The organism is Mesorhizobium sp. SP-1A, assembly GCF_032460275.1.
GTDB lineage: Bacteria > Pseudomonadota > Alphaproteobacteria > Rhizobiales > Rhizobiaceae > Mesorhizobium.
Genome location: NZ_JAVXZD010000001.1, coordinates 680961 through 793718, shown reverse-complemented (window position 1 = coordinate 793718; position 112758 = coordinate 680961). Strand labels below are relative to the sequence as shown.

The following is a 112758-nucleotide window of genomic DNA, read 5'->3' as shown; positions in this document are numbered from 1 at the left end:
ACGCGCTCGCGCTTCCATTGGCGATAGGCCTCCTGCTCCATGTGCTGGAGCGCGCAGCCGCCGCATTCGGTGAAATGGCGACAGGCCGGCTCGACCCTGAGCGGCGAGGCTTCGAGCACGGCGATCAGCGAGGCGCGGTCCTTGTGCCGGGCGGCGGTGACGGTCTCGCCGGGCAGCGTGAAGGGGATGAACACCTCCGCGTTCTCGACGGGAGCGATGCCGTCGCCCTGCGCGCCCAGCCGTTGAATCGTGAAGCGCGTGCTCATCTGTCCTTCACCCCGCCCAGCAGGAATTCACGGTTGCCGTCGCCGCCTTCGATGGGCGACTGATGGAGGCCGAGTGTGCGCCAGCCGGACAGGCCGTCCAGCCACAGGCACAGGCGCGCGGCCACCCTTTCCGCCTCCGCCGGATCGCGCAGCAGGCCGCCCTTGCCGATCGCCTCGCGCCCGGCCTCGAATTGCGGCTTCACCAGCAGAACCGCCTTCGCTCCGGCCCTGGCCAGGGAAAGTGCAGGCGGCAGCGCCAGTTTGAGCGAGATGAAGGACACGTCGCAGACGACGAAATCCGGCACGCGCCCGCCGAGATCGGCCGCCGTGAGGTCGCGCGCGTTCAGCCCTTCGATGGAGGTCACGCGCGGGTCGGACGCGATGCGCGGGTGCAACTGCCCGTGACCGACATCGAGCGCGGTGACATGCATGGCATTCCTTTCCAGCAGCACCTGCGTGAACCCGCCGGTGGAGGCGCCGACATCGAGCGCCTCGGCACCTTCCGGATCGAAACCGAAGCGCTCCAGCCCGGCCACCAGCTTCAGCGCCGCGCGCGAGACGTATTCGCGGGCCGGATCGTCCACCGAGATGGCGGCATCCGCCGCGACGGATTGGCCGGGCTTCAAAGCCGCCGCGCCGTCGACGCTGACCGTGCCGCGCCTGACCGCATCGGCCGCGCGCGAGCGGCTGGCGAACAGGCCTCGGGCGACGAGCAGGTCGTCGAGCCGCTGGCGCGTGCTGGCTGGCTGGTTGGGCTTCATCGCCTCTCATTGGCGAAAGCCGAGGCGCAAGGCAACAGGTCAATACATCGTCCGGACCGGTGGCCGCTCCACGGCCGGCGCCAGACCGCCGCCGGCGATGGCCGCGTCTTCAGCCGAAAATGCGCCCTGCGGCGAGGTGATCGCGGGCGGAACGGGGAGGAAGGGAGAAACAAGCACCAGCTCTTGCGCAAAGGAAAAGCTGCCGCGAAGTTCGCCCATCTTGGCGGCGGCAATGTCGGCCGCCGCCTTTTCCAGCGCGCGGTCGTAGTTCGACCCTGCCGCCAAGGCTGCCGGTGCGGCACAGAACATCAGCCCTGCGCACAGAAATATTCTCATTTGTTCGTCTCCCTGTGCCTGTCCTGCTAGCAGGAAGGCATTGAGAAACGGCCAAGCGGAAGGGTAAGCAAAAGGCCAAACGCCAGCGTAAACAGCCGGTTAGCGTCGGCTTTGCACAATGCGAGTCCGGTGCTTCGCGCTCCCGGTCAAGCGCTTGAAGCGTTGAATCAGGCGCGCTGCTGGATTTCCGCGCCGCGCCCCAGCGCGGCGAACACCGTGCGCACGATGCCGGTCGAATCCAGGCCGGCGGCGGCATACATCTTTTCCGGCTTGCCGTGATCGGTAAACTCGTCCGGCAGCACCAGCGGGCGCACCTTGAGGCCGCTTTCCAGCAGGCCTTCATGGGCAAGGAAGTGCAGCACCTGGGAGGCGAAGCCGCCGATGGCGCCCTCTTCCACAGTCACCAGTACCTCGTGCGAGCGGGCGAGCCGGCGCACCAGATCCTCGTCCAGCGGCTTGGCGAAACGCGCGTCGGCCACGGTGGCGGAGAGGCCCGCGGCTCCAAGCTCCTCCGCCGCCAGAAGACAGTCGGCCAGCCGCGTGCCGAAGGAAAGCAGCGCGACCTTGGTGCCCTCCCTGACGATGCGGCCCTTGCCGATCTCCAGCGGCGAGCCGCGCTCGGGCAGGTCCACGCCGACGCCGTTGCCGCGCGGATAGCGGAAGGAGATCGGCCCCGCATCGTATTCGGCGGCCGTGCGCACCATGTGGCGCAGTTCGGCCTCGTCGCTGGCGGCCATCACCACGAAATTCGGCAGCGAAGCCAGGAAGGTGGTGTCGAAGGCGCCGCAATGGGTCGCGCCGTCGGCGCCGACATAGCCGGCGCGGTCGATGGGGAAGCGCACGGGCAGCTTCTGGATCGCCACGTCGTGCACGACCTGGTCGTAGGCGCGTTGCAGGAAGGTGGAATAGATCGCCGCGAAAGGCTTGAAGCCTTCGGTCGCCAGGCCCGCCGCGAAGGTGACTGCATGCTGCTCGGCGATGCCGACATCGAAGGTGCGGTTCGGGAAAACCTCGCCGAACAGGTCGAGCCCCGTGCCGCTCGGCATGGCGGCGGTGACGGCGATGATCCTGTCGTCTTCCTTCGCCTCGCGGATCAGGCTTTCGGCGAAGACATTGGTGTAGCTCGGCGCGTTGGCCGGGGCCTTGGCCTGCGCGCCGGTGATGACGTCGAACCGGTTGACGCCGTGATATTTGTCGGCGGCGGCCTCGGCCGGGGCGTAGCCCTTGCCCTTCTGGGTCACGACGTGGATCAGCACCGGGCCGCGTGCATTGTCGCGCACGTTCTTCAGCACCGGGACCAGATGCTCCAGATTGTGCCCGTCGATCGGGCCGATGTGGTAGAAGCCCATCTCCTCGAACAGCGTGCCGCCGGTCATGTAGCCGCGCGCGTGCTCGACGGCGCGGGTGATGGCACGGTCCACCCGGCGGCCGAGATAGGAAGTCAGCTTCTTGCCGATGTCGCGCAGGCCGAGATAGGCGCGCCCCGAGGCCAGCCGCGCCAGATAGGCGCTCATGGCGCCGGTGGGCGGGGCGATCGACATGTCGTTGTCGTTGAGGATGACGATGAGGCGCGCGTCCAGCGCGCCGGCATTGTTCAGCGCCTCGAAGGCCATGCCGGCCGACATGGCGCCGTCGCCGATGACTGCGATGACGTTGTTGGAGCCGCCGGCGAGATCGCGCGCCACCGCCATGCCGAGACCGGCGGAAATGGAAGTGGAGGAATGCGCGGCGCCGAAGGGATCGTATTCGCTCTCGTCGCGCTTGGTGAAGCCGGACAGTCCGCCTTCCTGGCGCAGCGTGCGGATGCGGTCGCGGCGGCCGGTGAGGATCTTGTGCGGATAGGCCTGATGGCCGACGTCCCAGATGATGCGGTCGGCCGGCGTATCGAACACATAGTGCAGCGCCACGGTCAGTTCGACCACGCCGAGCCCGGCGCCCAGATGACCGCCCGTCTGCGAGACGGCGTCGACCAGTTCGCTGCGCAGTTCGGCGGCAAGCTGCGGCAGGTCGCGCTCCCGCAGCCTGCGCAGTTCGGCCGGAATGCGTGCCTTGTCGAGGAGCGGCGTTTGAGGTTTCGAGTTCATGGCGGCAACCTGCCCAGAGCTTTTGTCAATGCCGGGCATAAGGCTCCGGGACATGAAAGTAAACGCGCAGCACCCCCATCAGTTTTCCGGAAGGGGGATGAATTCCTGCTCGTCGCCCGGAACGATGTCGAAACGGCCGGTCTTCCATTCGTTCTTGGCCTGCTCGATGCGCTCCTTCGAGGAAGACACGAAGTTCCACCAGATATAGCGCTGGGAACGCAGCGAAGCGCCGCCGAACAGCATGAAATGCGCCCCTTGCGCGGAAGACACGACGATCTCGTCACCCGGCTTGAACACCAGAAGCCGCGCTGCCGGAAAGCTGTCGCCCGATATGGTGACCTCGCCATCCAGCGTATAGATTGCCCGCTCTTCCGTCTCGGCGGGAATCTTCACCCGCGCGCCCGGTTGCAGCCGGATATCGGCATAGAGCGTATCGGAAGCGACCCGGACCGGCGAACGCAGGCCCCGGAAATCGCCGATCACCACGCGGCCCCTGACGCCCTCGGCATCGATCACCGGAAGCTCGGCGCGGCCGGTGTTCTCGAAGACAGGCGCGACCTCCTCTGCGCCGTCCGGCAGGGCGAGCCAGGTCTGGAGCCCGGAGACGGACATGGGCGCGCCACGCAATTCCTCGGGCGTGCGTTCGGAATGGACGATGCCGCGGCCGGCCGTCATCAGGTTCACGTCGCCGGGCTCGATCACCATCTCGGTGCCGAGTGAATCGCGGTGCCTGATCTTGCCGTCGAACAGGTAGGTGACCGTGGCCAGCCCGATATGCGGGTGCGGGCGCACGTCCAGCCCCTGCCCCGCGCGCAGCAGCGCCGGTCCCATCTGGTCGAAGAAGATGAAAGGGCCGACCAGCCGCCGCCTCGCGGTCGGCAGGGCGCGGCGGACCTGGAAGCCGTCGATGTCGCGCGCATTCGGCACCACCATCAGCTCGATCTGGTCGCAGGCCGAGGCGTCGCCGAGGACGGGATCGTTTCCGGGAAAGAAGCTCATGGTCAGATCTCCAGCGTCATGGCCAGGTCAGGATGCCCACATCATAGCGCGTCAGATGGCGATCGAATGTCACAAACTGCATGTTCTCCATGATCGCCTGGGCCAGCATCAGCCGGTCGAACGGGTCGCCATGCAGCAACGGCAATCGTTCGACGAAAGCGGCATGGGATGGTGTGACGTCGAGGAAGCTGAAGCCAGCGGCCTCAAATTCGGCGATGGCTTCATAACCTGACAGCGGCGGGGCGTCCGGCCGGCCAAGCAGATGCTTGATCGCTATCTCCCACACCGCGACGGCAGAAACGAAAACATCCGGATATGCTTGTCTGAGGAGGAGATGGAGATTTTCAGGGATTCGCTCTGGCGCACTTGTCGCCCAGATGGCGACGTGGGTGTCAAGCAGAAGCCTCACTTCTCTTCTTTGCCAAGAAACATTGCCGCGACCTCGGCATCCAATGCCTGAAATTTCTCGTAATCGAACGGCGGATACTTGCCGCGCGCGAGCCCCAGCCGAAGTTTTTTCTTCGCTCCGGCAATCGGCACCAGCCGCGCGGCCGGCTTGCCGTTGCGCGCGATGATGATTTCCTCTTCAGCCCCGCTTTCGACCGCCTCGACAAGCTTGGAGAGCGATGTCTTGGCCTCGAGCATGTTGACCATTGCCATGGCGGCCTCCTTAGCCAAGCCTGGCTAAGTATAGGTCGGGCGACCGGCCCTTTCAACCTCACTCCCCGTCGAGCGGCTCCGTTCCGGCCGGCTTGCCGTCGCGCGCGAGGCGGATCTTCTCCACCTTGTCCTCGGCGGCCTTGAGCAGCCGGTCGCAATGGGCCTTCAGCGCCTCGCCGCGCTCGTAGATGCGGATCGACTGGTCGAGCGGCACGTCGCCGCGCTCCAGATCGTCGACGATCTTCTCCAGCGCTTCCAGCGCCTGCTCGAAGCTCATCGCCTTGACGTCTTCGTTGGCTTGCCCGTCCATTTCCTATCCTTTCATAAGCCGGCCGACATGGGCCGCCACCGAAAACGCCAGACCCTGGAGGTCGTAGCCGCCTTCCAGGAGGCTGACGAGGCGGCCGCCGCTGTATCGCTGCGCCAGGTCCATCACCTGCCCGGTCGCCCAGTCGAAATCCTCTTCCGTCAGGTCGATCTCGGCCAGCGGGTCGCGATGATGCGCGTCGAAGCCGGCCGAGACGATGACGAGATCGGGCCGGAACGCGTCCAGCGCCGGCAGCACGCGCGAGGAGAACGCGTCGCGGAACATCTCCGTGCCGGTACGCGGCGCAAGCGGCGCGTTGACGATGTTGCCCGCACCCGTCTCCCCCTTCGCCCCGGTGCCCGGATAGAGCGGCATCTGGTGCGTCGAACAATAGAGCACCGTCGGATCGTCCCAGAAGATGTCCTGCGTGCCGTTGCCGTGGTGCACGTCCCAATCGACGATGGCGACGCGCTCGGCGCCATGCTTCCTCTGGGCATGGCGGGCGGCGATGGCGGCGTTGTTGAACAGGCAGAAGCCCATGGGCGTGGTCTTCTCGGCGTGATGGCCGGGCGGACGGGAGGCGACGAAGACGTTGTCGGCACGGCCCTCGAACACGTCGTCCACGGCCGCGTTCGCCGCGCCGATGGCGGTCAGCGCCGCCTCCCAGCTCTTCGGGCTGGCGACGGTATCGGCGTCGATCGGCGTCATGCCCGTCTCCGGGATCGCCGCGCGGATGCGCGCGACGTGGCTTTCGGGATGCGCGTAGAGGATCGTGGCCTCGTCGCCCAGCGGCGACTGCACGCGGTCGAGCGCGGAAAAGGCCTCGTCGTCCAGAATGCGTTCGATGGCCCGCAGCCTGTCCGGCCGCTCGGGATGACCGGACGGCGTGATGTGCTCAAGATAGATCGGATGGGTATAGAGGCGGGTGGTCATTGGCCCATTCTAACAGCAATAGCCGGCATGGCCACGCGGCACACGCCGAAGCATGGGGAAAATCCTGGCGACGTCGCGGCATGTCGGTATCGGGATGCAATTTTGCAAGCGCCGCGCTATGGTGCCGCCACTGTCAGGTGCCCGCCTGCGGCGGGAGAATCGGGAACACGGTTGAAGTCCGTGGCGCGCCCAGCGCTGTAAGGGAGACCGCCGGCAAAGGCCACTGTTCGCGGGAACGGGAAGGCGCCGGGGCGGGACGAACCCAAGCCAGAAGACCGGCCTGAGCAGGATAGCCACCCGCATGGACGGGCGGGTGGCGTTCCGATCGCAGGGGAATGCGATGAATCTTGCCGCCCGCCAACAGGACAATGCCGATAATTCGTTTGCCGATGCCGACCGCGAGGCCGTCTACCGCGCCATCTTCACGCGCAGGGACGTGCGCAGCCAGTTTCGCGACGGCGAGATAGGCGACGCCGTGCTGGCGCGCCTGTTGGCGGCAGCCCACCATGCGCCGTCGGTGGGCTTCATGCAGCCATGGAATTTCATCGTCATCCGCGACATGGCGCGCCGCCGGGCCGTGCGCGACCTGTTCCTCGCGGCCCGCCAACAGGAACTTCCGCACATGGCCGAAGACCGGCAGGCGCTCTACCGCCAGCTCAAGCTCGAAGGAATCTGCGAAAGCGCGCTGAACCTGTGCATCACCTGCGACCGCCGCCGCAGCGCCGATTCCCCTCTCGGGCGCTGGCACAACCCCCAGATGGACCTCTACAGCACCGTTTGCGCGGTGCAGAATTTCTGGCTGGCGGCGCGCGCCGAAGGCATCGGCGTCGGCTGGGTCAGCATTCTGGATGCGGAAGCGCTCAAACGCCTCCTCGAAATCCCCGATCCGGTGGCGCCGGTCGCCTATCTGTGCGTCGGCCACGTTTCGGAATTCGCGCGGCGCCCGGACCTGGAGCAGGCCAGATGGCGAGGCAGGCTGCCGCTCGGCGACCTCATCATGAGCGAAACCTACGGGGGCGAGGGCGAGGAAACGCTCAAGGCCGCCGCGGCCGGCAATCAGGTCCCGTAGCGGCCCGGACCTGTTCGCGGCGGCCGCCGGTCAAAGAATCTCGGTCCTGGCGATGTGGATGCCGAAGCCTTCGAGACCGACATAATGGCGTTCGCGCGAGGCGATAAGGTTGATCGAGGAGATGCCGAGATCGCGCAATATCTGCGCGCCAAGGCCGATCTCGCGCCATTCGTTCTCGCGCCGCCGCGCTTCCTCGTGCTCCTCGCGGTCCCCGGACGCGGGACGCTGGCGCTCCTGATGAGCGACGCCGACCGAGCCCTCGCGCAGATAGACGATGACGCCGCGCTGGCGCGCGCCCATCTCCTTCATGATGCCGTCCAGCTTGTGGCCGGTGCCGAACACGTCGGCCACTACGTCCTCAGGATGGAGGCGCACCGGCACCTCGACACCGTCGCGGATGTCGCCGAAGACGACGGCCAGATGGTGCATCACGTCCCATGGCAGCGTATAGGTGAACAGCTTGGCCTTGCCGCCGGGCGTCTCGATATCGGTGCAGGCGACGCGCTCGATCAGGGTTTCCTGCCGCTGGCGATAGGCGATCAGGTCGGCCACCGACACCTGCTTCAGGCCGTGCTCCTTGGCAAAGGCCGCGACATCCGGCCCGCGCTTGACGGTGCCGTCGTCGTTGACCAGTTCGGAGATGACGCCGACCGGCGGCAGGCCGGCAAGCTTGCACAGGTCCACCGCCGCTTCGGTGTGGCCCGAACGCATGAGCACGCCGCCCTCGCGCGCGATCAGCGGGAAGATGTGGCCAGGACGGACGAAATCCGACGGGCCGACATTGCCGTTGGCGAGGTTGCGCACGGTCAGCGTGCGGTCGTCGGCCGAGATGCCGGTGGTGGTGCCGTGCTTGAAATCGACGCTGACGGTGAAGGCGGTCGTGTGCGCTGAATCGTTGTCGGCCACCATCGGCGCGAGGTTCAGCCGCCGGGCGTCCTCGCGCAGCATCGGCGTGCAGACGATGCCGGAGGTGTGGCGCACGATGAAGGCCATCTTCTCCGGCGTGCAGTGCACGGCGGCGACGATCAGGTCGCCCTCGTTCTCGCGCCCGTCGTCGTCCATGACCACGACGATCTCGCCGCGCTCGAAAGCGCGGATGGCTTCGACGATTTTCTTCTGGTCGTACATGGCTCGCTACGCTCGCGGCAATCGGCAGTTGGCAATTGGCAATAGGGGAAGACCGGACAAAACGGAAGCCATAACCGACTGCCTATTGGCGATTGCCGACTGCCCTTTCCCCGACCTGCCCCCGATGCCGCAGATAATGGTCCGCGATGGCGCAGGCGACCATGGCCTCGCCGATCGGCACGGCGCGGATGCCGACGCAGGGATCGTGCCGGCCCTTGGTCATGACGTCGACGTCCTTGCCGTCCCTGTCGATGGAGCGGCGCGGCGTCAGGATGGACGAGGTCGGCTTGACCGCGAAGCGCGCCACGACCGGCTGGCCGGTCGAGATGCCGCCCAATATGCCGCCGGCATTGTTGGACAGGAACACCGGCTTGCCGTCGTTGCCCATGCGCATCTCGTCGGCATTCTGTTCGCCGGTGATGCGGGCGGCCTCGAAGCCGTTGCCGATCTCCACGCCTTTCACGGCATTGATCGACATGAGGTTGGAGGCGATGTCCTGGTCGAGCTTGGCATAGATCGGCGCCCCGAGCCCTGCGGGCACGCCTTCGGCCACGATCTCGATGAGCGCGCCCACCGAGGAACCGGCCTTGCGGATGCCGTCCAGATAATCGGCGAAGACCGGCACGGAAGCCGGATCGGGCGTGAAGAAGGGGTTCTCCGGGTCGTCGACGAAGTTCCAGTTCCAGTTGGCGCGATCGATCGCCTTCTCGCCCATGGAAATCAGGGCGCCGCGCACCACCAGCCCCGGCACCACCTTGCGCGCCAGCGCGCCGGCCGCCACGCGCGCGGCCGTCTCGCGCGCAGAGGAGCGGCCGCCGCCGCGATGATCGCGCAGGCCGTACTTCACGTCATAGGCGTAGTCGGCATGGCCGGGCCGGTACTGGCGGGCGATCTCGCCATAGTCCTTGGAGCGCTGGTCGACATTCTCGATCATCATCGACACCGGCGTGCCGGTGGTGAGCATGGTCTCGCCGTCTTCGTCCAAGACGAAGCCGGACAGCACCTTCACCTCGTCGGGCTCGCGGCGCTGGGTGACGAAGCGCGACTTGCCGGGCCGGCGCCGGTCCAGTTCGGCCTGGATCTCGGCGCGGGTGAAGCGGATGCCCGGCGGGCAGCCGTCCACGACGCAGCCGAGCGCCGCCCCGTGGCTCTCGCCCCAGGTGGTGACGCGGAAAAGATGGCCGAAGGTGTTGTGCGACATCGAAGAAAATCCCTTCCGGCACCGGGCCGGACGCAGCCGCGTTCTATTGGCGTTTTCGGTGGCGGTCAAACCATTGCCGATGCCGGAAAACCCTTGGACAACCGGGAGCCGCCGGAAAGCGGATTAAGTTTTGACACATTCGGCTGATTTCTGCTCTGTTCCGACGCCACGCGTCCGACCTGGAGGCGCGGGCACGAATCGAAAGGACCATCATGCGTATCCTGACCGGCGCCGTTTTCGCCGTATTGTTGAGTGCCACGGCCGCACTGGCCGGGCAGACAGAAGGCCATATCAAGAAGGTCGACAAGGACACGATGACGCTGACGCTGGACGACGGCAAGTCCTACAAGATGAATGCCGAGATGGACGTCGACGCGCTGAAGCCGGGCATGGACGTCGTCATCGCCTATGACGAGACCGACGGCCAGAACATCATCACCGACATGGAATTGCCGGACTGAGCCGGCAGCGCCGTCTCAAAGCCAGCGCAGGCGCCCGTCCTGCAGCTTCAGCACCCTGTCCTGCGGAATGTCCAGCGAGGCCGCCACGGCCTTGGGCGTATTCTCCACCAGCCTGAACAGGGTGCGGATGACACCGCCGTGCGTGACGCAGACCGTGGGGGCGGCAAGTTCCTCGAAAAAGGGGCGCACGCGCTCCAGAAGCATCTGGTAGCTCTCGGCCTGCGGGCCCGGCGGGCAGAAATCCCACTTGTCGAACGCGCGCTCGCGCTCCGCGCCGGGCGCGCGCCTTTCAAGCTCCGCGAAGGTGAGGCCCTGCCACTCGCCGAAATTCAGCTCCACCAGGCGCGGGTCCATGCGGTAGGCGACGGGGTCGAGGCCCATCGCCGCGCGCGCCAGTTCCATGGTCTCGCGCGTGCGCAGCATCGGGCTGGCGACGAAATCGAAATCGGCGGGAGAGGCGATCAGCTCCGACAGCCGGCGGCCGTTGCGCTCGGCTTGCCGTCTGCCCAGCCGGTTCAACTCGGTGTCGGCCTGCCCCTGGAGCCGGCCTTCGGCGTTCCAGTTGGTCTGGCCGTGGCGCACGAAGTAGGCGAGCGGAGGCATGGCGTCCCGACGGCTGGCGAGCAGTTGCGGCGAGCAGGCCGCGCGGCTCTCAATCCTTGATGACGGAGATGTCCGGCGCGTCCACGGCCTTCATGCCGACCACATGGTAGCCCGAATCGACGTGATGCACCTCGCCGGTGACGCCGCGCGACAGGTCGGAGAGGAAATAGAGCCCCGAATCGCCCACCTCTTCCGGAGTCACGGTGCGCTTCAGCGGCGAATTGTACTCGTTCCACTTCAGGATGTAGCGGAAGTCGCCGATGCCGGAAGCGGCAAGCGTCTTGATCGGGCCGGCGGAGATGGCGTTGACGCGGATGCCCTTGCCGCCGAGATCGACGGCCAGATAGCGCACGCTCGCCTCGAGCGCGGCCTTGGCGACGCCCATGACGTTGTAGTGCGGCATCACCTTCTCGGCGCCGTAATAGGTCAGCGTCAGCAGCGAGCCGCCGTCCGGCATCAGCGCCTCGGCGCGCTTGGCGACCGCCGTGAAGGAGAACACCGAAATGTCCATGGTACGCAGGAAATTGTCGTGCGTGGTGTCGACATAGCGCCCGGTCAGCTCGTCCTTGTCGGAAAAGGCGATGGCGTGGACGAGGAAATCCAGCTTGCCCCATTTCTTCGCCACATCGGCGAAAACGGCGTCGAGGCTGTCGGGATCGGTCACGTCGCAATGGCCGGCGACATGCGCGCCAAGCTCTGCCGCCAGCGGCTCGACGCGCTTCCTGAACGCCTCGCCCTGATAGGTCAGCGCGATTTCCGCGCCCTGGTCCCTGCACGCCTTGGCGATGCCCCAGGCGATCGACCTGTTGTTCGCGACGCCCAGGATAAGGCCGCGCTTGCCGGCCATGAGGCCCTGTCCACCCGCCATGTGAACGCTCTCCGCATGATTTCCGCTTCGGTGTGCCTATCGCACAGGCACACCCGGCCTTCAAGCTTCAAACGGTCGAAGCGGAAATGGAGGCTTCCGGTTCCGCTCAGCCCCGGCGGTTGCGCAGCAGCGATTCAAGCTCGCCGTCGCCGCCTTCGGGCAGCATGATGCGCATATGGGCATAGAGATCGCCCTGGCCGCCGGCCTTCAGCGGCAGGCCGCGGCCCTTGAGCCGCAGGACCTTGTCCGACGACGACCATGCCGGCACGTTGACCGCCAGCCGGCCCGTCGGCGTCTCGACCGCCACCTTGGCGCCCAGCACCGCATCGGCCAGCGGAAGCGGCACGTCCACATGCAGGTCACGACCCTCGATGCGATAGCGCGGATGCTTGCGCAGACGGATCTTCACCAGCGCATCGCCGGCCGCGCCGCCGAAGGGCGAAGGCTCGCCCTGCCCCTTCAGGCGGATGGTCTGGCCGTCCTCGACATAGGTCGGCAGCTTGACGGCGATCTTGCGGCCGTCGGGGAACACGGCCGTGACCTTGGGCGAGGTCGCGGCTTCCTCGACGGTGATGTCGAGCGTCACGTTGAGATCGGCGCCGGCCGTGGCACGGCCACGGGCACCCCCCATACCGGCGCCACCCATGCCGGCACCGCCACCGGCACCACGGGCGCCCTGACGCTGCTGCTGCTGGGCGAAGGCGTCGCCGAAAATCTGGCTGAAGATGTCGCCGGCGCCGTCGAACGGATCGCCGCCCGGCCTGCCGCTGCTATGGAACTCGAAATGCGTGGCTCCACCCGGCCCGCCGCGAGACTGGCGGAAACCGGCGAACGGGTCGCCGCCATGCGCGCCCTGGAAGCCTTCGAACCCCTGGAAGCGAGGCTTGCCGTCGGCGTCGATCTCGCCGCGGTCAAAGGCGGCGCGCGTCTTGTCGTCGCCCAGTATCTCGTAGGCCTGGTTGGCGGCGGCGAATCGGTCCTTGGCCTTCGGATCATTCGGGTTCTGGTCCGGATGATGCTTCTTGGCGAGCTTCCGGTAGGCCGATTTGATCTCCTTGGCCGAGGCGGTCTTCGCTACGCCCAATACTTCATAGGGGTCGCGCATGTGTCCTGCCTGCTCGAAGGGTGGAATTCAGAGTCTTCCCCTATATGAGCCCGCATAGGAACAAATTCCAGTGCCTCGCCGCCGGCCGTTGGAGAACCCCGCGGACACTGATCTCAGAGTGCGGTGAAATTGTCCAGCCGCCAGTCGCCTGCGTCCGACATGCAGGCCTGCCCCTTGTACATGGAGACGCCGTCGAAGCGTTCGCGCGAGACGCTGAAGGCGCGGCAGTAGCTGCCCTTCTCACCCGTCTGCACGAGGTTCGTCACCGAGCCGCGCGACCCGGTTTCGGAATTGGCCCAAGGCACGGGCTTGCCGCCCAATTCTTCCACGTCGACGGAGGAAACGGCGTTGCGGATCGTCGACTGGTCGGAGGCCATGTCGGGGTCTTGCGGCGACGGCGCGGAGGTCACCGAGCCGGTGACGATCGAGCGGTCGACATCCATCTTGTCCAGGGTGAAGCCGCCTGCCCCGCAGGCGGCGAGCAAAAGAGGCGCGCCGAGCACCGCCAATCTGAAACAGGCCGAAGCGAAAAGTCGCCCTGGCCGGCTGTACACGGCGCCGTCCAACCGTTTGAATGCGGCCCGGTCATCGGAATCGAACGTTTGCGCGGTGGGCGGCAACCGGCAAATCTCCCAAGCCAGCGACGGAATTAACAAACTATGAGCGAAACCGGGTTAACAAGCAGTGACTTTACCGAGGCGGCCGAGCCTTTTCTGCTTTTTAAGCAATGGCTTGAAGACGCTTCCAAAAGTGAGCCCAACGACCCAAACGCGGTCGCGCTGGCCACGGTGGACGCCGACGGCCTGCCGGACGTGCGCATGGTGCTCCTGAAGGGGTTCGACGAACACGGCTTCGTCTTCTACACCAATTTCGAGAGCGCCAAGGGCCGCGAGATCCTGGGCAGCATGAAGGCGGCCCTGTGCTTCCACTGGAAGTCGCTGCGGCGGCAGGTGCGGGTGCGCGGGCCGGTCGAGATCGTCAGCGACGCAGAGGCCGACGCCTATTACGCCAGCCGCCCGCGCGGCAGCCGCATCGGCGCCTGGGCCTCCAAGCAGTCGCGGCCGCTGGAAAGCCGCTTCGCGCTGGAAAAGGCGGTGGCCGAATACACGGCCCGCCACGCCATCGGCGACATTCCGCGCCCGAAGCACTGGTCGGGCTTCCGCATCGTGCCGTCCACGATCGAGTTCTGGCACGACCGGCCGTTCCGCCTGCACGACCGCATCGTGTTTTCGCGCCGGCCGGACGGCGGATGGGACAAGACACGGCTTTATCCGTGAGCCGCCGCCTTTACCCTCCCCCTTGTGGGGAGGGTCGATGAGCAATCGAAGCCCGGCGGAGATTGCGAGGCGGGGCGGGGGTATGACGCGCCCGACACCAGTTCCGCTTTGCCAGGATCTTTTACTCCCACCCGGCCGGCAAGCCGGCCGACCCTTCCCGCAAGGGAGAGGGTAAGGCGCTATCCCTTCTTCCGCTCCATGAACGCCACGAGCGCGGCGCGCGCCTCGTCGGATTTCAGCCGCTCGCGGAAAAGGCGCGTCTCCTCCTCGATGCGCGCCAGCAGCGGCTCGCGCGGGCTGCGCAGCAGGTCGCGGGCGATGCGCAGCGCTTCCGGCGGCTTGGCGGCGATCCGCGCCGCGGCGGCGAACGCCGCTTCCTCGAGCACGCCTTCCTCGACCAGTTCGTGGATCAGGCCCGCCGCCTTGGCTTCGTCCGCCGGCAGGTCCTCGCCCAGCGCCAGCAGCGCGAAAGCCCGCTGCTGGCCGAGCGCGCGCGGCGCCAGCAGGCTCGAACCGGCCTCGGGCACCAGTCCGAGATCGACGAAGGGCGTGCGGAAGACCGTGCGCGGCGTGGCGAAGGTCAGGTCGCAATGCAGGTTGAGCGTGGTGCCGATGCCGACCGCGATGCCGTCGACGCCCGAGACCATCGGCTTCTGCGCCTTCGCCAGAGCAAGCAGGAACTCCCAGACCTCCGACCCGCCCTCGCCGCCGGTGGCGACTGCGAGGAAGTCGGCCAGATCGTTGCCGGCCGAGAAGGCGCCCGGCACGCCGAGGAAGACGTGCACGCGCACGGAAGGATCGGCATCGCCTTCGGCGAGCGCCGCCGACATTTTCGCATACATGGCGCGCGTCAGCGCATTCTTCTTCTGCGGCCGGTTCATGCGGATGATCTGCACCGCGTCCCGGCGCTCGATAAGGATGTGATCGGTCACGAGGGTTCCCTTGCAAGTGGTCCGGAGATCAGCGGTCGATCAGCATCCGGCCGGCGGCCAGCAGGCTGCCGGCGCCGCCGATGACGCGCTCCTTCAAGGCGGCGGCCTCGCCGAGCAGGTTTTCGGCGAAGAAGCGACAGAGAGCGGCGCGGTTGCCGGACGGATCGGCCAGCGCCCCTCGCGCCAGATAGGCGCCGCCGGCGCAAAGCGAGATCATCCTGAGATAGGGCGTGGCGCCGGCAAGCGCCGTCGCGGTGTCGCCTTCCGCAAGACTGTCCTGCAGGAAACGCGTCGTTTCCGACAGGTCGTCCAGCGCCCGTTCGAGCAGATCGGCGGTGTCGCCCAGGTCGCCCATGTTGGAGGCGCGGGCGGCCGCCGCGACCGCGACCAGTTCATCGATATAGCCGTGCACATGCTCGCCCTCGCCGAGCGGCAGCTTGCGGGTGACGAGATCGATGGCCTGAATGCCGTTGGTGCCCTCGTAGATCGGGGCGATGCGGGCGTCGCGATAGAAGGCGGCCGCGCCGGTCTCCTCGATGAAGCCCATGCCACCGTGCACCTGCACGCCCAAGGACGCGACGTCTACCCCGACATCGGTCGAGAACGCCTTGGCGAGCGGGGTGAGCAGGTTGGCGCGGTCCTGCCAGTGGCGCGCCTCCTCGCCTTCGCAAACGCGGGCCATGTCGATGGCATGGGCGCAGGAATAGGCGATCGAACGCGCCGCCTGGGTCAGCGCCGTCATGGTCAAAAGGTTGCGCTGCACGTCGGGATGATAGGCGATCGGCGCCATGCCGGCCCCGTCATAGTCAGCCGACTTGCCCTGCCGGCGCTCGTTGGCATGGGCCAGCGCCTTCTGGAAAGCGGCTTGCGCAACCGCCACGCCCTGCATGCCGACGGCAAGGCGCGCATTGTTCATCATGGTGAACATGCAGGCGAGGCCCCGGTTCTCCTCGCCGACCAGCCAGCCGACCGCGCCGGGTTCCGCACCCTCGAAGCCGTCGCCATAGATCATGGTGCAGGTGGGCGAGGCGTGGATGCCGAGCTTATGCTCGATGCCCGAACAAAACACGTCGTTGCGGCGGCCAAGCGAGCCGTCTTCGGCGACCAGGAATTTCGGGACGAGAAACAGTGAGATGCCGCGTGTGCCGGCCGGCGCGTCGGGCAGGCGCGCCAGCACCAGATGCACGATGTTGCCGGTCAAATCGTGCTCGCCGTAGGTGATGAAGATCTTCTGGCCGAAGATGCGGTAGGTGCCGTCGCCGGCACGCTCGGCGCGGGTGCGCAAGGCGGCGAGGTCCGAGCCTGCCTGCGGCTCGGTCAGGTTCATGGTGCCCATCCATTCGCCCGACACCAGCTTTTCCAGATAGGTGCGCTTCAGATCCTCCGAGGCGTGTTTGTCCAGCGCCTCGACCGCGCCCATGGTCAGCGTCGGGCCGAGGCCGAAGGCCATGGAAGCGGAATTCCACATCTCCAGCACGGCGACGGAAAGCATCATGGGCAGGCCTTGCCCGCCATATTCGCGCGGCCCCGTCAGCGCGTTCCAGCCGCCTTCGGTCCAGCGCCTGTAGAGGTCCTTCCAGCCGGGCGGCATGGTCACGGCCGCGTCCTTCAGCACGGCGCCGGTCTCGTCGCCGATCTTGTAGAGCGGCGCGACCTCCTCGGCGGCGAAGCGGCCGGCCTCCTGGAGGATGGCATCCACCAGATCTTCGCCCAGATCGCCGAACCGCCCCGTGCGAAGGGCATCCCCGAGACCTGCGACATGCGTGAGCGTGAAGGCGATGTCCTCGACGGGGGCCTTGTACATGCCGCGTTCCTCCTTCGGGCGTGGCGAAATGGCGATCCGCACCACTATCGCGCCTTGCAAGACGCAGGGCCAGTCGTCATTCGGATCACCTAACCTTTTACGTAAACGTCAAATTTTGTCACGCGGTTTTTGCGCCGTCGCCTGTGGGCATCGGACGACCTTGGAAGCACAGGAAACCGGCAACTCCCCCGACATTATTGCCGCGTCGAATGCGGCCTGCCTTACCGGGCCGAAGAGGATCAGGGCGAGATCGAGAACGCGCCGCCGGCCGGCCGGCACGCCGCCAAGTCCCCATGCGTGGCAATTCGTTAACCATGTCGGTTCAGGATCGAAGCCGGTCATCAGGGTGGGCCAGCGAGGAACCGGGCTTGAACCTGAAAGCGCGATATAGGCTGCGCGCGGTGTTGGCCGCCTTCGCCCTTCTGGCGGCGGCTCCGGCAGACGCGACGGCTTCCGAGTTCTCCGAACCGTGGAAGAATCCCGACCGCGCGCTGGTAATCGACGCCTATGAATACAATTCCATCGACTGGCCGGCGCTCGTCTCCGACAAGCGCGTCGTCGGCTTCATCAACAAGGCGTCGGACGGTCTGGCGCCGCCCTATTCCTGCACCGGCGGCGAAACGGAAATCAGGCTGTGCAAGGCGCTGTGGAAGCGGCACGCGGTGGCGCGGGAGCTGTTCCAGACCCGCCGGACGCTCGCCAAGACGCTCGGCCTGAAATGGGGCGCCTACCACCTCGCAAGGCCGGGAAATCCGGTCGCGCAGGCAGACAATTTCATCGATTTCGCCGACCCCGCGCCGGACGATCTGCTCGCGCTCGACATCGAGGACAACGACCCGTCGAAATGGATGTCGCTGGAGGACGCCGAGGAATTCGTGCGGCAGGTGCACCGGCGCGCGGGGCGTTTCCCCCTCCTCTACACCAACGAGACGACCGCGCGCCACATTGCCGAGAACCGCGACCGCTACCGACTGCTGTCGCGGCTGCCGCTCTGGTACGCCCGCTATAAGCCCGAGATCGGCCTGCATTTCCCCAAGGGCAACTGGCACGGCTATGCCCTATGGCAGTTCTCCGCGCAGGCCAATTGCGGATCGGTGCACTGCCCCTACCGCGCGCCCGGCACGCCGGGCGACATCGACGTCAACGTCGCGCCGATGGCAGCCGACGACCTGCGCGGCGCATGGCCCTTCGGCGGGCTGATCGACGTGCCGCCGGACTATCTGGCCAGCGTTCCGGTTCCGGTCTCGCGCGAGGCGGCGCTGAAGGGAGACTTCGCCGTGACCTATGCCGCGGTCGCCGCGCCGCCAACGCTGGAGGAACTGGTTGCGGCCGTCGGCACTCATTGGCGCCGGTTCGCAGAGGGGTTCAGGCTGCCGCCGCCCGTCGCGCGCGGCCTCGGCATCGCCGACTATGTCGCGGCCTTGCGCACCCGAAGCGGTGAAGCGCTGGTTTCGGAAGCGGCAGCCGTCGATCCGGTGGTTACCGGCTCGATTTCGGCAGGCGCGCACCGGCCTCGCTGATCAGCCGTCCTTTCGAGCGGGCACGATCTCGCCGTCCTCCTTGACGAAATCGCCGATGTCGGGGTTTTCCAGCATCTCCAGCACCTTTTCGGAAGGACGGGCAAGTACCGCCCCTTTCCCGGTCAGGACGATCGGGCGATTGATCAGGATCGGGTGGGCGATCATGAAATCGATCAGCTCGTCTCCGCTCCATTTCGGATCGCCCAGGCCGAGTTCCTGATAGGGCGTGCCCTTCTCGCGCAGCAGCTCGCGCGGCGTGATGCCGAGCAGGGCAATGAGTTCCACGAGCCTTTCGCGCGACGGCGGCGTTTTCAGATATTCGATGATCTGCGGCTCCTCGCCCGAGGCGCGGATCATGGCAAGCGTGTTGCGCGACGTGCCGCAGGCAGGATTGTGATAGATGACGACCTTCAAGCCTGTTCCTCCCGCTCCACGGCCCGCCAGCCGATGTCGCGCCGGCAGAAGCCCTGCGGCCAGTCGATCAGGTCCACGGCCTCGTAGGCCCGCTTCTGTGCCTCGGCGACGGTCTTGCCGATGGCGGTCACGTTCAGCACCCTGCCGCCATTCGCCACCAGCGCCCCGGCGTTGATGGCGGTGCCGGCGTGGAAGATCTCGACGTCTTCGAGCGCCGCGGCAACGTCCACGCCTTCGATGACCGAGCCCTTCTCCGGAGCGGCGGGATAGCCGCGGGCCGCCATCACGACGGTCAAAGCCGCCTCGTCGCGCCAGCGCACCGACATATGCGCGAGCTGCCCGTCCGTGGCGGCGTTCAGGAGGACGAGCAGGTCGTCCTTCAGCCGCATCATCAGCACCTGGCATTCCGGATCGCCGAAACGGACATTGTATTCGATCAGCTTCGGCCCCTGGTCGGTGATCATGAGGCCGGCGAACAATATGCCCGAATACGGCGCGCCCATCTCGGCCATGCCGCGCATGGTCGGCTCTATGATCTCGCGCATGGTGCGCTCGATCATTTCGGGCGTCATCACCGGAGCCGGCGAATAGGCGCCCATGCCGCCCGTATTGGGGCCGGTGTCGCCGTCGGCCACGCGCTTGTGGTCCTGCGCGGTGCCGAAGGGCAGCGCGGTTCGGCCGTCGCACAGGCAGAAGAAGCTCGCCTCCTCGCCGGTCAGGAATTCCTCGATCACCACCTCGGCCCCGGCGGCGCCGAAGGAGCCGTCGAAGCAGGCTTCGAGCGCGGCCAGCGCCTCCTTCTCCGTTATGGCGACCGTGACGCCCTTGCCGGCGGCCAGCCCGTCGGCCTTGATGACGATCGGCGCGCCTTTTTCCTTCACATAGGCGCGGGCCGCCTCCAGATTGTCGAAACGGCCATAGGCGGCGGTCGGGATACCGTATCTGTCGCAAAGTTCCTTGGTGAAGCTTTTCGACCCCTCGAGCCGCGCCGCCGCTTTCGACGGCCCGAAAACGCGGATGCCCTCGGCGCGCAAATCGTCGGCGATGCCTGCCACCAGCGGCGCCTCGGGCCCGACCACGACGAGGTCGATCCTCTTTTCGCGGCAGAAGGCGGCCACGGCGGCATGGTCGGCGACGTCCAGCTTGACCAGCGCCGCATAGGCGGCGACGCCAGGATTGCCCGGCGCGGCGTAGAGCTGGGTGAGCATCGGCGAAGCCGCCATCTTCCAGGCAAGCGCATGTTCGCGGCCGCCGGAGCCGATGAGAAGAACGTTCACTGGATCACCCTGGGCTGACGGTTCGATGCCCTCCCGCTATTTGGCAGGACGCCCGAGGTCAAGCTTTTACGTGGCCGGCCCGGCGAAGCCCGGGCGGCCAATCCGGGACTCACCGGCCATAGCGGAACCGGCGGGCGGCAACTTCCAGCACTTGGGCATCACCGGTGCCTGGCCTATCGGCGCACGGTTGCGTGAGCGTCACATAGCCATCCCTTCCGTGCAGCAAGAATGCTTGACGGAAAGCTCCGGCGCTGGCACCCAACCGCGATGGAAACCATTCAGTCGAAAGTATCCCAGGGTCGGGTCGCGGACGCGCCCAGCGGCCATTGGGCCTATCGCCTTCTGCCGCGCAGCCTGTGGCCTTACGCGCAGCTTGCGCGGTGGGACAGGCCGATCGGCTGGCAATTGTTGCTATGGCCCTGCTGGTGGTCGGCCGCGCTCGCCGCCAGCGCCTATGCGCGGCCGGACGATTCGCTCGCCTCGCTTTTGCCGACGCCCTGGACGCTGGTGCTGTTCCTGATCGGCGCCATCGCCATGCGCGGCGCCGGCTGCACCTACAACGACCTGGTGGACGAGAACATCGACAGCCAGGTCGAGCGCACGCGTTCGCGGCCGCTGCCCTCCGGGCAGATTTCGCGAAAGCAGGCATGGCTCTTCCTTTTCCTGCAGGCGCTGGTCGGGCTTGCCGTGCTGCTGCAGTTCAACGGCTTCGCCATTCCGCTCGGCCTCTGCTCGCTGGCGATCGTGGCCGCCTATCCGTTCATGAAGCGAATCACCAACTGGCCGCAGCTCTTTCTCGGCCTTGCCTTTTCCTGGGGCGCGCTGATGGGCTGGGCGGCCGAGTTCGGCGACGTCGATGGGCCGGCGATCCTGCTCTATATCGGCTCGATCCTGTGGGTGATCGGCTACGACACCATCTATGCCCATCAGGACAAGGAGGACGACGCCATCGTCGGCGTGCGTTCCACCGCGCGCCTGTTCGGCGAGGCCACGAAGACGTGGCTGGCGGTGCTCTATGGCGGCGCGCTGATGTGCTTCGCCGTCGCGTTCGCCGCGGCGCAGGCACCGGTGGTGGCGCTGGCGGGCCTGATCGCCGCCGGCGCGCATATGGCGCGCCAGATCATCCGACTGGACATCGACGATCCCGACCAGTGCCTGCGACTGTTCAAGTCGAACAACCAGGTGGGCTGGCTGATCTTCCTCGGCTTGATCGGCGGAGCGTTGTGGGTGTCACTGAAACCGCTGGTCTGAAGCGCAAGCCTGGGCTCGCAGCGATCTTTTGGATCGCCACGAGCCGGTTCGACGGAACCCGTCCACACTTTTCCCGGAATTGCCTTACGCCCGCGCGATGATCTCCTCGCCGTCGATCACCAGCCTGAGGCCCAGATCCCCGGGCCGCCGCCGCGCCAGAAAGCGTGGCCTGCGCCGGGTCGAGATGCGGCCCTTGCGCCGTTCCTGCGGCGGCGAGGTCTTGACCCCGCCACCCAGCGTTTCCTCCAGGCTCCGGGCGACGCCGTCCGCCTCGATCAGCAGCATGGGCAGGCGATAGGCCTCGGCCCAGGCGCGCCAGTCGGCGGCGATGTCGTCGAGATCGTCCGCCACCAGCAGAGGCACCGACAGCATCGGGTCGTTGTGGAGCAGTTCCAGCGTCACGGTGACGCTGCCGTCCTCGTCTTCGAGGGCGCGCGCCGCGACGCCGCGGAACGCCTGCGCCGGCAAGGCGACGATGGCGGGAACGCCGCTCATTTCCAGCGTACGGCGGATCACCGCGCCGCGCTGGTCGATGGTGAAAGTGACGTCGCCATAGTCGTCGCGCGTGGCGTAGCTCACCACCTGCGGCAGGCGAAAAGGGTCGAGCCGCATAGCGCGGCCGGCCCAGACTGGCATCAGTCCGGTATTCATGCAGAGCCTTCCTGTCTCTCCTGAGAGCCGGTCTTCCGGTCTCCCCGGGCCAGTTTTCCCGGCCTCGTATGGGGAGAAGGTAGCGCCGCCTCCCTACCGCCGGGCTTAAGAAAGTCAGTTAAATTTTGCTGATCCCGCAGATGGTTATCGGAGCTTGACCACGTATCGATTCCAGCAACGGTCAGATAACCTTACCGGGGTTCATGATATTGGCCGGGTCGAAAGCCGCCTTCACCCGACGCATCAGATCGACTGCCATGGGCGGCGCCGTGGCGATCAACTCGTCGCGTTTGAGCTGTCCTATCCCATGCTCGGCCGAGATCGAGCCGTTGAACGACCGCACCACATCGTGCACGGCTTTGTTCATCGCATGGTAGAGGGCCAGGAACTCCGCATCGTCGCCACCCTCCGGCCGGGAGACGTTGTAGTGCAGGTTGCCGTCGCCCGCATGGCCGAAGCAGACAGGCCGGGCACCGGGACTGACGCGCTCCACCGCACGCGCCGCCTGTTCGATGAAGGCCGGGATATCGGCCACCGGCACGGAGATGTCGTGCTTAATGGAGGCGCCTTCGGGCTTCTGCGCCTCCGGCAGCATTTCGCGAAAATTCCAGAACGCCTGCGCCTGCGACAGGCTCGCGGCGACGACGGCGTCTTCCACCGTCCCCGCTTCCAGCCCCGCAGCCAGGATCTCCTCGATCTGCGCGCGCGCGTCCCCCGCCGAGCGGCCGGACGAGATTTCGATCAGCGCATACCAGGGCCAATCGGCCTGCAGCGGCCGCACCACGCCCGCCGCGTGGCGCAGCGTGAAATCATAGGGACGCCGGCCAATCAGCTCGAACGCGGTCACGTCCGGCCCGGCGCGGTCCAGCGCCAGCGACAGCAGCGCCAGGGCGGCTTCCGGCGACCGGAACCCGGCAAAGGCCACTTCCCTGCCCTTGGGCTTCGGAAACAGCTTCAGCACCGCGGCCGTGATGACGCCCAGCGTGCCCTCGGCCCCGACGAACAGGTCCTTCAGGTCGTAGCCGGTATTGTCCTTCTTCAATTTGCGCAAATCGTCGAACACCTCGCCCGTCGGCAGCACAACCTCAACGCCGAGGCATAGTTCCCGCGCATTGCCATAGGCCAGGACACCGGTGCCGCCCGCATTGGAGGAAAGGTTGCCGCCGATCTGGCACGAGCCCTGGGAAGCCAGCGACAGCGGAAACAGCCGCCCGGCGGCGTCCGCCGCTTCCTGCAAGGTCTGCAGGATGACGCCGGCCTCCACGGTCGCCGTGTTGGAGAGCGTGTCGATCTCGCGGATGCGGTTCAGCCGCGACAGGGACAGGATGATCTCGCGCCCAGAGGCGTCCGGCACCTGCGCGCCGACGAGGCCGGTGTTGCCGCTCTGCGGCACGACGGGCGTCGCCGTCTCGGTGGCCAGCTTCATGATGCGGCTGACCTCGTCCACGCTGCCCGGCCGCAGCACCAGCGAGGAGCGGCCATGCCACAGGCCGCGCGGCTCGGCGAGGTAAGGCGCGATGCCGTCCTGCGCGCGCAGCGCGTGACGGTCGCCGACGATCGCCACGAAACGCTGGACCAGGTCCGAGTCGAGTTCGAAGGCGTCGTCGTCCATAAGAAAAACCTATGCGGTCACGCGGGACCGTCACGCGGTGCGGCCGCGCGCGAAAGCCTGTCGTTGATCGCCTCGCCGAGTCCCTGCGCGGGCACCGGCTCCGCCGCGATGGTGGTTGCGCCGCTGCGATCCAGTTCATGCATGTAGGCGAACAGATTGGCCGCCGCCTCGCGCATGTCACCTGTTTCCGACAGGTTCTTCACCGCCACAGCCTGTTTCCAGCCTTGCACGCGATGCGGCCCGAACGCCAGTAGGGCCTCGCCGGGATTCACAACTAAAACGTTCAATTTCAGGAGAGCGCGCGGTGCATAATGGGAAGCGAGCATGCCCGGCGCCTGCACGCCGGTCGCTCCTCTGGCCAACGCCGTCCCGGTGACGGCTTCGATGTCGCCGGCGGCCGTGCCGCCCGGCCTGAGCAGGTGCAACGCCCCGTCCTCGACCTTCACGATGGTCGATTCCAGGCCGACGGGCGTCGCGCCGCCATCGACCACCAGCCTGATGCGCCGGCCGAGATCGGCGGCGACCGCCTGTGCCGTCGTCGCGCTGATGCGTCCGGACGAATTGGCGCTGGGAGCGGCCAAAGGCCGGCCGAGCCGCGCGATCAGTTCGCCGCCGAAGCCGCGCGGCATGCGCAGCGCAATGGTGGAAAGCCCGGCCGTGACCAGCGGATGGATGCCGGCCTCCTCGCGCAGCGGCAGCACCAGCGTCAGCGGTCCCGGCCAGAACGCTTCTGCAAGCCTGCGCGACAGGGGATCGAAGCGGCCGATGCGCTCGGCCATTTCCATGTCGCAGACATGCGCGATCAGCGGATTGAAGCGCGGTCTGCCCTTGGCCTCGAAGATGCGCGCGACGGCCTCGCCGTTGGTGGCGTCGCCGGCAAGGCCGTAGACGGTCTCGGTCGGGATGGCCACGACATCGCCGGCGCCGAGCAGCGCCAGAGCGCTGTCCATAGCCTCATCCACGGGCAGAATTTCGGCCAAGATCGCCACCTCGCTCAAAAGGGGTTGCCTATAACGGTGGCGGCGATGCGGCAAGGGCGACAAAAAACGCACGATGGCTAAAATGCAGCGCATCCTCGCAAGCCGATCTCAATTCCCGGCCGCCATGGTGCCACGCAGGGCAAACGGGGTTCACGGCATGCGTATCGTCGCACTCGGCATCCTGGGGTTCGGCATCCTGGGGCTTGGCCTGACGGCCGTCAGCGCCTCGGCCGGTTCCATCATCACACCGGAAACCAAGCAGGCTCCTTCGGCGCCCTCCGTGGTGGTGCTCGGTGCAAACACTTCCGCCCCGCTCGCGGCGCGGCCGTCGCCGGTCGCCACTCCGTCGCTGATCGTATTGGGAGATGCGCCGCCCGAGGTGGCCGACGAAAAGGTGGCGGCCATTCCCCGCCGGAGCGGTCCGACATTTTCCCCGATGGTCATCCGGGGCGGCATCGTCGGCAGCGCCTTCGCCCAGGCCACAGCGCCCGCCCAGCCGGCCGAGAAAGCGAGCGGCTCGGAACCGAAGACGCTTCGGGACGCCGTCACCCAGGCCGCGGGCAAGGCACCGGCACTGCCGACGCCGCTTTACTGACGTTCGCCGACAGTCTCAGCCGGCGATCCGGGAGAAGTCGGCCACCTCGCCGGTCGCCGCGCGGATGCGGGCCAGCAGCGCCAGCCGGTTCGCGCGCACGGCCTCGTCCTCATCATTCACGAGAACTTTCTCGAAGAATGAATCAACCGGCTCGCGCAGCGCGCTAAGAGCGAGCATGGCGGCGGAAAAGTCAGTGTTGCGAATCGCTTGCGCGGCTTCCTTCTCGGCCTGATTCACCGACGCGAACAGCTTTTCCTCGATCTCCTCGCGAAACAGGCCGGCATCGACGGCGTGCGCGATGCGCGTGCCCTTCTTCTCCTCGGCCGCAAGGATGTTTGCCGCGCGCCTGGTGCCGGCCAGAAGATTGCTGCCGTCTTCCGTGTTGAGGAACACCACCAAGGCCTCGACCCGCCGCGTCAGCAGAAGCAGATTGTCCGCCTCCGGCGTCACCACGGCGTCGATGAGGTCGTAGCGCGCGCCGAGTTCGCGCAGATGGACCTTCAGGCGGTCGTGGAAGAAGGCGAGCAGGTCCGCTCCCAGGAGGCCGGCCTTTTCGGCAGCTTCCTCGCGGATGCGCCTTTCATAACCGGCAATCGCGTTGTCGAGGTCTTCCTGACCGTCGACATCGCCGGACTTCTGCGCGGCCAGCATGGTTTCATATTCGCTGAGCAACTTCTGGATGCGCGCCTCGTCGTGCCAGGCGAAGGCCATGGCGAACAGTTTCGAAAGCTCGATCGTCCATTCCTGCGACAGCACGAGGCGGATGACGCCAAGCGCCGCTCTGCGCAGCGCATAAGGGTCCTTGGAGCCGGTGGGCTTCTCGTCGATGGCCCAAAAGCCGGCCAGCGTGTCCAGCTTGTCGGCCAGCGCCACGGCAACGGCAACCGGATCGGCCGGCACGCGGTCGGACGGGCCCTGCGGCTTGTAGTGATCCTCTATGGCTGCCGCGACCGAAGGATGTTCGCCTTGCAGCGCCGCATATTTGCGCCCCATCAGGCCTTGCAGTTCGGGGAATTCGCCCACGACTTCCGTCTGCAGGTCGGCCTTGGCCAGCAGCGCCGCGCGCTCGGCAAGCACGGGATCGGCGCCGACCAGCGGCGCGATCTCGCGCGCCAGCCGGCGGATGCGCTCCACGCGCTGCCCCTGCGTGCCGAGCCTGGCGTGGAAGGTCACGCCGAGGTGGTCGAGCCGTGCCATGCGCTGGTCTAGCGGCTTCTTCAGGTCCAGGCCGAACTTCTGCGCCGAGTCCCGCAACTGGTCGAGGTCGGGCAGGTCATGCTGGTCGGTCTTCCAGAAATAGAGCGCGTCCGACAGGCGCGCGCGCACGACCTTGCCGTTGCCGCGCGCGATCTCGACGCCGCCGTCCTTCGCCTCGATGTTGGAGACCAGCACGAAGCGGTTGGACAATTCGTCCTCGCCGCCGTCGCGCGGACGCGCGACGAAGCATTTCTGGTTGGCGCGGATGGTGAGGCGGATCACCTCGGGCGGGATCGACAGGAAGTCTTCCTCGAACTCGCCCATCAGCACGACCGGCCATTCGACCAGCCCCGCCACCTCCTCCAGCAGGCCCTCGTCCTCGACCAGTTCGAGCCCGCTGGCGAAAGCGAGGTTCTTCGCGTCGGCCAGGATGCTCTGCTTGCGCCGTTCGGCGTCCAGAACCACCTTGGCCGCGTCGAGCGCCGCCGCGTAATCGTCGAAGCGCCTGACCTTGATCGGCCCCGGCGCGTGGAAGCGGTGGCCATAGGTGACGTTGCCGGAGCGTATGCCGTCGATCTCGAAATCGACCACCACCGGCTCCCCGGTCTCGGGACCGAAGGTGCAGACGATGGATTGCAGCGGCCGCACCCAGCGCAGGGCCTCGCCGCCGCGCCCTTCCACGCCGCCGTAGCCGATGCCCTTCGGGCCGGACGCCGCGCCCCAGCGCATGGACTTCGGCCAGGGGAAGGAGCGGATGATGCCGGGCATCACCTCGGCGATGATCTCCTCGGCCGAGCGGCCCTCCTTCACGATGTGGGCGACGTAGAAATCGCCCTTCTTCGGATCGGAATGGACATGCGCATCGGCCATGGAAGCCAGGCCGGCCTTGCGCAGGAACCCCTGGATCGCCTGTTCCGGCGCCTTGGTGGACGGGCCCTTGATCTCCTCGCGCACGTCCTTCGAGCGCGCGGTCAGACCGCGGATGTCGAGCGCCAGGCGGCGCGGCGTCCAGTATTCGCGCGCGGCCTCGTAGATCAGGCCGGCATCCACCAGCGCGTCCGTCAGCAGCTTCTTCAGGTCGCCGGCCGCCTTGCGCTGCATGCGGGCGGGAATCTCTTCAGAACGCAATTCGAGAAGCAGATCGGGCATTGAAGGCTCCTTACCCTCCCCTGGATGGGGAGGGTCGGCGCGGCAGCGCCGAGGTGGGGTGATTTTCGGTAACGAGGCTGCGCCGTTCTTCGACAGCCGCGTAGATGGAGTCAAGAACGGATTCCAGTTCCTTCCTCACCTCGTGATTCCAGAAGCGGACGACCCTATAACCATTTTCCACGAACCAGCGGGTGCGACGTTCATCGTGAACCTTCTGGTGCCCTTCGGCATGATGGGAACCATCGATCTCGATAACCAGTCCTAATCTATGGGAGACGAAATCAGCATAGTAGGGGCCTACCGGAGCCTGCTTGCGGAAATGCGTACCCTCGACGGGAATGCGCCACAGAAGATGCCAGACGATCCGCTCCTCGTCGGTCAAGGTCGCACGCAATCTGCGAGCCGATGCGATGCGGAACCTGTCGAGTTTCGGCATCCCGTCCCCTTCAGGCACCCCCACCTGCCGCTGCGCGGCGACCTCCCCCATCGAGGGGGAGGTAAGAGAACCCGCCGGCATCGGTCAAAAGGAACGCCTCGCCGCAGGCCTTGGCGAGGTTGCGCACGCGCAAAATGTAGCTCTGGCGTTCGGTGACGGAGATCACGCCGCGCGCGTCGAGCAGGTTGAAGACGTGGCTTGCCTTGATGCACTGGTCGTAGGCCGGAAGCACCATCCGGTGCGGCTGGCCCTCCGACGCAGGCGCACCGGCCGCCAGCAGCGCCTTGCATTCGCGCTCGGCGTCCTCGAAGTGCTTCAGCAGCATCGCGGTATCCGCGAATTCGAAATTATGGCGCGAATATTCCTGCTCGGCCTGCAGGAAGACGTCGCCATAGGTGACCTTTTCTGCCCCCTCGCGACCGTTGAAATTGAGGTCGTAGACATTGTCCACGCCCTGCACATACATGGCCAGCCGCTCGAGCCCGTAGGTCAGTTCGCCGGCCACCGGCGCGCATTCGATGCCGCAGACCTGCTGGAAATAGGTGAATTGCGACACTTCCATGCCGTCGCACCAGCACTCCCAGCCAAGCCCCCAGGCGCCCAGCGTCGGGCTTTCCCAATCGTCCTCCACGAAGCGGATGTCGTGCAGAAGCGGGTCGATGCCGATCGCCGCCAGCGAGCCGAGATAAAGCTCCTGCAGGTTCGGCGGATTGGGCTTCAGGATGACCTGATACTGATAATAGTGCTGGAGTCGGTTCGGGTTTTCGCCGTAACGGCCGTCCTTCGGCCGGCGCGAGGGCTGCACATAGGCCGCGTTCCAGGGCCTTGGACCCAGCGAACGCAGCGTGGTGGCGGGGTGGAAAGTGCCGGCGCCGACCTCCATGTCGTAGGGTTGCAGGATCACGCAGCCGTGCCTCGCCCAATAGTCGTGCAGCGTCAGGATCAGCCCCTGGAACGAGCGGCTGGGATGCATATGGGCGGGAATATCGGCGGTCACGGCGGCCTCGGAGGGTGCGGCGGGAATGCGCCACTCCCTAGAGGCGGCGCCCGCCAGCGTCAAGGTGAAGGCAGGTCACGGAGCAGCCGGGCCGAGCTGACGAGCCGCCCGGCCGAGGTCTCGCTGTTTCGGGAAGGTTCATCGGCACGATGAATTTGCAGCGCGAAACCGGCTCCCGGCCGGGGCCCCGCTGCCTCCGGCAGCTCCCCGGCGTTCGACACCTGCCATGATGCCACCGGCATCATGGCTTTCGCGCAAGCGCGAAACCGGCTCCCGGCCGGGGCCCCGCTGCCTCCGGCAGCTCCCCGGCGTTCGACACCTGCCATGATGCCACCGGCATCATGGCTTTCGCGCAAGCGCGAAACCGGTGTCTCACCCCTTCGGGGCCGGGGCCGGATCAGGCTTGGGCTTCTGGGTTTCCTGCGCCGTCGTCGGCTCGATCGGCGGCAGGCCCTTCAACAGCTTCTGCTCCACCGAACCCAGGAGGTCAGGGTCGGGCTTGAGGTCGCGCGCATGGTTCCACTGGAAGGTGGCTTCCAACTTGCGCCCGACGCGCCAGTAGACGTCGCCCAGATGGTCGTTGAGCACCGGGTCTTCCGGCTTCAGCGAAACGGCGCGCTCCATCTCGCGCAGCGCGTCGTCGTAGCGGCCGAGCTTGTAATAGGCCCAGCCCAGCGAATCGATGATGTAGCCATCGCTCGGCCTGAGATCGGCGGCCTTCTGGATCATTTCCAGCGCCTCCTTCAGGTTGGCGTTGCGGTCCACCAGCGAATAGCCGAGATAGTTCAGCACCTGCGGCTGGTCGGGGAAAAGCTCCAGCGCCTTGCGGAAATTAGGCTCCGCCTTGGCCCAGTCCTTCAGCCGCTCATAGGCGATGCCGCGCTGATAGAAGATGTTCCAGTTGGCCTTGGTCGGGTCCTTCAGGCGTTCCACGGCCTTGTCGTAGAGGTCGGCGGCGGAGCGGAAATCCTCCTTCGAGGAATAGACGCCGCCAAGCGCCAGATAGGCCCGCATGTCGTCGGGATGCGCATCGAGCAGCGTCTTGAGATTCGCGATCGCCTCGTCGTTGCGGTTCAGGTCCGCCAGATTGAGGCCGAGCTGGAGATCGGCAATCTCCTTCAGCGGAGAGTTCTCGGGAATGCGGCGGTAGAGCTCGATCGCCTTCTGGCCGTCCTTCATCTGCTCGGCCACGGCGGCAAGCTGCATCAGCGCCGCGTCGCTGTCGGGCCTCAGCGCCAGCGCATATTCCAGGTAGAGGCGCACGAAGGGTTCGCCGCCGCCCCGGTTGAGCGCCGTGGCAAGGTCGAGCAGGATCTCCGAGGCGCCCTCCGCGGGGCTGGAAACCAGCGGCGCGGGCTTCTCGCCCTTGGCGATCTGCGCACGCAGCGCGACGATCTCCGGCTTGCCGGAAACGAAGGTCTCGGCCTGGTCGAGGACGGATAGCGCCTTGTCCTTGTTGCCCTGCCGCGCCAGGAAGGATGCATAGGCGGTCGCGCAGCGCACCCAGGTCTCGGGCGCGGCACCGCCGGCGGCGGTGTTGGCGACGGCCGCTGAATAGGCGGCGTCGGCCTTGTCGCCGAGGCCGGCGACATCGGCGATCAGCGCACGGTGGTACGACTTGAACAGGTCGAACCATTCCGGCCCTTGCAGCTTCTTCACATAGGCCATCGCTTCGCCGCCATGGCCGGCGCCTTCCTTGGCCCAGCCGGTCATGATGCCGGAGATCAGCTTGTCGAGGTCGGCCTCGAGCGACAGCTTCAGCCAGTATTCGGCCTTGGAATAATCCTTCTTGCGGAACGATTCGACAGCCAGCGCGAGCCGCGAGAAGCGCTCGACGTCGGGCACTTCCTTCAGCTTGTCGGCATAGGGCAGCGATTCGGAAAAGCGGCCGTCCGCGATCAGCGACAGCATCAGGCTCTGTTGCAGCGCCGCGTCGTCGGGATCGAAGGCGAGCGCCTGCTTGTAATAATCGATGGCGTTGCCGAGGTCGTTGTCCGCTTCGGCCACGCGCGCCGCCAGGAACGCACCCGAGAGCGAGGTGATTTCCGCCGGTTTGTCGGACTGCTTGGCGAGTGCCGGCTGGCCGACCGCCGACACAACAGCGAGAACAGCCAGGCCCGAAAGCCAGCGAGCGCGTCTTTGCCGCATATTTTCCCTTTCCTTGGGCGGCCGCGTTCCGCGACAGGCCGCCATATGATCAACCATCGGGCCGAAGCATGGCCTTTTTGCGTTCAGGCTTCAATCCAGGCTGCGCTCACAATCTGTCCGGCAGATGACGCCGGCATGGCGTCCGGTCCGGCGGCTCAATTCCTTTGCAGCACCAGGTGCAGGCCCAGGCCGACCAGCAGCGCGCCGCCTGCCCGGCGCGCCATGCGCTGGGCGCGGCCGGAGCGCTTCAGCCGCGACACCACCGCGCCCGCCAGCGCCACGCAGACGATGTCGGCCGACGAGAACATGAGGTTGACGATGGTGCCGAGAATCAGGAACTGCGCCCAGACCGGCAAGGCCGCCGCCGGATCGACGAATTGCGGCAGGAAGGCCAGGAAGAACACGGCCGTCTTGGGATTGAGCACCTCGACGGTGACGCTTTCGAAGAAAGCGCGCCGGCCGGACTTCGGCCCGATCACTGGCATGGCGCCGTCCTCCTCGCCCCGGCGCCGGAACAGCGAGATGCCGAGCCAGACGAGATAGGCGGCGCCGACGAGCTTCACCGCGAAATAAAGCGGCGGAACGGCATGGAAAAGCACCGAAAGGCCGGCTGCGGCGGCAACGACATGGACGTATCCGCCGAGATGGATGCCCAGCGCCGCCATCAGGCCGGACCAGCGCCCGCGCGCCATGGTCTGCGCCGCGGCGTAGAGCATGGCCGGTCCGGGCATGTAGGCGAAGACCGCCGTGGTTAAAACAAACGCAACGAAAAGGTCTGCAGATGGCATGTCTCGCTCCACCGGGCCATTTTGATGCCCGAAACCGGTTACATAGAGCATTTCCGTTTTTCCCCGAAACGCGAAAACGTTCTATCTCCTTGTTTCTACGCATTCCGAACGGAAAACCGCTCCGCAGTTTTCCCGGAAACGCCTTAACTGAGTTCCCCGCCATGCCGAAAGGTTCGAAAATGAAGCTGTGCAGCCTGCCGATCGCGGCGACCGGGCTCTTCCTGTCCGCCGCGGGCGCCCATGCCGGCATCCTGTGCACGGCCATGGCCGATGCCGCCACCGGCAAGGTGCTGAAGAAGCAGGGCGACGGCTGCGACCGGCGCGTCACCGCCGCCTCCACATTCAAGATCGCGATCAGCCTGATGGGCTACGATTCGGGTTTCCTGAAGGACGAGCACGCGCCGAAGCTGCCGTTCAAGCAGGGCTATCCCGACTGGATCAAGTCATGGCGCGCCGACACCGACCCGGCCAGCTGGATCAAGAACTCCGTGGTCTGGTATTCGCAGCAGGTCACGCAATCGCTCGGCGAGGACCGGTTCAAGCATTACGTGACTGCCTTCGGCTACGGCAACCAGGACGTCTCGGGCGATCCCGGCAAGAAGGACGGGCTGACGCGCTCCTGGCTCAGTTCCTCCCTCAAGATTTCGCCCCTGGAGCAGCTCTCCTTCCTGGAGAAGCTCGTGAACCGCCAACTGCCCGTCGGCGCACACGCCTACGACATGACGGCCAGGATCACTTCGCTCGGAACCCTGCCGAACGGCTGGGAAATCCACGGCAAGACCGGCGCCGGCGGCCCCCGCGCGGCCGACGGCAACATGGACGGCAGGCGCGCCTATGGCTGGTTCGTCGGCTGGGCGACGAAGGACGGGCGCACCGTGGTGTTCGCCCGGCTGATCCAGAACGAGAAGAAGGAGCCGGTCAGCCCCGGCCTGCGCGCACGCGAGACCATGATGCGCGAATTGCCGGGCCTCCTCGATTCCAAATGATCGGGCTCAATGAGAAGTGACGGGCAGGCCGTCGCGACGCCTCAGTTGACGCGGCTGATGCAGAAATCGATCACGTCGATCAGGGCCGCCTTCTGCGGCGTCGCCTCCAGCGGCGCCAGGGCGTCGCGCGCGATTTCGCCGAAATGGCGTGCGCGGCCGATCGTGTCGGCGATGGCGCCGTGGCGGGCCATCAGGCCGATGGCCTTTTCCAGCCCGGCATCGTCGGCCTGGTTTTCTTCGATGGCGCGTTTCCAGAAGGCGCGCTCCGCCGCCGTACCGCGCCGGTAGGCGAGGATCACCGGCAAGGTCACCTTGCCCTCGCGGAAATCGTCGCCGACATTCTTGCCGAGATCGTTGCTGGAGCCGCCATAGTCGAGCGCATCGTCGATGAGCTGGAAGGCGAGCCCGAGATTCATGCCGTAGGAGCGAAGCGCCGCGCGGTCGGTGCGCGAGGCTGCGGCGATCACCGGGCCGACTTCGGCGGCAGCGGAAAACAGCGCCGCGGTCTTGGCCTTGATGACGGCGAAATGCTCGTCCTCCGTTGTGTCGAGGTTCTTGGCCGCCGCAAGCTGCATCACTTCGCCCTCGGCGATGATGGAGGCGGCGGTGGACAGGATATCCAGCGCGTCGAGCGAGCCGACCTCGACCATCATGCGGAAGGCCTGCCCGAGCAGGAAGTCGCCGACCAGCACGCTGGCCTGGTTGCCCCAGATCATGCGCGCCGTCTTCTTGCCGCGCCGCATGCCGCTCTCGTCCACCACGTCGTCGTGCAGCAGCGTGGCGGTGTGCATGAACTCCACGGCGGTCGCCAGCTTGACGTGGCCCTCGCCCGAATAGCCGAACATCTGGGCCGCTGCCAGCGTCACCATCGGCCTGAGCCGCTTGCCGCCCGACGAGATCAGGTGGTTGGCGATCTCTGGGATCATCTCGACGTCCGAGCCGGCCTTCGACAGGATCAGTTCGTTGACGCGGGCCATGTCCGCCGAAGTCAGGGCGATCAACTCGCCAATCGATGCGGTTTCCCGCTTCCCGTTTTCGAGATTGAGAACGACGCCCACCAACGATACTCCCCGTCCTTATGGAATGCGCGACGGCTTCCTTTGCTGCATTCGAGTCTAGGCGGCGCCCCAGCCAACGGCAAGAGGCGAATTGGCGCAAGCGAGCCCCCCAGGAGGTCCCATCCGGTGGGATCATTTACATCGGCGCGCCAAGCTGCGAATTTCATCGCATGATCGAACTCGTGCGGACCAACGACCCCGTCATCATCTCCTTCGTCGAATCGCTGATGCGCGACGCGGGCATCGGCGTCATGGTGGCAGACCAGAACATGAGCGTTCTGGACGGATCGCTGGGTATCCTGCCGCGGCGCATACTGGTCGAGGCCGCACGCGCCGACGAGGCGCGGCGCATCCTCACCGACGCCGGCATCGCCAACGAACTCCGCCCCACATGACGGCTTCCGGCGCCGCAAAGCCGGCCTGCACGGTGGATGCGTTCCATCGCGGCCGCTTCTGGCTGGTGCAGCCGGAGCAATCCGGCCACCGCGCCGGCATGGACGCCATGATGCTGGCGGCTTCCGTGCCATCGGCCTTTTCCGGACGGCTTGCAGACCTCGGCGCCGGCGCGGGCGCCGCCGGGCTGGCAGTCGTCTCGCGCTGCGACGGCGCCAGCGCGCTGCTGGTCGAGCGTTCGCCCGAGATGGCCGCCTTCGCGGAGACCACGCTTGCGCATCCCGCCAACCAGCACCTCGCCAATCGCCTCGATGTGCTGCGCGCCGACGTGACTCTGACCGGCCGGGCGCGGGTCGCCGCCGGACTCGACGACAATTCCTTCGACTTCGCCATCATGAACCCGCCCTTCAACGCCGCGATCGACCGCGCCACGCCCGACACGCTGAAGCGCGAGGCGCATGTGATGGAGGACGGGCTGTTCGAAGGCTGGGTGCGCACCGCCGCGGCCATCGTCAAGCCGCGCGGCGGGCTGGCCGTGATTGCCCGGCCCGTTTCCCTGCGCCCCCTGCTCGACGCGATTTCGGGGCGTTTCGGCAATGCCGAGATCCTGGCCGTGCATCCGCGCGCCGACAAGCCTGCCATCCGCATCGTGGTGCGGGCGGTGCGCGGCGCGCGCGGAGGGCTGTCGCTGCAACCGCCGCTGATGCTGCACGAAGGCCCGGGGCATCGCTTCTGCGAACGCGCCGACGCGATCAACAACGGGCTTGCCTCGCTGTTCGGGGACTGAGTTTTTCAGCCCGGCATTGCCCTTCCGGCGCAAATGCCTACATGGTGCTCGCCTTCAATTGGAGACAGTTAGTCCGTGCGCCGTCTGCTTTCCCGCCTGCTGCCGAAATCCTGGCGCCCGAACATCGTCACCATTCCCGTCATACGGCTCCACGGCGCCATCATGGCCGGCGGCCAGTTCCGCCCTGCCCTGTCGCTCGCCACGACGGCGGGGCTGATCGAGAAGGCCTTCGCCTTCGACGCGCCGGCCGTCGCCATTTCCCTCAACTCGCCGGGCGGCTCGCCGGTGCAGTCGCGTCTGATCTTCAGGCGCATCCGCGATCTCGCCGTCGAGAAGGACAAGAAGGTGCTGGTGTTCGTGGAGGACGTCGCGGCTTCCGGCGGCTACATGATCGCGCTGGCCGGCGACGAGATCATCGCCGATCCGTCCTCCATCGTCGGCTCGATCGGCGTCGTCTCGGCTTCCTTCGGCTTCCCGGAACTGCTGAAGAAGATCGGCGTCGAGCGCCGCGTCCACACCGCGGGCCAGAACAAGTCCGTTCTCGACCCCTTCAAGCCGGAGAAGAAGGAGGATGTGGAGCGGCTGAAGGCGCTGCAGCTCGAGGTGCACGAAACCTTCATCGACCTCGTCAAGGAACGGCGCGGGACCAAGCTGAAGGACGATCCCGACCTGTTCACTGGCCTGTTCTGGACCGGCCGCAAGGGCCTGGACCTCGGGCTGGTCGATGCGCTTGGCGACATGCGCGCCACGCTGAGGCAGCGCTTCGGCGACAAGACCCGGCTGAAGCTGGTTTCCCAGCCGCGCGGGCTGCTTTCCCGCTTCGGCCTGTTCGGCTCGGCGCTGAAAGGGGGCTCGGCGCCGGACATCGCCGCGGCCGCCGCGCACGGGATTGCCGATGCGGCAGAGGAGCGCGCCCTTTGGAGCCGGTTCGGTCTTTGAAAAACCATCCGGAACCGTTAGGATGATGATGCCTTCCGGCCCTGACGCCGCTTCCGCGCCGAAGCCGGGAGGAAGGAGCACGACATGCCGCAGATCATTTTGTTCATCATCGTAGGCGTGGTCGCCTATGTCGGCTACAGGTCCTTCACGCGCGAAGCGGAGCGGGTGACGGCCAAGGTGCGCCGCGCCGAGAGGCAGCAGGCCAACGGCACCCACGGCACGCTGGTCAAGGACCCCAAGACCGGCGAATACCGGCTGGCCAAGGACTGATCGCAACTCCGCATCCCGAAGCCTCACGGTGAACCTCGCCGCAGTCCCGTCGGCCGAATTTGCGCCGGCCAAGATCAATCTCGCGCTGCATGTGACCGGGCGGCGTCCCGACGGCTATCACCTGCTCGAAAGCCTGGCGGTGTTCACCCGCTTCGGCGACCGTCTCCAGGCGATTCCAGCCGAAGAGGACAGCCTCGCGGTGTCGGGGCGTTACGCCGCCGACGTGCCGCTCGACGGCCGCAACCTGATCGTCATGGCGCGTGACGCCCTGCGCAAGGCGGCAGGCACGCGGGACACCTTTCCCGTCGCCATGGCGCTGGAGAAGAACCTGCCGGTCGCGTCCGGCATCGGAGGCGGATCCAGCGATGCCGCGGCGGCCCTGCGCCTGCTGGGCAGGATCTGGGGTCTGGACATCGACGCCGCGGAAATGGCGAGCATTGCCCTGTCGCTCGGCGCCGACGTGCCGATGTGCCTTGCCGCGCGGCCCCTGTTGGCGCGCGGTGTCGGTGAGGATGTCGCGGTCCTGCCCGCGTTCCCGCCGCTGGGGCTTGTGCTGGTCAATCCGGGCGTTCCGATCTCGACCCCGCAGGTGTTTTCCGCCCTGCGCAAGCGCGACAACGAGCCTCTTCCGGCGCTTCCGGCGCGTTTCGATTTCCATGGCCTCCGCAACTGGCTGGCGGCCACCCGCAACGACCTCGAGGCCCCGGCGCAGGAAATCCAGCCCGCCGTGGCGGAGGCATTGCGGGCACTGAAGAAGGCGGATGCCGGCTTTGCCCGCATGTCGGGCTCCGGCGCGACCTGCTTCGGCCTCTACGAAACGGGCAACGTCGCCAAGCGCGCCGCGGCCCTCATCCGCGCCCGCCACCCCGATTGGTTCGTGGCGGCGACGCGCAGCACCACAGCCGAGGCCAACGAATGACCGAGCCGGGATCGCCACGCCCCTTCATTCCCGTCCGCATCGCGGTGCTGACCGTTTCGGACACGCGCAGCCTGGCCGAGGACAGGTCCGGCCAGACGCTGGCCGAGCGCATCGAGAAGGCCGGCCACATCCTCGCCGCGCGCGACATCGTCACCGACGACAAGGACCGGATCCGCGACAAGGTGCTCGGCTGGACGAAGGACGAAGGCATCGACGCGGTCATCACCACCGGCGGCACCGGCTTCACCGGCCGCGACGTGACGCCCGAGGCGCTGGAGCCGATCTTCGAGAAGCGCATGGACGGCTTCTCGGAAGTCTTCCACCGCATCTCCTACGACAAGATCGGCACCTCCACGATCCAGTCGCGGGCGACCGGCGGCGTGGTGAACGCCACCTTCGTGTTCGTGCTGCCCGGCTCGCCCGGCGCCTGCAAGGACGCCTGGGACGGCATTCTCGAAGCACAGTTCGACTATCGGCACATGCCCTGCAATTTCGTGGAGATCATGCCGCGGCTGGACGAACACCTGAAGCGCGGTGGCGGCAAGAGCGCCTGAGAGCCCTTTCAGGGGCGGCGGAATCCGGTCGGGCCGCCGCCATAGAGATAGCCGATGCGGTCCACGGCTTCCTTCAGCCCCTCGCGCGAGACCAGCATGGTGTGGCCGCTGGCGTGGATCATGTCCCTTTCGCCAGTCATGATGGCGACATGCCCCTTCCAGAAGACGAGGTCGCCGCGCCTCATGCCGGAAAAATCCGGTCCCGGCTCGAAAGCCTCGCCCAGCCCCGCCGCCTGCATGTCGGAATCGCGCAGCACGTCGCGCCCGGCCATGCGCATGGAAAGCTGCACAAGGCCCGAGCAGTCGATGCCGAAGCCCGACGCGCCGCCCCACAGATAGGGCGTGCCGAGCAGGGTTTCGGCCACGGCCACATAGTCGTCGGCATGCGCTTCCACCGGCCTCAGATGCGCGGCGATCACCGCCTCGCCCGAAGGCAGCAGCGCGTATTGCGTGCCGCGCGTCTCGGCGCCGCCGACGACCGTCACGGCCGATCCCATGGACAACGCGCCGGCGCGGGGGAAACGCAGGTCCGCCCCCGGATAGACGAAAGTGCGCGGCACCCGCACGACATGGGTCGGCGCGGCATCGCGCCCGCCAAGTTCCCTCGTCTCGACATAGCCGACATAGGAGTCGCGCACGGCCTGCACCCAGGCCCAGCCGTCGGCTTCCTCGAACACCAGCAAGTCGTCGCCGCGCAGGAATTGCGTGTTGACGCCGGAGTCGGGCTTCGGCGCCTTGCGCACGTCGGCCACGGCAACCGAAATGCGCGCAGGGCGGCCGGCGACGAAACGCTCGGCCTCCACCTCGCCTTTCAGGCGGACATCGGCAAGGTCGGTGCGGAAAGCGTGGAGACGTACATCGTGAATGGTCAAAGCGGTGCTCGTTCAGATCGGGAGTTCAGCGGCCCTGGCGATGATAACATCGCCGAAGCGCTCGACATAGAGCGCGCCTTCCACGGTGCGCTTGATGAGGACGTTGCGCCTGTCGAGCGGATCGCGATGGCGCGACACCAGTTTCAGCGCCCCCATCGTGTCGAGCGCGCGGGTGATGACCGGCTTGGTCACGTCGAGCCGGGCCGCCAGGCCGCGCACCGTGTGCGGCGGCGCGTCGAGATAGATGGTGAGCAGGATCGTCATCTGGCGCGTGGTCAGGTCCGGCGCGTCGCCGTGCACTTCGGCGAGCCCCACCTGCTGCCAAAGCCGCAACGCCTGGCTGGGACGCAGTGTGATCGGCATCGCGCCAGCATGGAGCAAAACCGTTTCGGTTCCGTTTCATTATTCGAGACGCGAATCAGCCGAAACGGGTCGAGATCAACCGCTCCAGCGCCCTTATGCCCTGCGCCTCGCCGCCGACGGGACCATAGGGTCGGTCGGCGGGGTTCCAGGCGAAAATGTCGAAATGGGCCCAGCTTGCCGCCTTCTCCACGAAGCGCCTGAGGAAAAGGGCGGCCGTGATGGAGCCGGCAAATCCGTCGGAAGTGACATTGTTGACGTCTGCTATCTTGGACGACAGCTTCTTGTCATAGGGTTTCCAGAGCGGCATGCGCCACAGCGGGTCCTCGACCGCGAGGGAAGCCGCGGCGAGGTCTGCGGCAAGAATGTCGTCGTCGGTGTAGAAAGGCGGCAGGTCGGGGCCGAGCGCGACGCGGGCGGCCCCCGTCAGCGTGGCCATGTCGATCAGCATCTGCGGCGCCTCCTCGTCGGCCAGGGCCAGCGCGTCGGCCAGGACAAGCCGGCCCTCGGCATCCGTGTTGCCGATCTCGACGCTGACGCCCTTGCGGCTCGCCAGCACGTCGCCCGGGCGGAAGGCGTTGGCCGATATCGAGTTCTCCACGGCCGGGATCAGCACCCGCAGCCTGACCTTCTGGCCGGCAGACATGATCATGGACGCAAGCCCCAGCACATTGGCCGCGCCGCCCATGTCCTTCTTCATCAAAAGCATGCCGGAAGAAGGCTTTATGTCCAGCCCGCCGGTGTCGAAGCACACGCCCTTGCCGACGAGGGTCACTTTCGGCGCATCCTCCGGACCCCAGACGAGGTCGACCAGGCGCGGCGCCTGGGCGGCAGCGCGGCCGACAGCGTGGATCATCGGAAAATTCTTCGCCAGAAGATCGTCGCCCTCGACCACCGAAACCTTCGCCTTGTGCGCGCCGGCCAGGGTGCGTGCCGCCTGCTCCAGCGCGGCCGGACCCATGTCGTTGGTCGGCGTGTTGACGAGATCGCGCGCCAGGACGACCCCGCCGGCAAGACGGCTCACGCGCGCGGCGTCAACGCCTTCCGGCACGGCGAAGCGAAGCGCCTTGCCGGTCTTCTTGCCGTAGCGGGTGAAAACGTAGCCGCCCAGCACCAGCGCCAGCGCCGCAAGCTCGGGATCGGCCGGTGGCGTGGCGAAATGCCATTCGCCTTCCGGCAGCGCGCGGGCCAGGGCGCCGAGCGCCAGCGCGCCCTCGCCTTCCCCGACGCCGAACAATGCACCGGCAATTGCGCCGTCCGCGCCGGGTACGACCAGGGTGCGGCCCGCCTCGCCCGAGAAGCCGTTGGCGCGCGCCCAGGCCGTCTCCTGCGGCGACAGTCCGGCCTTTTCCAGCCCGTCCCTGCCGACAAGGCGCACCGGCAGGCTGCTGGCGGATTTCTTCTCGGTCAGTTCGACGGGCATGGCCTGTTCCTTAACGTGCGGTGAGATTCGGAGAGCGTTTTTAACGGACTGTTAGGGTTAACAGAATATTTCTCGGCAAGGGAAACGATTGCTTAACGACCGGGCGCAGACGGGGACGGGGCCGATGCCGACACTTCGCACCATGAAGGTTTCTTCCGCGCGGGGCGTGGCCACGGCGCTGACGCTGGCGCTGGCCGTCGGGCTCGCGGGTTGCAGTTCGGTCAGCAAGTTCACGACCGGTTCCATCTCCCGTTCCGGCGGCAGGTCGGTCGACACGATGTCGTCGGGCGAGTTGCACAGCGCTGCGGCGTCGCTCGGCCAGGCCTATGCCAGGAACCCGACCGACAAGGGCACCGCGATCAGGTTCGCCACCGTGCTGCAGATGGGCGGCGACGCCGATCAGTCGCTGGCGGTGATGCGCAAGCTGGCCATCGCCTACCCCAAGGACCGGGACGTGCTGGCGGCCTACGGCAAGGCGCTGGCCGCCAACGGCCAGCTCGAGCCGGCGCTCGAGGCGGTGCGCCGGGCGCAGACGCCGGAATATCCGGACTGGAAGCTGGTGTCGGCCGAAGGCGCCATCCTTGACCAGCTCGGCCAGAAGGAGGATGCGCGCCAGCTCTACCGCAAGGCGCTGGAACTGAAGCCGAACGAGCCTTCGGTGCTGTCCAATCTCGGCATGTCCTATGTGCTGGAGGGCGACCTGCGCATGGCAGAGACCTATCTGCGCACGGCGGCCCAGCAGCCCAACGCCGACAGCCGCGTGCGGCAGAACCTGGCACTGGTCGTCGGCCTGCAGGGCCGCTTCGACGAGGCCGAGAAGATCGCCTCGCAGGAGCTTTCCCCTGACCAGGCGCAGGCCAACGTCGCCTATCTGCGCCAGATGCTGTCCCAGCAGAATTCCTGGAACCAGCTCAAGGCGCAGGACAAGCAGCAGCAGACCGCCGCAGCCAACTAAAACTTTTTTCGCTACGGATCGGTTCAACGAGCCGGATCGGCCGATGCCGACCGGCTCCTACTGCGGACTGCTAGCGGACGGCCTGTCGCCGAAAATGCCGTGCTGGCTGACCTGGATACCGGCGGGGCCCAGGATGATGGCGAACAGAACCGGCAGGAAGAACAGGATCATCGGCACGGTCAGCTTCGGCGGCAGGGCCGCGGCCTTCTTCTCGGCTTCGTTCATGCGCATGTCGCGGCTTTCGCTGGCCAGCACCCTGAGCGCATGGGCGACGGGCGTGCCGTAGCGCTCGGCCTGGATCAGCGCCTGCGTGACGGATTTGACCGATTCGAGCCCCGTCCGGCCGGCGAGATTCTCATAGGCCTGCCGACGTTCCTGCAGATAGGACAATTCGGCGTTGGTCAGCACGAATTCCTCGGCCAGTTCCACCGACTGCGCGCCGATCTCATCGGCCACGCGCCGCAGCGCCGCTTCCACGGACATGCCCGATTCAACGCAGATGAGCAAAAGGTCGAGCGCGTCCGGCCAGGCGAGCTGAATGGATTTCTTGCGCTTGGTGGCGCGGTTCGAAACATAGAGCACCGGTGCGTAGAAGCCGGCATAGGCGGCAAGCACGCACACGAACAGCTTCATGAACAAGGGCTTGTCGCCAAGCGTGCCGAGCACGAAGATGTACGCCGCCGCCAGCGCGAAGCCGGCAAACGGCAGCACGAGGCGAAAGAACAGGAATTTCGTCAGCGGGTTCTGGCCGCGGAAGCCCGCCATGCGCAGCTTCTGGGTGGTGCTTTCGTCGGCCAGCGCCCTGCGCAGGTCCAGCTTGTCCACGATGTGGCGCATGCCGGTCGACTGCTGCTCGCGCAGGCCCGAGCGGCGCCTGTCGGCCTCGGCCGCCAGCCGGGCGCGCTGCTTGGCGCGCAGTTCGTCCCGCTCCAGCGCCACCGACTTCATGCGGGCCTTGAGCGGATCGCCACCGAAGGCGGGCAGCAGCGTGAAGACGGTGGCGAAGACCGCGATGCCGACCAGCAAGGCGATCAGGAAAGACGGGTCCGTGAGAGTTTTGATGACCTGCTCGGTCATGGGCGCCGCCCTTTCCGTCGATGGCCCCGGCGGCGCGCGCGCGTCGCCTGCGGCCCGCTGCGCTACACTTCGAAATTCATCATCTTGCGCATCACGAAGATGCCGATCGACATCCACACGCCCGAGACGCCGAGGATCAGGTTGCCGGTGCTGGTGGTGAACAACGGCATGATGTAGTTCGGGCTGCTCAGATAGACGAGCAGGGCCACGATGAACGGCAGCGCGCCGATGATGGCGGCCGAAGCCTTGGCTTCCATCGACAGGGCGCTGACCTTGGCCTTCATTTTCTTGCGGTCGCGCAGCACGCGCGACAAATTGCCGAGCGCTTCCGACAGGTTGCCGCCGGCCTGGCTCTGGATCTGGATGACGATGCCGAAAAAGCCCGCTTCCGGGCACGGCATGGTTTCGGGCATGCGCAATGCGGCGTCGGGGATGGACAGGCCCATCTGCTGGGAATCGACGATGCGCCGGAATTCGGTCCTGACCGGTTCGGGCGCCTCGGTGGCGATGAGGCGTATGCCGTCATTGAGCGGAAGGCCCGACTTCACCGCGCGCACGATGATGTCGAGCGCGTTGGGGAACTCGTTGAGGAAGGCCTTGACGCGCCGGCCCCGCCTGAACGAGACGAACCAGCGCGGCAGGCCGAGCCCGCCCGCCAGCAAGGCGCCCGGCAACACCAGCACGGGCGCGCCGGCCATATAGACGAGCATCGTCAGGACAAGCGCGCTGACGGCCGAATAGACGTAGAATCGCTGCATCGTCACCTGCATGCCCGCCTGCCGAAGCTGCACCCTGATTGGCGGCTTCTTGACGACACGGTTGTTCGTCTTCTGCTTCTCCTCAAGCTCCTTCAGTGAATCCTGCAACGATTTCCGTCGCTTGGCGGCCTCGGCCAGCCGGTCGCGCGAGGCCTTGACGACATTGCCGTCGGTCTCGGCCGCCTTGATCGTCTCCAGCCGGCGCCCGACCTGCTTTTCGCTGGTGATGCGCTTGAAGAGGAACGCATAGGCGACCGCGCCGGCGCTGATGCCGGCAAGCGCCGTGAAGGCCAGGACGGTGGTGTCTATTCCGAACATGGTTGCCGGCCCCTACCCCGGAACATGTGGCGCAGGCCCGATCACGGCGATCGGCCTAGTCCGCCCGCTTCTCCATGGCTTCAAGCGCGTTGGCCAGCCGCTGCTCCTCGCCGAAATAGCGCGCCCGCTCCCAGAAATGGGGACGCCCGATGCCGGTGGAGACGTGCTGGCCGATGATCCTGCCGTTCGCGTCCTCGCCCTTCATATGGTAGAGGACGAGGTCCTGGGTGATGATGACGTCGCCCTCCATGCCGACCACTTCGGTGATGTGGGTGATGCGGCGTGAGCCGTCGCGCAGGCGCGCGGCCTGGATGATGACGTCCACCGAGCCGACGATGATCTCGCGCACCGTCTTCTGCGGCAGCGAATAGCCGCCCATGGCGATCATCGATTCCATGCGGTTCAGGCATTCGCGCGGGCTGTTGGAGTGGATGGTGCCCATCGAGCCGTCATGGCCGGTGTTCATGGCCTGCAGCAGGTCGAACACCTCGGGGCCGCGCACCTCGCCGACGATGATGCGCTCGGGGCGCATGCGCAGGCAGTTCTTCACGAGGTCGCGCATCGTCACCTCGCCCTCGCCTTCGAGGTTGGGCGGGCGTGTTTCGAGGCGCACCACATGCGGCTGCTGGAGCTGGAGCTCGGCCGAGTCCTCGCAGGTGATGATGCGCTCCTCGCGGTCGATATAGTTGGTGAGGCAGTTCAGCAAGGTGGTCTTGCCCGAACCCGTGCCGCCCGAAATGACGATGTTGCAGCGCACCCGGCCGATGATCTTCAGCACGTCCGCGCCCTCCGACGAGATGGCGCCGAAGCGGACGAGCTGGTCGAGGGTGAGCTTGTCCTTCTTGAACTTGCGGATGGTGAGCGCGGTGCCGTCGATGGCGAGCGGCGGCGCGATGACGTTGACGCGGGAGCCGTCGGGCAGGCGCGCGTCGCAGATCGGTGAGGATTCGTCGACGCGCCGGCCCACCTGGCTGACGATGCGCTGGCAGATGTTGAGAAGCTGCTGGTTGTCGCGGAAGCGGATGCCGGTCTGCTCGACCTTGCCGTTCACTTCGATGTAGACGTTGTGGGAGCCGTTCACCATGATGTCGGCGATGTCGTCGCGCGCCAGCAGCGGCTCCAGCGGCCCATAGCCCAGCACGTCGTTGCAGATGTCCTCGAGCAGGTCCTCCTGCTCGGCGATGGACATGGCGAAGTTCTTGATCGCGATGATGTCGTTGACGATGTCGCGGATTTCCTCGCGCGCGCTCTCGGAATCGAGCTTGGCGAGCTGCGACAGGTCGATCGTGTCGATCAACGCGGAAAAGACCTGGCTCTTGGTGTTGTAGTAGTTCTCGTTGCGCTCGCGCTGGGGCCGGCGCTGTTCGGCTGCCAGAGGCGGCGCTTCCACCGCCCTGCGCACCTGGGCGGGGGCGGCGGGAGGCGGCACCGGCGCGGCGGGCCGGTCCAGCGTCACCGTCTCCGCGGGCCTCTGTTGGGGCGAAGGCTGGCGCAGTTCCGGGACGATCCGGCCGCCGTCGTCATTGCCTCTTCTGCCAAACATGATCGACTACCAATCCCGCCGCAAATGCTTCACTTCTTGCCGCGCCGCAGCGCGCCGAGGATGTTGCCGAGGCCCGCCTTCTTCTTCGCCTTCAGTTCGCTCCTGCCGGTCAGCACATGCGCCATCTCGTTGATGGCGGCGACGATCGGGCTCTTGGCGTCCATCTCGCCCAGCATGCGCCCGTTGTTGGCGGCATTGCCGAACAGCACCGGCTCGAACGGCACCACCGCCATGGGCGTGATGCCGAGCGGCTCGGCGAAGTCCTGCACGCTTATTTCGGGCCGCTTGGGCACGCCGGCCTGGTTCAGGATGAGCTTGGGCGCCGGATCGTTGGGCCGCAGCTTCTTGAGCATGTCCACCAGGTTCTTGGTGTTGCGCAGATTGGCGAGTTCCGGCGTCGCCGTGATCACGATCTCGTCCGCCTTCGCCAGCGTGTTCTTCGACCAGCCGCTCCAGACATGGGGAACGTCGAGCACCAGAACGGGCGTGCTGCGCTGCGCGATGTCGATGATCTGCGCAAAGGCCTCGGCGTCGAAGTCGTAGACCCGGTCGAGGGTCGACGGCGCCGCCAGCAGCGAAAGATTCTCCGCGCAGCGGGCTAGCAGGCGGTCGAGATAGACCTCGTCGATGCGCTCGGGCGAGAACACAGCTTCCGCTATGCCTTGCGCCGGGTCCTGGTCGAAATTGATGTTGGCGGTGCCGAAGGCCAGATCGAGGTCGGCCACCATCACCTCGGACTTGAACAGCGCCGAGACGGCCCAGGCCACGTTGTGGGCCATGGTCGAAGAGCCCACGCCACCTTTGGCGCCGACGAAGGCGATGGAACGGCCGATCGGCTCGGCATCGGGATCGATGAAGATCGTGGCGATGACGCTGACGATGTCGGCCATCGAGACGGGCGCGATGACATATTCGGAAATGCCGCAGCGGATCAGTTCCCGATAGAGCCCGACGTCGTTGTAGTGGCCGATCACCACGACCTTGGTGGTGGGGTCGCAATGTTCGGAAAGCTGGCCGAGCAGTTCCAGGAGTTCCTTCGGCTCCGCGCGGGATTCCAGCAGGATCAGGTTCGGAGTGGGCGCGCTCTGGTAGAATTCGATCGCCGTGGGTATGCCGCCCATATGCACCTTGAGATGCGCCTTGGCCATGCGGCGATCCTCGCCGGCGCGCTCGATCGGGTGGGCGACGCCCTCCGTCTCGCAGAATGCCTGGATCGAGATGCGCGGAATGGGCCGCAGCGACTGCATGGCGGCGACGTCGTGCGTGCCGCCGTCGATCTGGTTATCGTAGGCTAGATTGCTCATTTCCTGCGCCCCTGCCCGCCCGTCAGTAGTCTACTTCGGTGCGCGGCACCGGCGAGAAGAAGGGTGCCTTGCGGTAGCCGTCGATCACCACGCCGCGGCGTTCCGCATCGACCGTGGTTTCCTTGCGCGGTCCGAGAAGGTCGTTGGGATTGGCGATCTGGGCGGCGAGATTGTTCTGATAGGAGCAGCCGAAATCGGCGTAGTGCCTGTTGTCGGTGGTGTCGAGCAGGTCGCCGGGCCAGCGCCCGCACCGGTCGGTGTGCGCCTTGACCGAGGAAAACGCGACCCTGACCGGAGCCGAGGCGTCGACCACCGGCGCCTGGTAGGACAAAAGGGCGATGCGATCCCTGCGGATCCCCTGCGCGGCGGCAAACCTGGCGAAATCGCGGGCCGCGGCCTGCGCGGCCACCTGATTGGCCGAGCCGTCTGGCGCGGCGATGGTCAGGACAGGCGCTGCGCTGCGGTCATAGGTTTCGAGAAAGCCGGCAAGCGTCTGCTTTTGCGCGCGCGTCATGCCGCGATCCTGCGCGCCAACGGCAAGATCGAGCTTCTCGGCCTTCTCGGAAATGACGATGGGATGGTTGGTGCGATAGTCGTCCGGGATCGAGCCGACAGTGATGCTGTCGCGGTTGGCGCAGCCCGCCAGAAGCGCCGTGGCGGATGCCGCCGCCAGCGCCAGGACCTGGCGTGCCATGCGGGAGCGGATCGCCCCGTTTCGGGCGCGCGCCTTGAAATCTGTTCCAGACATGTCCCGTCCCCCGCTTACTTGTAGATGAAGCCGACAACGCCGTGGTAGCGCCCGGCGGGCCTGTCGGTCTGCATGGTGCCGTAGACGCGGTTCACGCGGCCGAGGAAGATGCCCGCGCCGTCGCTCGCCGGGTTGAAATTGTCGTCGGGCTTGGCAAGCTCGTTGCGCGCCACCGGCCGCGCCAGATAGGGCGTGATGATGATGACCAGCTCGGTCTCGTTGCGCACGAAGTCGCGGCTGCGGAACAGCGTGCCGAGCACCGGTATCTTGGTCAGCCCCGGCAGGCCGTTGATGGCCTGGCGCACGTCGTCGCGGACGAGGCCTGCGATCATCATCGAACCGCCGGACGGCAGTTCCACCGTCGTGTCGGCCAGGCGCTTGCGCAGCGACAGCATGTTGGTGCCGGGGTAGTTCAGCCCCGTGGCCAGCGGCACGGAGCCCTCCGTCGTCGGCTCCGAGACAGAGGTCCTCACCTTGAGGCTGATGCGGCCGGGAGACAGGACCACCGGCTGGAATTCGAGGCCGATGCCGTATTCCAGCTTCTGCATGCCATAGGTGACGGTGTCCTTCTCGCCCTTCGCGCGCTCCTCGTTGTTGACGGCCTGCACGCTCTGGCTGTTGACCAGGTTGAATTCGCCGCCGACCTTGAAGGTCGCCTTCTCGCCGGAAACGGCGGTCAGCGTCGGCTCGGCGAGCGTCTTCATGACGCCCGCCTGCTCCATGGCGTTGATGTAGGACTGCAGGCCGGAAGCGCTGATGTTGTAGCCGGCATTCGTCAACGGCTTGCCGAGGCCGGCGAAGGTGTCGCCGAAGGCGCCCCATGAAATGCCGTCGGCGCCGCCGTTGCCGATCATGTTGACGCCGAGCTGCTTCATGACGTTGCGGCTGACCTCGGCGACGGTGACCTTCAAGGTCACCTGATCCTCGCCGATGATCTGGAGCATGTTGATGATGGCGCTCTTCTGGCGTTCATGATCGGGGTTGTTGATGTCGACGCCGCTTTGCGAAGAGCCGCCGGCCGCCGTCTGCGAATACTGGCCGGTCGTGGCCTCGCCGCCGGTGACGAAGGCGTTGGCCAGCTGCTCGGCGCGCTTGGCGTCGAGCGGCGTCTCCACCGTTCCGGTCAGCACGACGTTGTCGTTGACCAGTTCGACGTGGATGTCGGACCCCTTGATGAAGCGCTTCAGGTTCGCCTCCAGGCCCGCGACATCGCGCTCGATGGCCAGATCGAGGCTGACGATCTGCTCGCCATTGGCGCCGAACACGAAGATGTTGGTTTCGCCCACGGCCTTGCCGAACAGATAGATGCGCCGCGAGGTGCGGGTGACGGCGTCGGCCACGGCCGGGTTCGCCACCAGAATGTCATAGGCGTCGCTCGGCAGGTCGATGACGACCGACTTGTTCAGGCCGAGCTTGACGCGCTGGGTCGCGGCCGAGGCGCTGGTGCGGGCCGTGGTCGTGCGAGACTGCGACGCGAAAGCCGCGTCCGCGCCGCTCAGCAGCAATGCGGCCGCGGCAGCCAGGGCGAGATGAATTTTGCCGTTCCGCCTCATTTCCTCGCCCCCACCTCGGAGATTTCGCCGGACTTGATCAGGCGCACCGTTCCGCGCCGCCCGTTGCCGGAAACCAGATAATCGGCCTCGCCGACCACCTTCTCCTGCGCATCGGCAACCGGCCGCAGCGCCAGCGTCAGCCGGTCGGCCATCTGCTGGGCGACGGTGATGATCTCGGCCTGCTGCGGCGTCAGCTCCAGCGTCGCCGTCTGGCCGACCCTGGTCTTCTTGCCTTCTTCATCCTCCTGGATGGTCTGGTCGATCGCCAGCACCCGGATGTTCTTCAGGATGGTTTCGGTGATGAAGCCGCCTGCCCCGCCTGCGCTGGCGTCGGCCTTGCGGGTCATGATGACGTCGACGAAATCGTTGGGCAGGATGAAGCCGCCCGCCGAGGTGTCGGCGTTGATGGAAGTGGCGACCGCCCGCATGCCCGAAGGCAGGATGGACGACATGAAGCTCTGCCCTTCGCCGATCAGCTTGGAGCGCCTGAGCGGCTCGCCGGCATACATGGCCATCCGCGCGACCGAATCCTTCAGTTTGTCGGCGGCGTCGGGCTCATTGGCGCGGGTGATGAAATTGGCGTTGACGCCGTCGGAGGGCCATTTTTCCCACCGGATCTTGCCGCCAAGGGTGTCGCCCATCGGCACGTCGCCCGAAAGCACGAGCACGTCCTGCAAGGCGATCTGCGGCTTCTGCACGCCGCTGTCGACCACCACGGGCGCAGGGATGGCGACCATGTTCTTGGCGACATAGCCGGCACCGCCCGCCGCCGCGACGGCGACGCCCAGAATGATCAACCGCGATGCTGGCATTTTACGAATCCCGCCCTGGCGAACCACCTAACCCAGGGGCGACATTGCCTTCGCAATCGTCAAATTAAGGTTAATGCAATGCTTACGATCGTCGTTAATTAAAGGTTTATGCAAATTCGAAACGGCAAGCGACGTTAACTTCGGGGTTTCCCGTCGTCTTCTTCAAAACAGGAAAGGCGGCCCGAGGCCGCCCCGCCCGCAATCCGATCCGGACATTTCAGGAAGCCAGGCGCGCGAGCGCCCAAAGCATCAGCGGCGAATCCGGATAGGTGACGAGGCCGCCGAGCCCGAGCGCGATACCGTATGGAATGCCGGTCTTTTCGTCGGCGAAATGGCGCAGGAAGACGCTGTGGCTGGTGAAGGCGGCAATCGCGGATTTGCGATAGATGAGGACACCGACGGTCAGCAAACCGCCGAGCAGCGTGGCGGCCACCAGATATTGGGCGAGGCACATGTTGAACCCCATCCAGACGGACGTGGCTGCAAGCAGTTTGGCGTCGCCGCCGCCCATGCCGCCCATGGCGAACAGGCCGAAGGTGACCGTCAGCACCAGAAGCCCGGCCGCGAGATGCAGTCCGAAGGCGGCCCAATCCATTCCCGTCAGCGGGGCCACCACCGCGAATGTCCCGACAAGCAGCAGCGAAACGCGGTTCGCGATCGTCATCGAAAGCATGTCGGAGATCGCGGCGAACAGCATGCAGAACGGAAAGACGACGAAGATCAGCGCTACAAGCATGGGTCACGCACAAAGGTTGCCATCGGCCATGACCTTGAAACTAGCCTGACCGCGTTAAGGAACGATGAGCCGGGAACATACAATGCGCGCGGTCTGTCAAGGCGGCTGTTCTTCCACTTAACCGTTGGTTCACCATTCCTGTTCATATTCGGCTCGATATTCCTGCGTTCCCCCGGAGCTTCAGATGGCCCTGTCGAGACCGTCCCTGATCGCAGCCGCTGTCGCCGGCGCCGCGACCCTTGCGCTGTCGTCGCAGGCCACGGCCGGCATTGAGGTGACGATGAACCAGGCCAGGATCGTCAAGCTGACGCGCCCCGCCGACACGGTCGTGGTCGGCAATCCGGCCATCGCCGACGCCTCGGTGCAGGACGCATCGACCATCGTGCTGACCGGCAAGGGCTTCGGCGTCACCAATCTGGTGGTGCTCGACCGGGAAGGCAGCCCGATCGTCGACGAACAGGTCACCGTGGTGCGCCAGAGCGCGACCACCGTGCGCATCTACCGCCGCTCGCAGGTGCAGACGCTGTCCTGCACGCCTTATTGCGAGGGCGCCTTCAAGTCGGATGCCGAGAAGGTCTCCGAAACCGAGATGAACGCCGCCCAGTAGCGGCCGCTCGCCACCGTTAATGCCCGGTAAAGGGCACCGCCCCGATTTTAAAGGCCATCAAAACGGGACCTCAACAGGTTTGAACTAGCGTCTGCACGAAACCCAAGGCGGGCAGCGCAGATGCACAAGTCGACCCCCGAAGATCGAGGCCGGAAGCCGCGCAAGCGGCTGTTTTCCCGTTTCCTGCGCGACCGCAGCGGCGCCACCGCGATCGAGTTTGCCGCCCTTGCCATCCCCTTTTCCCTGCTTGTCTTCGCCATCCTCGAAAGCTGCATCGCCTTCGCGGGGCAGGAGGTGATGGCCAACGCCACCGACGAGGTCGCCCGCCAGATCCGCACTGGTCAGCTCAGGGCGGATGCCGTGAAGGCCGGAACGCCGAGCATGGTCCAGCAACTCATCTGCCAGCGCCTGGAGATCATCGTGGCCAAGGGATGCCCCGGCCTGCTGGTGGACCTGCGCAATTTCACCGACTTCTCCGACGCGGCGAATGCCAAGTTCGCCATCGTCAACGGCGACATCGTGCTGATGAACAACGGCGTGAAAGACCCAAGGGGATTCGTCGTGGATCCCGGCGGGTCGGAGTCCAGGAACATGCTGCGTGTCTTCTACAAATGGCCTGTCATGACCGACCTCCTGGCCAAGTCGATGGCCAATCTGAACGGCAACGCGACGCTGCATTTCACCTCGATCACCTGGCAGAACGAAGCATACGACAACTAGGATCAGTCGAGGCGACAGGAAGTAATGCGATTTCGTGCGGGGGCGCATCACATGTTTGCAGGCATCAGGCGGGCGCTGGCGGCGTTCCGGAGCGACCGCAGGGGCGTCGCGGCGATCGAATTCGCCTTCATCGCCCCCATCCTTATGGCCATGTATTTCCTGAGCATGGAAATCACGCAGGCCATCGAAGCCAACAAGAAGGTCAGCCGCATCGGTTCGATGGTCGCGGACCTGGTGGCGCAACAAAAGGGTTCGGTGTCGGCTACCGATCTCAACAAGATGATGCAGATCGCGCAGACGACGCTGGCGCCATATAACCGTTCCGCGCCCACCGTCACCATCACGGGCATCCAGGTGACGACGGATCCCACGCCCAAGGTGCTGGTTTCCTGGTCGCGCAAGATGGTCAACGGGGCGTTCAGCGCCGGGGCAGCCGTGAACAGCCCCGCGACCGTGCCGGCCGCCCTGCGGATCGCCGGCACCTTCATCATCCGCGTCGACAGCCAACTGGCCTACAAGCCGGTCATAACCTGGGCGGCCGGCGACAAGGGCTCGCTCGGCCTCACGGCCGCCTTCGACAACATCGATATGAGCGAAACCTATTTTCTGCGCCCGAGGATTTCATCGCAGCTGCCCTGCACCGGATGCTGACAAGGCGGGAGGCTACTGCCGCTCCGCCTCGTCGGGAATTCGCACCAGCAGGTCTTCCGCCAGCCGATAGTCCTGCGCGGAGACCGCCGCGAAGCCGCCGGCGTGGCGCCCTTCCAACAGGTCGTAGATTTCCGGTGACTGCGCTTTCAGATTGACCAGAAAAACGGAAAGCCGGCGCCGCGTCTCCGGATCGAGGCTCTTCAGCACCGCATGCGGACCGTAGCGCAGCAGCCGCGAGCGCCAGACCACCTTGAGATCCGCTGCGGCAATCCCCGCCGCCTCCAGCCTCGCCACCGTGCCGCCCGGCAGGTCGGGCCCGTCTTCCCGCGCCGCCGGCTGCCAGCCGAAAATGGCGTCGGCCTGACCGTCCGCCAGCATCGCTTCCGCCGCCGAGGCGCTGGAGGCGCGCAGCAGATCGGCCGCGTTCGGCGACAACCCGCCGGGCGTTCCCCCGGAAGCTATCCCGGCGAGTTCGGCCAACGGCAACAGCGAACCGGTCACGCTGTCCGCCGGCCCGAGGGCGACCTTGCGCGAAGCGATATCGGACGGTCCGGCCAGCCGGCCCTGCCGCGCGATCAGCACCGACCGGACGCCGACGGCACCGTCTCCATCGGTCGGCGCGACCAGCGGCTCGACGCAGCCACAGCGGTGGCGCGCGGCCGCATAGGCGAGCGCCGAATAGACCGCATACTGGATGCGACCCGCTAACTGGGCCTCGACGAGCGCTCCATAGTCACGCGCGACGAAGAACTCGACCTTCATGCCGAGCGCCCTGGAATAGGCGTCCGTCAGCCGGCCGAGCCCGGCAACGGTGTTGCCCGCGCCCGGTTCCGCCAGGATGCCGACGCGGAACGTGCCGATGTCTTCGCGCCAGTCGGCGCGCGCCGAAAACGGCCATGCGGCGGCCGCCAGCAGCGCCAGTGCGATCCCCGTCTTGAGACGGCGGCGCAGAAACCGCGATCGATCCGACATTTCCCCTGCCCTTCGCGAACCCAGCCGGTTGCAACATGGCATCGCGGCGTTGCCGTTTGGTTTCCGAATTGCCAAGGCCCGCGGCCATGCCTATTTCTGGGTTTCCATCCACCAAGGGCCGCTCATGGCGCGTGCATTCGTCTTCGTTCTGGATTCCTTCGGCATCGGCGGCGCGGCCGACGCGGAACGCTACGGCGATGCCGGCGCCGATACGTTCGGCCACATCGCACGGGCCTGCGCCGCCGGCCGGGGCGACCGCGAAGGCCTGCGCTCCGGACCGCTCCGCCTGCCCAACATGGTCTCGCTGGGGCTTGCCGAGGCCGCGCGCATCGCCACCGGCTTTTCCTTCGACGGCACCGCATCGTTGCGGCCCTTCTCCTTCCACGGCGCGGCGCAGGAAACCTCCAGCGGCAAGGACACGCCGTCCGGGCACTGGGAGATCGCCGGCCTGCCGGTGCGCTTCGACTGGGGCTATTTTCCCGATACGGTCCCCGCTTTCCCGGCCGACCTGACCGAAGCCATGATCCGCGAAGGCCATGTGCCCGGCATATTGGCCAATCGCCACGCATCGGGCACGCAGGTGATCGAGGACTATGGCGAGGAGCATATCCGCACCGGCAAGCCGATCTGCTACACCTCGGTCGATTCCGTGCTGCAGATCGCCGCGCACGAAAGCCATTTCGGCCTCGAAAGGCTCTATCAGTTCTGCAAGGTCGTGCGCCGGCTGGTCGACCCGCTCAAGATCGGCCGCGTCATCGCGCGCCCTTTCCTGGGCGAGAAGGCAGGCGAATTCCAGCGCACGCCGAACCGCAAGGATTTTTCGGTGCCGCCGCCCGAGCCCACGCTGCTCGACCGGCTGACGGGGGAAGGCCGCCGCGTCATCGCCATCGGCAAGATCGGAGACATCTTCGCCCATAGCGGCATCTCCGAGGTGCGCAAGGCGCCCGGCAACATGGCCATGCTCGACAAGGCGCTCGGCGCGCTGGACGATGCCGGCGACGGCGATTTCGTCTTCGCCAACTTCGTCGATTTCGACTCCGAATACGGCCACCGGCGTGACGTGGCCGGCTATGCGGCGGCGCTGGAGGCTTTCGACCGGCGCATTCCGGACGTGCTGGCGCGGCTGAAGCAGGGCGACCTCTTCATCCTCACCGCCGACCACGGCAACGACCCGACCTGGCGCGGCACCGACCATACGCGCGAGCGCATCCCGATATTCGGGCTGGCACCCGGACTGGCGGGCGGCACGGTCGGGCTGCGGCCGACCTTCTGCGATATCGGCGAGACGGTGGCGGACCACCTCGGCATCGCGCCCGGCCGCCACGGCACTTCATTTCTTGCCGAGCTGAAAAGCCATGCCTGAACTGCCCGAGGTGGAAACCGTACGGCGCGGCCTGCAGCCGGTTCTGGAGGGCGCGCGCATCGAGCGCGTGGAAGCGCGCCGGCCCGATCTGCGCTTCCCCCTGCCCGAGCGGTTCGGCGAACGGCTTGCCGGGCGTACCGTCACCGCGCTCGGCCGGCGCGCAAAATACCTGACGATGCATGTCGAAGACGGCCCGGTGCTGATCTGCCATCTGGGCATGTCCGGCTCGTTCCGCATCGAAACGGCGGGCAGCGCCGACATGCCGGGCGAATTCCGCCATGAGCGCTCGTGGAACCCGGCGCACGACCATATCGTCTTCCACCTCGTGCAGCCGTCGGGCGCGGCCGCCCGCATCGTCTTCAACGATCCGCGCCGCTTCGGCTTCATGCTCTTCGCCGAAGGCGTGCCCGACGAGCATCCGATGCTGTCCGGCCTCGGCGTGGAACCGACCGGCAACGCGCTCGACGGGGCGCTGCTTTCCGCGCTGCTCAAGGGCAGGAAGACGCCGCTCAAGGCCGCCCTGCTCGACCAGCGCCTGATCGCCGGTCTCGGCAACATCTATGTGTCGGAAGCCCTGTGGCGGGCGCATCTGTCGCCGCTGCGTGCGGCCGGAACGATCGCCGGCACCGGCCGCACGGCGCGCGCGCGATCCGACGCCCTGGCAGGCGCGATCCGCTCGGTCATCGCGGATGCGATCGCCGCCGGCGGCTCTTCGCTGCGCGACCACAACCAGGTAGACGGCACGCTCGGCTATTTCCAGCATTCCTTCGCCGTCTACGACAGGGAGGGCGCGCCCTGCCCCACTCCCGGATGCACAGGCCATGTCGAGCGCGTCGTGCAGAGCGGCCGCTCCAGCTTCTATTGCCGCGTCTGCCAGGAGTAGGATAGACCGGCACCATCCAGAAGCCATCGGCGCGAGGAGACGCAATCATGACCTACGAGACCATCATCGCCGAGACCCGCGGCAAGGTGGGGCTGATCACGCTGAACCGCCCGAAGGCGCTGAACGCGCTGAACTCGCAGGTGCTGTCCGAACTGCTGGAGGCGGTGAAGGGTTTCGAGGCCGACCCCAATATTGGCGCCGTGGTCCTGACCGGCTCCGAAAAGGCGTTCGCGGCGGGCGCCGACATCAAGGAAATGCAGTCCAAATCCTATGTCGACGCCTATCTCGGCGATTTCTTCACTGGCTGGGAGGATTTCACCCGCATGCGCAAGCCGATCGTCGCCGCCGTGGCGGGCTATGCGCTGGGTGGCGGCTGCGAGCTCGCCATGATGTGCGACTTCATCATCGCCGCCGACAGCGCGAAATTCGGACAGCCGGAAATCACGCTGGGCGTCATGCCGGGCATGGGCGGCTCGCAGCGGCTGACGCGTTTCGTCGGCAAGTCCAAGGCGATGGACATGGTGCTGACGGGCCGGTTGATGGACGCGGCCGAGGCCGAACGCGCCGGGCTGGTTTCCCGCGTGGTGCCGGCCGACGCCCTGCTGGACGAAGCGCTCAAGGCGGCCGAAAAGATCGCCTCCTTCTCGCTGCCGGCCGTGATGATGGCCAAGGAAGCCGTCGACCGCGCCTTCGAGACGACCCTGGCCGAAGGCCTGCGATTCGAGCGGCGGCTGTTCCATTCCATGTTCGCGCTCGAGGACCAGAAGGAAGGCATGGCCGCCTTCGTGGAGAAGCGGAAGCCGGAATTCCGCAATCGCTAGGCCTTGCCTGCCGATGCGCCAAAAAGCCCAAGGCCGACATTGACGCGCCGGAAAAGCTGAACTATAAGCCGCACCAACCGAGGCGGCCCCAGGCAGCCTCGCATGTTTTTTGCGCCCTGCGGCATGCCGCGTGCGCCCACCATTTGAGATCGGAAGAGAGGCACCATGGCCAATACCTCGTCGGCCAAGAAGGCAGCGCGCAAGATCGCCCGCCGCGCGGCAATCAACAAGAACCGCCGTTCGCGCGTGCGCACCTATGTGCGCCAGGTCGAAGAGGCGCTGGCAGCCGGCGACAAGGCCGCCGCGGAAGCCGCGCTCAAGGCCGCGCAGCCGGAATTGATGCGCGCCGCCACCAAGGGCGTGCTGCACCGCAACACGGCATCCCGCAAGGTGTCGCGACTGGCTCACCGCCTCAAGACCCTGTCTGCCTAAGCAGTCGAAATCGTTAAGATCACGGTTGGCCCGGCGCTTGCGCCGGGCTTTTCGTTTTGGCCCAGGAACCCGGCTACGGACCGCTGCAAAAGTGACGCAGCGGCAGCTTTTCGGCTCCCGGAATCCTTTGCCGGCATATTCACTTTTGCTGAAATGACGGGCGCCTCGGCCGATGCGCGCACTCTTTGGTGCGTGTCACATATTCTCTTTAAATATCAAAAAGTTACAGAAGGTCGTTCACAGCTTGTCCACAGCGGCTTACGGGGATGGGGGACAAGTCGGTGTCAAGCGAAATATTAAAAAAAAAATCGCGCCAGCTACCATTTTTCACATTCCAAGGAAAAAGGTTTGAATCACAAGCGCTTTACCGTTCGCCGTCCCGCAAGAGGCCCGAAAGAGGGGTATTTCGGTAACCAGATTCGTTAAAAATCGGTTAGAGGCGGCCTTGCCCTTTCCACAGCGATTTCGGTAGTGTCGGTTCATCGAAAGGGACGGGCCTACGGCCCTCGACCCAGCCCAAAGTGCAGAGTTCACAACGCGGGAGCAACCCCGCGAACGGGCAGGTCTGCCTTTTCGACGAGCAGGGGACTGGGGCAATAGTGCATGGCAGTTATCAGGGACCGACTTCCGTCGGTGGGCCTTGCTTTGCCATGAAGGGATTTCCTGCGTAACCGGGTTCGACCCGGAGGGGTGCCGAAAACCTCCACCAGCGGCGGTGGCGGTCGAGGCAAGGCAATGTCGCCGGGGCTGTGTGTGCGTCATCCGGCGAAGAAAGGACGAGGAACGACAATGCAAAGCGGCGTCGAGAGACAGTCGAACGATGATTTTTCCTTTGCCGGGGATTTGATCGAAGGAGGCGCGATGTCTGCTTCCGGCGACTCGGACCAGAGGTTCGAGCGCATCAAGGCCCAACTGCGGGCACGGCTCGGCAGCGAGGTCTATTCGAGCTGGTTCGGCCGCATGAAGCTTGCCGAAAGGTCCAAGGGCGTCGTGCGCATGTCGGTGCCCACCGCCTTCCTGCGCTCCTGGATCAACGGCCACTATCTCGATCTCATCACAGAGCTGTGGAAGCAGGAAGACCCCGACGCGCTGAAGGTCGAAGTCATCGTGCGGACCGCGACGCGTCACGCCAGCGGCCCGGAGATGGCCGCCGCTTCGGCCCGCAAGGTGACCCGGCAGGCGCAGACCGCGCTGTCTTCGGGCACGCTCAGCGCCGCCAAGCCCGAGCGCATGCCGGCGCCTCCCGGCGCCTCCCGCGAGGCCGAGTTCCGGCAGAACGTGCTCGGCTCGCCGCTCGACCCGCGCTACACCTTCGCCTCCTTCATCGAGGGCCCGTCGAACCGCGTCGCCTTCGCCGCCGCCCGCGCCGTGGCCGAGCAGGGCTCCAGCGCCGTTCGCTTCAACCCGCTGTTCCTGCACGCCACGGTCGGCCTCGGCAAGACGCACCTGCTGCAGGCCATCGCGGCGGAATCGCTCGCCCAGAACCCGAAGGCGCGCGTGGTCTACCTGACCGCAGAATATTTCATGTGGCGTTTCGCCACCGCCATCCGCGACAACAACGCGCTGACGTTGAAGGAGCAGCTGCGCGACATCGACCTGCTCATCATCGACGACATGCAGTTCCTGCAGGGCAAGTCGATCCAGCACGAGTTCTGCCACCTGATCAACATGCTGCTCGACAGCGCCAAGCAGGTCGTCGTGGCCGCGGACCGTCCGCCGTCCGAACTCGAATCGCTGGAGCCGCGCGTGCGCTCGCGCCTGAACGGCGGCGTGGCGCTGGAAATGTCGGCGCCGGATTTCGCCATGCGGCTCAGCATGATGAAGCTCAGGCTCGCCACCGCCAAGGCCGAGGACGCCAATATCGACATACCGGAAGAAATCCTCGCCCATGTGGCGCGCACCGTCACCGGCTCCGGCCGCGAACTCGAAGGCGCGTTCAACCAGTTGCTGTTTCGCCAGTCGTTCGAGCCACAACTCAACATCGACCGCATCGACGAGATCCTCGGCCACATCTACCGCTCGGGCGAGCCGAAGCGGGTGCGCATCGAGGACATCCAGCGCATCGTGGCGCGCCATTACAACGTGTCGAAGACCGAGCTTCTGTCCAACCGGCGCACCCGCACGATCGTCAAGCCGCGCCAGGTGGCGATGTATCTGTCCAAGGTGATGACGCCGCGCTCGCTGCCCGAGATCGGCCGCCGCTTCGGCGGGCGCGACCACACCACGGTGCTCCATGCCGTGCGCAAGATCGAGGACCTTTCCGGTTCCGACAACACGCTGGCGCAGGAGCTGGAACTGCTCAGAAGGCTGATCAACGACCAGGCCTGATCGGCGCGACGGGGAAGACGGAAGCCGCAGCGCGGAGGTTTTCCCCAGCTTGCCCGCGCCACAGGTCGCAAGCGGCCGCGCGGGCTTGCGTTTCAAGGCTTTTTACTGTCAGTTTGACCAGATTCTGTGTCCCTTGGCGCAGGTTCCAGAAAAACGGCCGCCGGTTTTCAGGAACATGCTCCATGAAGTTGTTTAGCCGCATTTGTGCGACGCAAAGTGTTTCCACCTTGCCGCAAAATGCTCTAGGACGTTTGGCGGGCCGCCGGCCAACGGAGACCCGCCTCTCCATTCAAGTGAGCCTGTTTGGTCATGCGTGTCATCCTGGAACGGTCGAACCTCCTCAAGTCCCTTAACCATGTTCACCGCGTGGTCGAGCGGCGCAACACCATCCCGATCCTGTCCAACGTGCTGCTCGCGGCCGACGGCGCCAGCCTGGAAATGAAGGCGACCGACCTCGACCTCGAGATCACCGAGGCCACGCCGGCCAAGGTCGAGCAGGGCGGCGCCACCACCGTGCCGGCGCATCTGCTGTACGACATCGTGCGCAAGCTGCCGGACGGCGCGGAAGTGATGCTGCGCACCGACGAGGACGGCACGGCGATGACGGTCGTTTCCGGCCGGTCGAGCTTCCGCCTGCAATGCCTGCCGCAATCGGACTTCCCCGAGCTTTCGGCCGGATCCTTCTCGCACATTTTCCGGCTGGAGTCGGCCGCACTCAAGGGGCTGGTCGAGAAGACGCAGTTCGCCATCTCCACCGAAGAAACGCGCTATTATCTCAACGGCATCTTCCTGCACACGATGGAAACCGGCGGCAAGCTCAAGCTGCGCTCGGTCGCCACGGACGGCCACCGGCTGGCCCGCGCCGAAATCGACGCGCCGGCCGGGTCGGAAGGCATGCCGGGCATCATCATCCCGCGCAAGACCGTGTCCGAATTGCAGAAGCTGGTGGACGACCCGGATGTGGCGGTGACGATGGAGCTGTCGGACACCAAGATCCGCCTCACCATCGGCTCGGTGGTGCTGACCTCCAAGCTGATCGACGGCACCTTCCCGGACTATCAGCGCGTCATCCCGACCGGCAACGACAAGCGCCTGGTCATCGACCGCCAGAGCTTCGCCGCGGCGGTGGACCGCGTCTCCACCATCTCCTCCGAGCGCGGACGGGCGGTGAAGCTGTCCATCGCCGACGGGCAACTGACGCTCGCCGTCAACAATCCCGATTCCGGCAGCGCCACCGAGGAACTCGTGGCCGACTATTCGTCCGACCCGATCGAGATCGGCTTCAACGCCCGCTACCTGCTCGACGTCGCCGGCCAGCTCAGCGGCAGCGATGCCGAGTTCATGCTGGCCGACGCCGGCTCGCCGACGCTCATCCACGACACCGGCGACGCGAACACGCTCTATGTGCTGATGCCGATGCGGGTGTAGGTTCAGCCGTCCCTCCCATGCAGAACACCCCTTCTGGCCTGCCGGCCAGAAGGGGTGTGTGGCACCATGCAACATGACGACGCCCTCAGATATTGATGCTGGTAGCGACCGCCAGACGCACATAACCAAGCTCACGCTGACCAATTTCCGCAACTATGCCGCGCTGTCGGTCGATCTCGAACCCGGCCCCGTGGTGCTGACCGGCGACAATGGCGCGGGCAAGACCAATCTGCTCGAGGCGGTTTCCCTGTTCACGCCCGGGCGCGGGCTGCGCCGCGCGCCCTACGCCGATGTCGCGAGCGAGGGCGGGGACGGCGGCTTCGCCCTGCATGCGCGGCTCGACGGCCCGGCCGGCCAGGTCGATATCGGCACCGGCGTTTCCGGAGGCGAGCCCGGCGAGAGCGGCCGGCGCGTGCGCATCAACGGCGCACCGGCGCGTTCGGCCGAAGACATGCTGGAATGGCTGCGCGTGATGTGGCTGACGCCCGCCATGGACGCGCTGTTCACCGGACCGGCCGGCGACCGCCGCCGCTTCCTCGACCGCCTGGTGCTGACCATCGACGCAGGCCACGCCCAACGGGCGCTCGACTACGAGAAGGCCATGCGCGGCCGCAACCGGCTGCTCGCCGACGGCTCCCGCGACGACGCCTGGTTCGAAGCCATCGAGACCCAGATGGCCGAGACCGGCACGGCGATCGCGGCCGCGCGCGCCGAGCTCGTGCGCCTGCTCGCGGCCATGATCGAGCGGCTGCCGGCCGGCAGCCCGTTTCCGCAGGCCGATATCGGCCTTGCCGGCGACATGGAGGCCGAAATCGCGACGATGGCGGCGGTGGATGTCGAGGAAAAGTTCCGGCGGGCGCTCGCCGCCGGGCGCGAGCGCGACCGCGCCGCCGGGCGGGCGCTGGAAGGACCGCACCGCTCCGATCTCGTCGTGAGACACCGACCCAAGGCGATGCCGGCGGAACTGTGCTCGACCGGCGAGCAGAAGGCGCTGTTGGTCGGCATCATCCTGTCGCACGCGCGGCTGACCGGCGAGATGTCCGGCATGGCGCCGATCCTGCTCCTGGACGAGATCGCCGCCCATCTGGACGGCGGCCGCCGCGCCGCGCTGTTCTCGATCCTGGAAGAGCTGAACTGCCAGGCCTTCATGACCGGAACCGACGCGGCGCTGTTCTCGAGCCTCGCCGGACGCGCGCAATTCCTGTCGGTGGACCACGGCATGGTCACCCGCACCGCCTGACAAGGCCGAAACACCGCGATATGGTCCGACCATGACAACGCCTCCCCTGAGCGACGAAGAACTCGAACGCTACGCACGCCACATCGTGCTGCCGGAGATCGGCGGCGCCGGACAGCAGAAGCTGAAGCGGGCGCGGGTGCTGGTGATCGGCGCCGGCGGGCTCGGCGCGCCGGTTCTCGCCTATCTCGCGGCCGCGGGCGTCGGCACGCTCGGCATCGTCGACGACGACACCGTCTCGCTCTCAAATTTGCAGCGGCAGGTCATCCACGGCACAAACGATATCGACAGGCCGAAAGGCGAGAGCGCGGCCGCCGCCATTTCGCGCATCAACCCGCATGTGGCGGTCGAGCTGCATGTCTTGCGGCTGACTGCCGAAAACGCCCCTGCCCTCGTCGCCGGCTACGATCTCGTCATCGACGGTTCCGACAACTTCGCCACCCGCTATGCGGTGGCGGATGCCTGCGCGCGCGAAGGAAAGCCGCTGGTGCATGCCGCAGTCGGGCGTTTCGACGGCTCGGTGACGGTGCTGAAGCCATACGAGATCGGCAAGGACGGACGGCAGAACCCGTCCTATCGCGACCTCTTCCCGCAGGAGCCGCCCGAAGGGCTGGTGCCGTCCTGCGCGGCGGCCGGCATCGTCGGCGCGCTCGTGGGCGTGATCGGCACCATACAGGCGATGGAGGCGATCAAGCTGATCGCCGGCATCGGCGAACCGCTGGTCGGCCGGCTGCTGCTCTATGATGCGCTTTCCGCCAGTTTCGAGACGATCCGCTACAAGAGGCGGTGATCTCCACGCGGTGCAATCCACGTAACCTCCATGCCGTGCGGACGGCGAACCGGGTCCGCTAGATTGAATTGCCTATCCGATCTCGCATGTCTCGGGCGGCCGCGCCGCTCGTGGGCTCTCGTTACCTGTGCTAGGTTCAGAAACACCCTCGATCGCAGGAGCGGGGAAATGATTTCGGTCTCGCCTGCTGGAAGTATCGAAGACTTCGAAATCCTCGCAGATCTTTGCCGCAAACTGGGAGCATGGGACGCCGAAGCCGTGCGGCCCCATGGCGTGTCGGCCGAAGAGCTGGCGGCCATCTTTCATCCTGCCAGGAACGCCCAGGAGATAGCGGCCAAGTTCTGTGCGGCCGACGCCGCGATGTTGCTGGCGCGTGTGGATGGGCATCCCGCCGGCTGCGTGGCGTTCGAGCCGTTCGACGATGAGGCGATCGAGGTGGAAAAGTTCTTCGTCGATGCGCCGTTTCGCGGCAAGGGCGTAGGCCGCGCGCTCATGGAGGCCGCCATGGCCGAGATTGCCAAGGGCCGCCGCCGGAAAGTGCTCATCCACACGACGTTCTACATGGAGAGCGCCGTCGCCGTTTACACGGCTTTCGGTTTCAAGCCCTGCCCGCCCTTCCGCGAAACCCCGATACAGGTCAGGCACACCGACGTCTTCATGTCCCGCACGCTGCCTGCCTGGCCGAAAGCAGGGCAGAGCGGCGCGATTACGTCCTGAGCGGCAGCACCCGGTCCGGCGGGCGGTGCCCGTCGATGAAGGTGCGGATGTTGATGATGACCTTCTCGCCCATGTCGATGCGGCCCTCCAGCGTGGCCGAACCCATATGCGGCAGCAGAACCACCTTGCCCTTGGCCGCGAGCTTCAGGAGCCTCGCGTTCAGGGCCGGCTCGTTCTCATAGACGTCCAGGCCCGCGCCGGCGATCTTGTCTTCCTGCAGCAGCTTGATCAGGGCGTCCTCGTCGATGATGTCGCCGCGCGCGGTGTTGACGATGTAGGCGGTCGGCTGCATCAGCATCAGGCGGCGGCCGGAGAGCAGATGGAAGGTCGCCGGCGTCGAGGGACAGTTGACCGAGATGATGTCCATGCGCGCCAGCATCTGGTCGAGGCTTTCCCAATAGGTCGCCTCCAGTTCGTCCTCCACCGCCGGCAGAACGCGGTGGCGATTGTGATAATGGATCGAAAGGCCGAAGGCCTTGGCGCGGCGCGCGACCGCGGTGCCGATGCGGCCCATGCCGACGATGCCGAGGCGCTTGCCCCAGATGCGGCGGCCGAGCATCCAGGTGGGCGACCAGCCGGTCCATTTCCCGTCGCCGGTCAGCACATTGGCGCCGTCCACCAGACGGCGCGGCACCGCCAGGATCAGCGCCATGGTCATGTCGGCGGTGTCCTCGGTCAGCACGTTCGGCGTGTTGGTGACGGTTATGCCCTTGCGCGCAGCGGCAGCCACGTCGATCCGGTCGACGCCGTTGCCGAAATTGGCGATCAGCTTGAGATTCTCGCCGGCCTGCTCGATCAGCGCCGCGTCGATGGTGTCGGTGATGGTCGGCACCAGCACGTCGGCTTCCTTCACCGCAGCCACCAGCTCGGGCTGCGTCATGGGCTTGTCCTCGACGTTCAGCCTCGCATCGAACAGTTCGCGCATGCGTGTCTCGACCGGGTCGGGCAGCTTGCGCGTGATGACTACGAGAGGCTTTTTCCTGCCGGCCATGCTTTCCTCGTCCAAGGGGTCCCAAGGGGTTCCCGAGAGATCGTTGAGACCTCTTTAACCAAGACCGGCGAAACTGGAAACCAGTCGCGGCCCTTGTGATTCATGTACCAAGCGGTGCCGCCGAAGACAAAGAAAAAGGGGCGCCGGGCCAAACGGGACGGGCGCCGGACAAGGAACGAAAGTGACTGGTTTCGCGTCGCTTCGACTGGTTTTCAGTGCGGCACTTCTCGCGGGCGCGGCGCTGAGCCCGCAAACATCGGTGGCACAGGGCGCGGCGGCCGTGACGCTTGGGCCCAGCGGCCTGCCGCTGCCGAGATTCGTCAGCCTGAAATCAGCCCGCACCAATTCGCGCGTCGGGCCCGGCGCCAATTATTCCGTGGACTGGATGTACACCAAGGCGGGCCTGCCGATGGAGATCATCCAGGAATACGACACCTGGCGGCGGGTGCGCGATGCGGACGGCTCCGAAGGCTGGATCAGCCAGTCGCTGCTCTCGGGCAAGCGCACCGCCATCATCGCTCCGTGGCAACGCGGCAAGGGCGGCACCGTCAACATGCTGTCCTCGCCCGAGAAAGATGCCGGCGTCGTCGCCATGATCGAGCCCGGCGTCATCGGCACGATCAAATCCTGCAACGGCCAGTGGTGCCAGATGACGGCGGGCGGCCATAGCGGCTGGGTCGCGCAGTCGCAGCTATGGGGCGCCTATCCCGGGGAAAAGGTCAAGGACTGAGGTCCGAATACGGGCAATCAGCCTATCGGTCCCGGCCGATGCGGCCGAGATGGGTATCGCGGAAGCCGCTGGTCAGCTTGAGCCCATAGCCAAGCGCCCGGTCCACGGCGATATGGACGGTCCAGATCATCGCCACCGCCGTGGCGACGGCTTCGCCGGTCCAGATTCCGAAAACGGCCAGCAGCAGCGGAAAAACCAGCACGTGGAAGGCGTTGTAGCTCAATGCCCCGACGCGCGGCCCGGCCAGATAGCCGAGCATGGACAGGTCCGGCGCGAGGATGAGCACGAGGAAAAGCCACCACGAAACACCGGTGAACGCATAAAGGACGACCGCTGCGACGGCGACCGCCGCCCATTCGAGGCGGACGGTGGCGTCCATCGGTCTCATTTTGCGATTGCCGTCAGGGGCAGGACTTCGGACGCAGCCTCACCACGATATCGACATTGGCGATTTCCATGCCTTCCGGCGGTTCCGGCAGGTTGGCCACCGTGACCGGGCCGCCGTCGATATCGAAGATGCGGTTCTCGCCCTCGATGTAGAAATGGTGGTGGTCGGACGTGTTGGTGTCGAAATAGGTGCGCGCGCCCTCCACGGCGAGGATGCGGAGCAAGCCGGCCTCGGTGAACTGGTGAAGGGCATTGTAGACCGTGGCAAGCGAGACAGGCACGCCGGCGGCCAGCGCCTCCTCGTGCAGTTCCTCAGCCGACAGGTGACGGTCGCCCTTGGCGAACAGGAGTTCGGCCAACGCGATGCGCTGCCTTGTCGGTCGCAGCCCGGCCTCACGAACCCGTTTGTCCACAGCAATACCGTCCTTCCGGCAGTTCTATCCAATCGTCGCCATCGCCACGCGTCAGGCCGCGCCTGGAGATCCGGAAGAGCGAAAACGGGGCGCAAACCGGAGCCCGGCACTCAGGAGATATATTCTGTCGGGTAAATACGATCAATAGCGCGCATTGACCCGGCGAAAAGGGCGGGTTACAGCCTCCGCTTAATCTCCCGGCCGGTTTTTCTCCCGAAGCCGGCTGTGGTAATGGAATTGCTAGAGGGCGCCTGCCGCCCGGCGACAGACGGGGTATGTTGATGGCGGGTTCGAAATCCAGCTATGGCTACGAGGAACTCCTCGCCTGCGCCCGCGGCGAGCTGTTCGGCCCCGGAAACGCGCAGTTGCCGGCCCCGCCGATGCTGATGTTCGACCGCATCACCGAGATCAGCGAGACGGGCGGCGCCTTCGACAAGGGCTTCATCCGCGCCGAGTTCGACATCAAGCCGGACCTGTGGTTCTTCCCCTGCCATTTCATCGGCAATCCGATCATGCCCGGCTGCCTGGGCCTCGACGCGCTGTGGCAACTCACCGGCTTCTTCCTCGGCTGGCTGGGCGAGGAAGGCAAGGGCATGGCGCTTTCGACCGGCGAAGTGAAGTTCAAGGGCATGGTGACGCCTTCGGTCAAGAAGGTCGAATATGGCGTGGACTTCAAGCGCGTGATGCGCGGCCGCCTCGTGCTCGGCATCGCCGACGGCTGGCTCAAGGCCGATGGCGAGCCCATATATGCCGCGACCGACCTGAAGGTCGGCCTGTCGAAGCAGCCGGCGGCCTGAACGATCCCCGGCCTTTCAACGAGGAGCAGAGCATGAGACGAGTCGTCGTGACGGGCCTCGGCATCGTGTCGTCCATCGGCAACAACGCGGAAGAGGTGAGCGCCTCGCTGCGCGACGCCAAATCCGGCATCAGCTTCTCCGAATCCTTTGCCGAGCACGGCTTCAAGTGCCAGGTCTGGGGCGCACCCACCCTCGATCCCACCGAACTGGTGGACCGTCGGGCCATGCGTTTCCTGTCCAAGGGCGGCGCCTGGAACCATGTCGCGATGGAGCAGGCCATTGCCGATTCCGGGCTGACCGAAGCCGATATCAGCAACGAGCGCACCGGCATCGTCATGGGCTCGGGCGGCCCGTCCACCCGCACCATCGTCGAGGCTGCCGAAACCACGCTGAAGAACGGCTCGCCCAAGCGCATCGGGCCGTTCGCGGTGCCGAAGGCGATGTCCTCCACCGCCTCCGCCACGCTGGCCACCTGGTTCAAGATCCACGGCGTCAACTATTCGATCTCATCGGCCTGCTCGACCTCCGCGCATTGCATCGGCAACGCGGCCGAGCTGATCCAGTGGGGCAAGCAGGACGTGATGTTCGCCGGCGGCCACGAAGATCTCGACTGGACCATGTCCGATCTGTTCGACGCCATGGGCGCGATGTCGTCCAAGCACAACGACACGCCCGCGACCGCCTCGCGCGCCTATGACCTGACCCGCGACGGTTTCGTCATCGCCGGCGGTGCCGGCGTGCTGGTGCTGGAGGAACTGGAGCACGCCAAGGCGCGCGGCGCCAAGATCTATGCCGAGGTCGTCGGCTATGGCGCCACCTCCGACGGCTACGACATGGTCGCTCCCTCCGGCGAGGGCGCGGTGCGCTGCATGAAGCAGGCGCTGGCCACGGTTTCCGGACCGGTCGATTACATCAACACGCACGGCACCTCCACGCCGGTCGGCGATTCCCGGGAAATGCAGGCGATCCGCGAGGTGTTCGGCGACAAAATGCCTCACATCACCTCGACCAAGTCGTTGACGGGCCATTCGCTGGGCGCGGCGGGCGTGCAGGAATCGATCTATTCGATCCTGATGATGCAGGGCCGCTTCATCGGCGAAAGCGCCCATATCACCGAGCTCGACCCCGAGTTCGAGAACATGCCGGTCGTGCGCAAGCGCATCGACGACGCCAGGATCGACACGGTGCTGTCGAACTCCTTCGGCTTCGGCGGCACCAACGCAACGCTGGTCTTCCAGCGCTACACCGCATAAGGACCGCCGTCATGGAAGGACTGATGAAGGGCAAGCGCGGCCTCGTCATGGGGGTCGCCAACGACCACTCGATTGCCTGGGGCATCGCGCGCAAGCTGTCCGAACAGGGCGCTGAACTGGCCTTCACCTATCAGGGCGATGCGTTCGGCCGCCGCGTGAAGCCGCTGGCCGACCAGATCGGCGCCGGCCTGCTGCTTCCCTGCGACGTCGAGGATAGCGCGTCCATCGCCGCCACCTTCGAGGCCCTGGAAAAGAGCTGGGGCGGCCTGGATTTCATCGTCCACGCCATCGGCTTCTCCGACCGGAACGAACTGAAGGGCCTCTACGCCGACACCAGCCGCGAGAACTTCATCCGCACCATGGTGATCTCCTGCTATTCCTTCACCGAGGTCGCGCGCCATGCCGCCGCGCTGATGCAGGACGGCGGCGCGATGCTCACGCTCACCTATGCCGGCTCGGTCCGGGTGATGCCGAACTACAATGTCATGGGCGTGGCCAAGGCCGGGCTGGAGGCCAGCGTGCGCTACCTCGCCAACGACTACGGTCCGCGCGGCATCCGCGTCAACGGCATCTCGGCCGGGCCGGTGCGCACGCTTGCGGGCGCGGGCATCTCCGACGCGCGCCACATGTTCTCCTACCAGCAGCGCAATTCGCCGCTGCGGCGCAACATCACCATCGACGAGATCGGCGGTTCGGCGCTGTACCTGCTGTCGGACCTGTCGTCCGGCGTCACCGGGGAAATCCACTATGTGGATTCCGGCTACCATGTCGTTTCCATGCCGACGCTGCAGGAACTCAAACGCATGGACAGCGACAAGGATTAACCGTCCGGCATCGATACGGATGCGGCACAGGCGCTCGGCGTCAATAGGCAGCCGGCTTTGCGGTCGCGCAAGCCTCCTGTTTAGGGCAAAAACACCGGTCCGCATCCATGAGGCGGGCGCTCGCCCAGTTCTACATGCGGGAAGAGCACATCGCCTATCTGCATCGGGCGCGGAAAAGTCAGCGGCGTGCGGCGAGCACCTTGAACCCGTTGTCCCGCACAACCTCATGATATTGCGCGAAAGCCGCGGCAAGGACCTGCTCGTAGGGCAGTTGCCGGTTGGCCACCAGGAACAGCCGCCCTCCGGGCTTCAGCGCCTTCGCCGCCGCGCGGATCATGGCCGCGCCCAGTTCCGGTTCCGCAGCGCGGCCCTGATGGAAAGGCGGGTTCATGACGACGGCGTCGTAGCGCCGCCCGACGTCCTCGCGCGCGAGGTCGACCCAAAAGAACTCCTTCTGCGGGCCGGTGCCTGCAAGATTGAGCTTTGCCGCATCGAGCGCCTCGAAATCGGCTTCGTAGAGATCGAGCGAAGAGACGGCGGGAGACCGCTCCGCGACCTCGGCGGCCAAAAAACCCCAGCCGGCGCAGAAATCGGCGACATGGCCGCGCAGGTCGCCGGGAAGGTGTCCGGCCAGAAGCCGTGAGCCGGCATCCACCCGGTCGAAGGAAAACATGCCGGGCCGCGTGCGGAAGCGCCCGTCCACCAGCATGTCGGGATTGGCGCTTTCCAGCGCGTCCGCCGCCTCCGCGCCGTCCGGGTTGGCGAACCAGAAGGCGACGCCGTGATATTTGGGGCTGTGTCCGCCGAGCGGCACCAGCAGGCCCAGCCGCTTGCGCAGGGATGCGATGCCGTCGTCCTTGCCGCCGGCCACGACGATCAGGCCACCTGGCGCCACGCGGCGCATGGCTTCGGCAACGCGCAATTCGTTCCAGCCCCGATGGCGGCCTGCAAGCAGCAGCGCGACGTCGTAGCTTTCGCCTTCCGGCCGGGGCGTCACGGCATATCGTGCGGCCGTGAGCGCCCGATAGTCAGGCCTGAAGCCCTGTGCCAGATGCATTTCGCCCTCGAAGCCTTCCGGCAGCCGGAACCCCGGCTCGGCGCCGAGAAAGAGGACGCGCGCGCCCTTCCGCGGAAGTGGAAGAAGACCGGCCTCGAATGGATGAAACAGCGTCTTGAGAGAGTCGGCGGTCATGGGGGGCTGCCTTCCACCCTCCCCCTTGTGGCGAGGGTCGGCGCGCGATCAAAGAGAAGCGCAGATTGCAATACGGGGTGGGGGTCGCTTCATGCCACCCCACCCCGCTCATTTCGTTCGCAACCTCCTCACGAGAGGAGGGGCGAGTCGCTATCAGGCGGCGGTTTCCTCGCCTTCCTGCTTCTTCTCCTTGGCGATCTCCTTGCCGGTGGCCTGGTCGACCACCTTCATCGACAGGCGCACCTTGCCGCGCTCGTCGAAGCCCATGAGCTTGACCCAGACCTTGTCGCCTTCCTTGACCACGTCGGTGGTCTTGGCGACGCGCTCGTTGGAGAGCTGCGAGATGTGGACCAGACCGTCGCGCGGGCCGAAGAAGTTGACGAAGGCGCCGAAGTCCGCGGTCTTGACCACCGTGCCCTCGTAGATCTCGCCCACTTCCGGCTCGGCCACGATGGTGTGGATCCATTTCTTGGCCGCCTCGATCTCCTTGGCGTTGGACGAGGCGATCTTGACCGTGCCGTCGTCCTCGATATTGATCTTGGCGCCGGTCTTTTCCACGATCTCGCGGATGACCTTGCCGCCGGAACCGATCACGTCGCGGATCTTGTCGGTCGGGATGTGCATGACCTCGATGCGCGGGGCGAACTCGCCGAGTTCGGCGCGCGCGCCGGTGATGGCCTTGGCCATCTCGCCGAGGATGTGCAGGCGGCCGTCCTTGGCCTGGCCGAGAGCGACCTGCATGATCTCCTCGGTGATGCCGTCGATCTTGATGTCCATCTGCAGCGAGGTGATGCCGCCGGCGGTGCCGGCCACCTTGAAGTCCATGTCGCCGAGGTGATCCTCGTCACCGAGGATGTCGGAGAGCACCGCGAAGCGCTCGCCTTCCTTGATGAGGCCCATGGCGATGCCCGCGACCGGCTTGGCCAGCGGCACGCCGGCATCCATCAGCGCCAGCGAGGTGCCGCACACGGTCGCCATCGAGGACGAACCGTTGGACTCGGTGATCTCCGAGACCACGCGCAGCGTGTAGGGGAACTGGTCCGCCGAAGGCAGCATCGGGTGGATGGCGCGCCAGGCGAGCTTGCCGTGGCCGATCTCGCGGCGGCCGGGCGAACCCATGCGGCCGGTTTCGCCGACCGAATAGGGCGGGAAGTTGTAGTGCAGCAGGAAGGTTTCCTTGCGCGTGCCGGTCAGCTCGTCGATGAACTGCTCGTCCTCGCCGGTGCCCAGCGTGGCGACCACGATCGCCTGCGTCTCGCCACGGGTGAACAGCGCCGAGCCGTGGGTGCGCGGCAGCAGGCCGACTTCGGCCACGATCGGGCGCACGGTCTTGAGGTCACGGCCATCGATGCGCGAACCGGTGTCGAGGATGTTCCAGCGCACGATCTTGGCCTGGAGTTCCTTGAACACGGTGGCCACCTGCTCGGCAGTCCACTTCGGCGCTTCCTCGCCCTCAGGCAGCAGCGTCGCCTTGACCTTGGCCTTGGCGGCGTCGACGGCGGCGTAGCGGGCCTGCTTGTCGGTGATCTTGTAGGCGGCGCGCAGATCGCTCTCGGCGATCTTCAGCATCTCGCCCTCGAGTTCGTCGTAGCTCGGCGAGGTAAAGTCGCGCGGGTCCTTGGCGGCGACCTCAGCCAGCTTGACGATGGCCTCGATGACCGGCTGGAAGCCCTTGTGGCCGAACGTGACGGCGCCGAGCATCACTTCTTCGGACAACTCCTTCGCCTCGGACTCGACCATCATGACCGCGTCGGACGTGCCGGCGACGACGAGGTCGAGCTTGGATTCCGGCATCTCGTCGATGTGCGGGTTCAGCACATATTCGCCGTTGATGTAGCCGACGCGGGCGCCGCCGACCGGGCCCATGAACGGCACGCCGGAGAGCGTCAGCGCAGCGGAAGCCGCAACCATCGAGACGATATCGGGATTGTTTTCCAGATCGTGCTGGACGACGGTGATGATGACCTGGGTGTCGTTCTTGTAGCCGTCGGCGAAGAGCGGGCGGATCGGCCGGTCGATGAGGCGCGAGACCAGCGTCTCGTTCTCGGAGGGACGGCCCTCACGCTTGAAATAGCCGCCCGGGATCTTGCCGGCGGCATAGGTCTTTTCCTGGTAGTTGACGGTCAGCGGAAAGAAGTCCTGACCGGGCTTCGGCTCCTTCGCGGAAACGACGGTGGCCAGCACCACGGTTTCGCCATACGTGGCGAGCACGGCGCCGTCGGCCTGACGCGCGATCCTGCCGGTTTCCAGAACGAGCGGACGCCCGCCCCATTCGATTTCCACTTTGTGTTGGTTGAACATGTCCTGTCCTTCATATGCGGAAAGGGCCGCGCCACCGAAATGTGGACGCTTCCCCCTTTCCTGGCTTCCTTCGGGCAGCCACGGGCAAGACAACGGGAAGCTCGATTTCATGCGGCGGCGGCCGCGCCGAGCGTCCTGCAATCCTGCCCCATGACCGTCCATGGGGCGGTTCCTGGCAACCCTGTGCTGCCGGAAACCAGTCAGGCGGCCTTCCGGCCGACCAATGCGCGACCGGCGGGCCCTCGGTGAAGGCCCGCCGGTCGATTTCGTCAGCGGCGCAGACCGAGCTTGTCGATCAGCGTCTGGTAGCGCGCGTCGTCCTTGCGCTTGAGATAGTCAAGCAGGCTGCGGCGCTGGGAGACGAGGGCGAGCAGGCCACGGCGGGAATGGTTGTCCTTCTTGTGGTCCTTGAAGTGCTCGGTCAGGTTCTTGATACGCTCCGAAAGGATGGCGACCTGCACCTCCGGCGAACCCGTGTCGCCCTTGGCGGTGGCAAACTCGCCCATCAATTCCTTCTTGCGTTCGGCAGTGATCGACATCGTGCTTTTCCTTATATGTTGGAGGAAACGGGACGCCCACGGCCGGGATGTCGTCCAGCAGGGGCCGGTGCACATCGCGTAAAACAGCGCGATGTTGCGGCGCATATAGTGCAATTCATTGCAAAAAGCCAGCCCGATTCCGCAAGCCGGCTTTGCGGCCCGCATCTGCTCTCGCCAGAAGCGAGGAAGGACTACAGCCATTTCTTCCATTTGAAATAGCTGAACAGTGCGACCGCCACCAGGAACATGAAGATCAGCGCGGCGGGATAGCCGTAATAGGAATGCAGTTCCGGCATGTTCCAGGGCGACGCCTGGCTATCGAAATTCATGCCCCAGACGCCGACCAGGAAGGTCAGCGGGATGAAGATGGCCGAAACGATGGTCAGCACGGAGATGACGTCGCCGGTGCGCGCCTGGCTGAGCGACAGGTGCATGTCGATCAGGCCGCTCAGCGTGTCGCGCTGCGTCTCGACCAGTTCGATCAGGCGCACCGCATGGTCGAGCGTGTCGTTGAAGAAGACCTTGGTCTCCGGCCGCACGAAGGGCTCGTCGTTGCGGATCAGCGCCGCCAGCGCGTCCCGCAAGGGCCACAGCACGCCCTTCAGCGTGAGGATCTCGCGCCGCATCTGGTGAAGCTGCTGCATCTGGGGCTTTTCCGGATTGCGCAGCACGTCTTCGTCGATCCTGTCGATGTCGTCGCTCGCCGCATCGACCAGCGGAAAATAGCTGTCCACGATGGCGTCGATCAGGGCGTAGGCCAGATAGTCGGCGCCGCGCGAGCGCAACCTGTTCGGCTCGGAGCTTTCGATGCGGCGGCGCACGGGATCGAAGGGATCGCCCTGACGCTCCTGGAAGGTGACGACGAATTTCTCGCCGAAGAAAACGCAAATCTGCTCGTAGCGATGCTGGGTCGCGTCATCGATCATGCGCAGCACCACGAAGGCATGGTCGTCGTAAAAGTCGGCCTTCGGCCGCTGGCCCGTGTTGACCACGTCCTCCAGCGCCAGCGGATGCAGGCCGAAGATCTTGCCAATCTCCCCGATCAGCGTGACGTCGGCCAGGCCGACGCAGTCGAGCCACAGGACCGGCCAGCGGTCGGCGTGCCGGACGATGTCGGACAGGCCGGCGTTGCGGATGGTCTTGAACCTGTCCGGCGAGATGAGGGTCAGGCAGAGTTCGGTCGGGTTTGCGTTGGGATCGGCAATCAGCGTGCCCGGGGACGCGCCGACCGGCAGCCTGCGTACCCCGGACAGCGTACCGCGCCTGCCCGCCCTGCCTGTTTTCGCCATGCCGACCTCAGTTGCCCGTTCCGGCCAAACTTACAGCGTGGCGTTCACATGTCACCCGGCCCAAAATGTCACTTGGCCCCAAAAATCACCCGGCCCCAAAAATCACCCGGCAAAGACGCGCTTGGGCTTGAACATGCCCTGCTCGATGGCGCCGATGGCCACGAGCCGGCCGCGTGCCGTCACGCAAGCCTCTTCCGCCTCGACGGGGGCGTCGCGCCCGCGCACGATGACCGGATTGCCGAGCCTGATCTTGTGGGCGGCGTCGTCGCCGACGACGATCTGAGGCAGGCATTCGAGCGCGAGCGAGGTGTCCAGCAGGAAGCCGTCGAGTGCGGCATAGCGGTCGGGCGCGGGCATCTCGCCCTCCTCCGGAGGCGCAGGCTTCGCCGCCTCCAGTTCCTCGATGGTGACGAAATCCTCGGCCGTGAACGGCTCGACCACGGTGCGCCGAAGGTCGGCGATGTGGCCGAAGCAGCCGAGGTCGCGGCCCATGTCGCGCGCCAGCGAGCGCACATAGGTGCCCTTGCCGCATTCGACCTCGAACAGGGTTCGGCCGTCCTCATGCGCGATGATGTCGAGCCGGCCGATCTCGATCTCGCGCGCCGGTATCTCGACCGTCTCGCCCTCGCGGGCAAGGTCATAGGCGCGCTCGCCGGCGATCTTGATGGCGGAGAATTGCGGCGGGGTCTGCATGATGACGCCGGTGTATTTGGGCAGCAGCGCACGGACATCGTACTGTGAGGGGCGGTTGCCGGAGCTTTTCGTGACCGGCCCTTCGAGGTCGTCGGTCGAACGCTCCTCGCCCCAGGCCACCGTGAAGCGATAGACCTTGGCGCCGTCCTGCACGTAGGGAACCGTCTTGGTCGCCTCCCCCAGCGCGATCGGCAGCATGCCGGAGGCCAGCGGATCGAGGGTGCCGGCATGGCCCGCCTTCTCGGCCTGGAACAGCCATTTCACCTTCGAAACGGCCTCGGTCGAGCCCATGCCCACCGGCTTGTCCAGGACCAGCCAGCCGGAAACCGGCCGGCCCTTCTTCTTACCGCGCCGCGCCACTAGTTCTTGTCCTCGTCTTCCTGCCCGCCGTCATCGTGGCCCAGATCGCGCGCGACCTCGGGCGAATGCAGCAACTCGTTGATCTTCTGGAAATTGTCGTAGCTGGTGTCCAGCCGGAAGCGGAACTCCGGCATGTATTTCATCTGCCTCAGCGCCGGCGACATGCGCCCGCGGATGAAGCGGGCATGGCGGTTGAGCGCCGAAATCACGGCGGCATCGTCCCTTGCGCCGAGCGGCGCCACGAAGGCGGTGGCGATCTTGAGGTCCGGCGACATGCGCACCTCCGACACGGAAATCACCGTGTTCTCGATGAGGTCGTCGCTGACCTCGCCGCGCTGGAGCAGATCGGACAAGGCATGGCGAACCTGCTCGCCGACGCGCAGCATGCGCTGGGAAGGTCCGGAATTGGCAGAACGGGGCATGTCTATCGGTCCTGAAATCGTGCGGCGCGGGTTCAAACCGCGCCGCATGTTTCAATGGAATATGGAGCGGCCGACCGGCCGCCTTCGCAGTTTGTCTCCGGCGGGCGCCTAGAGCGTACGCGTCACCATCTCGACGCGGAAGCACTCGATGACGTCGCCGACCTGGATGTTCTCGTAGTTCTGGAAGGCCATGCCGCATTCCTGGCCGGCCGGAACTTCCGGAACCTCGTCCTTGAAGCGCTTCAGGGTCTTCAGCGTGCCTTCGTGGATGACGACGTTGTCGCGGATCAGGCGCACGCCGGCGCCGCGCTCCACCTTGCCCTCGGTGACGCGGCAACCCGCGACCTTGCCGACCTTGGTGATGTGGAACACCTCCAGGATCTCGGCATTGCCGAGGAAGGTTTCGCGCCGTTCCGGCGACAGCAGGCCCGACATCGCATCCTTGATGTCATCCACGAGGCTGTAGATGATGCTGTAGTAGCGGATCTCGGTGTCGGCCTGTTCGGCGGCGGTGCGTGCCTGCGCATTGGCGCGCACGTTGAAGCCGATGATCACGGCGCCGGACGTCTCGGCCAGCGACACGTCCGTCTCGGTGATGCCGCCGACGCCCGCATGGACGATGCGCGCCCTCACCTCGTCGGTGCCCAGCTTCTCCAGCGCGGTGACGATGGCTTCGATGGAGCCCTGCACGTCGCCCTTGATGACCAGCGGGAATTCCTTCACGCCGGTCGCCTGCAACTGCGACATCATCTGCTCCAGCGAGCCGCGCTGGCCGGCATGCTTGGCGACGGCCTTGTCGCGCGCCAGACGCTGGCGGTACTCGGTGATCTCGCGGGCGCGGGCTTCGTTGTTGACGATGGCGAAGCGGTCGCCGGCGCGCGGCGTGCCCTGCAGGCCGAGCACCTCGACCGGCATGGAAGGCGGCGCCTCCGCGACATGCTCGCCACGGTCGTTGACCAGCGCGCGCACGCGGCCCCATTCGTTGCCGGCCACCAGGATCTCGCTCGGCAGCAGCGTGCCGGTCTGCACCAGCACGGTTGCAACGGGACCGCGGCCCTTGTCCAGGCGCGCCTCGATGACGACGCCTTCGGCGGTGCGGTCCGGATTGGCCTTGAGGTCGAGGATTTCGGCCTGCAGCAGGATCGCCTCCAGCAGCCGGTCGATGCCCTGGCCGGTCTTGGCCGAGACCTCGACGTCCAGCACCTCGCCGCCCATCGATTCCACGAACACCTCGTGCTGGAGGAGCTGCGTGCGCACCTTCTGGGGATCGGCCGACGGCTTGTCGACCTTGTTGATGGCCACGATGATCGGCACGCCGGCCGCCTTGGCATGGCTGATCGATTCGATCGTCTGCGGCATCACGCTGTCGTCGGCCGCCACCACCAGGACGGCGATGTCGGTGGCCTGGGCGCCGCGGGCGCGCATGGCCGTGAAGGCGGCGTGACCGGGCGTGTCGATGAAGGTGATCTTCTGGCCGTTCTGCTCGACCTGATAGGCGCCGATATGCTGGGTGATGCCGCCCGCTTCGCCGGACACCACATTGGCGTGGCGGATGGCGTCGAGCAGCGAGGTCTTGCCGTGATCGACGTGGCCCATGATGGTGACCACCGGAGGCCGGGACACCAGGTCCTCGGGATTGTCGGCGATGTTGAACAGGCCTTCCTCGATGTCGGATTCGGCAACGCGCTTGACGGTGTGACCGAATTCTCCGGCAATCAGTTCCGCCGTGTCGGCGTCGATGACGTCGCCCGGCTTCATGATCTGGCCCTGCTTCATGAAGAACTTCACCACGTCCACGGCGCGCTCGGACATGCGCTGCGCCAGTTCCTGGATAGTGATGGTCTCCGGGATCGTCACTTCGCGCACGACTTTCTCACGCGGCTCCTGGTGCATGGCGCGCTTGAACTTCTCCTGCCGCCGGCGCATGGCCGAAAGCGAGCGGGAGCGCGCATCGCCGTCCTCGGACGAGAGCGCGGTGTTCAGCGTCAGCTTGCCGCGGCGACGGTCGTCGTCGGCCTTGCTCTTGGCGGGACGGGCAGCTTCCGGCGTAACGATGCGGCGCGGCGGCACCGCGGCGGCGCCGCGGCCGGCGGTGCGCGCCTTTGGCTGCTCTTCCGCGTCCGCGGCGACTTCCTCGGCCGTCTGGGGCGCACGGCGGCGCGCCTCTTCCTCGGCGCGGCGGCGCGACTCGGCCTCGGCCTGGATGCGGGCCTCCTCCTCCGCCTGCCGGCGGGCGGATTCCTCGCGCTCGCGCTTGCGGCGCTCCTCTTCCTCGACGCGGCGCTTGGCGTCCTCGGCCGCGCGGGCGCGATCCTCGGCCTCGCGGGCCTGGGAACCCTCGAGCGCGCGGCGGCGCGCTTCCATCTCGCCACGCGACAATTCGTTCAGCACCATGCCGCCGCGCTCCGGCGCGGCAGGCTGCGCCGGGCGACGCGCTTCCTGCTGGACGGGCCTCGGGGCGGGAGCGGGAGCGGGCGTCGGGGCGGGAGCGGCGGGCTGCCGCGGCGCGAAGACGGTCTGCGCCGTCGGCTCCGGCTTCTCGCCGGGCTTCACGAACTTGCGCTTGGTCTCCACAACCACCGACTTGGTGCGCCCATGCGAGAAGTTCTGCCGCACGGTGCTCTGCTCCACACCGGGGCGCTTCAACGTCAGGGTCTTCTTGGGCGTCACGCTCAAAGTCTTGTCATCGCCCGATTTCGTATCGCTCATTCCAAATCCTCTGCGGCGTCGTCTGCGCCGGCAACGGCCGCAAGCATTGCCAGATCGTCCGGGGAACCGCCCCGGTAGCGGTCGAGCGCAACCATGCGCTTGAGAGCCGCCCTGCCCGCGTCTGTCGCGAGAACGGCAGCATGTATCACATTTGTGCCCCCCAATGCCAAACCCAATTCGGCTTCGGCAAAAAGTTTGTAGGCGGGAATGGCCGGACCGCCCAGATGCACCATGGCGCGGCGCGCCTGGGTGATCTTGCGTATGCCGTCTTCCGCGCCCTCGAGGGCATGCAGCACCAGTATGGCCTTGCCGGACCGCACCGTGGTCTCGACCTTGGCCGCGCCCAAGGCAACGGCGCCGGCCTTGCGCGCCAGCCCCAGCGATCCGAGCGCGGCCCTGGCCAGAAGGCGATCGACCATGGCTCCGAGATCGGGGGGCACGGCCACCTGTCGCTTGAAGGCGCGGGCAAAATGCCCCTTTGCGGCGGCCTTGTCCACATGTAGGCGCTGGGCGCTCACCCAGCAACCGCGGCCGGGCAGGTTTCTCTTGAGATCGGGGACGACGGCCGAATCCGGGCCGACCACGAACCGGATCAGATCATCCGGCTCGGCGGTCTTCCTCGTGACGATGCAGGTGCGATCGTTCATCTCGGCCAAGGGTCGCTCCGAAGGGCCTCATGTCACGCGCCGGCAGCTTCGGCCTGCGCGGCCTCGGCTTCGGCCTGAGCCTCTTCCTCGGTGATCCAGCCGGCCTTCAGGCGGGCGGCCAGCACCATCTGCTCGGCATCGGCACGGGAAACGCCGTGCTCGGCCAGCACGCCGGGGAACACCTTGGTCTCGCCGTCCTTGCGCTCCTTCCAGCCGACGAGGTCGTCGGCGGCATAGCCGGCGAAATCCTCGACGGTCTTCACGCCGTCCTCGCCGAGCGTCACCATCATCGCGGTGGTGATGCCGGGAATCTCGCGCAGTTCGTCCTTGACGCCGAGTTCCTTGCGCTTGGCGTCGTGCTCGGCCTCGATCTTCTCCAGATATTCGCGGGCGCGGGTCTGGATCTCGCTGGCGGTGTCCTCGTCGAAGCCGTCGATGGACGAGATTTCGTCGGCGTCCACATAGGCGACTTCCTCGACGCTGGTGAAGCCTTCGGAAGCCAGCACCTGGCCGACCATCTCGTCCACGTCCAACGCTTCCATGAACAGGTTGGAGCGCTCGACGAACTCCTTCTGGCGGCGCTCGCTCTCCTCCTGCTCCGTCAGGATGTCGATATCCCAGCCGGTCAGCTGCGAAGCCAGGCGCACGTTCTGGCCGCGGCGGCCGATGGCCAGCGACAGCTGGTCGTCCGGCACCACCACCTCGATGCGCTCGGCGTCCTCGTCAAGGACCACCTTGGCGACTTCCGCCGGCTGCAAGGCGTTGACGATGAAGGAGGCGGCCGAAGGCGACCACGGGATGATGTCGATCTTCTCGCCCTGCAGTTCGCCCACCACGGCCTGGACGCGCGAACCGCGCATGCCGACGCAGGCGCCGACCGGGTCGATGGAGCTGTCGCGGCTGACCACGGCGATCTTGGCGCGCGAACCCGGATCGCGGGCGACCGACTTGATCTCGATGATGCCGTCATAGATCTCCGGCACTTCCATGGTGAAGAGCTTGGCCATGAACTGCGGATGGGTGCGCGACAGGAAGATCTGCGGGCCGCGCTGCTCGCGGCGCACGTCGTAGACATAGGCGCGGACGCGGTCGCCATATTTGTAGTTCTCGCGGGGGATCAGCTCGTCGCGGCGGATGATGGCCTCGCCACGGCCGAGATCGACGATGACGTTGCCGTATTCGACGCGCTTGACCGTGCCGTTGACGATCTCGCCGATGCGGTCCTTGTATTCGTCGTATTGGCGGTCACGCTCGGCCTCGCGCACCTTCTGCACGATGACCTGCTTGGCCGACTGGGCGGCGATGCGGCCGAAATCCATGGGCGGAAGCTGTTCGGCGATGAAGTCGCCGACCTGCGCGTCGGGGTTGCGCTCGCGCGCCGAAGACAGCGCGATCTGGGTGGCGTAGTCCTCGACGTTCTCGACCACTTCCATCAGCCGCTGCAGCTTCATCTCGCCGGTGTTCGGGTTGATGTCGGCGCGGATGTTCGTTTCCTGACCGTAGCGCGAGCGCGCCGCCTTCTGGATGGCGTCGGCCATGGCGGCGATGACGATGCCCTTGTCGATCGACTTCTCGCGCGCGACCGCGTCGGCGATCTGCAAGAGTTCGAGCCTGTTGGCGCTTACAACCATTTTCGTCTCCCTGAGCGAGCCGCCGCCTTGCGGCGATGCCCGATCAATCTTCAGCTTCGTTGTCTTCTGCTTCGGTTTCGTCTTGAGCGCCGTCTTCGGAATGGCGCTTCTTCGCTTGCTTGCGAGCCCTGTTGTCCTTCGACAGTGCGTCGCGAATGAGGTCGTCGGTGAGGATCAGCCGCGCTTCGGCGATCGCGTCATAAGGAACGCGCACCCGCGGCTCCTCGCCGAAGACGGCCTGATCGCGCTCGATCAGCACGCCTTCGTCGTCGGCCTCGGCGATGCGGCCCTTGAAGCGCTTGCGATCCGCGACCAGCGTCGACGTTTCCATCTTCACCAGATGGCCGGTCCAGTCGCGGAAATCCGACCTGCGCACCAGCGGCCGGTCGATGCCGGGCGAGGACACTTCCAGATGATAGGCCTTCTCGATCGGATCGTCGACGTCCAGCGCCGGCGAGACCGCGCGGCTGACCTCTTCGCAATCCTCGACGGTCATGGTGCCGTCCTCGCGCTCGGCCATGATCTGGAGCGTCAGGCCGTTCTGGCCCGACAGCCGCACCCGCACGAGCCGGAAGCCCATGCCCTTGAGCACGGGCTGCACGATGTTGGCGATGCGCGCGTCGATGCCGCTTTCGCGGATGATGCGATCGTCGCCCGTCTCGCCTGTGGTTTCCGTCATGCGGCTTCCGTCACCAGTGTCGTCGTTTCTGTTCCAGCGGCCATTCGTCCGGCAGGAAACAAAAAAGAGCGGGACCGGGTGGACCCACTCTTCGTCATACCGACCAAGAATTTAGGGGTGATATAGACGATTGCGCAGCCTCTTTCAAGCCTGTGCTTGATCGACCGCGAAGGCGCGGAGCTCACGCGCGCAGGAAGGTGAGATAAGCCGGCCGCCGCCCCTCGCGCAGGGCCTTGGCCTCGTAGCGCGTGCCCGGCCAGCCTTCATAAGGCCGATGCCAGTCCGAAGCGTCCGCCGCCTGCCACTGGAAGGCGCCGTGCGCGCGGCAATGGAGCAGGGTCCAGTTGACGTAGCTGTCGATGTCGGACGCGAAACAGAAGCGCCCGCCGGGTTTGAGGACGCGGGCGAAGCGGTCGAGATTGGCCTTGCCGACGAAACGTCTTTTCCAGTGCCGCTTCTTCGGCCAGGGATCGGGATAGAGAAGATCGATGGCGTCGAGCGAGGCTGCCGGCAGCCAGTCGAGGAGGCGCACGGCGTCGTCGTCATAGACCCTGAGATTGTGCAGCGGCCGTTCGGCCAGCGCCTTCATCATCTTGGCCATGCCGTTGACGAAGGGCTCCACGCCGATGAAGCCGGTGGCCGGACGGGTCGAAGCCTCGTGCAGCAGGTGCTCGCCACCGCCGAAGCCGATCTCCAGCCGGATTCCCGAAACCTCCGCGGCGAACAGGCCGGAAAGACCGGCGGGAGGCTCGACCGACAGATCGAGCCGAAGGCGGGAAAGTCCCGCCTCCAGCGCGGCCGCCTGCTGCGGCCTGATGGTCTTGCCGCGGCGCCGGCCGAAGAATGCCTCGCTTGCCCGGCTGCGCCTGGGTTCGGTTTCCACGGCAGGCTTCGCCATCGATCAGGCGGCGAGCGCCTCTTCCCTGGAGACAGCGTCGCGGATCGCCTTGACGAGATCGGTCTTCTCCCAGGAGAAGGAACCGTCCCGGCCCGGCTTGCGTCCGAAATGGCCGTATGCCGTGGTCTTGGCGTAGATCGGCTTGTTGAGGTCGAGATGGCGACGGATGCCGCTCGGCGACAGGTCCATCACCTCGCGCAGAGCACGCTCCAGCGTCGGCTCGTCCACCTTGCCGGTGCCGTGCAGATCGACATAGATCGACAGCGGCTGCGCCACGCCGATGGCGTAGGAGAGCTGGATGGTGCAGCGGTCGGCCAGCTTTGCGGCAACCACGTTCTTGGCGAGGTAGCGCGCGGCATAGGCCGCGGAGCGATCGACCTTGGTCGTGTCCTTGCCGGAGAAAGCGCCGCCGCCATGGGACGCCGCGCCGCCATAGGTGTCGACGATGATCTTGCGTCCGGTCAGGCCGGCGTCGCCGTCGGGACCGCCGATGACGAACTTGCCGGTCGGGTTGATGTACCAGTTGCAGTCATGCGCGATCTTGAGGTCGCCCAGCGCCTCGCGGATGTAGGGCTCGACGACCTGGCGCACCTTCTTGGAATCCCAGCTTCCGTCGAGATGCTGCGTCGAGAGCACGATCTGGGTGACCTCGGCGGCCTTGCCGTCCATATAGCGAACGGTGACCTGGCTCTTGGCGTCGGGGCCGAGCTTGCCGGCCTCGCCCTCGCCCTTGTGGCGGGCGGCGGCCAGAAGCTCCAGGATCTTGTGGCTGTAGTAGATCGGCGCCGGCATCAGGTCGGGGGTCTCGCGGCAGGCGTAGCCGAACATGATGCCCTGGTCGCCAGCGCCTTCCTCGCCCTGGCGGTCGGCGGCGTTGTCCACGCCCTGGCCGATATCGGGCGACTGGCCATGCAGCAGAACGTCGATCTTGGCGGTCTTCCAGTGGAAGCCGTTCTGCTCGTAGCCGATGTCGCGGATCGCCTTGCGGGCGACCGAACGGAACTTCGACGGGTTGACGACGGGATGGCCGGCGGCATCCGTGACGATCTTGCCGTCCTTGTCCTTCTTCAGAAGGGTCTCGGGGACACGCACTTCGCCGGCGATGACGACGCGGTTGGTGGTGGCCAGCGTCTCGCAGGCGACACGCACTTTCCACGGATCCATACCGGTCTTGCGGGCTTCGCGGTAGACCAGATCCACGATCTCGTCGGAAATGCGGTCACAAACCTTGTCAGGGTGGCCTTCGGATACGGATTCCGAAGTGAAGAAATAGTTCTGCCTCGTCACGGGTGTCCCCTCTTGAAAGCGGCCCGCCATGGGCGGACCTTGGCGCGCCACGTGTTAATGGCGACTCCGGGGAGTCGTCAAGCGCAAGCCGCCTCTGCGGCGTTCAAAACTGCCGGCCATAAAGAAAGATTTTACCAATCGTCGGGCAGCAAGCGGCCGGATTCCGGCTTGCGGGCCCTTCCAGCGGCAAGCGCCCTCCCCATCGGGACGCTTCGTCGGAAAAGCCGTTTAATCGCCTTCCTCGTCGGAAAGCGACTTCACGAGATCGATGATCCGGCGGCGGATCTTGGGGTCGCTGATGCGGGTGAACGCCCGGTTGAGCTGAAGCCCCTCGGGCGTGGAACAGAATTCGGCGGCATAGGACATCGAACTGTCCTCCGCGAAACCACGGCCGCCGGCGGATTCCTGGCCCGGGGCGTCCTCGAAGAAAAAGGCCACCGGCACGCCGAGGATCGACGCGATGGCCTGGAGCCTGCTTGCGCCGACGCGGTTGGTGCCCTTTTCATATTTCTGAATCTGCTGGAACGTGATGCCCAGGCTTTCACCGAGTTTTTCCTGGCTCATGCCAAGCATATTGCGACGCAGCCGGATGCGGCTGCCGACATGCGTGTCGATCGGATTTGGCTTCTTCTTGTTTTCTTCCACCATTTTTTCCTCGCCGATCTAACGGCTTATCTGTTCTTGTCTTGGTCGCCGGAATAAAATCGGCGGCCCCAGTCCCTCTCGTCCGACCGCCACGCTTCATATTATACTGTGAAGCGGCTACAATATGAATTTCTAATATATCAGCTGTCAATTCGCCCGTAGCCTTCGCCGAACGGTCGTGGCGAATGCCAGGACGGCAAACACCATCATTACGGCGTAGCCGTTGATACCCCGCTGACCAGGCGAAATGGTAGCTTGCCGCGATATCGGCACATGAGCATCGATCACCCCCCTTGCGTCGATCGCCAACGCGTCGATTACCCGCCCCCGGGAATCCACCACCGCGGAAATGCCGTTATTGGCCGCCCGCAACAAAGGCATGCCGTTTTCGGCCGCCCGCACCTGCGCCTGCCGGAAATGCTGGTAGGGACCAGGCGTGTTCCCGAACCACGCATCATTCGTGACATTCAAGATAATATCACCTGACGCAACGTCAACTCCCACCTGGCCGGAAAAGATCGCCTCGTAGCAGATGAAGGGAACGCCCCGGATGCCGCCCGGCAGCACGAGCGGATGGCGCTGCGTTCCGGCCGAAAGCGACATCGGACCGGCGACGAACTGGTCGATGCCGAGCCGGTGGAACAGGCCTTCCAGAGGCATGTATTCGCCGAAGGGCACAAGATGGACCTTGTCCACCGCGTCCGCGATCTCCCCGCGATCGTTTATGGCGACGACGGAATTATAGTAGCGCTCTTCGCCGCCGCCCGATGCCGCCCCCTCCTCGCGGATCGCGCCGGCCAGCAGCATCTGCCCGTCCGCCAAAATGTCGCCAAGCGCGGTCAGGGCGTCGGGCCGTTCCGTGAACAGGAAGGGGACGGCGGTTTCGGGCCAGATGATCAGCTGCGGCTTCGCGCGGTCCTTCTGCGGCGGCTGCGACGACAGCGCCAGCATGGTGGCGAAGATGCGGTCGCGCACCGTGGCGTCCCACTTTTCCGCCAGGTCGACGGAGGGCTGGACGATGCGCACGTCGAGCTGCTTCGCGCCGGCCGGCTCGGGCGCGGCCAGGCGCAGATAGCCGAAGCCGAGATCGGCCGCCACGATCAGCACCGCGAGCACCGCGCCGAGGCGCAGGTGGCGGCGGCTGACCAGCAGGGCCGGCATGGCGAAGACGAAGACGGCGAGCGCGTTCATGCCGTTCATGCCGACCACGGAAACGCCCTGCATCATCAGCGGCACCGGCATCGCGGCGTAGCCGATGGCGTTCCAGGGGAAGCCGGTGAAAAGGAAGCCGCGCAGCCACTCGGCCAGGGCGAAACCGAAGGCCAGCGCCGCGATGCGGCCGATGCCGCCGCTCCACATGGCGCGCGCCACCACAACGGCAAAGCCGTAGAAGATGGCCAGCACCAGGGGGATGCCGATGACGGCGAAGGGCAGCGCCCAGGCGAAACTGTCGGCCTCGACCAGAAGCGCGGTGCCGATCCACCACAAGCCGGCGAGGAAATAGCCGAAGCCGAACCACCAGCCGACGGCGAAGGCAGGTCGCAGCCGCCTGAGCGCGCCGGCGCCGGGGTCGCCGGCGGCGCCGTCGATCAGCAGCACCAGGACGGGAAAGGAAACGAAGCAGGCGGCGAAGAAATCATAAGGCGCCTGCCCCAGCACGGCCAGCGCGCCGGCCAGAAAGGCCACCAGCGCCCGGCGCCATCCCCAAAGCAGAATTATACGGCCGCCAAGGCGCTCCATCGGGCTCTCACGTCGCGCGAATCACGCGGCCGAAGATATATCAGGCTCCAAACGAGGATGGAACTTATGCCGGGGATTCGCCCCGCGTGCCGGCTGCCGCGGCCTTGGTGTCGCGATGGTGGTGCCTGCAAAGGCCATGGTCCGCCATGATCTCGATGACCCGGCACTCGGCGATCCTGCCGTGCTGGCATCCCGCCACCATCCTCTCCAACTCGGCCTTCAGGGCGGTGAGGCTGGCGATGCGCCGGTCCACCTCCGCCAGCCGGGCGCGCGCGATGCCGTCGGCCTCGGCGCAGGATTGCTGCGGCCTGTCCTGCAAGGCGAGCAGGGTGCGGATGGCCTCTATCTCGAAGCCGAGCTCACGCGCATGGCGGATGAAGGAAAGCCGCTGAAGGTCGGCGTTTTCATAATGCCGGCGGTTGCCTTCCGTGCGCGACGGCGGCGGCAGCAGGCCGATCTGCTCGTAGTAGCGGATGGTGGGAACCTTCACCCCGCTTTCCCTTGCGGCATCGCCGATGGAAAAATTTCCGGACATCAGCCCTTGCTCCTCTAGTCGCTAGAGGAAGTAGTGTCTCGGCGGACCAATGCAAGGAGCAGGATGATGGCCGAGTCCGTTACCCAGAGCCGATACCGCGCCGAAGGCATGGACTGCGCTTCCTGCGCGGCCAAGATCGACACGGCGGCGCGGCGGGTGGCAGGGGTCGAGGACGTGTCGGTCTCCGCCACGGCCGGCACCATGACGGTCAGGCACAGGGCCGGCAGCGACCTTGCCGTCCTCGAGCGCAAGGTGACGGGCCTCGGCTACAAGGTGTTTCCGCTCGCGCCCGGCGCGGCGGCGCAGGCCGGGCCAGCCCCGACCTGCGCTCATGCTCACGGGCATGAGCACGGTGCCCCCGAGCGCAATGAACACAACCATGGCGCGAGCCATTCCGATGCCCCGCCGCAGGCGGCCGCGCCCTCTGCCGCCGCGGCCAGGCCGGTGCCGTGGTGGCGGTCACGCAAGGCCCTGCTGACCATTGCCAGCGGCCTGGCCCTGGTGGCAGCGTATGGCATCGGCAAGGCCTTCCCGGCCGTCGAAGGCGTCGCCTTCCTCGTCGCCATGCTGGTCGGCCTGATGCCGATCGCCCGGCGTGCCGTCATGGCGGCGCTTTCGGGCACGCCCTTCTCCATCGAGATGCTGATGACGATCGCCGCCGTCGGCGCGGTCTTCATCGGCGCGACGGAGGAAGCGGCGGCGGTCGTCTTCCTGTTTCTGGTGGGCGAACTGCTGGAAGGCGTGGCCGCCGGCAGGGCGCGCGCCAGCATCCAGGGCCTGACGCAGCTCGTGCCCAATACGGCGCTGGTGGTGCGCGACGGCAGGCCCGTCGAAACACCCGCCGAGGAGGTGGAGGTGGACGCGGTCGTGCTGGTGCGTCCCGGCGACCGCATCGCGGCCGACGGAATCATCGTTTCGGGCGAAAGCACCATCGACGAGTCGCCGGTGACCGGCGAAAGCACGCCGGTCCGCAAGGGTCCGGACGCCACCGTCTTCGCCGGCACGGTGAACGGCGACGGCGCCCTGCACATCAAGGTGACGGCGGCGGCTGCGGACAACACCATCGCCCGCGTGGTCAAGCTGGTGGAGGAGGCGCAGGAATCCAAGGCGCCGACCGAACGCTTCATCGACCGCTTCTCCCGCTACTACACGCCCGGCGTCGTGGTCGTGGCGGCGCTCGTCGCCATCGTGCCCCCACTCGCATTCGGCGGCGCATGGGACGCATGGATCTACAAGGGCCTCGCCATCCTGCTGATCGGCTGCCCTTGTGCGCTGGTCATCTCCACTCCGGCGGCGATCGCGGCCAGCCTTTCGGCCGGCGCGCGGCGCGGCCTTCTGATGAAGGGCGGCGCGGTGCTGGAAAATGTCGGCCGGATCACCGCGGCCTGCTTCGACAAGACCGGAACGCTGACAGAGGGAAAGCCCAAGGTGACGGACGTCGTCGCCTTCGCGACACCCGAGGCGGAAGTGCTGAGGCTCGCCGCGGCGGTCGAGGCCGGGTCCAGCCATCCGCTGGCCAGGGCCATCCTCGCCCGTGCCGAGGACGAAAAGATCGAGGTGCCGGCCGCCGCCGACGCCAAGGCGCATGGCGGCAAGGGCGTCTCGGCCATGCTGGACGGGCGGGAAGTCTTCCTCGGCTCTCCCGCCGCGACTGCCGAGCGGTCCCCGCTTTCGGCCGAGCAGACGGCCCGCATCGCGGCGCTGAACGACGAGGGCAAGACGGTGTCGGTGCTTCTTTCAGGGAGCGAGATCGCCGGCGCCATCGCCATGCGCGACGAGCCGCGCCCGGACGCCCGCCCCGGCCTGAAAATGCTGGCCGACGCCGGCATCAAGACGGTGATGCTGACCGGCGACAACCGCCGCACCGCCGAAGCCATCGGCCGGCAGCTCGGCATCGAGGTGCGTTCAGAACTCCTGCCGCAGGACAAGCAGGAGATCGTGATGGACCTGAAGAAGCAGGGATTCAACGTCGCCAAGATCGGCGACGGCATCAACGACGCGCCGGCGCTTGCCGCCGCGGATGTCGGCATCGCCATGGGCGGCGGCACCGACGTCGCGCTGGAGACGGCGGACGCGGCGATCCTGCACGGACGGGTGGCGGATGCCGCGGGAATGGTGGAGATCTCGAAGCGGACGATGCGCAATATTCATCAGAACATCACGATCGCGCTCGGCCTGAAAGCGGTGTTCCTGGTCACGACCGTCGTCGGGATCACCGGGCTGTGGCCGGCCATCCTGGCCGATACGGGTGCGACGGTGCTGGTCACGGCCAATGCGATGCGGCTCCTGGCTTGGAAGCCGCAGGCCTGAAACGCCGGATCAGGCCTGCTCGGCGCGGATCGGCCTGCGCCGGCCGCCTTTCTGGTTCTGCACGATGCGCACGCGCTTGACGCGGCGCGGGTCGGCGTCGAGCACGTGGAACTCGAAGCCCGGAATGGCCTGCACCACCTCGCCGCGTGCCGGCACCCGCCCCAGCGTGTTGAAGATCATGCCGCCTATGGTGTCGACGGACTCGCCATGCTCGCCGGCGGCGAAATCCTCGCCGATCATCTTGGCCACGTCGTCGATCTCGGCCTTGCCGTCGACCATGAACACGCCGTCGCCGACGCGCGTGATCATCGGCTCGTCGTCGTCATGCTCATCCTCGATGTCGCCGACGACCATCTCGACGATGTCTTCCAGGGAGGCGAGGCCGTCGGTGCCGCCATATTCGTCGATGACCAGCGCCATCTGCGTGCGGGTGGCCTGCATGCGTCCCATCAGGTCGGACGCCAGCATGGAAGGCGGCACGAAAAGCACCGGCCGGATCAGGTCCAGTTCGCCGATGGTGCGCGAAAGATCGACGCGCGTGAGGTCGAGTTCGGTCGCCGCGGGCGCCTTGCGCGAGGCGCGGCCCTTCTTCACGCGCGCGACGCGGTTGATGTGGGCGAGCGCGTCACGGATGTGGACCATGCCGCGCGGATCGTCCAGCGTCTCGGAATAGACCGGCATGCGCGAATGGCCGGAGGATTCGAACACGCCCAGCAAATCGCCGAGCCTGGTGCCGATCTCCACCGCTTCGATGTCGGCGCGCGGCACCATCACGTCCTCCACGCGCACCTCGCGCAGCCGCAGGATGTTGTTGAGCATGGCGCGCTCGCCGGGCGAGAAGGATTCCGCGCCGCCTGCCGCCTCGGCCAGCGCGTCGGCGATTTCCTCGCGCAGGCTGGTGCCGTTGCGGTGCCTGAACAGTCCGAGCACGCGCCCGAACATGGAAGGTCCGGCGGAAGACGGCTCTGCCGACGCGCCGGACTGGGTACTCGAACTCGGGTCTTCTTCAGGCTTGCCTGAAGCCTTTGGTGTGCTGCCGGCGTCCATCTGGGCGGCAGTCTCTGGTCTCTCGTTCATCTCGTTCCGGTCGGTTGCTGACTTTTAGTTACGCGTAGGGATCGGGAATGGCAAGCCTGGCCAGCGCCGCGCGCTCGACCGCTTCCATCTCTTCCGCTTCCACGTCCGTCTCGTGATCATACCCCAGCAGGTGCAGAAGGCCATGCATTACCAGATGTGTGATATGGTTCTCGAGCGGCTTGGCTTCCAGTTCCGCTTCCCGCGCCACGGTTTCGGACGCCAGCACGATGTCGCCCAGCATCGGCGGCAGCGGACCTTCGCGGCTTTCCGGAAATGCCGGAAAAGACAGGACGTTGGTGGGCTTGTCCTTGTCGCGCCAGTCGGCGTTGAGCTTGCGGATCGCCGCATCGTCGGAAAAGACGACGCTCAGTTCCGACCGGCCGGCGCGGCCGGTCCCGGTCTCGGCGAAAACGGCGGCGGCCGCGCGTTCGACCAATGCCGTCAGTTCGGCCTCGTTCGGCCACGCACCCGCCTCGACGAAAAGATCGATGTCGAGCGGCGCGTCTGAAAGCGTCTGGTTCATCGGCGGTTTTTCAGGTCGCCGCCGTCAGCTCTCGCCGGCAAGGCCGCGGGAGACCTTGCCGTCGCGGTCATAGGCCTTGACGATCTCGGCCACCAGCGGATGGCGCACGACGTCGCTGTCGTTGAAGCGCACGGTGACGATGCCCGGCACGCCGTCCAACACCCGCAGCGCCTCCACGAGACCGGAGCGCGTGTTGGGCGGCAGGTCGATCTGGGTCGGGTCGCCGGTGACGATCATGCGCGAATTCTCGCCCAGCCGCGTCAGGAACATCTTCATCTGCATGGGCGTGGTGTTCTGCGCCTCGTCCAGGATGACGGCCGCGTGTGCCAGCGTGCGGCCGCGCATGAAGGCGAGCGGCGCGATCTCGATGACGCCGGCGCCGATGGCGCGCTCCACCTTGTCGCCCGGCATCATGTCGTAAAGCGCGTCGTAGAGCGGACGCAGATAGGGATCGACCTTTTCCTTCATGTCGCCGGGCAGGAAGCCCAGGCGCTCGCCCGCCTCGACCGCCGGCCGCGACAGGATGATGCGCTCGACCATGCCGCGCTCCAGCAACATGGCCGCATGCGCGACCGCCAGATAGGTCTTGCCGGTGCCGGCCGGGCCGATGCCGAAGGTCATCTCGGACCGCTCCAGCGCGCGCATATAGGCGTCCTGGTTGAGCGAGCGGGCGTAGATCGTCTTCTTGCGGGTCGAAATCTGCGCCGCGGCCATGCGGCCCTTGCGCTCCAGCGTGGGCAGGGTGAGCTGGTCGTCGGCGGCGATGGTCATGCGCACGGCGCCGTCCACGTCGGACTGGCCGATATCGGCGCCCTTCTGGAGGATCTCGTAAAGGCTGTCCAACGCCCGGCGCGCCTGCTCGGCCGCCACCGGATCGCCCTTGATGGTCAGCTGGTTGCCGCGTGAGCGGATATCGACGCCGAGCTTCTGCTCGAGCCTTGCGAGGTTCTCGTCGAACTGGCCATACAGCGCGCTGGCGAGCTTGTTGTTGTCGAAGGTCAGTACGATATGCGCCATGTCCGAGGCCCCGGATTGGGGTACGGTCTTCAGGTCGGCAGCGCTCAACCGTCTCTCCTCTCAGATGCCGGGTTCACGCCGGCTCGGCAAACAGGCTGTTCTGGCCCGTTCCCTTGATTCGTACCTCGATAATGTCGCCGATTCCGCCGGCCTTTTCATCAACAATCACAGGCTGCAACCACGGCGAGCGGCCGACCTTCTGGCCGGCCTTGCGGCCGGGCTTCTCGATCAGCGTCGACATCGTCCTGCCGATCATTGAAACCGTGAACGCGTGTTGTTGTTCCGCGACCAGCGCCTGAAGCCGCTGCAGGCGCTCGTCCTTGGCCGCTTCCTCGACATGGCCGCCCATCTCGGCGCCGGGTGTGCCCGGCCGCGGCGAATATTTGAAGGAGAAGGCCGAAGCGTAACCGACCTCGCGCACGATTTCCATCGTCGCCTCGAAATCCTTGTCCGTCTCGCCCGGAAACCCGACGATGAAATCGCCCGACATGGCGATGTCGGCCCGCGCCGCGCGGATGCGCTCGATCAGGCGCAGATAGTCGGCGGCCGTATGGCGCCGGTTCATCGCCTTGAGGATACGGTCGGAGCCGGACTGCACCGGCAGGTGCAGATAGGGCATCAGCGCGGCGAGGTCGCGGTGGGCCTCGATCAGTTCGTCGTCCATGTCGCGCGGATGGCTGGTGGTGTAGCGCAGCCGCGACAGGCCCGGGATTTCGGCCAGACGGTAGAGCAGCCGGCCGAGCCCCCATTCCCTCCCGTCCGGTCCCTCGCCGTGCCAGGCGTTGACGTTCTGGCCGAGCAGGGTCACCTCGCGCACGCCGGCCTCGGCCAGTCGCTCGGCTTCGGCGACGATCTGCGCCACCGGGCGCGAAACCTCGGAGCCGCGCGTATAGGGCACGACGCAGAAGGTGCAGAACTTGTCGCAGCCCTCCTGCACGGTAAGGAATGCGGTCACGCCGCGCCGCGCCACTTCTGCCTTTTTCGGCTGCGGCAGATGCGCGAACTTGTCCTCGATGGCGTATTCGGTCTCCACGACCTTGCCGCCCTCGCGCACCCTGGCCAGCATGTCGGGCAGGCGATGATAGGTCTGCGGGCCGACGACCAGATCGACGACCGGCGCCCGGCGCACGATCTCGCGCCCTTCCGCCTGCGCCACGCAGCCCGTGACGCCGATCAGCGTCTCGCGGCCGACTTCGGCGCGCGCGGCCTTGAGCTGGCGGATGCGTCCCAGTTCGGAATAGACCTTCTCGGCCGCCTTCTCGCGGATATGGCAGGTGTTGAGCAGGACGAGATCGGCATCCTCGATTACGTCGGTCGGGGCATAACCGTCGGCCGCCAACGCGTCGGTCATGCGCTGGGAATCGTAGACGTTCATCTGACAGCCATAGGTCTTGACGAAGACCTTCCTGGCGGTTCCGGCGTCGTTTTTTTCCTGCTGGGCGGTCGTTTCCAGTTCCATGCAGCGGCTTCTAGAGCATTTTTCGGCAAACCAACAGACGATTCCGCGATCGCAGCACGACCTTCACCGGCTGGGACGGGGCGCCGCCAGCGCAGCCTGCATCATCTCGGCCACGCGGCGCTCGATCAGTTTCGCCGTCTCCTTCCGGCTGGACTCCGCCGTGAAGGCGACCGGCTCGCCGAAATGCACTTCCACGTCCATGGCGCCGTCGGCCAGCAGGCCCACCAGATGAGGGGCCAGATCCTGGTCGCCGATCCAGGCGGCGTGAGGGCGGTGCGCGCGTCCCATCGGCACGCCGTGCAGGCGCGTATAGGCGATCGCCACCGGCTGGATGAACACTTTTTCGCCCGCGCCTTCGGAAATGACCATGGAGGCCGCGCCGAACAGCGTGCTCTTGAACGGCAGCATGGCGTTGCCGTCGCCGGTCGTGCCTTCGGCGAACAGCACCATGGCGTCGCCCCTGGCCATGCGCTGCCCGATCTCGCTCGCCTGCCTGCCGGAGCTGCGCCGCCGCTCCCGTTCGACGAAGGCGGTGCGCTGAAGCTTGGACAGCCAGCCGATCAGGGGCCAGCCTTCCATATCGGCCTTGGCGATGAAATTGACGTCCACCAGAGACCCCAGCACGACGATGTCGGTCCAGGACACATGGTTGGAAGCGACCAGAAGCGGCCTCTCCTTCGCCAGCGCGCCATGCGCGTGGACGCGAATGCCGAGGGCGCGCACCATGCAGCGGTGCCACAGCCGCGGCATCAGCGTTTCGCGCCACAGGCCGGTCTTCAACGTCAGCACCTGCAGCAGCGCCAGCACCGTTGTGGTGGCGGCGATGAAGGCGAATGCCAGCCCGATCCTGATTTTCGCGATCATCTGCGCTTCCCGAACCCAGGCGGCAGCTAGCGAAGATCGCGGCGCATGACAAGCGCGCCGGTGGGACCGTGTTCGGTCGACTTGTAGTAGTTCGGCCGCTTGCCGACCTCGCGGAAGCCCAGCCCGCGATAGAGCGCGATGGCCGGCGCATTGGTTTCGTCGACTTCGAGGAACAGCGCCTCGGCGCGCTGGCCATGCAGTTCGCGCAGCACGGCATCCATGAGCCGCCAGCCCAGGCCGCGACGGCGGTGGGCACGGGCGACGGCGACCGTCAGGATTTCCCCCTCGCCGGCCGCGACGCGCGCCAGCACGAAACCGACCGGCGCGGATGCGCCCCGGCCGACCTCGCGGGCGGCGAAGCCGAAAACCGTTTCCTGATCGAGCAGGGTGGCGAACTCGCTCTCGGCCCAGGGCCGCACGAAATCCTCCTGATGGAGCACGGCCAAGGCCGGGCTGTCGTCCAGCCTCAGCGTCGAAAGCGCGTAATCCCTGCGGCGTGGCTTCAAGAAAGGAACGCGCATCTGCCCCATCCATTGTCGACGCGCCGCGCCATATCGCTCACGGCGTCTTCCTCGGAAGCACGAAACCGGCCTGCGGCTTCGCGTCCGCTTCGCGCAGATAGACCGGGCGCGGCTTTTCTCCCGGCTGCTTCGCAGCCGCGAGGCGAGCATAGACGGCGATGTCCGCCGTCGCCGCAGCCGGGCCGATGTCGAGACCGCCGCCGACGGCCTCCGCGATGCGGCGCGCGGCGGTGCCGGCCAGTACGGGAGATGTGCCGCGGGTCATGGCGGTGGCGTCCTCAAGGGTGAAAGCGGCAGGTCCGCGCGTGAGTGTGCCATCTTTTTCGTAGAATGCCGCATGGATCTCGTCGCGGCCCGCATCCAGCGCGGCCAGAACCGGCCGTCCGGGAAACGCATCCTGCGCCTCAGCGGCCAGCGCTTCCAGCGTGGTCACGCCGATCGCCGGGACTTTCAGCGCCAGGGCCAGCCCGCGCGCGGCCGAAACACCGACGCGCAGACCGGTGAAGGAGCCGGGCCCCACCGAAACGGCCACGGTCCCGAGGTCGGCATAGGTCTTTTCCGCGTTTTTCAACGCCCCCTCGATCACGGCCATCAGGTGCTCGGCATGTCCCTTGCCGAGGTCCAGAACGGAGCGGCCAAGCTCCCGACCCGCCCCGGCATCGTAGACGCAGGCGGCGCACAGACTTGCCGAACAGTCGATGGCGAGCAAGATCATCGGCAAGGACGACGCTCCGCTTCACTCCCCTTGAGCGGGAGATGGCCGGCGGGCCAGAGGGGGGTGAGAGGAAACGGCACCGCCAAGACCTAAGAGCCTGCGCCTTTCTCCTTTGCCTTCAATTCCAGCCGGCGTGCATGCAGGATCGGCTCGGTATAGCCGTTCGGCTGGGCGCGCCCCTTGAAGACCAGATCGCAGGCCGCCTGGAAAGCGATGGAATTGGCGAAATCGGGAGCCATCGGCTTGTAGAGCGGATCACCTGCGTTCTGCAGATCGACGATGGCCGCCATGCGCTGCAGAGAATCCCGCACCTGGATTTCGCTGCAGATGCCGTGATGCAGCCAATTGGCCATGTGCTGCGAGGAGATGCGCAGCGTGGCGCGGTCCTCCATCAGCCCGACGTCGTTGATGTCGGGAACCTTGGAGCAGCCGACGCCCTGGTCGATCCAGCGCACGACATAGCCGAGGATTCCTTGCGCGTTGTTGTCCAGCTCGCGCTGGATCTCGTCCGGGGTCCAGTTCGGGCGCACGACGACCGGCACCGACAGGATATCCTCGAGCCGGGCCTTCTGCCGTCCCTTCAGGCTTTCCTGCACCGCCTTCACGTCGACCCTGTGGTAATGCGTGGCGTGCAGCGTGGCGGCCGTGGGCGACGGCACCCAGGCGGTGTTGGCGCCGGCCTTGGGATGCCCGATCTTCTGCTCCAGCATCGCGGCCATCAGGTCGGGCATGGCCCACATGCCCTTGCCGATCTGCGCATGGCCGGAGAGCCCGCATTCGAGGCCGGTGTCGACGTTCCAGTTCTCATAGGCGGCGATCCACGCCGCCTGCTTCATGTCGCCCTTGCGGATCATCGGGCCGGCTTCCATCGAGGTGTGGATCTCGTCGCCGGTGCGGTCGAGGAAACCGGTGTTGATGAACACCACCCGCTCCTTGGCGGCGCGGATGCATTCCCTGAGGTTGACGGTGGTGCGCCGCTCCTCGTCCATGATGCCCATCTTCATGGTCTTGCGCGGCATGCCGACCAGCCGCTCGACCCGGTCGAAGATCTCGACCGCGAAGGCCACTTCCTCGGGCCCGTGCATCTTCGGCTTCACGACATACATGGAGCCGGCGCGCGAATTGCCCCGGCGGCCGTTCTGGCCGACATCGTGCAGGGCGATCAGCGCCGTCACCGCCGCGTCCATGATGCCTTCCGGCACTTCCGTATCGTCCTCCAGCAGGATGGCGGGATTGGTCATCAGGTGCCCGACATTGCGCACCAGCATCAGCGAGCGGCCGGGAAGCTGAAGCTTGCCGCCATCCGGCCTTGTATATTCGCGATCCGGGTTGAGACGGCGCGTCACCGTCTTGCCGCCCTTGTCGAAGCTTTCGGACAGGTCGCCCTTCATCAGGCCAAGCCAGTTGCGATAGGCCACCACCTTGTCCTCGGCATCGACGGCGGCAACCGAATCCTCGCAGTCCTGGATGGTGGTGAGGGCGGCCTCGAGCACGACATCGGAAATGCCGGCCGGATCGGTCTTGCCGATGGCGCTATCGCGGTTCACCACGATCTCGGCATGCAGCCCGTTCCTGACCAGAAGCACCGCCTCCGGGTTCGCCGCTTCGCCGCGATAGCCGACGAACTGAGCGGGATCGGCAAGGCCCGTCTCGCCGACGGCGAGTTGCCCGTCCTTCACGGCAAGCGCGCCGGCATTTGCCCAGGACCCTTCCTTCAGAGGCGCGGAGGTGTCCAGAAAATCCTTCGCCCAGGCGATGACCTTCCCGCCGCGCCTGGGGTTGTAGCGCTTGCCCTTTTCCGCGCCGTCGGTTTCGGGAATGGCGTCGGTGCCGTACAGCGCATCGTAAAGCGAACCCCAGCGGGCATTGGCGGCATTCAGCGCGTAGCGCGCGTTGGTCACCGGCACGACAAGCTGCGGCCCGGCGACCACGGCGATCTCGGGATCGACATTCTCCGTCGCGACCTGGAAAGCCGGCCCGTCCGGCAGCAGATAGCCGACCTCCCGCAGGAACTCCTTGTAGACGCGCATGTCATGCGGCGCGCCGTGCTCCCGGTACCACTGGTCGATCCTGGCCTGGATGTCGTCGCGCTTCTTCAGGAGCGCCCGGTTCTTCGGGGCAAGATCATGGACGATGGCGGAAAGGCCGGTCCAGAATTTCTCGGCGTCCACGCCGGTGCCGGGCATCGCTTCCTGGTTGACGAAGTCATGGAGTTCGCGGGCGATCTTCAGGCCGGCGATCTCGACGCGATCGGTCATCAGTATTCTCCAGAACCGTCGCCGGAAAAGGAGCCGGCGACCTTTACTTGCGGCGGGCTTTGGCACGTCAACCGGCCGGGGTCAATTCTTCCGGAGCTTCAAATCCCGGTGCCCGCCCACTCAACCGTTTTAGACGGCGATGCGCGGCCTGCCCGAGGCGGTCGCGACGATATGCGCCTCGATGAACATGCGCTGGCCCTCCACCGTGGAGGCGCGGATGTCGCGGGCGATGTCGATCTCGGCCTCGTCGGTGCCGGCGCTGCGCGCGCGCTCGACCACGATGGCGCGGATATCGGCCTCGGCCGCGGCAAGCGCCGGTTCCTCCTCGGTGAAATCGCGGATCGTGTCGCCGGACGAGACCCGGAACAGCCCTTCCCTGGGCTGGCTGACGCGCGCCTCCACCGAGACCCGCACCTGTCCCACCACGGCGCCCAGCGCGTTGGCGACGTCGGTGTCTTCCGGCACGACGCATCTGTTGCCGAGGAGCGGCGGCAGCCCGGCATAGTGCAGCGGCGCCGAGGCTCCCAGGCCGATGACGGGCCTGTCGAGCGCCACGGTGAGCAGGGCGATGCCCGGATGCGCATCCACCGCGCGCTGCACCAGCGCATGCGCCACGGTGGCGGCACCGTCCAGCCCATCCTCCGAGAAGGCGGTTTCCAGTATGTATTCGGCCGACCAGCGGGTGAGCGCCCTGAGCACGCGTTCGCAAAACGCTTCGGCCGTCGCCGCGATGGCCTGGCCGCGCCCGTCGCGGCGGCGGGCAAACAATTCGGCGCCCAGGCGGGCGGCCTCGGCATCCCAGTTCGCCTGCCTGCCCAGCACATGGGCGGCATCCGAAGGGGTGAAGCCTGCGACATGCACCAGCCCGCGCGCCACCAGCCGGTTCAGCGTCGCGTTCTGCGCGTTGGAGGCGAGCAGGGCGTCGAGCGGCTGCGGCGTTTCGGTGATCGAGGCATAGAGCCGCGCCTCGGAACTGCCGAGCCCGGCGGCGAGCCGTTCCGGCACGCCGGTGCGGAAGGCGAAGCGACCGTCCATGCGGCCGGCGTTGGGCGCGCGCAACTGCCGCTCCAGTTCGCCGGTCACGGCCTTGCCATGCGCCATGCCGACCAGCGCCAGCGGCACGAGGCGGCGAGGCCCGAGGATCAGGCGCGGGTCCAGCACCCCCTCCTGCAGGGCCACTTCCGAATCGCCGCCTAGGCCGAAGGTGCGCATCGCCACCGCCTCGACCATGGTGCGGAAGCCGCCGACCGTGGCGCCCTCCGGATCGAGCCGCGGCCGCCCCTTGTCCAGCACGGCGACGTCCGTCGTGGTGCCGCCGATGTCCGAAACCACGGCGTCGTCCAGGCCGGTCATATGGCGGGCGCCGACCAGCGAGGCCGCCGGGCCGGACAGGATCGTCTCGATGGGCCGCCGGCGGGCGAAAGCGGCCGAAACCAGCGCGCCATCGCCACGCACCACCATCAGGGGCGCTGCGATGCCGCGCTTGCCCAGGAACCCTTCCGTCGCGGCGACCAGCCGGTCGATCATGGAAATCAGCCGTGCGTTGAGCAAGGTGGTCAGCGCCCGGCGCGGACCGCCGAGCTTCGAGGACAGCTCGTGCGAAGAGGTGACCGGCAGGCCGGTCTTCTCGCGGATGAGGTCGCAGGCCGCGAGCTCATGCGCGGGATTGCGGGTGGCGAAATAGGAGCAGACGGCGAAGCCGGACACGGTTCCGGCCAATTCCGGGAGCGCCGCCTCCAGCGCCGCGAGATCGAGCACGCCGGCATTGCCGTGGACGTCGTGCCCGCCGGGACAGAACACGACCGGATCGGTGCCGAGCGCCTTCTTCAGCCCGTCGCGGGCGAGGTCCTCCTCGGAAAAACCGATCATGACCAGCGCCACGCGGCCGCCCTGCCCTTCGACCAGCGCGTTGGTGGCGAGCGTGGTGGACATCGAAACCAGCTTTATCCTGGCCGGGTCGACGGCGGCCTTTTCCAGCACCGCATCGACAGCGCCGGAAATGCCGACGGCCAGGTCGTGGCGCGTGGTCAGCGACTTCGCCTTGGCCAGCACCGTGCCCCGGCCCTCCTGCCCCTTGGCGCCGCCCGCCTCGGACCACAGCACCGCGTCGGTATAGGTGCCGCCGGTGTCGATGCCGAGGAACAAGGGCGCCTGTGCGGGAAGAAGATCGGTTCTGGAATTCATGGCGGCGGTCCCGGCAGGCTTGAGCGGTTTTCAAAGGCAACGACCCCGCGGAGCGGCTGCCGTTCCATCTTTTTGCTTTGACGCACCCCTGCGACGCCGGATCTCGTCCTCGGCCGCCGGGTGCTTCGCAAGCCCTTAGCCCAAGCCGGCGCGAAGCGAAATCGCCAGAGCCCCGCTTTCACAGGCCCAGAGGGCCGTCACCAGTTCCTGTTCAGCCAGCGGCGGGCGGGCTGTTCGATCAGATAGAAGCTCGACAGCGCGCACAGAAAGGTGAGAGCCAGCATGGGCAGCACCGGACTGCCCTGGAAATAGACGAATTTGTAGAAAGGCTGCTGCCACAGATAAAGCGAATAGGACCAGAGGCCGAGTTGCACGGCCGGCCGCAGCGAGAGCACGCCCGTGAGGCCGCGCGGCGCGAAATCGAGCGTGTTGACCGCGATCGCCAGGAACAGGGTCCCGACGATGTAATGCAGCGGCATCGGGACCGCGTCGAGGAAGAAGACGACGCCGCAGAGCGCGGCCACCGGCGCGAGATACCGACCCTGCATCAAAACCTTCCAGCGCGGAGAGGTCTTCAGCCAGCAGATGAGGGCTGAGACCAGGATCGAGGCGACATGGGTGTCGGTGCGCCAGTAGCTCGCCTCGAAATCGAGCCCGAACACCCACCAGGAAACCGCGCCGCTGGCCATCGCCGCCACGGTGAAGACGGCGAGCACGGCCGCGAGCCGGCCCCGGCTGACCAGGACGCTCACCAGCGCCAGCATGATATAGGCGTGCTCCTCCACGCAGAGCGACCAGATGTGGTCGAGCGCGCCGGCCCGATTGATGAGGATGCCGACATAATTGTAGGTGAAGGTGAGCGCAGTGAGCGCCGCCTTCCATTTATAGGCGACGAACGTGCCGGCGAAGATCACCATGCCGGCCAGCACGAACACCACGAGCGCGGGATAGATGCGCGCGAAACGCCGCTTGAAGAAGGGTTTGAGCGGATAGTTCTCGATGAACAGGATCTCGGCCATCAGCCGGCCGCTGAGCACGAAGAAGAACTCGACGCCGAGCAGGCCGAGATTGATGCCGGGGACCGGCAGGAAATGGCCGATGAGGACGAGCGCGATGGAAAGGCCGCGCCAGCCGTCGAGATAGAGGACGCGCGCGCGGGAAGGCCGCAGCGAAGCGGCCTCGGACCGCATCTGGGTCACCGTCAAATCCGTCAAGCCGAACTCCCTGAACAGACCGAACCGGCGGGCGACCCAGCCCGTTACGCCACCGGCGGGACCGGAAAACTAGTTAAAGTGATTGTGCGGCGCAATAAAAAATCGTCCGGCAATGTCGAGCGCCGGATCAATTAAGTTCCTGAAGAGAAACCCTATGTGATGCGGGCCCAATTTCCGCCGAATATTTGCCGTAATTCGCGACACGATTTCGGCCCGTCACGAAGGGTGGAAGTTTTTGCTTCCAGGAGGACGCACGGCGAGGAGATATCCTCCCTCCCGTCAATCCCCCATCTTCAGCGCCTGGATGAACGCCTCTTGCGGGATGTCCACCTTGCCGAACTGGCGCATGCGCTTCTTGCCTTCCTTCTGCTTGTCCAGCAGCTTGCGCTTGCGGGTCACGTCGCCGCCATAGCACTTGGCCGTCACGTCCTTGCGCAGCGCCGAGATCGTCTCGCGGGCGATGATCTTGCCGCCGATGGCCGCCTGGATCGGGATCTTGAACATGTGCTGCGGGATCAGTTCCTTCAGCTTCTCGCACATGGCGCGACCGCGCTTTTCCGCCGCCGTGCGGTGCACCAGCATGGACAGCGCGTCCACCGGTTCGTCATTGACCAGGATAGACATCTTGACCAGGTCGCCCTCGCGATAGTCGGTCAGGTGATAGTCGAAGGAGGCGTAGCCCTTGGAGATCGACTTCAAGCGGTCGTAGAAATCGAAAACCACCTCGTTGAGCGGCAGATCGTAGACCAGCATGGCGCGCTTGCCGACATAGGACAGGTCGGCCTGGATGCCGCGCCGGTCCTGGCACAGCTTCAATATGCCGCCGAGATAATCGTCCGGGGTGAGGATGGTGGCGCGGATCCACGGCTCCTCGATATGGTCGATCCTGACCAGGTCGGGCATGTCTGCCGGGTTGTGCAGTTCCACCATGCGCCCGTCGGTCAGGTGCATCTGGTAGACGACGCTCGGGGCCGTGGCGATCAGGTCGAGGTCGAACTCGCGCTCCAGCCGCTCCTGGATGATCTCCAGATGCAGCAGACCGAGGAAGCCGCAGCGGAAGCCGAAGCCGAGCGCGGCCGAGGTCTCCATCTCGTAGGAGAAGGAGGCGTCGTTGAGGCGCAGCTTGCCGACGGCCGCGCGCAAATCCTCGAAATCGGCAGCGTCCACGGGGAAGAGGCCACAGAACACCACGGGCTGGGCCGGCTTGAAGCCCGGCAGCGCCTGAAGCGTCGGGCGGCGGTCCTCGGTGATGGTATCGCCGACGCGGGTGTCGGCCACTTCCTTGATCGAGGCGGTGATGAAGCCGAACTCGCCGGGGCCGATCTCGTCGGCCTGCACCATCTTGGGCGTGAAGAAGCCGGTGCGCTCGACCGGATATTTCGCGCCGGTGCCCATCATGCGGATGGTCTGGCCCTTCTTCAGCACGCCGTCGATGACGCGCACCAGCACGATGACGCCGAGATAGGCGTCGTACCAGCTGTCGACCAGCATCGCTTTCAGCGGCGCGCTGCGGTCGCCCTCGCGCGGCGGCGGCAATTGATGGACGACGGCTTCCAGCACCTCCTCGATGCCGATGCCGGTCTTGGCCGAGATCAGCACGGCCTGGGAGGCGTCGATGCCGATCACCTCCTCGACCTGTTCCTTGATGCGGTCGGGCTCGGCGGCCGGCAGGTCGATCTTGTTCAGCACCACGACGATCTCGTGGTCGTTGTCGATGGCCTGGTAGACATTGGCCAGCGTCTGCGCCTCGACGCCCTGGGAGGCGTCCACCACCAGCAACGAGCCCTCGCAGGCGGCGAGGCTGCGCGACACCTCATAGGCGAAGTCGACATGGCCCGGCGTGTCGATGAGGTTGAGGACGTAATCCTCGCCGTTCCTGGCGCGATAGTTCAGGCGCACGGTCTGCGCCTTGATGGTGATGCCGCGCTCGCGCTCGATGTCCATGTTGTCGAGCACCTGCTCCTTGCCGGCCATCTCGCGCGCGTCCAGCGCCCCCGTCATCTGGATGAGGCGGTCGGCGAGCGTGGACTTGCCATGATCGATATGGGCGACGATGGAGAAGTTGCGGATGTGGTCGAGCGGTGTGGTCATGGCCGCGGCCTATAAAGCATTCGCACGCAAGTTGGAAACCGGATTTCAGCGGCCGGTCCACAAAGCGCGCCGGCATATGGCGGGTTCGCGGCCATTGCGCCGCAAGGCCGGGGAGCCAAAGCATCGCGCGTGGCCGCTAAAACTTTACCGATTCGATTAGCAAGCCTTTCGCTTCCCGCTGCTAGTTTGCCCGCCACGTCTCGCCGAAGAGGGCAATATGCGCAACATGTGTGGCCGGTTCACCAGGTCCGAACGCGGTTCGTTCCTGCCGGTTTTTGCCATTGGCCTGGTGCCGCTGGTGCTGGCCGTCGGCATGTCGGTGGATTACACCATGGCCGTGTCCGACAAGGCCTCCATGCAGAACGCGCTCGATGCGGCGGTTCTGTCGCTGACCACCATGGACAAGACCGCAACCGATGCCGACCGGCAGGCAAACCTGCAAAGCGCCTTCATCGCAAATGGCGGCCAGGGCACGGCCACCCTGAAGTCCGCCGTGTTCGGCGCGGACGGGTCCGTCTCGTTGTCGGCCACGGCCAGCTATTCGATGCCGACCAATTTCATGAACCTCGCCATGATCAAAAGCGTGCCGATCGGCGTTTCCACCAGCGCGAAGAAGAACCCGGCACTGGTGAACGCCAGTTTCAAGATCGACAAGGCGTCGGGATACTGGGACAAGAAGATCACGCTTTACGGCACGCAGTTCGGCCAAAGCACCGCCGTTCCGCTCATGCAGATCACCTACGTGTATAACGGCAAGGGCGGCACGAAAGGCTACGGCACCACCACCGTGCTCACGCCGGACAACAAGGGCAATTTCACGGTCGTGGCGCAGCAGCAAACCTGCACCAGCACCACCAAGAAGGCAGACGCGCCGGCCGGATCGTTCAAGGACGGCAACCTCTACACAAGTTGCAACATGAACGTGGCGAGTGCTACCGGCGCCTCCATCGACGTAAGCAAGATGAACGCGCTCTACCTGCAGATGGACGTGACCACCGGAACCAAGGCGACAATGAAGTCGAACGACCCGAAAACGTCGAACTTCATGTATCTGAACGGCACCCAGATCGCCAGCGGCAAGACTGTGGACATCTTCACGGCTGTGCCCTGCGGCCAGCCGAGCACGCAGGCATGGGAAGACGGCGGCAACAACCCGCCATCCCCGGACGTGACCAACGCGGACTTCTTCTACACGGTCACCGGCAAATGCGACTTCAACAAGCGCCCGTCCGAGACCGTGCTCACGCAATAACGCTTTCACCAGACGCGATGCGCGCGGTCACACGGCCGCGCACGGGTTTGTGAGGCGCATGTGTAGCGCTTCCGGTCTATGGTCCAGGCTCGATAGCCGTCCCGGTGGGGAGCGAGAGCGGAGCGGATCATGCCGAACGAAAAAGATACTGAACACAGCTCGCCAAGGGCAGCATCGGGCAAGGCGCTGGCCGCCGCCACGTTGATGCTGGCAGGCGCGGCATTCGCCCTGTGGCATCTGCCATCGGCAAAGGCCGCGGAGGAGGCGGTGAAGATACCGCCGCCGGCGATGGACGAGAAGGCTGCGACCGGCCAGGAAAAGGCCGTGTTCGCGGGCGGCTGCTTCTGGGGCGTGCAGGGCGTGTTCCAGCACGTGAAGGGCGTGAAGAACGCCGTGTCCGGCTATGCGGGCGGCTCCAGGGCCGACGCCGAATACGAGACCGTGGGCACCGGCACCACCGGGCACGCCGAGTCGGTCGAGATCACCTACGATCCGTCAAAAATCACCTACGGACAACTCCTGCAGGTCTATTTCTCGGTGGCGCACAATCCGACCCAGTTGAACTATCAAGGCCCGGATCAAGGCACGCAGTACCGCTCGACGATCTTCGCGGCGAACGGCCAGCAGAAGAAGATCGCACAGAGCTATATCGCCCAACTCGACAAGGCCAAGGTGTTCGGCGGGCCGATCGTGACCACGCTCGAAACCGGCAAGGCGTTCTATCCGGCCGAGAAGTACCACCAGGATTTCCTCACCCTGAACCCGACCTATCCCTATATCGTGTATAACGACCTGCCGAAGATCGAGGCGCTGAAGCGCCTGTTCCCAGGCCTCTACAGCGAAAAGCCGGTTCTGGTGATGGCACAGGCCAAGAGCTGAGGCGCAAGCCGCCGAAGCGGCGCGCCCCGCACGCCCCCGGGGGATCGCGCGAGCCGCCGAGCCGAGCGGCGTGAGCGGTCTATTGCGGGCTCTTGGTCTCGCCGGTCACCGGATCGAACTTCATTTCGACCTTGGCGTTGTCGGTGGTGTAATAGGTGACGTCGTAGCCGCCATCACTCCATTCGGCATCCGAAACGTAGCGGAAGTCGGGCCGCTGCTCGACCTTGGCGATAATCTCGGACAATTTCTTCGAGTTCGGCGGCGGCGTCCTGTCCTTGGTCTGGGCATAGGCGGACCCGCACAGGCAGGCGCTTGCCAGCAAGGCGGCGGCGGCGATTTTCAGCATGGTTTCCCTCATCGATGCGCCGACCGGACCGGTCGGCCAAGGTGAAACTCAAACGGAAGCGCTTCGTTCCGCAACCGGGCAATTTGTCCGCTGGTGGCGAGATATGTCAGGAGCCGCATTGACTCCGTCTTGCCGCGACCGACATTTGTGCAGCACAAACACGCCTTTCGAATCCCTTGGCGTCTTCCTTTCAGCCCATTTTTGCGAAGCTTGGTCCATGCAGCCCGCGCCTTCCATTGCCCCGGCACTTTCCATCGCCAACGTGTCCAAGACCTATGCGTCCGGCTTCGCGGCGCTGAAGGACATCAATCTCGACATCAGGCGCGGGGAGATTTTCGCCCTGCTGGGGCCCAACGGCGCCGGCAAGACGACGCTGATCTCGATCGTGTGCGGCATCGTCAACCGCTCCACCGGCACGGTGAGCGTCGAGGGGCACGACATTTCGAGCGACTATCGCGCCGCGCGCAGCCTGATCGGGCTGGTGCCGCAGGAACTGACGGTGGAAGCGTTCGAGACCGTGCGTTCGGCGCTTGCCTACAGCCGCGGCCTGTTCGGCAAGCCGGCCGATCCGGCCTTCATCGACAAGGTGCTGAAGGAACTTTCCCTCTGGGACAAGCGCGACGCCAAGATCATAACGCTCTCCGGCGGCATGAAGCGGCGCGTGATGATCGGCAAGGCGCTGGCGCACGAGCCGCAGATCCTGTTCCTGGACGAGCCGACGGCAGGCGTGGACGTGGAGCTGCGCAAGGACATGTGGGCCATGGTGCGGCGCCTGCGCGACAAGGGCGTCACAATCATCCTGACTACCCACTACATCGAGGAAGCCGAGGAGATGGCCGACCGGGTCGGCGTCATCAACCATGGCGAGATCGTCCTCGTGGAGGACAAGACCGAGCTGATGCGCAAGCTCGGCCGCAAGGAATTGCGGCTGGAGCTGCGCAGTCCGATCAGCGCCGTTCCCCAGGCGCTCGCGCATTACGATCTCGAGCTTTCGCAGGACGGCGCAACGCTGACCTACATCTATGACGACCAGGCGGAACGGCCGGGCGTGGCCTCGCTGATGCGCGATCTCGACAGCGCCGAAATAGCGTTCCGCGATCTTGAAACGCGGAAAAGCTCGCTGGAAGAAATCTTCGTCAACCTTGTCAGGAACGAGCCATGAACTCCCGCGCGGTCAATTTTCGCGCCATCTGGGCGATCTACAAGGTCGAGATGGCGCGCACCCTGCGCACGCTGCTGCAGAGCGTGGTTTCGCCGGTGATTTCCACGTCGCTCTATTTCGTGGTGTTCGGCGCCGCCATCGGCTCACGCATCTCGGAGGTGAACGGCGTGAGCTACGGCGCGTTCATCGTGCCGGGGCTGATCATGCTGTCGCTCTTGACGCAGTCCATCTCCAACGCCTCCTTCGGCATCTATTTCCCGAAATTCGTGGGCACGATCTTCGAACTCCTGTCGGCGCCGGTGTCCTATCTGGAGATCGTCGCCGCCTATGTCGGAGCGGCCGCCACCAAGTCGGTGTCGATCGGCCTCATCATATTGGCGACGGCGGCACTGTTCGTGCCGCTGCACATCGAGCATCCCTTCTGGATGATCGGCTTCCTGCTGCTGACGGCCATAACCTTCAGCCTGTTCGGCTTCATCATCGGCATATGGGCGGCGAATTTCGAGCAGTTGCAACTGGTGCCGCTGCTGGTGGTCACCCCGCTGACCTTCCTGGGCGGCTCGTTCTATTCGATCGACATGCTGCCGGGAGCATGGCGCACGGTCACGCTGTTCAACCCCGTCGTCTATCTCATCAGCGGGTTCCGCTGGTCCTTCTTCGGCAAGGCGGACGTGTCCGTCGGCATCAGCCTGACCATGACGCTGGCGTTCCTGCTCGTCTGCATCGGGGTGATCGGCTGGATCTTCCGCACCGGCTATCGCCTGCGCAACTGACCGGGGCAGTAGGCTCAGATCACCTTGAGCAGGCGCAGCAGCGCCAGCATCCCGATCGGGCCGCCGCGCCGGAAGCCGATATAGACGGGCTCCTCGACGCCGTGGAAGCGGCGCTTGAAGGCGGCCTGTCCCTGCAGGTTGAAAATATACCGGTTGACCAGTGCTGACCCGAAGGCGCGCCGGAACGCGCCGCGCCAGAAAGCGCTTTCGGGCATCCCGCTCGGTTCCAGCTCCGCCAGGGGTGACAGGCCGAGGGTGACGGCGCCGACGCCTTCCGCATTGAAGCGTTCGACGGCGAATTTGGTCAGGCCGATCTCGGCGTGGGGCGTCGCGCCGGCCACCTTGCGCTTGAACGAGGTGGTGTAGCCGATCGCGCGCCCGTCCCGCTGGATCGGGTCGAAATCGAGCAGGGCCACGAGATGGCCGCCCGTATCGGCAAGCACGAAGCGGCGCATGCCCGGGCCGGGCACCGCGGCGAAAGGCCGGTTGAGGAACGCCATCTCGCGTCGGCTGACGATGCGGCCCGAACGCCAGTCCGCGGAAAGCCGCTCCACCTCCCCCGCGGCAAATGTGCCGGTATCCTCGGCCAGGCTGTAGCCGTTCTTCTGCAGCCAGCGCAGCGAATAGCGCACGGTTTCGTTGCGCTTGCCGGAGAAATCGTGCGCCGGCAGCGGCAGGCGCGTATCCACGCCGACGCGGCCGACCCGGTAGCCGAGGCCGGACAGGATCCGCGCCGTGCCTTCACCCGCCTGCACGAACCAGGGCTGCCCGGCCGCCGCGATGAAATTCCGGATCAGGCTTTCGCGGCGGGCCGGCGCGGCGACCGGATCGGCCAGCGCATAGTGGCGGCCCATCTTGGTGGAAAAGGCGATGTAGCCGTCGGCGTCGCCGAAATAGGAAAGCCCCGGCTGGGTGGCCGTGGAATACGCGAGCGAAAAGTCGCCATGGGCCGAAATCAGCGACAGGCGCTGCGCCAGCGAAAGCTGCGCATGCGGCACGGCCGGCGCGCGCCGGTCCAGAAATCGATCTATGCGCTTGGCCAGCGATGGCATGGTTCCGATCCAGTGCAGCACTATTGCCATAATTATGGTGGCGTCACATACCGGATTTGCAAAAAGGTTGGATCAGGACGACATGACCGCAAACGCGGAACCGGTGATCATCGTGGGGGCCGGTGCGGCCGGGCTGGCCGTCGCCGACGCGCTCGGGCGGCGCGGCATAGCCGCCGTCGTGCTGGAAAAGGCGCCGCATGTCGCCGAGCCCTGGCGCCGGCGCCACCAGCGGCTCAGCCTCAATACGCATAGAGACCTCTCCTACCTGCCCGGCATGCGCTTTCCGGCGGGAACTCCCGCCTTTCCCGCGCGGCAGACCGTCATCGACTATCTGGAGCGGTTTGCAGCCGAACGCGGCATCAGGATCGAGTTCGGCGTCGAGGTGGAGCGCCTCGACCGGAGCGACGGGCACTGGCAATTGCAAACGAGCGCAGGCCCCAGGCAGGCGGGAGAGGTGATCATCGCCACCGGGCGCGACCGGCTGCCCTGGACGCCCGACTGGCCGGGCCTCGCGGATTTCGGCGGCCGGCTCGTCCATGCCGCGGATTTCGGCCGCATGGAAGACTATGCCGGCAAGAAGGTGCTGGTGGCCGGCGCGGGAAACTCCGGCTTCGACGTCCTCAATCATCTCAGCCGCGGCAAGGCCGCCCATATCTGGCTTTCGGCGCGCAACGGCCCGTCGCTGCTGCCCAAGCGGATCGCCAATGTCGCGGTGCAGCGCCTGGGCCTGTTGATGCAGCGGCTGCCGCTTCGGCTGGCGGACGCGGCGATCGCCGCCACGCAGCGGCTGGCCCTGGGCGACCTGAAGCGCTACGGCCTGCCGCCCGCCCCCAAGGGCGGCGCGAGCCGGCTGGCGAAGGAGCACATCGCCATCGCCACCGACGACGGCGCCGTCCGCGCGATCAAGGCCGGTCGGGTCGAGGTGGTGGCGCCGGTGGCGCGTTTCACGGCCGACGGCGTGATACTGGCGAACGGAAGCACCGTCGCGCCGGACGTGGTGATAGCCGCGACCGGCTACCGCACGGGCCTTGAAGGCATGGTCGGCGATCTCGGGGTGCTGGACGGCAAGGGCGTGCCGAAAGCCACGGGAGACGAGCCTACGGGACAGCCCGGCCTGTGGTTCATCGGCATGAAACCCGCCATCGCCGGCAATTTCCATGCCGCCAGCGTTCAGGCGAAGGCGATAGCCGACCGGCTCGCCGCATCACGCCGGACCGGGTGAGGACGTTCGGGACCGCCGCGTCAGGCGATCATCGCGTCGGGAGGCGGCGCCAGAAGTGCCTCCAGCAGCCGCCGTTCGTCTGTGACGCCGGAGGTGTGAAGGGCGAGCAGGGTGAGCGCCATGTCGCGTGCCTCTGGCGAGTCCGGTAGGAGCCCGCGGCAGCGACAGGCCTCGTCGAAGGCGCGTTGCAACCGGGCAAGATCCGGCGGCCTGAACAGGCCACGGTCATTAACTGGCTTTTGCATGGTGATCTCCCAATCTCATTTTAGCACGCGCTGGAAAAACGGCCAGATCGAAGATGAAAAATCGACCGGTCCACACGAACTTGCCGGCCGGCCTTGACCGCGGCTCGCGCGCACGTCCAAAAATGCGTGGACACGGGCGGGAGAACGGTGTGAGCGCTTGGGGACTGGGCCAGCTTGGCCTTTCGACGTTGATTTTCCTGCTCGGCGCAACGGCCGCCAAGCAATGGGGGCTCGCGCCGAGCTTCGGCAAGATCGTGCTGACGCTTGTGCTCTATTCGCTCGGCAACCTCATCATGCTGCGGCTGATCCGCGAATTCGGCATGTCGATCTCCTTCAGCCTCTCCGCCGTGATCCAACTCGTGGCCGTGAACGTCGTGGCGCTCGTCTTCTATGGCGAGCGGCTCGGCCTTTTGCAGGCATGCGGCGTGACGCTGGCCATCGTCTCCGTCGCCCTCATCACGCTTGGGCCGTATTTCGAAGGCAGATAGCCGACGCACCAGCGACGAAGGATGCCTGCATGAAACGAGACGGGTCCAGGCTCATCGGCCGGGTCGAATTTCCCCTGCTGCTGGGCGGCTTGATCATAGTCGGCTGCCTGTGGGGTTTCGTCGAGATGATGGAGGCAGCGCGTTCGGCAGCGCCGCACAGCTTCGATACCGACATATTGCTGGCGCTGCGCCAGCCCGGCCACACCGACGTCCCGATCGGCCCGCGCTGGCTGCAGGAGACGATGCGCGACGTCACCAGCCTCGGCAGCATCAGCATCCTGGCGCCGGTGACGGCCGCAACGGTCGGCTACTTCCTGGTCACGCGGCGGCCGCGGACGGCGCTGTTCATGTTCCTGGCCGTGGCGGGCGGCCAGTTGATCGGCACGCTGACCAAGCTGGGCGTCGAGCGGCCGCGCCCGGAACTGGTGTCGCACCTGATGGATGTCAGCACCTATTCCTTCCCGAGCGGGCACGCCTTGATGTCGGCCGTGACCTATCTGACGCTCGGCTCGCTGGCGGCGCGTTCCCTCGATGGCCGCGCGGCGCGCGCCTATGTGCTGCTTCTGGCCGTGGCCGTGACATTGCTCGTCGGCTTCAGCCGCATCTATCTCGGCGTGCACTGGCCGTCGGACGTGCTGGGCGGCTGGTTCGCCGGCTTCGCCTGGGCGCTGCTGTGCTGGCTGGCAGCCCGGCTGCTGCAGCGCCGCCGCGATCAGGCATCCCCTCCCTCCAGCACGGACAGCGAAGCCGGCTCCTTGCCTGCCCGCTGATCGCTCCAGACCAGCGAGCGGTAATCGAAACCGTATTCCAGCGTCGGTTTGACGATGCGGAAATAGGGCGACAGGTCGAAATCGCGCGGCGTGTAGAGCGAGTGGTGACGTATGTGCAGGATTTCCTGTCTGGAATAACGCGATTGCGCCGAAGCGCGCCCCGGCGCCAGCGTGATCTCGGGCAGGATCGGATAGCGGATGGCGCCATAGGCCTCCGCGATCAGCGTCGAGCAGACCGCCCGCGTCGGATCGCCCGAGCCGAAGGCGATCATGCGCCGGCGCCAGCGCACCGGCACCGGCGGCGTCGGCAGGAAATAGCGCAGCATATCGAAGATGTTCTTCAGGTCGTAGCGCATGCCGATGCGCTCGACCATGAAGGAGACGACGCGCTCGCGGTCTTCCGGCGACAGACCGCTGGCGCGGCAGATACGGGTATTGTAGGTGCGATAGCGCGACAACGGCACCGCCACGCAGCCGAGGCCCATCGTCACCTCGATCAGGCGCGGCCGCTCCGAACCGTCGTCCGGTTCCGGCAAGGCATCGCCGACATAAAGCGCGGCGTGCGACCAGGTGGACTGGGTCAGGTACTTGATCGCCGCCGAAATCTTCTGGTTGCCTTCCACCAGGAGAATATCGCCCGGCTGGAGCACGCGGCGCAGGGTTTCGGGATCCGACGGCGTATAGGGTTCATAACCCGAACATTCGTCCTGGAGCCGCTCCGCCAGCCAGCGGCCGATCCTGTCCATCAAGGTTTCAGCGGGCGCCGTCATGGTTCATCCCGGGAAGGCGGGTTTCCTGCACCGCAAGCGGGCCGGCACGGATAGGATGCCCAATCATCGCACAGGTTCCGGAAAACCGTTCAACGCCAGCGAGGCGTTGGAATAGCGCATGTCGCCGGTCACCTCCGCGCCGAGCCATGGCGGCAACATGTCGTCGGGCACGGCGTCGGGCGTTTCCAGTTCGGCGATCACCATCCCGTCGAACACGTCGTTGAACACGTCGACCTCGTAGAGATAGCCGCGATGGCGGACGTGATGGCGGGTCTTGCGGATGACCTTGCCCACGGCAAACTGCATCATCTCGCGGGCGTCGGCGATCGGAACGGTGTATTCGAACTCGTCGCGCGCGGCGAGGTCCGAACCGAATTTCAGGGTGAGCTTGGCGCTTCGGCCGTTGCTGATGCGCAGCCGCACCGAGCGTTCGGAAGAGATCGCGATATAGAACTGCACAAAGGAAATGCTTGTTTCGCTGGCCTCGCGCCACGATCCGTCCCTCACCAGAAACTTGCGCTCGATTTCCTTGGCCATGCCGAAATAAAGCGCGCCGGCCCAGGCAAATCAACCATGTGCGGCGGCCGGCGCTCATCCGTCCGGCAACAAGTCCTCAACGCCCGGATTCCGGGGTGAGCCTTGGCGCCGATGTCGCCAAGCAGGCCGGAAACGACCGCGGCCGATCCATGTCCATCGCCTAGCCTGCCCGACTAACCGCAGAACGGCGGATCGCAGGCGCGGCAATCCAAATTGACCTTAATCATTCGATTGATTAAAGTCATGGAATGATCGTCAGAGACCAGAACGCGCAGCCGGAGAGCCAGGGTCCGGCCTCCTCCGCCGATGCCACCCGCATGGCGCTGATCCGCGCGGCGATGCACCTGTTCGGCCAGGAAGGCTTCGAAGGCACGTCCACGCGCCGCATCGCGACCATGGCCAAGGCCAATATCGGCTCCATCGCCTACCATTTCGGCGGCAAGGAAGGGCTGCGCGCGGCGGTGGCCGATCACATCGTGGAAACGGTGCGATCGGTGGCCCGGCAGGCGCTCGGCGACCTCGCGATGCCCGGCGCTCCATTGCCGCCGGCCGAAGCGCGCGCGCAACTTGCCGCCGTGGCCGAACGCATGGTGGCCTTCCTGGTCGCCCAGCCCGAAGCCGGCCAGATCGCGCAATTCCTGCTCAGGGAGCTTTCGCATCCTTCGGCCGCCATCGACCGTGTCTATTCCGGCGTGTTCGAGCCGGTGCACAAGCGGCTTTGCGCCGTCTGGGAGCAAGCGACCGGCGAGCCGGCCGAAAGCGAGGAGACCCGGCTCACCGTCTTCTCGATGATCGGACAGGTCGTCTATTTCCGAATCGGCCGCGAGCCGGTGATGCGCCGCATGGGCTGGAAGGAAATAGGCCCGGCCGAAGCCGCCAAGGTGGGCGCGATCATCGCGGGAAATCTCGAGGCGATGCTGGCGGCGCACGCCACGGCGGATCCC

114 protein-coding genes and 1 riboswitch (2 of these 115 running past the window's edge) are annotated in these 112758 nt (G+C 66.2%); of the genes, 39 read left to right on the top strand and 75 right to left on the bottom strand.

The features are described 5' to 3' along the window. The 9 genes from QU595_RS03830 to QU595_RS03790 all read right to left on the bottom strand — a co-directional run. Window positions 1-266, bottom strand: the 5' end (the start) of a protein-coding gene (locus tag QU595_RS03830; RefSeq protein ID WP_315919283.1) for a class I SAM-dependent RNA methyltransferase. The gene continues 976 nt to the left of window position 1, outside the view; the window shows 266 of its 1242 coding nt (coding positions 1-266); its start codon is at window positions 264-266; the stop codon falls past the left edge of the window. Further along, window positions 263-1027 carry a TlyA family RNA methyltransferase gene (locus QU595_RS03825; protein WP_315919281.1) on the bottom strand — a complete coding sequence of 255 codons (765 nt, stop codon included), beginning with the start codon at window positions 1025-1027 and terminating at the stop codon, window positions 263-265. The genes QU595_RS03830 and QU595_RS03825 overlap by 4 nt, the downstream gene beginning before the upstream one ends. Window positions 1028-1066: 39 nt before the next feature. Then, window positions 1067-1363 (bottom strand): hypothetical protein, encoded by a 297-nt coding sequence (locus QU595_RS03820; protein WP_315919279.1) that lies wholly within the window; start codon window positions 1361-1363, stop codon window positions 1067-1069. 167 nt (window positions 1364-1530) lie between these two features. Beyond that, on the bottom strand, window positions 1531-3447 hold the full coding sequence (gene dxs / locus QU595_RS03815) for a 1-deoxy-D-xylulose-5-phosphate synthase (protein WP_315919277.1): 1917 nt from the start codon (window positions 3445-3447) through the stop codon (window positions 1531-1533). Between the two features lie 78 nt (window positions 3448-3525). Continuing rightward, window positions 3526-4446, bottom strand: coding sequence for a pirin family protein (locus tag QU595_RS03810; protein WP_315919276.1), 921 nt, complete (start codon window positions 4444-4446; stop codon window positions 3526-3528). Between the two features lie 16 nt (window positions 4447-4462). Beyond that, window positions 4463-4855, bottom strand: coding sequence for a type II toxin-antitoxin system VapC family toxin (locus QU595_RS03805; protein ID WP_315919274.1), 393 nt, complete (start codon window positions 4853-4855; stop codon window positions 4463-4465). Then, window positions 4852-5106 (bottom strand): type II toxin-antitoxin system prevent-host-death family antitoxin, encoded by a 255-nt coding sequence (locus tag QU595_RS03800; protein WP_315919273.1) that lies wholly within the window; start codon window positions 5104-5106, stop codon window positions 4852-4854. The genes QU595_RS03805 and QU595_RS03800 overlap by 4 nt, the downstream gene beginning before the upstream one ends. Window positions 5107-5164: 58 nt before the next feature. Continuing rightward, window positions 5165-5416 carry an exodeoxyribonuclease VII small subunit gene (locus tag QU595_RS03795; protein ID WP_315919272.1) on the bottom strand — a complete coding sequence of 84 codons (252 nt, stop codon included), beginning with the start codon at window positions 5414-5416 and terminating at the stop codon, window positions 5165-5167. Between the two features lie 3 nt (window positions 5417-5419). Further along, complete coding sequence (locus QU595_RS03790) at window positions 5420-6346, bottom strand: histone deacetylase family protein (protein ID WP_315919271.1); 927 nt, start codon at window positions 6344-6346, stop codon at window positions 5420-5422. Window positions 6347-6464: 118 nt separating this feature from the next. Beyond that, window positions 6465-6645: riboswitch (cobalamin riboswitch) on the top strand. A 41-nt stretch (window positions 6646-6686) separates the two neighbouring features. Between QU595_RS03790 and bluB the strand changes: the two genes are divergently transcribed. Continuing rightward, window positions 6687-7415 carry a 5,6-dimethylbenzimidazole synthase gene (gene bluB / locus QU595_RS03785; RefSeq protein WP_315919269.1) on the top strand — a complete coding sequence of 243 codons (729 nt, stop codon included), beginning with the start codon at window positions 6687-6689 and terminating at the stop codon, window positions 7413-7415. 30 nt (window positions 7416-7445) lie between these two features. On the opposite strand, the gene ribB is transcribed toward bluB, so the two are convergent. Together ribB and aroC are read right to left on the bottom strand one after the other, a co-directional pair. Further along, window positions 7446-8543: a 3,4-dihydroxy-2-butanone-4-phosphate synthase gene (gene ribB, locus QU595_RS03780; protein WP_315919268.1), complete on the bottom strand. Its 1098-nt coding sequence runs from the start codon at window positions 8541-8543 to the stop codon at window positions 7446-7448. A gap of 82 nt (window positions 8544-8625) precedes the next feature. Further along, window positions 8626-9744 carry a chorismate synthase gene (aroC, locus tag QU595_RS03775; protein ID WP_315919267.1) on the bottom strand — a complete coding sequence of 373 codons (1119 nt, stop codon included), beginning with the start codon at window positions 9742-9744 and terminating at the stop codon, window positions 8626-8628. 212 nt (window positions 9745-9956) lie between these two features. Here aroC and QU595_RS03770 point away from each other — a divergent pair, with 212 nt between their 5' ends. After that, window positions 9957-10205 (top strand): DUF1344 domain-containing protein, encoded by a 249-nt coding sequence (locus tag QU595_RS03770; RefSeq protein ID WP_315919266.1) that lies wholly within the window; start codon window positions 9957-9959, stop codon window positions 10203-10205. A 15-nt stretch (window positions 10206-10220) separates the two neighbouring features. Here the strand turns inward: QU595_RS03770 and QU595_RS03765 are convergent, their stop codons facing one another. The 4 genes from QU595_RS03765 to QU595_RS03750 form a co-directional block, all read right to left on the bottom strand. After that, window positions 10221-10808 carry a histidine phosphatase family protein gene (locus QU595_RS03765; protein ID WP_315919265.1) on the bottom strand — a complete coding sequence of 196 codons (588 nt, stop codon included), beginning with the start codon at window positions 10806-10808 and terminating at the stop codon, window positions 10221-10223. A gap of 49 nt (window positions 10809-10857) precedes the next feature. Next, entirely contained in the window at window positions 10858-11676 is an 819-nt protein-coding gene (gene fabI / locus QU595_RS03760; RefSeq protein WP_315919264.1) for an enoyl-ACP reductase FabI, read from the bottom strand. 106 nt (window positions 11677-11782) lie between these two features. Then, a complete protein-coding gene (locus QU595_RS03755) occupies window positions 11783-12781 on the bottom strand; it encodes a J domain-containing protein (RefSeq protein WP_315919262.1) in 999 nt (332 codons plus the stop codon). Window positions 12782-12894: 113 nt separating this feature from the next. Further along, window positions 12895-13335: an RT0821/Lpp0805 family surface protein gene (locus QU595_RS03750; protein ID WP_315919260.1), complete on the bottom strand. Its 441-nt coding sequence runs from the start codon at window positions 13333-13335 to the stop codon at window positions 12895-12897. Window positions 13336-13440: 105 nt separating this feature from the next. On the opposite strand from QU595_RS03750, the gene pdxH reads away from it, so the two are divergent. Beyond that, complete coding sequence (gene pdxH / locus QU595_RS03745; protein WP_315919259.1) at window positions 13441-14058, top strand: pyridoxamine 5'-phosphate oxidase; 618 nt, start codon at window positions 13441-13443, stop codon at window positions 14056-14058. A 179-nt stretch (window positions 14059-14237) separates the two neighbouring features. Here pdxH and QU595_RS03740 read toward each other — a convergent pair whose 3' ends face one another. The 3 genes from QU595_RS03740 to QU595_RS03730 form a co-directional block, all read right to left on the bottom strand. Beyond that, the gene (locus QU595_RS03740) at window positions 14238-14990 is read right to left on the bottom strand and encodes a crotonase/enoyl-CoA hydratase family protein (RefSeq protein ID WP_315919258.1); all 753 of its coding nucleotides are present in this window, start codon (window positions 14988-14990) and stop codon (window positions 14238-14240) included. Between the two features lie 28 nt (window positions 14991-15018). Beyond that, a complete protein-coding gene (locus QU595_RS03735; RefSeq protein ID WP_315919256.1) occupies window positions 15019-16794 on the bottom strand; it encodes an acyl-CoA dehydrogenase in 1776 nt (591 codons plus the stop codon). A 108-nt stretch (window positions 16795-16902) separates the two neighbouring features. Beyond that, window positions 16903-17136: a hypothetical protein gene (locus tag QU595_RS03730; protein ID WP_315919254.1), complete on the bottom strand. Its 234-nt coding sequence runs from the start codon at window positions 17134-17136 to the stop codon at window positions 16903-16905. A gap of 26 nt (window positions 17137-17162) precedes the next feature. On the opposite strand from QU595_RS03730, the gene QU595_RS03725 reads away from it, so the two are divergent. Continuing rightward, window positions 17163-18314 (top strand): glycoside hydrolase family 25 protein, encoded by a 1152-nt coding sequence (locus tag QU595_RS03725; protein WP_410000471.1) that lies wholly within the window; start codon window positions 17163-17165, stop codon window positions 18312-18314. On the opposite strand, the gene arsC is transcribed toward QU595_RS03725, so the two are convergent. Both arsC and purD read right to left on the bottom strand, forming a co-directional pair. Then, window positions 18315-18728, bottom strand: a complete 414-nt coding sequence (gene arsC / locus QU595_RS03720) for an arsenate reductase (glutaredoxin) (RefSeq protein ID WP_315919253.1) — start codon at window positions 18726-18728, stop codon at window positions 18315-18317. It abuts the gene before it with no gap. Then, a complete protein-coding gene (gene purD / locus QU595_RS03715; protein ID WP_315919252.1) occupies window positions 18725-20005 on the bottom strand; it encodes a phosphoribosylamine--glycine ligase in 1281 nt (426 codons plus the stop codon). The genes arsC and purD overlap by 4 nt, the downstream gene beginning before the upstream one ends. A 267-nt stretch (window positions 20006-20272) precedes the next feature. Between purD and ubiA the strand changes: the two genes are divergently transcribed. Continuing rightward, window positions 20273-21256 carry a 4-hydroxybenzoate octaprenyltransferase gene (ubiA, locus tag QU595_RS03710; RefSeq protein WP_315920680.1) on the top strand — a complete coding sequence of 328 codons (984 nt, stop codon included), beginning with the start codon at window positions 20273-20275 and terminating at the stop codon, window positions 21254-21256. Between the two features lie 84 nt (window positions 21257-21340). Here ubiA and QU595_RS03705 read toward each other — a convergent pair whose 3' ends face one another. From QU595_RS03705 to QU595_RS03695, 3 genes are all read right to left on the bottom strand, one after another. After that, on the bottom strand, window positions 21341-21907 hold the full coding sequence (locus QU595_RS03705; RefSeq protein ID WP_315919249.1) for a DUF6101 family protein: 567 nt from the start codon (window positions 21905-21907) through the stop codon (window positions 21341-21343). A gap of 181 nt (window positions 21908-22088) precedes the next feature. Then, entirely contained in the window at window positions 22089-23519 is a 1431-nt protein-coding gene (locus QU595_RS03700) for an FAD-binding oxidoreductase (protein WP_315919248.1), read from the bottom strand. A 17-nt stretch (window positions 23520-23536) separates the two neighbouring features. Further along, window positions 23537-24499 (bottom strand): L-threonylcarbamoyladenylate synthase, encoded by a 963-nt coding sequence (locus tag QU595_RS03695; protein ID WP_315919246.1) that lies wholly within the window; start codon window positions 24497-24499, stop codon window positions 23537-23539. 157 nt (window positions 24500-24656) lie between these two features. Here QU595_RS03695 and QU595_RS03690 point away from each other — a divergent pair, with 157 nt between their 5' ends. Next, window positions 24657-25094 carry a hypothetical protein gene (locus QU595_RS03690; protein WP_315919244.1) on the top strand — a complete coding sequence of 146 codons (438 nt, stop codon included), beginning with the start codon at window positions 24657-24659 and terminating at the stop codon, window positions 25092-25094. A gap of 15 nt (window positions 25095-25109) precedes the next feature. Here QU595_RS03690 and glyS read toward each other — a convergent pair whose 3' ends face one another. From glyS to QU595_RS03665, 5 genes are all read right to left on the bottom strand, one after another. Continuing rightward, a complete protein-coding gene (gene glyS / locus QU595_RS03685) occupies window positions 25110-27440 on the bottom strand; it encodes a glycine--tRNA ligase subunit beta (RefSeq protein WP_315919243.1) in 2331 nt (776 codons plus the stop codon). Between the two features lie 10 nt (window positions 27441-27450). Continuing rightward, a complete protein-coding gene (locus tag QU595_RS03680) occupies window positions 27451-27876 on the bottom strand; it encodes an endonuclease domain-containing protein (protein ID WP_315919241.1) in 426 nt (141 codons plus the stop codon). A gap of 10 nt (window positions 27877-27886) precedes the next feature. Continuing rightward, window positions 27887-28873: a glycine--tRNA ligase subunit alpha gene (locus QU595_RS03675; protein WP_315919240.1), complete on the bottom strand. Its 987-nt coding sequence runs from the start codon at window positions 28871-28873 to the stop codon at window positions 27887-27889. 372 nt (window positions 28874-29245) lie between these two features. Then, complete coding sequence (locus QU595_RS03670) at window positions 29246-31021, bottom strand: tetratricopeptide repeat protein (RefSeq protein ID WP_315919239.1); 1776 nt, start codon at window positions 31019-31021, stop codon at window positions 29246-29248. A gap of 155 nt (window positions 31022-31176) precedes the next feature. Beyond that, complete coding sequence (locus QU595_RS03665; RefSeq protein ID WP_315919237.1) at window positions 31177-31809, bottom strand: LysE family translocator; 633 nt, start codon at window positions 31807-31809, stop codon at window positions 31177-31179. Between the two features lie 179 nt (window positions 31810-31988). Here QU595_RS03665 and blaOXA point away from each other — a divergent pair, with 179 nt between their 5' ends. Beyond that, window positions 31989-32795, top strand: coding sequence for a class D beta-lactamase (gene blaOXA, locus QU595_RS03660; RefSeq protein ID WP_315919235.1), 807 nt, complete (start codon window positions 31989-31991; stop codon window positions 32793-32795). Window positions 32796-32836: 41 nt separating this feature from the next. Here blaOXA and QU595_RS03655 read toward each other — a convergent pair whose 3' ends face one another. Further along, window positions 32837-33853: a polyprenyl synthetase family protein gene (locus QU595_RS03655; protein WP_315919233.1), complete on the bottom strand. Its 1017-nt coding sequence runs from the start codon at window positions 33851-33853 to the stop codon at window positions 32837-32839. Window positions 33854-34023: 170 nt separating this feature from the next. On the opposite strand from QU595_RS03655, the gene QU595_RS03650 reads away from it, so the two are divergent. The 6 genes from QU595_RS03650 (at window position 34024) to moaB (ending at window position 37715) form a co-directional block, all read left to right on the top strand. After that, window positions 34024-34248: a DUF2007 domain-containing protein gene (locus QU595_RS03650; RefSeq protein ID WP_315919231.1), complete on the top strand. Its 225-nt coding sequence runs from the start codon at window positions 34024-34026 to the stop codon at window positions 34246-34248. Continuing rightward, window positions 34245-35033: a tRNA1(Val) (adenine(37)-N6)-methyltransferase gene (locus tag QU595_RS03645; protein ID WP_315919230.1), complete on the top strand. Its 789-nt coding sequence runs from the start codon at window positions 34245-34247 to the stop codon at window positions 35031-35033. Before QU595_RS03650 ends, QU595_RS03645 begins: the two co-directional genes overlap by 4 nt. Before the next feature lie 75 nt (window positions 35034-35108). Continuing rightward, window positions 35109-35972: a S49 family peptidase gene (locus tag QU595_RS03640; protein ID WP_315919228.1), complete on the top strand. Its 864-nt coding sequence runs from the start codon at window positions 35109-35111 to the stop codon at window positions 35970-35972. 84 nt (window positions 35973-36056) lie between these two features. Next, window positions 36057-36242 carry a hypothetical protein gene (locus tag QU595_RS03635; protein WP_315919227.1) on the top strand — a complete coding sequence of 62 codons (186 nt, stop codon included), beginning with the start codon at window positions 36057-36059 and terminating at the stop codon, window positions 36240-36242. Between the two features lie 28 nt (window positions 36243-36270). Beyond that, window positions 36271-37161: a 4-(cytidine 5'-diphospho)-2-C-methyl-D-erythritol kinase gene (locus tag QU595_RS03630; protein ID WP_315919226.1), complete on the top strand. Its 891-nt coding sequence runs from the start codon at window positions 36271-36273 to the stop codon at window positions 37159-37161. Next, window positions 37158-37715, top strand: a complete 558-nt coding sequence (gene moaB / locus QU595_RS03625) for a molybdenum cofactor biosynthesis protein B (RefSeq protein WP_315919225.1) — start codon at window positions 37158-37160, stop codon at window positions 37713-37715. Before QU595_RS03630 ends, moaB begins: the two co-directional genes overlap by 4 nt. Window positions 37716-37723: 8 nt before the next feature. On the opposite strand, the gene QU595_RS03620 is transcribed toward moaB, so the two are convergent. The 3 genes from QU595_RS03620 to QU595_RS03610 are packed head-to-tail and all read right to left on the bottom strand — an operon-like array spanning window position 37724 to window position 40370. Next, window positions 37724-38587 (bottom strand): NlpC/P60 family protein, encoded by an 864-nt coding sequence (locus QU595_RS03620; protein ID WP_315919223.1) that lies wholly within the window; start codon window positions 38585-38587, stop codon window positions 37724-37726. A 12-nt stretch (window positions 38588-38599) separates the two neighbouring features. Further along, window positions 38600-38950 (bottom strand): MarR family winged helix-turn-helix transcriptional regulator, encoded by a 351-nt coding sequence (locus tag QU595_RS03615; protein ID WP_315919221.1) that lies wholly within the window; start codon window positions 38948-38950, stop codon window positions 38600-38602. A 55-nt stretch (window positions 38951-39005) separates the two neighbouring features. Next, window positions 39006-40370: a leucyl aminopeptidase family protein gene (locus tag QU595_RS03610; protein WP_315919219.1), complete on the bottom strand. Its 1365-nt coding sequence runs from the start codon at window positions 40368-40370 to the stop codon at window positions 39006-39008. Window positions 40371-40494: 124 nt separating this feature from the next. Between QU595_RS03610 and QU595_RS03605 the strand changes: the two genes are divergently transcribed. Further along, window positions 40495-41325 (top strand): tetratricopeptide repeat protein, encoded by an 831-nt coding sequence (locus tag QU595_RS03605; protein ID WP_315919217.1) that lies wholly within the window; start codon window positions 40495-40497, stop codon window positions 41323-41325. A gap of 57 nt (window positions 41326-41382) precedes the next feature. Here the strand turns inward: QU595_RS03605 and QU595_RS03600 are convergent, their stop codons facing one another. From QU595_RS03600 to QU595_RS03565, 8 genes are all read right to left on the bottom strand, one after another. Further along, window positions 41383-42402 carry a type II secretion system F family protein gene (locus QU595_RS03600; protein ID WP_315919216.1) on the bottom strand — a complete coding sequence of 340 codons (1020 nt, stop codon included), beginning with the start codon at window positions 42400-42402 and terminating at the stop codon, window positions 41383-41385. A gap of 62 nt (window positions 42403-42464) precedes the next feature. Further along, window positions 42465-43478: a type II secretion system F family protein gene (locus QU595_RS03595; protein WP_315919215.1), complete on the bottom strand. Its 1014-nt coding sequence runs from the start codon at window positions 43476-43478 to the stop codon at window positions 42465-42467. Window positions 43479-43533: 55 nt separating this feature from the next. Then, a complete protein-coding gene (locus tag QU595_RS03590; protein ID WP_315919213.1) occupies window positions 43534-45021 on the bottom strand; it encodes a CpaF family protein in 1488 nt (495 codons plus the stop codon). 29 nt (window positions 45022-45050) lie between these two features. Beyond that, a complete protein-coding gene (locus QU595_RS03585) occupies window positions 45051-46325 on the bottom strand; it encodes an AAA family ATPase (protein WP_315919212.1) in 1275 nt (424 codons plus the stop codon). A 22-nt stretch (window positions 46326-46347) separates the two neighbouring features. Further along, on the bottom strand, window positions 46348-47073 hold the full coding sequence (locus tag QU595_RS03580) for a CpaD family pilus assembly lipoprotein (RefSeq protein ID WP_315919211.1): 726 nt from the start codon (window positions 47071-47073) through the stop codon (window positions 46348-46350). A gap of 14 nt (window positions 47074-47087) precedes the next feature. Next, a complete protein-coding gene (locus tag QU595_RS03575; RefSeq protein WP_315919210.1) occupies window positions 47088-48626 on the bottom strand; it encodes a type II and III secretion system protein family protein in 1539 nt (512 codons plus the stop codon). Continuing rightward, window positions 48623-49438 carry a Flp pilus assembly protein CpaB gene (gene cpaB / locus QU595_RS03570; RefSeq protein WP_315919209.1) on the bottom strand — a complete coding sequence of 272 codons (816 nt, stop codon included), beginning with the start codon at window positions 49436-49438 and terminating at the stop codon, window positions 48623-48625. The genes QU595_RS03575 and cpaB overlap by 4 nt, the downstream gene beginning before the upstream one ends. Before the next feature lie 217 nt (window positions 49439-49655). Then, window positions 49656-50174, bottom strand: coding sequence for a prepilin peptidase (locus tag QU595_RS03565; protein ID WP_315919208.1), 519 nt, complete (start codon window positions 50172-50174; stop codon window positions 49656-49658). Between the two features lie 184 nt (window positions 50175-50358). Between QU595_RS03565 and QU595_RS03560 the strand changes: the two genes are divergently transcribed. From QU595_RS03560 to QU595_RS03550, 3 genes are all read left to right on the top strand, one after another. Continuing rightward, window positions 50359-50781, top strand: a complete 423-nt coding sequence (locus QU595_RS03560; protein WP_315919207.1) for a pilus assembly protein N-terminal domain-containing protein — start codon at window positions 50359-50361, stop codon at window positions 50779-50781. Between the two features lie 120 nt (window positions 50782-50901). Continuing rightward, window positions 50902-51501, top strand: coding sequence for a TadE/TadG family type IV pilus assembly protein (locus QU595_RS03555; protein WP_315919206.1), 600 nt, complete (start codon window positions 50902-50904; stop codon window positions 51499-51501). A gap of 51 nt (window positions 51502-51552) precedes the next feature. Beyond that, complete coding sequence (locus tag QU595_RS03550) at window positions 51553-52152, top strand: TadE/TadG family type IV pilus assembly protein (RefSeq protein ID WP_315919204.1); 600 nt, start codon at window positions 51553-51555, stop codon at window positions 52150-52152. Between the two features lie 12 nt (window positions 52153-52164). Here the strand turns inward: QU595_RS03550 and QU595_RS03545 are convergent, their stop codons facing one another. Beyond that, complete coding sequence (locus QU595_RS03545) at window positions 52165-53124, bottom strand: phosphate/phosphite/phosphonate ABC transporter substrate-binding protein (RefSeq protein ID WP_315919202.1); 960 nt, start codon at window positions 53122-53124, stop codon at window positions 52165-52167. 124 nt (window positions 53125-53248) lie between these two features. On the opposite strand from QU595_RS03545, the gene QU595_RS03540 reads away from it, so the two are divergent. From QU595_RS03540 to QU595_RS03500, 9 genes are all read left to right on the top strand, one after another. Beyond that, window positions 53249-54487 (top strand): phosphopentomutase, encoded by a 1239-nt coding sequence (locus QU595_RS03540; protein WP_315919201.1) that lies wholly within the window; start codon window positions 53249-53251, stop codon window positions 54485-54487. Next, window positions 54480-55370, top strand: coding sequence for a bifunctional DNA-formamidopyrimidine glycosylase/DNA-(apurinic or apyrimidinic site) lyase (gene mutM, locus QU595_RS03535; RefSeq protein ID WP_315919200.1), 891 nt, complete (start codon window positions 54480-54482; stop codon window positions 55368-55370). The genes QU595_RS03540 and mutM overlap by 8 nt, the downstream gene beginning before the upstream one ends. A gap of 47 nt (window positions 55371-55417) precedes the next feature. Next, window positions 55418-56191 (top strand): enoyl-CoA hydratase, encoded by a 774-nt coding sequence (locus tag QU595_RS03530; RefSeq protein ID WP_315919199.1) that lies wholly within the window; start codon window positions 55418-55420, stop codon window positions 56189-56191. Window positions 56192-56356: 165 nt separating this feature from the next. Next, window positions 56357-56623 carry a 30S ribosomal protein S20 gene (gene rpsT / locus QU595_RS03525; protein ID WP_315919197.1) on the top strand — a complete coding sequence of 89 codons (267 nt, stop codon included), beginning with the start codon at window positions 56357-56359 and terminating at the stop codon, window positions 56621-56623. Window positions 56624-57412: 789 nt separating this feature from the next. Further along, on the top strand, window positions 57413-58951 hold the full coding sequence (gene dnaA, locus QU595_RS03520) for a chromosomal replication initiator protein DnaA (RefSeq protein WP_315919196.1): 1539 nt from the start codon (window positions 57413-57415) through the stop codon (window positions 58949-58951). 309 nt (window positions 58952-59260) lie between these two features. Next, on the top strand, window positions 59261-60379 hold the full coding sequence (gene dnaN, locus QU595_RS03515) for a DNA polymerase III subunit beta (protein WP_315919194.1): 1119 nt from the start codon (window positions 59261-59263) through the stop codon (window positions 60377-60379). Window positions 60380-60452: 73 nt separating this feature from the next. Next, window positions 60453-61619 (top strand): DNA replication/repair protein RecF, encoded by a 1167-nt coding sequence (gene recF, locus QU595_RS03510; protein WP_315919192.1) that lies wholly within the window; start codon window positions 60453-60455, stop codon window positions 61617-61619. Between the two features lie 31 nt (window positions 61620-61650). Beyond that, window positions 61651-62406, top strand: a complete 756-nt coding sequence (locus tag QU595_RS03505; RefSeq protein WP_315919190.1) for a molybdopterin-synthase adenylyltransferase MoeB — start codon at window positions 61651-61653, stop codon at window positions 62404-62406. A 168-nt stretch (window positions 62407-62574) separates the two neighbouring features. Further along, window positions 62575-63123, top strand: coding sequence for a GNAT family N-acetyltransferase (locus QU595_RS03500; RefSeq protein ID WP_315919189.1), 549 nt, complete (start codon window positions 62575-62577; stop codon window positions 63121-63123). Here QU595_RS03500 and QU595_RS03495 read toward each other — a convergent pair. Then, complete coding sequence (locus QU595_RS03495; RefSeq protein WP_315919187.1) at window positions 63113-64114, bottom strand: D-glycerate dehydrogenase; 1002 nt, start codon at window positions 64112-64114, stop codon at window positions 63113-63115. The two genes, QU595_RS03500 and QU595_RS03495, sit on opposite strands and share 11 nt — an antisense overlap. Before the next feature lie 181 nt (window positions 64115-64295). Between QU595_RS03495 and QU595_RS03490 the strand changes: the two genes are divergently transcribed. Continuing rightward, window positions 64296-64844 carry an SH3 domain-containing protein gene (locus tag QU595_RS03490; RefSeq protein ID WP_315919186.1) on the top strand — a complete coding sequence of 183 codons (549 nt, stop codon included), beginning with the start codon at window positions 64296-64298 and terminating at the stop codon, window positions 64842-64844. Window positions 64845-64866: 22 nt separating this feature from the next. Here QU595_RS03490 and QU595_RS03485 read toward each other — a convergent pair whose 3' ends face one another. Continuing rightward, window positions 64867-65232: a DUF4260 domain-containing protein gene (locus QU595_RS03485; protein WP_315919185.1), complete on the bottom strand. Its 366-nt coding sequence runs from the start codon at window positions 65230-65232 to the stop codon at window positions 64867-64869. Window positions 65233-65245: 13 nt separating this feature from the next. After that, window positions 65246-65644: an iron response transcriptional regulator IrrA gene (irrA, locus tag QU595_RS03480; protein WP_410000470.1), complete on the bottom strand. Its 399-nt coding sequence runs from the start codon at window positions 65642-65644 to the stop codon at window positions 65246-65248. A 281-nt stretch (window positions 65645-65925) separates the two neighbouring features. Here irrA and fabA point away from each other — a divergent pair, with 281 nt between their 5' ends. The 3 genes from fabA to fabI (QU595_RS03465) are packed head-to-tail and all read left to right on the top strand — an operon-like array spanning window position 65926 to window position 68518. Then, window positions 65926-66441: a 3-hydroxyacyl-[acyl-carrier-protein] dehydratase FabA gene (gene fabA, locus QU595_RS03475; RefSeq protein WP_315919183.1), complete on the top strand. Its 516-nt coding sequence runs from the start codon at window positions 65926-65928 to the stop codon at window positions 66439-66441. 32 nt (window positions 66442-66473) lie between these two features. After that, window positions 66474-67694 carry a beta-ketoacyl-ACP synthase I gene (gene fabB, locus QU595_RS03470; RefSeq protein WP_315919182.1) on the top strand — a complete coding sequence of 407 codons (1221 nt, stop codon included), beginning with the start codon at window positions 66474-66476 and terminating at the stop codon, window positions 67692-67694. An 11-nt stretch (window positions 67695-67705) separates the two neighbouring features. After that, a complete protein-coding gene (gene fabI, locus QU595_RS03465; protein WP_315919181.1) occupies window positions 67706-68518 on the top strand; it encodes an enoyl-ACP reductase FabI in 813 nt (270 codons plus the stop codon). Window positions 68519-68696: 178 nt separating this feature from the next. Here the strand turns inward: fabI (QU595_RS03465) and QU595_RS03460 are convergent, their stop codons facing one another. From QU595_RS03460 to QU595_RS03390, 15 genes are all read right to left on the bottom strand, one after another. Next, a complete protein-coding gene (locus tag QU595_RS03460) occupies window positions 68697-69710 on the bottom strand; it encodes a class I SAM-dependent methyltransferase (RefSeq protein WP_315919179.1) in 1014 nt (337 codons plus the stop codon). A 153-nt stretch (window positions 69711-69863) separates the two neighbouring features. Next, a complete protein-coding gene (gene pnp / locus QU595_RS03455; RefSeq protein ID WP_315919177.1) occupies window positions 69864-72011 on the bottom strand; it encodes a polyribonucleotide nucleotidyltransferase in 2148 nt (715 codons plus the stop codon). 269 nt (window positions 72012-72280) lie between these two features. Beyond that, window positions 72281-72655 (bottom strand): 30S ribosomal protein S15, encoded by a 375-nt coding sequence (gene rpsO, locus QU595_RS03450; RefSeq protein ID WP_315919175.1) that lies wholly within the window; start codon window positions 72653-72655, stop codon window positions 72281-72283. Between the two features lie 86 nt (window positions 72656-72741). Beyond that, window positions 72742-73839, bottom strand: a complete 1098-nt coding sequence (gene corA / locus QU595_RS03445; protein WP_315919174.1) for a magnesium/cobalt transporter CorA — start codon at window positions 73837-73839, stop codon at window positions 72742-72744. A gap of 102 nt (window positions 73840-73941) precedes the next feature. Beyond that, complete coding sequence (gene truB, locus QU595_RS03440) at window positions 73942-74892, bottom strand: tRNA pseudouridine(55) synthase TruB (RefSeq protein WP_315919173.1); 951 nt, start codon at window positions 74890-74892, stop codon at window positions 73942-73944. After that, window positions 74892-75314, bottom strand: a complete 423-nt coding sequence (gene rbfA, locus QU595_RS03435) for a 30S ribosome-binding factor RbfA (protein WP_315919171.1) — start codon at window positions 75312-75314, stop codon at window positions 74892-74894. Before rbfA ends, truB begins: the two co-directional genes overlap by 1 nt. 108 nt (window positions 75315-75422) lie before the next feature. After that, complete coding sequence (infB, locus tag QU595_RS03430; protein ID WP_315919169.1) at window positions 75423-78023, bottom strand: translation initiation factor IF-2; 2601 nt, start codon at window positions 78021-78023, stop codon at window positions 75423-75425. Continuing rightward, on the bottom strand, window positions 78020-78670 hold the full coding sequence (locus QU595_RS03425) for an RNA-binding protein (protein ID WP_315920676.1): 651 nt from the start codon (window positions 78668-78670) through the stop codon (window positions 78020-78022). Before QU595_RS03425 ends, infB begins: the two co-directional genes overlap by 4 nt. A gap of 32 nt (window positions 78671-78702) precedes the next feature. Beyond that, a complete protein-coding gene (nusA, locus tag QU595_RS03420; protein ID WP_315919168.1) occupies window positions 78703-80301 on the bottom strand; it encodes a transcription termination factor NusA in 1599 nt (532 codons plus the stop codon). A gap of 43 nt (window positions 80302-80344) precedes the next feature. Next, window positions 80345-80980, bottom strand: coding sequence for a ribosome maturation factor RimP (gene rimP / locus QU595_RS03415; RefSeq protein ID WP_315919167.1), 636 nt, complete (start codon window positions 80978-80980; stop codon window positions 80345-80347). A gap of 181 nt (window positions 80981-81161) precedes the next feature. After that, the gene (locus tag QU595_RS03410; protein ID WP_410000469.1) at window positions 81162-81878 is read right to left on the bottom strand and encodes a tRNA (guanine(46)-N(7))-methyltransferase TrmB; all 717 of its coding nucleotides are present in this window, start codon (window positions 81876-81878) and stop codon (window positions 81162-81164) included. A 3-nt stretch (window positions 81879-81881) separates the two neighbouring features. Beyond that, window positions 81882-83165 carry a methionine adenosyltransferase gene (gene metK, locus QU595_RS03405; protein WP_315919165.1) on the bottom strand — a complete coding sequence of 428 codons (1284 nt, stop codon included), beginning with the start codon at window positions 83163-83165 and terminating at the stop codon, window positions 81882-81884. Between the two features lie 228 nt (window positions 83166-83393). After that, window positions 83394-83813, bottom strand: coding sequence for a helix-turn-helix domain-containing protein (locus tag QU595_RS03400; protein ID WP_410000468.1), 420 nt, complete (start codon window positions 83811-83813; stop codon window positions 83394-83396). A 144-nt stretch (window positions 83814-83957) separates the two neighbouring features. Then, window positions 83958-85550, bottom strand: a complete 1593-nt coding sequence (gene lnt, locus QU595_RS03395; RefSeq protein ID WP_315919162.1) for an apolipoprotein N-acyltransferase — start codon at window positions 85548-85550, stop codon at window positions 83958-83960. A 64-nt stretch (window positions 85551-85614) separates the two neighbouring features. Further along, a complete protein-coding gene (locus QU595_RS03390; protein ID WP_315919161.1) occupies window positions 85615-86085 on the bottom strand; it encodes a helix-turn-helix domain-containing protein in 471 nt (156 codons plus the stop codon). A gap of 66 nt (window positions 86086-86151) precedes the next feature. On the opposite strand from QU595_RS03390, the gene QU595_RS03385 reads away from it, so the two are divergent. After that, window positions 86152-88395 (top strand): heavy metal translocating P-type ATPase, encoded by a 2244-nt coding sequence (locus QU595_RS03385; RefSeq protein WP_315919159.1) that lies wholly within the window; start codon window positions 86152-86154, stop codon window positions 88393-88395. A gap of 9 nt (window positions 88396-88404) precedes the next feature. Here the strand turns inward: QU595_RS03385 and QU595_RS03380 are convergent, their stop codons facing one another. From QU595_RS03380 to lepA, 11 genes are all read right to left on the bottom strand, one after another. Further along, window positions 88405-89472 (bottom strand): hemolysin family protein, encoded by a 1068-nt coding sequence (locus QU595_RS03380; protein ID WP_315919158.1) that lies wholly within the window; start codon window positions 89470-89472, stop codon window positions 88405-88407. A gap of 28 nt (window positions 89473-89500) precedes the next feature. Next, complete coding sequence (ybeY, locus tag QU595_RS03375; protein WP_315919157.1) at window positions 89501-89995, bottom strand: rRNA maturation RNase YbeY; 495 nt, start codon at window positions 89993-89995, stop codon at window positions 89501-89503. 24 nt (window positions 89996-90019) lie between these two features. Continuing rightward, complete coding sequence (locus QU595_RS03370) at window positions 90020-91012, bottom strand: PhoH family protein (protein ID WP_315920674.1); 993 nt, start codon at window positions 91010-91012, stop codon at window positions 90020-90022. 73 nt (window positions 91013-91085) lie between these two features. After that, the gene (gene miaB / locus QU595_RS03365; protein ID WP_315919155.1) at window positions 91086-92471 is read right to left on the bottom strand and encodes a tRNA (N6-isopentenyl adenosine(37)-C2)-methylthiotransferase MiaB; all 1386 of its coding nucleotides are present in this window, start codon (window positions 92469-92471) and stop codon (window positions 91086-91088) included. A 63-nt stretch (window positions 92472-92534) separates the two neighbouring features. After that, window positions 92535-93335, bottom strand: a complete 801-nt coding sequence (locus QU595_RS03360; RefSeq protein WP_315919153.1) for a lysophospholipid acyltransferase family protein — start codon at window positions 93333-93335, stop codon at window positions 92535-92537. Window positions 93336-93361: 26 nt separating this feature from the next. Further along, complete coding sequence (locus tag QU595_RS03355) at window positions 93362-93856, bottom strand: N-acetyltransferase (protein WP_315919152.1); 495 nt, start codon at window positions 93854-93856, stop codon at window positions 93362-93364. Between the two features lie 37 nt (window positions 93857-93893). Beyond that, window positions 93894-94571, bottom strand: a complete 678-nt coding sequence (gene tsaB / locus QU595_RS03350; protein ID WP_315920672.1) for a tRNA (adenosine(37)-N6)-threonylcarbamoyltransferase complex dimerization subunit type 1 TsaB — start codon at window positions 94569-94571, stop codon at window positions 93894-93896. Between the two features lie 89 nt (window positions 94572-94660). Further along, complete coding sequence (locus QU595_RS03345) at window positions 94661-96829, bottom strand: malate synthase G (RefSeq protein ID WP_315919150.1); 2169 nt, start codon at window positions 96827-96829, stop codon at window positions 94661-94663. A 129-nt stretch (window positions 96830-96958) separates the two neighbouring features. Beyond that, window positions 96959-99013: a hydantoinase/oxoprolinase family protein gene (locus QU595_RS03340; RefSeq protein WP_315919148.1), complete on the bottom strand. Its 2055-nt coding sequence runs from the start codon at window positions 99011-99013 to the stop codon at window positions 96959-96961. Between the two features lie 197 nt (window positions 99014-99210). Further along, window positions 99211-100227, bottom strand: coding sequence for an acyltransferase (locus QU595_RS03335; RefSeq protein ID WP_315919147.1), 1017 nt, complete (start codon window positions 100225-100227; stop codon window positions 99211-99213). 279 nt (window positions 100228-100506) lie between these two features. Continuing rightward, entirely contained in the window at window positions 100507-102318 is a 1812-nt protein-coding gene (gene lepA / locus QU595_RS03330; RefSeq protein WP_315919145.1) for a translation elongation factor 4, read from the bottom strand. Window positions 102319-102535: 217 nt separating this feature from the next. Between lepA and QU595_RS03325 the strand changes: the two genes are divergently transcribed. Together QU595_RS03325 and msrA are read left to right on the top strand one after the other, a co-directional pair. Then, on the top strand, window positions 102536-103570 hold the full coding sequence (locus QU595_RS03325; RefSeq protein ID WP_315919144.1) for a TadE/TadG family type IV pilus assembly protein: 1035 nt from the start codon (window positions 102536-102538) through the stop codon (window positions 103568-103570). A 129-nt stretch (window positions 103571-103699) separates the two neighbouring features. Next, a complete protein-coding gene (gene msrA / locus QU595_RS03320; protein ID WP_410000467.1) occupies window positions 103700-104449 on the top strand; it encodes a peptide-methionine (S)-S-oxide reductase MsrA in 750 nt (249 codons plus the stop codon). 79 nt (window positions 104450-104528) lie between these two features. Here the strand turns inward: msrA and QU595_RS03315 are convergent, their stop codons facing one another. Beyond that, entirely contained in the window at window positions 104529-104795 is a 267-nt protein-coding gene (locus QU595_RS03315) for a PepSY domain-containing protein (RefSeq protein ID WP_315919143.1), read from the bottom strand. 217 nt (window positions 104796-105012) lie between these two features. Here QU595_RS03315 and QU595_RS03310 point away from each other — a divergent pair, with 217 nt between their 5' ends. Together QU595_RS03310 and QU595_RS03305 are read left to right on the top strand one after the other, a co-directional pair. Beyond that, window positions 105013-105957 (top strand): ABC transporter ATP-binding protein, encoded by a 945-nt coding sequence (locus QU595_RS03310; protein ID WP_315919142.1) that lies wholly within the window; start codon window positions 105013-105015, stop codon window positions 105955-105957. Next, window positions 105954-106730, top strand: coding sequence for an ABC transporter permease (locus tag QU595_RS03305; protein ID WP_315919140.1), 777 nt, complete (start codon window positions 105954-105956; stop codon window positions 106728-106730). Before QU595_RS03310 ends, QU595_RS03305 begins: the two co-directional genes overlap by 4 nt. 14 nt (window positions 106731-106744) lie before the next feature. Here QU595_RS03305 and QU595_RS03300 read toward each other — a convergent pair whose 3' ends face one another. Beyond that, window positions 106745-107782 carry a phosphatidylglycerol lysyltransferase domain-containing protein gene (locus QU595_RS03300; RefSeq protein ID WP_315919139.1) on the bottom strand — a complete coding sequence of 346 codons (1038 nt, stop codon included), beginning with the start codon at window positions 107780-107782 and terminating at the stop codon, window positions 106745-106747. A gap of 82 nt (window positions 107783-107864) precedes the next feature. On the opposite strand from QU595_RS03300, the gene QU595_RS03295 reads away from it, so the two are divergent. Then, a complete protein-coding gene (locus tag QU595_RS03295; RefSeq protein ID WP_315919137.1) occupies window positions 107865-109004 on the top strand; it encodes an NAD(P)/FAD-dependent oxidoreductase in 1140 nt (379 codons plus the stop codon). 20 nt (window positions 109005-109024) lie between these two features. Here QU595_RS03295 and QU595_RS03290 read toward each other — a convergent pair whose 3' ends face one another. After that, a complete protein-coding gene (locus QU595_RS03290) occupies window positions 109025-109249 on the bottom strand; it encodes a hypothetical protein (protein ID WP_315919135.1) in 225 nt (74 codons plus the stop codon). A gap of 149 nt (window positions 109250-109398) precedes the next feature. On the opposite strand from QU595_RS03290, the gene QU595_RS03285 reads away from it, so the two are divergent. Further along, window positions 109399-109737: a hypothetical protein gene (locus tag QU595_RS03285; RefSeq protein WP_315919133.1), complete on the top strand. Its 339-nt coding sequence runs from the start codon at window positions 109399-109401 to the stop codon at window positions 109735-109737. Window positions 109738-109766: 29 nt separating this feature from the next. Continuing rightward, entirely contained in the window at window positions 109767-110507 is a 741-nt protein-coding gene (locus tag QU595_RS03280; protein ID WP_315919132.1) for a phosphatase PAP2 family protein, read from the top strand. On the opposite strand, the gene QU595_RS03275 is transcribed toward QU595_RS03280, so the two are convergent. Both QU595_RS03275 and QU595_RS03270 read right to left on the bottom strand, forming a co-directional pair. Further along, window positions 110450-111277: a YiiX/YebB-like N1pC/P60 family cysteine hydrolase gene (locus QU595_RS03275; RefSeq protein WP_315919130.1), complete on the bottom strand. Its 828-nt coding sequence runs from the start codon at window positions 111275-111277 to the stop codon at window positions 110450-110452. The two genes, QU595_RS03280 and QU595_RS03275, sit on opposite strands and share 58 nt — an antisense overlap. A 63-nt stretch (window positions 111278-111340) precedes the next feature. After that, window positions 111341-111814 (bottom strand): CYTH domain-containing protein, encoded by a 474-nt coding sequence (locus QU595_RS03270; RefSeq protein WP_315919128.1) that lies wholly within the window; start codon window positions 111812-111814, stop codon window positions 111341-111343. Between the two features lie 248 nt (window positions 111815-112062). On the opposite strand from QU595_RS03270, the gene QU595_RS03265 reads away from it, so the two are divergent. After that, window positions 112063-112758 carry the 5' portion of a CerR family C-terminal domain-containing protein gene (locus tag QU595_RS03265; RefSeq protein WP_315919126.1) on the top strand. The gene runs 33 nt beyond the window's last position, so 696 of the gene's 729 nt are visible here — the first part of the coding sequence; the start codon lies at window positions 112063-112065; its stop codon lies off the right edge, out of view.

Coding starts and splice junctions, on each gene's coding strand:
- fabB (WP_315919182.1), top strand. CDS start 66,474: ATGAGACGAGTCGTCGTGACGGGCCTCGGCATCGTGTCGTCCATCGGC.
- QU595_RS03600 (WP_315919216.1), bottom strand. CDS start 42,402: ATGACCGAGCAGGTCATCAAAACTCTCACGGACCCGTCTTTCCTGATC.
- pnp (WP_315919177.1), bottom strand. CDS start 72,011: ATGTTCAACCAACACAAAGTGGAAATCGAATGGGGCGGGCGTCCGCTC.
- QU595_RS03325 (WP_315919144.1), top strand. CDS start 102,536: ATGCGCAACATGTGTGGCCGGTTCACCAGGTCCGAACGCGGTTCGTTC.
- QU595_RS03495 (WP_315919187.1), bottom strand. CDS start 64,114: ATGGCCGGCAGGAAAAAGCCTCTCGTAGTCATCACGCGCAAGCTGCCC.
- cpaB (WP_315919209.1), bottom strand. CDS start 49,438: ATGCCAGCATCGCGGTTGATCATTCTGGGCGTCGCCGTCGCGGCGGCG.
- QU595_RS03765 (WP_315919265.1), bottom strand. CDS start 10,808: ATGCCTCCGCTCGCCTACTTCGTGCGCCACGGCCAGACCAACTGGAAC.
- QU595_RS03555 (WP_315919206.1), top strand. CDS start 50,902: ATGCACAAGTCGACCCCCGAAGATCGAGGCCGGAAGCCGCGCAAGCGG.
- QU595_RS03650 (WP_315919231.1), top strand. CDS start 34,024: ATGATCGAACTCGTGCGGACCAACGACCCCGTCATCATCTCCTTCGTC.
- dnaN (WP_315919194.1), top strand. CDS start 59,261: ATGCGTGTCATCCTGGAACGGTCGAACCTCCTCAAGTCCCTTAACCAT.
- ubiA (WP_315920680.1), top strand. CDS start 20,273: ATGGAAACCATTCAGTCGAAAGTATCCCAGGGTCGGGTCGCGGACGCG.
- QU595_RS03345 (WP_315919150.1), bottom strand. CDS start 96,829: ATGACCGATCGCGTCGAGATCGCCGGCCTGAAGATCGCCCGCGAACTC.
- QU595_RS03275 (WP_315919130.1), bottom strand. CDS start 111,277: ATGACGGCGCCCGCTGAAACCTTGATGGACAGGATCGGCCGCTGGCTG.
- QU595_RS03530 (WP_315919199.1), top strand. CDS start 55,418: ATGACCTACGAGACCATCATCGCCGAGACCCGCGGCAAGGTGGGGCTG.
- QU595_RS03270 (WP_315919128.1), bottom strand. CDS start 111,814: ATGGCCAAGGAAATCGAGCGCAAGTTTCTGGTGAGGGACGGATCGTGG.
- fabA (WP_315919183.1), top strand. CDS start 65,926: ATGGCGGGTTCGAAATCCAGCTATGGCTACGAGGAACTCCTCGCCTGC.
- QU595_RS03610 (WP_315919219.1), bottom strand. CDS start 40,370: ATGCCCGTCGAACTGACCGAGAAGAAATCCGCCAGCAGCCTGCCGGTG.
- QU595_RS03290 (WP_315919135.1), bottom strand. CDS start 109,249: ATGCAAAAGCCAGTTAATGACCGTGGCCTGTTCAGGCCGCCGGATCTT.
- QU595_RS03795 (WP_315919272.1), bottom strand. CDS start 5,416: ATGGACGGGCAAGCCAACGAAGACGTCAAGGCGATGAGCTTCGAGCAG.
- fabI (WP_315919181.1), top strand. CDS start 67,706: ATGGAAGGACTGATGAAGGGCAAGCGCGGCCTCGTCATGGGGGTCGCC.
- QU595_RS03770 (WP_315919266.1), top strand. CDS start 9,957: ATGCGTATCCTGACCGGCGCCGTTTTCGCCGTATTGTTGAGTGCCACG.
- QU595_RS03645 (WP_315919230.1), top strand. CDS start 34,245: ATGACGGCTTCCGGCGCCGCAAAGCCGGCCTGCACGGTGGATGCGTTC.
- QU595_RS03560 (WP_315919207.1), top strand. CDS start 50,359: ATGGCCCTGTCGAGACCGTCCCTGATCGCAGCCGCTGTCGCCGGCGCC.
- lepA (WP_315919145.1), bottom strand. CDS start 102,318: ATGACCACACCGCTCGACCACATCCGCAACTTCTCCATCGTCGCCCAT.
- QU595_RS03300 (WP_315919139.1), bottom strand. CDS start 107,782: ATGCCATCGCTGGCCAAGCGCATAGATCGATTTCTGGACCGGCGCGCG.
- QU595_RS03390 (WP_315919161.1), bottom strand. CDS start 86,085: ATGTCCGGAAATTTTTCCATCGGCGATGCCGCAAGGGAAAGCGGGGTG.
- QU595_RS03595 (WP_315919215.1), bottom strand. CDS start 43,478: ATGTTCGGAATAGACACCACCGTCCTGGCCTTCACGGCGCTTGCCGGC.
- QU595_RS03500 (WP_315919189.1), top strand. CDS start 62,575: ATGATTTCGGTCTCGCCTGCTGGAAGTATCGAAGACTTCGAAATCCTC.
- aroC (WP_315919267.1), bottom strand. CDS start 9,744: ATGTCGCACAACACCTTCGGCCATCTTTTCCGCGTCACCACCTGGGGC.
- QU595_RS03540 (WP_315919201.1), top strand. CDS start 53,249: ATGGCGCGTGCATTCGTCTTCGTTCTGGATTCCTTCGGCATCGGCGGC.
- QU595_RS03590 (WP_315919213.1), bottom strand. CDS start 45,021: ATGTTTGGCAGAAGAGGCAATGACGACGGCGGCCGGATCGTCCCGGAA.
- QU595_RS03700 (WP_315919248.1), bottom strand. CDS start 23,519: ATGGACGACGACGCCTTCGAACTCGACTCGGACCTGGTCCAGCGTTTC.
- QU595_RS03575 (WP_315919210.1), bottom strand. CDS start 48,626: ATGAGGCGGAACGGCAAAATTCATCTCGCCCTGGCTGCCGCGGCCGCA.
- QU595_RS03565 (WP_315919208.1), bottom strand. CDS start 50,174: ATGCTTGTAGCGCTGATCTTCGTCGTCTTTCCGTTCTGCATGCTGTTC.
- QU595_RS03280 (WP_315919132.1), top strand. CDS start 109,767: ATGAAACGAGACGGGTCCAGGCTCATCGGCCGGGTCGAATTTCCCCTG.
- QU595_RS03295 (WP_315919137.1), top strand. CDS start 107,865: ATGACCGCAAACGCGGAACCGGTGATCATCGTGGGGGCCGGTGCGGCC.
- rbfA (WP_315919171.1), bottom strand. CDS start 75,314: ATGCCCCGTTCTGCCAATTCCGGACCTTCCCAGCGCATGCTGCGCGTC.
- QU595_RS03605 (WP_315919217.1), top strand. CDS start 40,495: ATGCCGACACTTCGCACCATGAAGGTTTCTTCCGCGCGGGGCGTGGCC.
- QU595_RS03315 (WP_315919143.1), bottom strand. CDS start 104,795: ATGCTGAAAATCGCCGCCGCCGCCTTGCTGGCAAGCGCCTGCCTGTGC.
- dnaA (WP_315919196.1), top strand. CDS start 57,413: ATGCAAAGCGGCGTCGAGAGACAGTCGAACGATGATTTTTCCTTTGCC.
- QU595_RS03360 (WP_315919153.1), bottom strand. CDS start 93,335: ATGATCGCGAAAATCAGGATCGGGCTGGCATTCGCCTTCATCGCCGCC.
- QU595_RS03690 (WP_315919244.1), top strand. CDS start 24,657: ATGCGTATCGTCGCACTCGGCATCCTGGGGTTCGGCATCCTGGGGCTT.
- QU595_RS03310 (WP_315919142.1), top strand. CDS start 105,013: ATGCAGCCCGCGCCTTCCATTGCCCCGGCACTTTCCATCGCCAACGTG.
- QU595_RS03340 (WP_315919148.1), bottom strand. CDS start 99,013: ATGAATTCCAGAACCGATCTTCTTCCCGCACAGGCGCCCTTGTTCCTC.
- QU595_RS03665 (WP_315919237.1), bottom strand. CDS start 31,809: ATGCCATCTGCAGACCTTTTCGTTGCGTTTGTTTTAACCACGGCGGTC.
- glyS (WP_315919243.1), bottom strand. CDS start 27,440: ATGCCCGATCTGCTTCTCGAATTGCGTTCTGAAGAGATTCCCGCCCGC.
- rimP (WP_315919167.1), bottom strand. CDS start 80,980: ATGACGGAAACCACAGGCGAGACGGGCGACGATCGCATCATCCGCGAA.
- dxs (WP_315919277.1), bottom strand. CDS start 3,447: ATGAACTCGAAACCTCAAACGCCGCTCCTCGACAAGGCACGCATTCCG.
- blaOXA (WP_315919235.1), top strand. CDS start 31,989: ATGAAGCTGTGCAGCCTGCCGATCGCGGCGACCGGGCTCTTCCTGTCC.
- QU595_RS03410 (WP_410000469.1), bottom strand. CDS start 81,878: ATGGCGAAGCCTGCCGTGGAAACCGAACCCAGGCGCAGCCGGGCAAGC.
- QU595_RS03810 (WP_315919276.1), bottom strand. CDS start 4,446: ATGAGCTTCTTTCCCGGAAACGATCCCGTCCTCGGCGACGCCTCGGCC.
- QU595_RS03460 (WP_315919179.1), bottom strand. CDS start 69,710: ATGACCGCCGACTCTCTCAAGACGCTGTTTCATCCATTCGAGGCCGGT.
- nusA (WP_315919168.1), bottom strand. CDS start 80,301: ATGGTTGTAAGCGCCAACAGGCTCGAACTCTTGCAGATCGCCGACGCG.
- ribB (WP_315919268.1), bottom strand. CDS start 8,543: ATGTACGACCAGAAGAAAATCGTCGAAGCCATCCGCGCTTTCGAGCGC.
- infB (WP_315919169.1), bottom strand. CDS start 78,023: ATGAGCGATACGAAATCGGGCGATGACAAGACTTTGAGCGTGACGCCC.
- tsaB (WP_315920672.1), bottom strand. CDS start 94,571: ATGATCTTGCTCGCCATCGACTGTTCGGCAAGTCTGTGCGCCGCCTGC.
- QU595_RS03790 (WP_315919271.1), bottom strand. CDS start 6,346: ATGACCACCCGCCTCTATACCCATCCGATCTATCTTGAGCACATCACG.
- QU595_RS03820 (WP_315919279.1), bottom strand. CDS start 1,363: ATGAGAATATTTCTGTGCGCAGGGCTGATGTTCTGTGCCGCACCGGCA.
- QU595_RS03400 (WP_410000468.1), bottom strand. CDS start 83,813: ATGGTGGAAGAAAACAAGAAGAAGCCAAATCCGATCGACACGCATGTC.
- QU595_RS03485 (WP_315919185.1), bottom strand. CDS start 65,232: ATGAGACCGATGGACGCCACCGTCCGCCTCGAATGGGCGGCGGTCGCC.
- ybeY (WP_315919157.1), bottom strand. CDS start 89,995: ATGAACCAGACGCTTTCAGACGCGCCGCTCGACATCGATCTTTTCGTC.
- bluB (WP_315919269.1), top strand. CDS start 6,687: ATGAATCTTGCCGCCCGCCAACAGGACAATGCCGATAATTCGTTTGCC.
- QU595_RS03385 (WP_315919159.1), top strand. CDS start 86,152: ATGGCCGAGTCCGTTACCCAGAGCCGATACCGCGCCGAAGGCATGGAC.
- QU595_RS03355 (WP_315919152.1), bottom strand. CDS start 93,856: ATGCGCGTTCCTTTCTTGAAGCCACGCCGCAGGGATTACGCGCTTTCG.
- QU595_RS03755 (WP_315919262.1), bottom strand. CDS start 12,781: ATGCGCGACCCCTATGAAGTATTGGGCGTAGCGAAGACCGCCTCGGCC.
- QU595_RS03545 (WP_315919202.1), bottom strand. CDS start 53,124: ATGTCGGATCGATCGCGGTTTCTGCGCCGCCGTCTCAAGACGGGGATC.
- QU595_RS03580 (WP_315919211.1), bottom strand. CDS start 47,073: ATGTCTGGAACAGATTTCAAGGCGCGCGCCCGAAACGGGGCGATCCGC.
- pdxH (WP_315919259.1), top strand. CDS start 13,441: ATGAGCGAAACCGGGTTAACAAGCAGTGACTTTACCGAGGCGGCCGAG.
- fabI (WP_315919264.1), bottom strand. CDS start 11,676: ATGGCGGGTGGACAGGGCCTCATGGCCGGCAAGCGCGGCCTTATCCTG.
- QU595_RS03305 (WP_315919140.1), top strand. CDS start 105,954: ATGAACTCCCGCGCGGTCAATTTTCGCGCCATCTGGGCGATCTACAAG.
- QU595_RS03705 (WP_315919249.1), bottom strand. CDS start 21,907: ATGAATACCGGACTGATGCCAGTCTGGGCCGGCCGCGCTATGCGGCTC.
- QU595_RS03585 (WP_315919212.1), bottom strand. CDS start 46,325: ATGAGCAATCTAGCCTACGATAACCAGATCGACGGCGGCACGCACGAC.
- QU595_RS03680 (WP_315919241.1), bottom strand. CDS start 27,876: ATGCCGAAACTCGACAGGTTCCGCATCGCATCGGCTCGCAGATTGCGT.
- msrA (WP_410000467.1), top strand. CDS start 103,700: ATGCCGAACGAAAAAGATACTGAACACAGCTCGCCAAGGGCAGCATCG.
- rpsT (WP_315919197.1), top strand. CDS start 56,357: ATGGCCAATACCTCGTCGGCCAAGAAGGCAGCGCGCAAGATCGCCCGC.
- miaB (WP_315919155.1), bottom strand. CDS start 92,471: ATGGAACTGGAAACGACCGCCCAGCAGGAAAAAAACGACGCCGGAACC.
- QU595_RS03550 (WP_315919204.1), top strand. CDS start 51,553: ATGTTTGCAGGCATCAGGCGGGCGCTGGCGGCGTTCCGGAGCGACCGC.
- QU595_RS03505 (WP_315919190.1), top strand. CDS start 61,651: ATGACAACGCCTCCCCTGAGCGACGAAGAACTCGAACGCTACGCACGC.
- QU595_RS03615 (WP_315919221.1), bottom strand. CDS start 38,950: ATGCCGATCACACTGCGTCCCAGCCAGGCGTTGCGGCTTTGGCAGCAG.
- lnt (WP_315919162.1), bottom strand. CDS start 85,550: ATGGAGCGCCTTGGCGGCCGTATAATTCTGCTTTGGGGATGGCGCCGG.
- QU595_RS03730 (WP_315919254.1), bottom strand. CDS start 17,136: ATGACCGGCTTCGATCCTGAACCGACATGGTTAACGAATTGCCACGCA.
- corA (WP_315919174.1), bottom strand. CDS start 73,839: ATGGCGAAAACAGGCAGGGCGGGCAGGCGCGGTACGCTGTCCGGGGTA.
- moaB (WP_315919225.1), top strand. CDS start 37,158: ATGACCGAGCCGGGATCGCCACGCCCCTTCATTCCCGTCCGCATCGCG.
- QU595_RS03425 (WP_315920676.1), bottom strand. CDS start 78,670: ATGAACGATCGCACCTGCATCGTCACGAGGAAGACCGCCGAGCCGGAT.
- QU595_RS03380 (WP_315919158.1), bottom strand. CDS start 89,472: ATGAACGAGAGACCAGAGACTGCCGCCCAGATGGACGCCGGCAGCACA.
- QU595_RS03670 (WP_315919239.1), bottom strand. CDS start 31,021: ATGCGGCAAAGACGCGCTCGCTGGCTTTCGGGCCTGGCTGTTCTCGCT.
- QU595_RS03635 (WP_315919227.1), top strand. CDS start 36,057: ATGCCGCAGATCATTTTGTTCATCATCGTAGGCGTGGTCGCCTATGTC.
- QU595_RS03370 (WP_315920674.1), bottom strand. CDS start 91,012: ATGGCGCATATCGTACTGACCTTCGACAACAACAAGCTCGCCAGCGCG.
- QU595_RS03825 (WP_315919281.1), bottom strand. CDS start 1,027: ATGAAGCCCAACCAGCCAGCCAGCACGCGCCAGCGGCTCGACGACCTG.
- recF (WP_315919192.1), top strand. CDS start 60,453: ATGACGACGCCCTCAGATATTGATGCTGGTAGCGACCGCCAGACGCAC.
- QU595_RS03735 (WP_315919256.1), bottom strand. CDS start 16,794: ATGTACAAGGCCCCCGTCGAGGACATCGCCTTCACGCTCACGCATGTC.
- rpsO (WP_315919175.1), bottom strand. CDS start 72,655: ATGCGCCGCAACATCGCGCTGTTTTACGCGATGTGCACCGGCCCCTGC.
- QU595_RS03800 (WP_315919273.1), bottom strand. CDS start 5,106: ATGGCAATGGTCAACATGCTCGAGGCCAAGACATCGCTCTCCAAGCTT.
- mutM (WP_315919200.1), top strand. CDS start 54,480: ATGCCTGAACTGCCCGAGGTGGAAACCGTACGGCGCGGCCTGCAGCCG.